General features: G+C 64.8%; 105 protein-coding genes and 4 tRNA genes (1 of these 109 running past the window's edge). 64 read left to right on the top strand and 45 right to left on the bottom strand.

Annotation, left to right across the window (positions count from 1 at the left end; translation table 11 throughout):
- Nucleotides 1-101: 101 nt before the first annotated feature.
- Nucleotides 102-1,700 (bottom strand): amidohydrolase, encoded by a 1,599-nt coding sequence (locus CTR55_RS26510; protein WP_296291427.1) that lies wholly within the window; start codon nucleotides 1,698-1,700, stop codon nucleotides 102-104.
- A gap of 144 nt (nucleotides 1,701-1,844) precedes the next feature.
- On the opposite strand from CTR55_RS26510, the gene CTR55_RS26515 reads away from it, so the two are divergent.
- Complete coding sequence (locus CTR55_RS26515; RefSeq protein ID WP_296291429.1) at nucleotides 1,845-2,792, top strand: LysR substrate-binding domain-containing protein; 948 nt, start codon at nucleotides 1,845-1,847, stop codon at nucleotides 2,790-2,792.
- Between the two features lie 3 nt (nucleotides 2,793-2,795).
- Here the strand turns inward: CTR55_RS26515 and CTR55_RS26520 are convergent, their stop codons facing one another.
- The 8 genes from CTR55_RS26520 to CTR55_RS26555 form a co-directional block, all read right to left on the bottom strand.
- Nucleotides 2,796-3,857 (bottom strand): ornithine cyclodeaminase, encoded by a 1,062-nt coding sequence (locus CTR55_RS26520; protein ID WP_296291431.1) that lies wholly within the window; start codon nucleotides 3,855-3,857, stop codon nucleotides 2,796-2,798.
- Between the two features lie 309 nt (nucleotides 3,858-4,166).
- Nucleotides 4,167-4,655, bottom strand: coding sequence for an Lrp/AsnC family transcriptional regulator (locus CTR55_RS26525; protein ID WP_296291433.1), 489 nt, complete (start codon nucleotides 4,653-4,655; stop codon nucleotides 4,167-4,169).
- A 129-nt stretch (nucleotides 4,656-4,784) separates the two neighbouring features.
- The gene (locus CTR55_RS26530) at nucleotides 4,785-6,128 is read right to left on the bottom strand and encodes an APC family permease (RefSeq protein WP_296291435.1); all 1,344 of its coding nucleotides are present in this window, start codon (nucleotides 6,126-6,128) and stop codon (nucleotides 4,785-4,787) included.
- Nucleotides 6,129-6,241: 113 nt separating this feature from the next.
- The gene (locus tag CTR55_RS26535) at nucleotides 6,242-6,985 is read right to left on the bottom strand and encodes an N-formylglutamate amidohydrolase (protein ID WP_296291437.1); all 744 of its coding nucleotides are present in this window, start codon (nucleotides 6,983-6,985) and stop codon (nucleotides 6,242-6,244) included.
- Nucleotides 6,969-8,309, bottom strand: a complete 1,341-nt coding sequence (locus CTR55_RS26540; protein ID WP_296291439.1) for a glutamine synthetase family protein — start codon at nucleotides 8,307-8,309, stop codon at nucleotides 6,969-6,971. The genes CTR55_RS26535 and CTR55_RS26540 overlap by 17 nt, the downstream gene beginning before the upstream one ends.
- 15 nt (nucleotides 8,310-8,324) lie before the next feature.
- Nucleotides 8,325-8,966 (bottom strand): isochorismatase family cysteine hydrolase, encoded by a 642-nt coding sequence (locus CTR55_RS26545; protein WP_296291441.1) that lies wholly within the window; start codon nucleotides 8,964-8,966, stop codon nucleotides 8,325-8,327.
- A gap of 2 nt (nucleotides 8,967-8,968) precedes the next feature.
- Nucleotides 8,969-9,826 carry a MurR/RpiR family transcriptional regulator gene (locus tag CTR55_RS26550; RefSeq protein ID WP_296291443.1) on the bottom strand — a complete coding sequence of 286 codons (858 nt, stop codon included), beginning with the start codon at nucleotides 9,824-9,826 and terminating at the stop codon, nucleotides 8,969-8,971.
- Nucleotides 9,827-10,044: 218 nt separating this feature from the next.
- Complete coding sequence (locus tag CTR55_RS26555) at nucleotides 10,045-11,598, bottom strand: MFS transporter (RefSeq protein WP_296291445.1); 1,554 nt, start codon at nucleotides 11,596-11,598, stop codon at nucleotides 10,045-10,047.
- Between the two features lie 141 nt (nucleotides 11,599-11,739).
- On the opposite strand from CTR55_RS26555, the gene CTR55_RS26560 reads away from it, so the two are divergent.
- Both CTR55_RS26560 and CTR55_RS26565 read left to right on the top strand, forming a co-directional pair.
- A complete protein-coding gene (locus CTR55_RS26560) occupies nucleotides 11,740-12,615 on the top strand; it encodes a LysR family transcriptional regulator (RefSeq protein ID WP_296291446.1) in 876 nt (291 codons plus the stop codon).
- A 57-nt stretch (nucleotides 12,616-12,672) separates the two neighbouring features.
- Complete coding sequence (locus CTR55_RS26565) at nucleotides 12,673-13,458, top strand: helix-turn-helix transcriptional regulator (RefSeq protein WP_296291449.1); 786 nt, start codon at nucleotides 12,673-12,675, stop codon at nucleotides 13,456-13,458.
- Between the two features lie 281 nt (nucleotides 13,459-13,739).
- Here CTR55_RS26565 and CTR55_RS26570 read toward each other — a convergent pair whose 3' ends face one another.
- The gene (locus tag CTR55_RS26570; protein ID WP_296291451.1) at nucleotides 13,740-16,016 is read right to left on the bottom strand and encodes a nitric-oxide reductase large subunit; all 2,277 of its coding nucleotides are present in this window, start codon (nucleotides 16,014-16,016) and stop codon (nucleotides 13,740-13,742) included.
- A gap of 165 nt (nucleotides 16,017-16,181) precedes the next feature.
- On the opposite strand from CTR55_RS26570, the gene norR reads away from it, so the two are divergent.
- Nucleotides 16,182-17,750 carry a nitric oxide reductase transcriptional regulator NorR gene (norR, locus tag CTR55_RS26575; RefSeq protein ID WP_296291452.1) on the top strand — a complete coding sequence of 523 codons (1,569 nt, stop codon included), beginning with the start codon at nucleotides 16,182-16,184 and terminating at the stop codon, nucleotides 17,748-17,750.
- Between the two features lies 1 nt (nucleotide 17,751).
- Here the strand turns inward: norR and hemN are convergent, their stop codons facing one another.
- Nucleotides 17,752-19,149, bottom strand: coding sequence for an oxygen-independent coproporphyrinogen III oxidase (gene hemN / locus CTR55_RS26580; protein ID WP_296291454.1), 1,398 nt, complete (start codon nucleotides 19,147-19,149; stop codon nucleotides 17,752-17,754).
- Between the two features lie 265 nt (nucleotides 19,150-19,414).
- Between hemN and CTR55_RS26585 the strand changes: the two genes are divergently transcribed.
- From CTR55_RS26585 to CTR55_RS26625, 9 genes are all read left to right on the top strand, one after another.
- A complete protein-coding gene (locus CTR55_RS26585; protein WP_296291456.1) occupies nucleotides 19,415-20,092 on the top strand; it encodes an SOS response-associated peptidase family protein in 678 nt (225 codons plus the stop codon).
- 235 nt (nucleotides 20,093-20,327) lie between these two features.
- Nucleotides 20,328-22,976: a NarK family nitrate/nitrite MFS transporter gene (locus CTR55_RS26590; RefSeq protein ID WP_296291459.1), complete on the top strand. Its 2,649-nt coding sequence runs from the start codon at nucleotides 20,328-20,330 to the stop codon at nucleotides 22,974-22,976.
- Between the two features lie 55 nt (nucleotides 22,977-23,031).
- Nucleotides 23,032-26,796, top strand: coding sequence for a nitrate reductase subunit alpha (locus CTR55_RS26595; protein ID WP_296291461.1), 3,765 nt, complete (start codon nucleotides 23,032-23,034; stop codon nucleotides 26,794-26,796).
- Entirely contained in the window at nucleotides 26,793-28,349 is a 1,557-nt protein-coding gene (gene narH, locus CTR55_RS26600) for a nitrate reductase subunit beta (RefSeq protein WP_296291463.1), read from the top strand. Before CTR55_RS26595 ends, narH begins: the two co-directional genes overlap by 4 nt.
- Nucleotides 28,342-29,112, top strand: coding sequence for a nitrate reductase molybdenum cofactor assembly chaperone (narJ, locus tag CTR55_RS26605; RefSeq protein ID WP_296291465.1), 771 nt, complete (start codon nucleotides 28,342-28,344; stop codon nucleotides 29,110-29,112). Before narH ends, narJ begins: the two co-directional genes overlap by 8 nt.
- Before the next feature lie 32 nt (nucleotides 29,113-29,144).
- Nucleotides 29,145-29,828, top strand: coding sequence for a respiratory nitrate reductase subunit gamma (narI, locus tag CTR55_RS26610; protein ID WP_296291467.1), 684 nt, complete (start codon nucleotides 29,145-29,147; stop codon nucleotides 29,826-29,828).
- Nucleotides 29,829-29,840: 12 nt separating this feature from the next.
- Nucleotides 29,841-30,668 carry a peptidylprolyl isomerase gene (locus CTR55_RS26615; RefSeq protein WP_296291469.1) on the top strand — a complete coding sequence of 276 codons (828 nt, stop codon included), beginning with the start codon at nucleotides 29,841-29,843 and terminating at the stop codon, nucleotides 30,666-30,668.
- 359 nt (nucleotides 30,669-31,027) lie between these two features.
- Complete coding sequence (locus CTR55_RS26620; protein ID WP_296291643.1) at nucleotides 31,028-31,606, top strand: hypothetical protein; 579 nt, start codon at nucleotides 31,028-31,030, stop codon at nucleotides 31,604-31,606.
- A 4-nt stretch (nucleotides 31,607-31,610) separates the two neighbouring features.
- On the top strand, nucleotides 31,611-32,228 hold the full coding sequence (locus CTR55_RS26625) for an HTH domain-containing protein (RefSeq protein ID WP_296291471.1): 618 nt from the start codon (nucleotides 31,611-31,613) through the stop codon (nucleotides 32,226-32,228).
- 2 nt (nucleotides 32,229-32,230) lie between these two features.
- Here the strand turns inward: CTR55_RS26625 and CTR55_RS26630 are convergent, their stop codons facing one another.
- The 3 genes from CTR55_RS26630 to CTR55_RS26640 form a co-directional block, all read right to left on the bottom strand.
- Complete coding sequence (locus tag CTR55_RS26630) at nucleotides 32,231-32,494, bottom strand: hypothetical protein (RefSeq protein WP_296291473.1); 264 nt, start codon at nucleotides 32,492-32,494, stop codon at nucleotides 32,231-32,233.
- A 476-nt stretch (nucleotides 32,495-32,970) separates the two neighbouring features.
- Nucleotides 32,971-34,086: an agmatine deiminase gene (gene aguA / locus CTR55_RS26635; RefSeq protein ID WP_296291475.1), complete on the bottom strand. Its 1,116-nt coding sequence runs from the start codon at nucleotides 34,084-34,086 to the stop codon at nucleotides 32,971-32,973.
- Between the two features lie 214 nt (nucleotides 34,087-34,300).
- Nucleotides 34,301-34,666: a GFA family protein gene (locus CTR55_RS26640; protein WP_296291477.1), complete on the bottom strand. Its 366-nt coding sequence runs from the start codon at nucleotides 34,664-34,666 to the stop codon at nucleotides 34,301-34,303.
- A 153-nt stretch (nucleotides 34,667-34,819) separates the two neighbouring features.
- Between CTR55_RS26640 and CTR55_RS26645 the strand changes: the two genes are divergently transcribed.
- From CTR55_RS26645 to CTR55_RS26690, 10 genes are all read left to right on the top strand, one after another.
- A complete protein-coding gene (locus CTR55_RS26645; RefSeq protein WP_296291478.1) occupies nucleotides 34,820-36,019 on the top strand; it encodes an MFS transporter in 1,200 nt (399 codons plus the stop codon).
- Nucleotides 36,020-36,037: 18 nt separating this feature from the next.
- The gene (dkgB, locus tag CTR55_RS26650) at nucleotides 36,038-36,841 is read left to right on the top strand and encodes a 2,5-didehydrogluconate reductase DkgB (RefSeq protein WP_296291480.1); all 804 of its coding nucleotides are present in this window, start codon (nucleotides 36,038-36,040) and stop codon (nucleotides 36,839-36,841) included.
- A gap of 67 nt (nucleotides 36,842-36,908) precedes the next feature.
- The gene (locus CTR55_RS26655; RefSeq protein WP_296291482.1) at nucleotides 36,909-37,925 is read left to right on the top strand and encodes a zinc-binding dehydrogenase; all 1,017 of its coding nucleotides are present in this window, start codon (nucleotides 36,909-36,911) and stop codon (nucleotides 37,923-37,925) included.
- Nucleotides 37,926-38,090: 165 nt separating this feature from the next.
- Complete coding sequence (locus tag CTR55_RS26660; RefSeq protein WP_296291484.1) at nucleotides 38,091-38,873, top strand: SDR family oxidoreductase; 783 nt, start codon at nucleotides 38,091-38,093, stop codon at nucleotides 38,871-38,873.
- A gap of 159 nt (nucleotides 38,874-39,032) precedes the next feature.
- Complete coding sequence (locus tag CTR55_RS26665; RefSeq protein WP_296291486.1) at nucleotides 39,033-39,938, top strand: LysR family transcriptional regulator; 906 nt, start codon at nucleotides 39,033-39,035, stop codon at nucleotides 39,936-39,938.
- Nucleotides 39,939-40,039: 101 nt separating this feature from the next.
- The gene (locus CTR55_RS26670; protein WP_296291488.1) at nucleotides 40,040-42,205 is read left to right on the top strand and encodes an FUSC family protein; all 2,166 of its coding nucleotides are present in this window, start codon (nucleotides 40,040-40,042) and stop codon (nucleotides 42,203-42,205) included.
- The gene (locus tag CTR55_RS26675) at nucleotides 42,195-42,401 is read left to right on the top strand and encodes a DUF1656 domain-containing protein (protein ID WP_296291490.1); all 207 of its coding nucleotides are present in this window, start codon (nucleotides 42,195-42,197) and stop codon (nucleotides 42,399-42,401) included. The genes CTR55_RS26670 and CTR55_RS26675 overlap by 11 nt, the downstream gene beginning before the upstream one ends.
- Entirely contained in the window at nucleotides 42,402-43,376 is a 975-nt protein-coding gene (locus CTR55_RS26680) for an HlyD family secretion protein (RefSeq protein WP_296291492.1), read from the top strand.
- 121 nt (nucleotides 43,377-43,497) lie between these two features.
- Nucleotides 43,498-44,115 (top strand): histidine phosphatase family protein, encoded by a 618-nt coding sequence (locus CTR55_RS26685; protein ID WP_296291494.1) that lies wholly within the window; start codon nucleotides 43,498-43,500, stop codon nucleotides 44,113-44,115.
- A 61-nt stretch (nucleotides 44,116-44,176) separates the two neighbouring features.
- Nucleotides 44,177-45,637, top strand: a complete 1,461-nt coding sequence (locus CTR55_RS26690) for a mechanosensitive ion channel family protein (RefSeq protein WP_296291496.1) — start codon at nucleotides 44,177-44,179, stop codon at nucleotides 45,635-45,637.
- A gap of 13 nt (nucleotides 45,638-45,650) precedes the next feature.
- Here the strand turns inward: CTR55_RS26690 and CTR55_RS26695 are convergent, their stop codons facing one another.
- From CTR55_RS26695 to CTR55_RS26710, 4 genes are all read right to left on the bottom strand, one after another.
- The gene (locus CTR55_RS26695; protein ID WP_296291498.1) at nucleotides 45,651-46,004 is read right to left on the bottom strand and encodes an SH3 domain-containing protein; all 354 of its coding nucleotides are present in this window, start codon (nucleotides 46,002-46,004) and stop codon (nucleotides 45,651-45,653) included.
- Between the two features lie 39 nt (nucleotides 46,005-46,043).
- Nucleotides 46,044-46,751: a 2OG-Fe(II) oxygenase gene (locus tag CTR55_RS26700; protein WP_296291500.1), complete on the bottom strand. Its 708-nt coding sequence runs from the start codon at nucleotides 46,749-46,751 to the stop codon at nucleotides 46,044-46,046.
- Nucleotides 46,752-47,153: 402 nt separating this feature from the next.
- On the bottom strand, nucleotides 47,154-47,801 hold the full coding sequence (locus CTR55_RS26705; protein ID WP_296291502.1) for a response regulator transcription factor: 648 nt from the start codon (nucleotides 47,799-47,801) through the stop codon (nucleotides 47,154-47,156).
- Nucleotides 47,798-50,053, bottom strand: coding sequence for a PAS domain S-box protein (locus CTR55_RS26710; protein ID WP_296291504.1), 2,256 nt, complete (start codon nucleotides 50,051-50,053; stop codon nucleotides 47,798-47,800). The genes CTR55_RS26705 and CTR55_RS26710 overlap by 4 nt, the downstream gene beginning before the upstream one ends.
- Before the next feature lie 204 nt (nucleotides 50,054-50,257).
- On the opposite strand from CTR55_RS26710, the gene CTR55_RS26715 reads away from it, so the two are divergent.
- The 3 genes from CTR55_RS26715 (at nucleotide 50,258) to CTR55_RS26725 (ending at nucleotide 54,476) form a co-directional block, all read left to right on the top strand.
- Complete coding sequence (locus tag CTR55_RS26715) at nucleotides 50,258-51,880, top strand: acyl-CoA synthetase (RefSeq protein WP_296291506.1); 1,623 nt, start codon at nucleotides 50,258-50,260, stop codon at nucleotides 51,878-51,880.
- A gap of 57 nt (nucleotides 51,881-51,937) precedes the next feature.
- A complete protein-coding gene (locus tag CTR55_RS26720; RefSeq protein ID WP_296291508.1) occupies nucleotides 51,938-53,713 on the top strand; it encodes an acyl-CoA dehydrogenase C-terminal domain-containing protein in 1,776 nt (591 codons plus the stop codon).
- A 136-nt stretch (nucleotides 53,714-53,849) separates the two neighbouring features.
- Nucleotides 53,850-54,476, top strand: a complete 627-nt coding sequence (locus CTR55_RS26725) for a class I SAM-dependent methyltransferase (protein ID WP_296291510.1) — start codon at nucleotides 53,850-53,852, stop codon at nucleotides 54,474-54,476.
- A 152-nt stretch (nucleotides 54,477-54,628) separates the two neighbouring features.
- On the opposite strand, the gene CTR55_RS26730 is transcribed toward CTR55_RS26725, so the two are convergent.
- Both CTR55_RS26730 and CTR55_RS26735 read right to left on the bottom strand, forming a co-directional pair.
- Entirely contained in the window at nucleotides 54,629-55,657 is a 1,029-nt protein-coding gene (locus CTR55_RS26730) for an ABC transporter substrate-binding protein (protein WP_296291512.1), read from the bottom strand.
- Between the two features lie 82 nt (nucleotides 55,658-55,739).
- Nucleotides 55,740-56,513, bottom strand: coding sequence for a class II aldolase/adducin family protein (locus tag CTR55_RS26735; protein WP_296291514.1), 774 nt, complete (start codon nucleotides 56,511-56,513; stop codon nucleotides 55,740-55,742).
- Nucleotides 56,514-56,704: 191 nt separating this feature from the next.
- Here CTR55_RS26735 and CTR55_RS26740 point away from each other — a divergent pair, with 191 nt between their 5' ends.
- The 4 genes from CTR55_RS26740 (at nucleotide 56,705) to CTR55_RS26755 (ending at nucleotide 60,305) form a co-directional block, all read left to right on the top strand.
- On the top strand, nucleotides 56,705-58,093 hold the full coding sequence (locus tag CTR55_RS26740; protein ID WP_296291516.1) for a PLP-dependent aminotransferase family protein: 1,389 nt from the start codon (nucleotides 56,705-56,707) through the stop codon (nucleotides 58,091-58,093).
- A 200-nt stretch (nucleotides 58,094-58,293) separates the two neighbouring features.
- Entirely contained in the window at nucleotides 58,294-59,094 is an 801-nt protein-coding gene (locus CTR55_RS26745; protein ID WP_296291518.1) for an RNA polymerase sigma factor, read from the top strand.
- Complete coding sequence (locus CTR55_RS26750) at nucleotides 59,091-59,516, top strand: PaaI family thioesterase (protein ID WP_296291520.1); 426 nt, start codon at nucleotides 59,091-59,093, stop codon at nucleotides 59,514-59,516. The genes CTR55_RS26745 and CTR55_RS26750 overlap by 4 nt, the downstream gene beginning before the upstream one ends.
- Before the next feature lie 87 nt (nucleotides 59,517-59,603).
- Nucleotides 59,604-60,305, top strand: coding sequence for a YebC/PmpR family DNA-binding transcriptional regulator (locus tag CTR55_RS26755; RefSeq protein ID WP_296291522.1), 702 nt, complete (start codon nucleotides 59,604-59,606; stop codon nucleotides 60,303-60,305).
- A 292-nt stretch (nucleotides 60,306-60,597) separates the two neighbouring features.
- Here CTR55_RS26755 and CTR55_RS26760 read toward each other — a convergent pair whose 3' ends face one another.
- Complete coding sequence (locus CTR55_RS26760; RefSeq protein WP_296291524.1) at nucleotides 60,598-61,494, bottom strand: LysR family transcriptional regulator; 897 nt, start codon at nucleotides 61,492-61,494, stop codon at nucleotides 60,598-60,600.
- 168 nt (nucleotides 61,495-61,662) lie between these two features.
- On the opposite strand from CTR55_RS26760, the gene CTR55_RS26765 reads away from it, so the two are divergent.
- From CTR55_RS26765 to CTR55_RS26780, 4 genes are all read left to right on the top strand, one after another.
- On the top strand, nucleotides 61,663-63,171 hold the full coding sequence (locus CTR55_RS26765; RefSeq protein ID WP_296291527.1) for a CoA-acylating methylmalonate-semialdehyde dehydrogenase: 1,509 nt from the start codon (nucleotides 61,663-61,665) through the stop codon (nucleotides 63,169-63,171).
- A gap of 160 nt (nucleotides 63,172-63,331) precedes the next feature.
- Nucleotides 63,332-64,207: a 3-hydroxyisobutyrate dehydrogenase gene (mmsB, locus tag CTR55_RS26770; RefSeq protein WP_296291529.1), complete on the top strand. Its 876-nt coding sequence runs from the start codon at nucleotides 63,332-63,334 to the stop codon at nucleotides 64,205-64,207.
- Between the two features lie 157 nt (nucleotides 64,208-64,364).
- A complete protein-coding gene (locus CTR55_RS26775) occupies nucleotides 64,365-65,282 on the top strand; it encodes a bestrophin family protein (protein ID WP_296291531.1) in 918 nt (305 codons plus the stop codon).
- A gap of 21 nt (nucleotides 65,283-65,303) precedes the next feature.
- Nucleotides 65,304-65,870: a flavin reductase family protein gene (locus CTR55_RS26780; RefSeq protein ID WP_296291533.1), complete on the top strand. Its 567-nt coding sequence runs from the start codon at nucleotides 65,304-65,306 to the stop codon at nucleotides 65,868-65,870.
- Here CTR55_RS26780 and CTR55_RS26785 read toward each other — a convergent pair.
- Together CTR55_RS26785 and CTR55_RS26790 are read right to left on the bottom strand one after the other, a co-directional pair.
- Nucleotides 65,857-67,242 (bottom strand): CoA transferase, encoded by a 1,386-nt coding sequence (locus CTR55_RS26785; RefSeq protein ID WP_296291535.1) that lies wholly within the window; start codon nucleotides 67,240-67,242, stop codon nucleotides 65,857-65,859. The genes CTR55_RS26780 and CTR55_RS26785 overlap by 14 nt on opposite strands.
- A 208-nt stretch (nucleotides 67,243-67,450) precedes the next feature.
- The gene (locus CTR55_RS26790) at nucleotides 67,451-67,831 is read right to left on the bottom strand and encodes a hypothetical protein (protein ID WP_296291537.1); all 381 of its coding nucleotides are present in this window, start codon (nucleotides 67,829-67,831) and stop codon (nucleotides 67,451-67,453) included.
- Nucleotides 67,832-68,053: 222 nt separating this feature from the next.
- On the opposite strand from CTR55_RS26790, the gene CTR55_RS26795 reads away from it, so the two are divergent.
- Nucleotides 68,054-68,368 carry a transcriptional regulator gene (locus CTR55_RS26795; RefSeq protein WP_296291539.1) on the top strand — a complete coding sequence of 105 codons (315 nt, stop codon included), beginning with the start codon at nucleotides 68,054-68,056 and terminating at the stop codon, nucleotides 68,366-68,368.
- A 111-nt stretch (nucleotides 68,369-68,479) separates the two neighbouring features.
- Nucleotides 68,480-68,665 (top strand): hypothetical protein, encoded by a 186-nt coding sequence (locus CTR55_RS26800; RefSeq protein WP_296291540.1) that lies wholly within the window; start codon nucleotides 68,480-68,482, stop codon nucleotides 68,663-68,665.
- A 6-nt stretch (nucleotides 68,666-68,671) separates the two neighbouring features.
- Here the strand turns inward: CTR55_RS26800 and CTR55_RS26805 are convergent, their stop codons facing one another.
- Nucleotides 68,672-69,031 (bottom strand): hypothetical protein, encoded by a 360-nt coding sequence (locus CTR55_RS26805; RefSeq protein ID WP_296291541.1) that lies wholly within the window; start codon nucleotides 69,029-69,031, stop codon nucleotides 68,672-68,674.
- A gap of 444 nt (nucleotides 69,032-69,475) precedes the next feature.
- On the opposite strand from CTR55_RS26805, the gene CTR55_RS26810 reads away from it, so the two are divergent.
- Both CTR55_RS26810 and CTR55_RS26815 read left to right on the top strand, forming a co-directional pair.
- Nucleotides 69,476-70,189 (top strand): endonuclease I family protein, encoded by a 714-nt coding sequence (locus CTR55_RS26810; protein WP_296291544.1) that lies wholly within the window; start codon nucleotides 69,476-69,478, stop codon nucleotides 70,187-70,189.
- Nucleotides 70,190-70,278: 89 nt separating this feature from the next.
- A complete protein-coding gene (locus CTR55_RS26815) occupies nucleotides 70,279-70,785 on the top strand; it encodes a DUF1993 family protein (RefSeq protein WP_296291545.1) in 507 nt (168 codons plus the stop codon).
- A 31-nt stretch (nucleotides 70,786-70,816) separates the two neighbouring features.
- Here the strand turns inward: CTR55_RS26815 and CTR55_RS26820 are convergent, their stop codons facing one another.
- Nucleotides 70,817-71,290, bottom strand: a complete 474-nt coding sequence (locus CTR55_RS26820; RefSeq protein WP_296291548.1) for an Lrp/AsnC family transcriptional regulator — start codon at nucleotides 71,288-71,290, stop codon at nucleotides 70,817-70,819.
- 132 nt (nucleotides 71,291-71,422) lie between these two features.
- Between CTR55_RS26820 and CTR55_RS26825 the strand changes: the two genes are divergently transcribed.
- Both CTR55_RS26825 and CTR55_RS26830 read left to right on the top strand, forming a co-directional pair.
- Nucleotides 71,423-71,758: a hypothetical protein gene (locus tag CTR55_RS26825; protein ID WP_296291550.1), complete on the top strand. Its 336-nt coding sequence runs from the start codon at nucleotides 71,423-71,425 to the stop codon at nucleotides 71,756-71,758.
- 98 nt (nucleotides 71,759-71,856) lie between these two features.
- Entirely contained in the window at nucleotides 71,857-72,855 is a 999-nt protein-coding gene (locus tag CTR55_RS26830) for a bile acid:sodium symporter family protein (RefSeq protein WP_296291552.1), read from the top strand.
- Nucleotides 72,856-72,921: 66 nt separating this feature from the next.
- Here CTR55_RS26830 and gorA read toward each other — a convergent pair whose 3' ends face one another.
- Nucleotides 72,922-74,280 carry a glutathione-disulfide reductase gene (gene gorA, locus CTR55_RS26835; protein ID WP_296291645.1) on the bottom strand — a complete coding sequence of 453 codons (1,359 nt, stop codon included), beginning with the start codon at nucleotides 74,278-74,280 and terminating at the stop codon, nucleotides 72,922-72,924.
- 88 nt (nucleotides 74,281-74,368) lie between these two features.
- Between gorA and CTR55_RS26840 the strand changes: the two genes are divergently transcribed.
- Complete coding sequence (locus CTR55_RS26840) at nucleotides 74,369-74,800, top strand: VOC family protein (RefSeq protein ID WP_296291554.1); 432 nt, start codon at nucleotides 74,369-74,371, stop codon at nucleotides 74,798-74,800.
- Between the two features lie 59 nt (nucleotides 74,801-74,859).
- On the opposite strand, the gene galU is transcribed toward CTR55_RS26840, so the two are convergent.
- Both galU and CTR55_RS26850 read right to left on the bottom strand, forming a co-directional pair.
- A complete protein-coding gene (gene galU / locus CTR55_RS26845) occupies nucleotides 74,860-75,699 on the bottom strand; it encodes a UTP--glucose-1-phosphate uridylyltransferase GalU (protein ID WP_015477429.1) in 840 nt (279 codons plus the stop codon).
- 205 nt (nucleotides 75,700-75,904) lie between these two features.
- On the bottom strand, nucleotides 75,905-76,264 hold the full coding sequence (locus tag CTR55_RS26850) for a S24 family peptidase (RefSeq protein ID WP_296291556.1): 360 nt from the start codon (nucleotides 76,262-76,264) through the stop codon (nucleotides 75,905-75,907).
- Nucleotides 76,265-76,767: 503 nt separating this feature from the next.
- Here CTR55_RS26850 and CTR55_RS26855 point away from each other — a divergent pair.
- Nucleotides 76,768-77,133, top strand: a complete 366-nt coding sequence (locus tag CTR55_RS26855; RefSeq protein ID WP_296291558.1) for a DUF3509 domain-containing protein — start codon at nucleotides 76,768-76,770, stop codon at nucleotides 77,131-77,133.
- 100 nt (nucleotides 77,134-77,233) lie between these two features.
- On the opposite strand, the gene CTR55_RS26860 is transcribed toward CTR55_RS26855, so the two are convergent.
- From CTR55_RS26860 to CTR55_RS26895, 8 genes are all read right to left on the bottom strand, one after another.
- Nucleotides 77,234-77,319, bottom strand: a tRNA-Leu gene (locus CTR55_RS26860).
- 159 nt (nucleotides 77,320-77,478) lie between these two features.
- Nucleotides 77,479-77,552: transfer RNA gene (locus tag CTR55_RS26865), tRNA-Cys, on the bottom strand.
- A 34-nt stretch (nucleotides 77,553-77,586) separates the two neighbouring features.
- A tRNA-Gly gene (locus tag CTR55_RS26870) sits at nucleotides 77,587-77,662 on the bottom strand.
- A gap of 68 nt (nucleotides 77,663-77,730) precedes the next feature.
- Complete coding sequence (pgsA, locus tag CTR55_RS26875) at nucleotides 77,731-78,291, bottom strand: CDP-diacylglycerol--glycerol-3-phosphate 3-phosphatidyltransferase (RefSeq protein ID WP_296291560.1); 561 nt, start codon at nucleotides 78,289-78,291, stop codon at nucleotides 77,731-77,733.
- Between the two features lie 33 nt (nucleotides 78,292-78,324).
- Nucleotides 78,325-80,151: an excinuclease ABC subunit UvrC gene (gene uvrC, locus CTR55_RS26880; RefSeq protein ID WP_296291562.1), complete on the bottom strand. Its 1,827-nt coding sequence runs from the start codon at nucleotides 80,149-80,151 to the stop codon at nucleotides 78,325-78,327.
- 2 nt (nucleotides 80,152-80,153) lie between these two features.
- The gene (uvrY, locus tag CTR55_RS26885; RefSeq protein WP_296291564.1) at nucleotides 80,154-80,798 is read right to left on the bottom strand and encodes a UvrY/SirA/GacA family response regulator transcription factor; all 645 of its coding nucleotides are present in this window, start codon (nucleotides 80,796-80,798) and stop codon (nucleotides 80,154-80,156) included.
- A gap of 519 nt (nucleotides 80,799-81,317) precedes the next feature.
- A complete protein-coding gene (locus CTR55_RS26890) occupies nucleotides 81,318-81,551 on the bottom strand; it encodes a hypothetical protein (protein ID WP_363712021.1) in 234 nt (77 codons plus the stop codon).
- A 243-nt stretch (nucleotides 81,552-81,794) separates the two neighbouring features.
- A tRNA-Ser gene (locus tag CTR55_RS26895) sits at nucleotides 81,795-81,882 on the bottom strand.
- 134 nt (nucleotides 81,883-82,016) lie between these two features.
- On the opposite strand from CTR55_RS26895, the gene CTR55_RS26900 reads away from it, so the two are divergent.
- From CTR55_RS26900 to CTR55_RS26930, 7 genes are all read left to right on the top strand, one after another.
- A complete protein-coding gene (locus CTR55_RS26900; RefSeq protein ID WP_296291568.1) occupies nucleotides 82,017-82,682 on the top strand; it encodes a Bax inhibitor-1/YccA family protein in 666 nt (221 codons plus the stop codon).
- A 114-nt stretch (nucleotides 82,683-82,796) separates the two neighbouring features.
- A complete protein-coding gene (gene tusD / locus CTR55_RS26905; protein WP_296291570.1) occupies nucleotides 82,797-83,189 on the top strand; it encodes a sulfurtransferase complex subunit TusD in 393 nt (130 codons plus the stop codon).
- Nucleotides 83,189-83,548 (top strand): sulfurtransferase complex subunit TusC, encoded by a 360-nt coding sequence (gene tusC / locus CTR55_RS26910; RefSeq protein WP_296291572.1) that lies wholly within the window; start codon nucleotides 83,189-83,191, stop codon nucleotides 83,546-83,548. The genes tusD and tusC overlap by 1 nt, the downstream gene beginning before the upstream one ends.
- Nucleotides 83,545-83,850 (top strand): sulfurtransferase complex subunit TusB, encoded by a 306-nt coding sequence (gene tusB, locus CTR55_RS26915; RefSeq protein WP_296291646.1) that lies wholly within the window; start codon nucleotides 83,545-83,547, stop codon nucleotides 83,848-83,850. Before tusC ends, tusB begins: the two co-directional genes overlap by 4 nt.
- Entirely contained in the window at nucleotides 83,847-84,182 is a 336-nt protein-coding gene (locus CTR55_RS26920) for a TusE/DsrC/DsvC family sulfur relay protein (RefSeq protein ID WP_296291574.1), read from the top strand. The genes tusB and CTR55_RS26920 overlap by 4 nt, the downstream gene beginning before the upstream one ends.
- Nucleotides 84,179-85,177 (top strand): glycosyl transferase family protein, encoded by a 999-nt coding sequence (locus tag CTR55_RS26925; protein ID WP_296291577.1) that lies wholly within the window; start codon nucleotides 84,179-84,181, stop codon nucleotides 85,175-85,177. Before CTR55_RS26920 ends, CTR55_RS26925 begins: the two co-directional genes overlap by 4 nt.
- Nucleotides 85,178-85,264: 87 nt before the next feature.
- Entirely contained in the window at nucleotides 85,265-86,266 is a 1,002-nt protein-coding gene (locus CTR55_RS26930) for a glutathione S-transferase family protein (RefSeq protein ID WP_296291579.1), read from the top strand.
- 93 nt (nucleotides 86,267-86,359) lie between these two features.
- On the opposite strand, the gene CTR55_RS26935 is transcribed toward CTR55_RS26930, so the two are convergent.
- The 6 genes from CTR55_RS26935 to ftsK are packed head-to-tail and all read right to left on the bottom strand — an operon-like array spanning nucleotide 86,360 to nucleotide 93,842.
- The gene (locus CTR55_RS26935; protein WP_296291649.1) at nucleotides 86,360-86,698 is read right to left on the bottom strand and encodes a lysozyme inhibitor LprI family protein; all 339 of its coding nucleotides are present in this window, start codon (nucleotides 86,696-86,698) and stop codon (nucleotides 86,360-86,362) included.
- Between the two features lie 5 nt (nucleotides 86,699-86,703).
- A complete protein-coding gene (gene cysG / locus CTR55_RS26940) occupies nucleotides 86,704-88,089 on the bottom strand; it encodes a siroheme synthase CysG (protein WP_296291581.1) in 1,386 nt (461 codons plus the stop codon).
- A 1-nt stretch (nucleotide 88,090) separates the two neighbouring features.
- On the bottom strand, nucleotides 88,091-89,371 hold the full coding sequence (gene serS / locus CTR55_RS26945; protein ID WP_296291583.1) for a serine--tRNA ligase: 1,281 nt from the start codon (nucleotides 89,369-89,371) through the stop codon (nucleotides 88,091-88,093).
- A gap of 46 nt (nucleotides 89,372-89,417) precedes the next feature.
- Complete coding sequence (locus CTR55_RS26950; RefSeq protein WP_296291586.1) at nucleotides 89,418-90,743, bottom strand: replication-associated recombination protein A; 1,326 nt, start codon at nucleotides 90,741-90,743, stop codon at nucleotides 89,418-89,420.
- Between the two features lie 44 nt (nucleotides 90,744-90,787).
- On the bottom strand, nucleotides 90,788-91,411 hold the full coding sequence (lolA, locus tag CTR55_RS26955; RefSeq protein WP_296291587.1) for an outer membrane lipoprotein chaperone LolA: 624 nt from the start codon (nucleotides 91,409-91,411) through the stop codon (nucleotides 90,788-90,790).
- 19 nt (nucleotides 91,412-91,430) lie between these two features.
- Entirely contained in the window at nucleotides 91,431-93,842 is a 2,412-nt protein-coding gene (gene ftsK, locus CTR55_RS26960; RefSeq protein WP_296291588.1) for a DNA translocase FtsK, read from the bottom strand.
- A gap of 221 nt (nucleotides 93,843-94,063) precedes the next feature.
- Between ftsK and trxB the strand changes: the two genes are divergently transcribed.
- From trxB to infA, 4 genes are all read left to right on the top strand, one after another.
- On the top strand, nucleotides 94,064-95,014 hold the full coding sequence (gene trxB, locus CTR55_RS26965) for a thioredoxin-disulfide reductase (protein WP_296291591.1): 951 nt from the start codon (nucleotides 94,064-94,066) through the stop codon (nucleotides 95,012-95,014).
- A gap of 37 nt (nucleotides 95,015-95,051) precedes the next feature.
- Nucleotides 95,052-95,756 (top strand): leucyl/phenylalanyl-tRNA--protein transferase, encoded by a 705-nt coding sequence (gene aat / locus CTR55_RS26970; RefSeq protein WP_296291593.1) that lies wholly within the window; start codon nucleotides 95,052-95,054, stop codon nucleotides 95,754-95,756.
- 31 nt (nucleotides 95,757-95,787) lie between these two features.
- Nucleotides 95,788-96,495, top strand: a complete 708-nt coding sequence (locus CTR55_RS26975) for an arginyltransferase (protein ID WP_296291595.1) — start codon at nucleotides 95,788-95,790, stop codon at nucleotides 96,493-96,495.
- A 104-nt stretch (nucleotides 96,496-96,599) separates the two neighbouring features.
- On the top strand, nucleotides 96,600-96,818 hold the full coding sequence (gene infA / locus CTR55_RS26980; protein ID WP_002553999.1) for a translation initiation factor IF-1: 219 nt from the start codon (nucleotides 96,600-96,602) through the stop codon (nucleotides 96,816-96,818).
- A gap of 86 nt (nucleotides 96,819-96,904) precedes the next feature.
- On the opposite strand, the gene clpA is transcribed toward infA, so the two are convergent.
- On the bottom strand, nucleotides 96,905-99,178 hold the full coding sequence (gene clpA / locus CTR55_RS26985; RefSeq protein ID WP_296291596.1) for an ATP-dependent Clp protease ATP-binding subunit ClpA: 2,274 nt from the start codon (nucleotides 99,176-99,178) through the stop codon (nucleotides 96,905-96,907).
- Nucleotides 99,179-99,206: 28 nt separating this feature from the next.
- On the bottom strand, nucleotides 99,207-99,569 hold the full coding sequence (clpS, locus tag CTR55_RS26990; RefSeq protein ID WP_026078807.1) for an ATP-dependent Clp protease adapter ClpS: 363 nt from the start codon (nucleotides 99,567-99,569) through the stop codon (nucleotides 99,207-99,209).
- A gap of 228 nt (nucleotides 99,570-99,797) precedes the next feature.
- On the opposite strand from clpS, the gene cspD reads away from it, so the two are divergent.
- Nucleotides 99,798-100,073 carry a cold shock domain-containing protein CspD gene (gene cspD, locus CTR55_RS26995; RefSeq protein WP_296291600.1) on the top strand — a complete coding sequence of 92 codons (276 nt, stop codon included), beginning with the start codon at nucleotides 99,798-99,800 and terminating at the stop codon, nucleotides 100,071-100,073.
- Between the two features lie 71 nt (nucleotides 100,074-100,144).
- Here cspD and icd read toward each other — a convergent pair whose 3' ends face one another.
- The gene (gene icd, locus CTR55_RS27000; RefSeq protein ID WP_296291603.1) at nucleotides 100,145-101,398 is read right to left on the bottom strand and encodes an NADP-dependent isocitrate dehydrogenase; all 1,254 of its coding nucleotides are present in this window, start codon (nucleotides 101,396-101,398) and stop codon (nucleotides 100,145-100,147) included.
- Nucleotides 101,399-101,755: 357 nt separating this feature from the next.
- Between icd and CTR55_RS27005 the strand changes: the two genes are divergently transcribed.
- The 10 genes from CTR55_RS27005 to CTR55_RS27050 form a co-directional block, all read left to right on the top strand.
- A complete protein-coding gene (locus CTR55_RS27005) occupies nucleotides 101,756-103,978 on the top strand; it encodes an NADP-dependent isocitrate dehydrogenase (protein ID WP_296291605.1) in 2,223 nt (740 codons plus the stop codon).
- A 112-nt stretch (nucleotides 103,979-104,090) separates the two neighbouring features.
- Nucleotides 104,091-104,534 carry an NUDIX hydrolase gene (locus tag CTR55_RS27010; RefSeq protein WP_296291607.1) on the top strand — a complete coding sequence of 148 codons (444 nt, stop codon included), beginning with the start codon at nucleotides 104,091-104,093 and terminating at the stop codon, nucleotides 104,532-104,534.
- 83 nt (nucleotides 104,535-104,617) lie between these two features.
- Nucleotides 104,618-105,757 carry a tRNA 2-thiouridine(34) synthase MnmA gene (mnmA, locus tag CTR55_RS27015; protein ID WP_296291609.1) on the top strand — a complete coding sequence of 380 codons (1,140 nt, stop codon included), beginning with the start codon at nucleotides 104,618-104,620 and terminating at the stop codon, nucleotides 105,755-105,757.
- Nucleotides 105,754-106,374 (top strand): high frequency lysogenization protein HflD, encoded by a 621-nt coding sequence (hflD, locus tag CTR55_RS27020; RefSeq protein ID WP_296291611.1) that lies wholly within the window; start codon nucleotides 105,754-105,756, stop codon nucleotides 106,372-106,374. Before mnmA ends, hflD begins: the two co-directional genes overlap by 4 nt.
- Nucleotides 106,375-106,469: 95 nt before the next feature.
- On the top strand, nucleotides 106,470-107,840 hold the full coding sequence (gene purB / locus CTR55_RS27025) for an adenylosuccinate lyase (protein ID WP_296291612.1): 1,371 nt from the start codon (nucleotides 106,470-106,472) through the stop codon (nucleotides 107,838-107,840).
- Nucleotides 107,841-107,900: 60 nt separating this feature from the next.
- A complete protein-coding gene (locus CTR55_RS27030; RefSeq protein ID WP_296291614.1) occupies nucleotides 107,901-109,076 on the top strand; it encodes a cupin domain-containing protein in 1,176 nt (391 codons plus the stop codon).
- Nucleotides 109,069-109,497: a GNAT family N-acetyltransferase gene (locus CTR55_RS27035; RefSeq protein WP_017517103.1), complete on the top strand. Its 429-nt coding sequence runs from the start codon at nucleotides 109,069-109,071 to the stop codon at nucleotides 109,495-109,497. The genes CTR55_RS27030 and CTR55_RS27035 overlap by 8 nt, the downstream gene beginning before the upstream one ends.
- Before the next feature lie 20 nt (nucleotides 109,498-109,517).
- A complete protein-coding gene (locus CTR55_RS27040) occupies nucleotides 109,518-110,144 on the top strand; it encodes a histone acetyltransferase HPA2 (RefSeq protein ID WP_296291616.1) in 627 nt (208 codons plus the stop codon).
- Nucleotides 110,145-110,164: 20 nt separating this feature from the next.
- Nucleotides 110,165-110,956 (top strand): secretin N-terminal domain-containing protein, encoded by a 792-nt coding sequence (locus CTR55_RS27045; RefSeq protein ID WP_296291652.1) that lies wholly within the window; start codon nucleotides 110,165-110,167, stop codon nucleotides 110,954-110,956.
- Between the two features lie 511 nt (nucleotides 110,957-111,467).
- Nucleotides 111,468-112,928: the 5' portion of an isocitrate lyase gene (locus CTR55_RS27050; RefSeq protein ID WP_296291619.1), read on the top strand. Its footprint extends 135 nt past the window's final position; the window shows 1,461 of its 1,596 coding nt (coding positions 1-1,461); its start codon is at nucleotides 111,468-111,470; its stop codon lies beyond the right edge, outside the window.

Here is a 112,928-nt window from a genome sequence, read left to right on the forward strand (position 1 = left end):
GTTACCTATGTCTCCCGACACCTGTTACCCATGTGTCCCGGCAGAACACTTGCGATACCCATCCTACGTGCGCATTTCCCGGCGGGCTTGGGAGCTCGGGATCATTCGTCTTCCCGCGCCGGAATCCACCACTCCTCGCCGCGCACCGTGCGGATGTACTCCGGCCAGCGGAAGCGGTGCGGGACCTTGAAGTCCTTCGGCAGCAGCGGCGCCTGCCACTGTTCGCCGCCGATGCCGCCTCCGGTGCGCTGGTTGAACTCACGGGTCGCTTCGGCCAGCAGGTCGGCGTCGGTGAACAGTTCGATCAGCGTGCTGCCGATGGTCTTGGCGGCCACGTCGATCATCGGGTCGATGGCCTCGCGGATGCCGCCCAGGGCGTTGGACACCCAGTCCGGGTAGGTGAAGCCGGCGGGCGCGCTGAGCATCGGCCGGGCCACGTAGAGGCGCACGGTCGGACAGTGCCAGGTGTATTCGGGGTAGTCGTCGGAGGTCAGGTACTTCTGCCAGGCCGGCATCTGCAGGCGCATCTGCCGCTCGCATTCCTGCGGTTCGATCAGCGCCTGGGTGGCCGGCAGGAAGGGTTCGTCCATGGGTTCCAGGCCGAGGTTCGCCTGGATTTCCCGCGCCACGGCGATGGCCTGCTCACCCCAGCTGGGTGCGCCGATGGCGGCGAGGTTGTCGTAGCAGGCCTGGGCCAGCGCGTGGTTGGCCAACCCGCCACGGGACTTGCAGACCCAGGTCTTCTTCCACTGGCAGCCGGTGGCCATGGCCGCGGCGGCGGCGTTGTTGTCCATCACCGTGGAGATGGTCTCGGCCTGCTCGATGGAGTCGCAGCGCAGCAGGTACTGGATCTGCGAGATGTGCGGCGGCAGGTTATCGGCGGTGGCTTGCCCGGCGGTGAGGATGGCTTCGTTGAAGCTCCACAGCCCGGTGAACGGCAGCGTCGAGCGGCGCAGGCTCTCGTTCAGCGTGTAGAAATGCACCAGCGCGTCGTTGGCGCCAGGGGCGCGGGCGGCCAGGTGGTTCTGCGGGATCGGGCTGTAGCGGTCGGCGGCGATCCAGTTCTGCGGGTCTTCGCAGGTGAAGGTGTAGATGTACGAGTAGGCGATGCCGCAGTGGGTGTCCCAGGTGGTGGTGTTGTTCAGCGGCAGCATGTACGTGGGATGGAAGCTGACGGCCGCGTCGAGGTCGTCGTAGTAACCCTTGGCGGCGTGCACGGGCTTGGAGGCGCGTAGCTTTTCCGCCGGTTCGCCGAAGAATTTGAGGGTGCCCTTGATGCCGAATTCCAGCATCGCCGCCTTGGCCGCCAGCACACCACCCAGGGCGCTGATGCCCAGCGCGGAGTGCGGGTCGGTGTGGCCCGGCGCGTACTTCGACAGGCCGTCGCGCGGCATCGGTCGGGTCGCCGCCGCCTGGCAGTTACCGGGTACCGCGTCGTATTCGGCGTAGGTAGCAAGGATCGGCCCTTCGCCATTGCTGCCATCGCCATTGCTGAAAGTAGCGACGAAGGCGGTGGGCATGCCGCCGCTGCCCTCTTCCACCGTGAAGCCTTCCTGGCGCAACAACTCCACGTACCAGGCGCAGGACTTGTACTCGCGGAACGCCGGCTCGGCGAAATGCCAGATCACCTGATGCCAGTCGGACAACTGATGGCGGTGCTCGTCGATCCACTGCTGGACGTAGGCCTTGAATGTCGACATGGCGGCTTCCTCATCGTTGCCTGTTGTTGTTGTCGTGTGGCCTAGTATTGGTGAAGCGGAATTTGCAACAAGCGCAGGATTTCGCCACCCCATGTCCTGTTAGTTTCACCAATATCCTTTCACCGATGGAGCAATGAGCGCCCCATGCACTTTCCCTCGATGACCGCCCTGCGGGCGCTGGACGCCGTGGCCCGGCTGGGCAGCGTGTCCGCCGCCGCGACCGAGCTGAACCTCACCCGCAGCGCGGTCAGCCATCGCCTCGCCACGCTGGAGGAGCGCCTGGGCTTCGCCCTGACCGAGCGCACCGGGCGCGGCATTCGCCTGACCTATCGGGGGGAGAGGTATGCCCGCGACGTGCGGCGCATCCTCGCGGAGGTGCAGCTGGCCGGCAGCAGCTTCGACGAGCAGCAGGTCCGCGGCCCGCTGTGCGTGAGCTGCAACCCCGGCTTCGCCACCTACTGGCTGTGCCAGCACCTGGGCGACTTCCTCGCGCAGTACCCGCAGGTGCAGTTGCACGTGGTGACGCCGCGCGTGCCGCAGGACACCAGCGCCAGCGACGCCGACCTGTTCATCGCCTACGGCAGCGGCGACTGGCCGAACCAGACGGTGGAGCAGTTGGTGGCGCTGCACTTCTTCCCGGTCTGCAGCCCGCGCCTGATTCACTCGCGCGGCGGCCTGCAGCAGCCGGCGGACCTGGCCCACTACACGCTGCTGCACATGAATGATTTCGCCGACTGGCGCCTGTGGCTCGGCGCGGTGGGTGCGAGCGCGATCGATCACCGCTCCGGCGTGCTGTTCGCCGATGCGCCCTGCACCATCGCCGCCTGCATCGCCGCCCAGGGCGTGGCCATCGGCGACAACCTGCTCAGCGGCGACGCCCTCGCCCGTGGCCTGCTGGTACGCCCGTTCGACATCACCATCCAGTCCAGCCGTGGCTACTTCCTGGTGACCGACCCGGTGAAGGCCGAGCGCGCGGTGGTGAAGGCCTTCAGCCAATGGCTGAAGGCCCGTGTCGCCTCCACCACCCAGAGTGCCAGCGACCTCAGCCGCCCGCCCCTGGCGATTTCACCGGAGGCGGAACTGGCGCGCTGAGCGTCAGGCGATGCGGCGCAGCCCTTTGCGCGCCTTGGCGGAGCGGGTGTAGCGGAACAGGTCCTTGGGATCGTTGTCCTCGTCCTCGCTCCACGGCACCAGGTCGATGCGCTCGCCGAGCTCCAGGCGGCTGGCCTGTTCGTTCACGTAGCGCAGTGCGGAGTAGTCTTCGAGGGCGAAGCCGACCGAGTCGAAGATGGTCACCTGCTCGGCGCTGTCGCGCCCGCCAAGCTGCCCGGCCAGCACGCGCCAGAGGTCGGTCACCGGGAAGTCCGCCGGCATCTGCTGGATCTCGCCTTCGACGCGCGATTGCGGCTCGTACTCGACGAACACCTTGCCGGCGCGCAGGACGTCGGCGTGCAGTTCGGTCTTGCCCGGGCAGTCGCCGCCCACGCCGTTGATGTGCATGCCCGGCTCGATCATCTCCGGGGTGAGGATGGTCGCGTAGGCCTTGTCGGCGGTCACCGTGGTGACGATGTCGGCGCCGCGTACCGCTTCGGCGGTGGAGCCGGCGCGGATGATCTTCAGGTTGGGCACGTCCGAGAGGTTGCGGATCAGCTTTTCCGTGGCCTGCGGGTCGATGTCGTAGACGGCGATTTCCTCGATGCCCAGGTGGTGATGGAAGGCCAGGGCCTGGAACTCGCTTTGCGCGCCATTGCCGATCAGCGCCATGCGTCGCGAATCCGGGCGGGCCAGCGCGCGGGCGGCCATCAGCGAAGTGGCGCAGGTGCGCAGTGCGGTGGCTACGGTCAGCTCGGACAGCAGCACAGGGTAGCCCGTCTCGACGTCCGCCAGCACGCCGAAGGCCATGACGGTGAACAGGCCGCGCTGGGTGTTCTGCGGGTGGCCGTTGACGTACTTGAAGGCATAGCGGGCGGTGTCGGACACCGGCATCAGTTCGATGACGCCGATCTCGGAGTGGTTGGCGACGCGGGCGGATTTGTCGAAGGACTCCCAGCGCACGAAGTCCTGGGCGATGGTGTCGGCGAGTTCGCCGATGAAGCGGGCGACACCGATCTGCTGGACCAGTTGGGACATCGTGGGGACGTCAACGAAGCGAGTCATGGTGGGGTCTCCGATTGTTGTGATTGGACTTTTCTGTCGGTGTCTGCGAACTGCACCGCCCCGCTCCAGCATGCCTCGAACAGCGGGCACAACTACGTCGCAGAGGCCCTGGATCAGGTCTGCACTTCAGGAGAGGGGCCACACGATTCTCCCACCTGCCCCGGAGAAAACCCGGCTGTAATGGAGGGCCTGGCCGGCCGATCCGGCTGTATTGGAGGGTCGCGACAGCCGATTCGGCTGTGCTTGCGGCAGCCGCTGGCGGGGGGATATCACGGCTGGAAAACGCAGGAGAACAGCGAGTCCACCGCGCTAGCTGGCGGACTCCTTGATGGTCGTCAGCTCGGGGTGGGCGACCAGCTTGTCGATGTGCAGGCTCTCATCGTTCAGCCAGGTTTCGGTCAGCGCGCGGTAGTGCTCCATGTCCCGGCAGCGCATGCGCACGCTGTAGTCGAAGGTGCCGCTGATCAGCTGGCAGTGCAGCACTTCCGGGCAGGCAATCATGCGCGCCTCGAAGGCCTTCTGCGCGGTGCGGCCACTCTGGTTGGACAATGCGACCAGCACCAGCAGCGACAGGCCCGAGGCAATCTTCTGCTCGTCGATGACGGCGCCGTAGCCCCGGATGATGCCGTGCCGCTCCAGCTTGCGGACGCGCTCCTGGCAGGGGCGCGGGGTGAGATGGACCAGCGCGGACAGCTTGCCGTAGGTGATGCGGCCCTGGTGACGGAGGATGCGGATGATCTCCTCGTCGATGCGGTCCAGGGTGAAGGCTGTGCTGCTGTCCTGATCTTTCCTGCTCATGCTGCTTCGCTGGCTTTTGTGACAACTCGTGGGTCGTGGCGGCGTCCCTGCGCCGCCCGATCTTTATGGGGCACGTCCCGCCGTCTGTCAAAGCGCGCCGTGCCGTCTGCGACAGCACGGCGCACCTGCTCAGATTTCCCGCGCCAGCTCGCTGCCGTTGCCGCGCCGGCTGAGCACCGCGAGGTACACCAGGCCGATGGCGATCCAGCCCGCGCCGAGGGTCTGCGCCTCGGTGCTCATGCTGATCAGCACGTAGGCGATGATCACCAGGCCAACCAGCGGGAACACCAGGTGGCGCAGCACCTGGCCGCTCTTCTGGCGAATGAAGTAGTGGTTGATCACCGTCAGATGCAGCAGGCAGAAGCCGGTCAGCGCGCCGAAGTTGACCAGCGAGGTGAGCACATCCGGCGAGTCGAGGAAGTAGATGCCGATGCCCAGCGACAGCACGCCCACCAGGTACAGGCTGATGTGCGGGGTCTGGTATTTCGGGTGCACCTTGGCCAGCACGCGCGGCAGCTTGCCGTCACGGGCCATGGAGTACAGCAGGCGCGAGACGGCGGCCTGCGAGGTGATCGAGACGGTTACGCCCCAGGCCAGCGCGGTGGACACCGCCGTCAGCGTGGAGAGCCAGCTGCCGCCCGCCGCTTCGGCGATCTCGTAGAAGGCGGTGTCGGCCGACTTGAAGGTCATGCCGGCGGCCAGGTCCGTGGCCAGCCAGGTCTGCACGATGAAGATGGCGCCCATGACGAACAGCGCGATCAGCGAGGCGCGGCCGATCTGCTTGGCCGGGTCGCCCTTGACCTCTTCGGCGAGGGTGGAGATGGCATCGAAGCCGAGGAACGACAGCACCGCGATGGACACCGCCTTCATCACCAGGCCGAGGTTGAAATGCTCCGGTTGCAGCAGCGGTTCGAGCGTCAGCCGGCCGTTGCCGAGGCCGCCTTCCAGTGCGTGGTAACCCACCGCCAGGAAGATCGCCAGCACCACCAGTTCGGCGATCAGGAACAGTAGGTTGAAACGCGCCGCCAGGGTGATGCCGCGCAGGTTGATGAGCGTGGCGGACACCAGGAAGATCAGCATGAAGACCAGCTTGGGGATCGCCGGGAACAGGTGGTTCAGCGCCAGCGCGCTGAACACGTAGAGCAGCGGCGGGATCAGCAGGTAGTCCAGCAGCAGGACCCAGCCGGCGATGAAGCCGACGTTGGGGTGGATGCCGCGCTGGGCATAGGAGTACACGGAACCGGCGATGGGAAACGCGCGGGACATGGCGCCATAACTCAGCGCTGTGAAAAGCATCGCCACCATGCCCACCAGGTAGGCCATAGGCACCATGCCGTGGGCGTCGGCGTGAACCCAGCCGTACACGCCGAAGGGGGCGATCGGGATCATGAAGATCATCCCGTAGATCACCAGGTCGCCGAGCGTCAGGCTCCGGCGAAGTTGTTGCTTGTATCCGAACTGTTCGATAGCCACGGGGCACTTCCTCTGGGAACGGCAGCTTTTAGGGTTCGGCGCTCGAGCGCTGAATTGTTGTTGTTTTCAGAACCTGCCCGGCCGGTCGAACACACCGGACCTGGCTTGGGTCCTCAGAGCCAGGGAGCCAGGCGCGCGGCCCAGGCTTCCACCCCTTGCGGGGTCCGCAGTCCGTCATTGCGGATTTCGATCAGCACAGCGTCCACGCCGCGCTCGTCGCCATGCACCGGGACAGTCATGTCCTCCAGCGGGTCGATCACATAGGGTTGGTTGGCGCCGATTTCTTCACCGCTCTCCCTGAGGCCCGCCACCATGCGCTGGGCATAGGCTTCAGCCTTCGCGTAGAGCACCCCGGCGACCCACGGACGAGGCTCGCCGCGATAGCTGGGGGTGAAGCTGTGCACGCCGACCAGCCGGGTGGGCCGGCCGGCGGCCAGGCGTTCGTCGAGCAGCGCGGTCAGTTGCCGGTGGAAGGGCTCGAACAGGCTCGCCACCCTCTCCTGCCGGGCCGCCACGCTGAGGTTGCGGTTGCCGGGGATCGGGTAGATCTCGCTGTGCTCGGGGATCGCATCCGGCGCCGACAGCGGACGATTCAGGTCGATCAGCAGGCGCGAGTAGTTGGCCACCAGCAGCGTGGCGTCCAGGCGCGCCGACAGTTCGCGGGCCAGGTCCAGCGCGCCGATGTCCCAGGCGATGTGCTCGGCGGCCGCCGCATCGTCCAGCCCCAGCTGCGCCAGCTCCTCGGGAATGTAGCGACTGGCGTGCTCGCAGACCAGCAGCACCGGGCTCTTGCCCTGCGGGTTGACGATCTCGAACGGCGGGCGCCGGTAGAGGCCGGATTCAGTAGAACTTTGCATAGGATTCACAGAGTTGTTCTTCGCTGAGTTCACGGGTCAGGGCCTGCTCCTGGCGCTTCATGGCGGCGTAGGTCTGCAGCAGTTCCGGCGGCAACTGGGCGCACAGTTCGGTATCGGCCAGCAGCAGGCGCTGGGCCTCCTCCAGCGAACCGGGCAGCGACTTGATCCCCAGCTCTTCGCGCTGGGCGTCGCTCAAGCTGTGCGGGTCGACGTCAGTGACCGCCGACAGCGGCAGCTCCTGCTGCATGCCCAGACGCCCGGCGATCAGCACGGCAGCCATGGCCAGGTGCGGGCTGGCGGTGGCGTCCATCGGGCGGAATTCCAGGTTGAACTGGCGCGCCTTGGGCTTGCCGCCGATCTCCACCACCGGGCAGATGCGCAGTGCGGCTTCGCGGTTGCGCAGGCCGAGGCAGGCGTAGGCGGCGCTCCAGTGGTGCGGCTTCAATCGCAGGTAGGACACCGCGGTCGGCGCGGTCAGCGCGCACAGCGCCGGCAGGTGGCGCAGCACACCGGCGGCCCAGTGCTCGGCGAGCTTCGACAGGTTGCTCGGCGCGGCCTCGTCGTAGAACACCGGCGTACCGTCCAGCCGTTGCAGGCTCAGGTGCAGGTGCACGCCGTTGGTCACGGCGCCGGGCGCCAGCAGCGGCGTGAAAGTGCTGCGCCAGCCGAACTGGCGGGCGATCTCACGGGTGACTTCGCGGACGTTCACCGCGCGGTCGGCAGCGGCAACGCCCTGGGTCGGCCGGCAGGTGACTTCGTACTGGTTGCGGCCGTACTCGGGCAGGAACATTTCCGGCTCGGCGCCGATCTGTTCCAGCGCGCTCATCAGCCAGCCGCCGAAGTTGCCGGTCTGCCGCTGGGCCTGCAGGGAGAAGGCGGCGGCGTGCTCGTCCGGCAGGCCGAGCAGGTTGAATTCGTGTTCGAAGGCGGCGGTGACTTGCAGATCGAGCTCCCGATAGCGGGCGATCTCTTCACGCAGCAACGTGCGCGGGCACACCGGCCAGGGCGCGCCAGCGGTGGTCACCAGGTCGCCGTGCAGGTAATCCAGCGGCGCGGCCTGGGCGTCCGGGCCACTTTCCAGACGCACCCGGCTGCTCGGGTCGGGCAGCAGGCGCAGGTCGCCGTGGCTGCCCCACGGGTTGTCGTCGGCGATGATGTCCTGCGGCGTCAGCGCGCTGTTGGCGGGCACCCAGCCGCAGCCGGTGGCCAATTGCTCGGCGACTTCCGATTCAGGTAGCGAACGGCCACGGGTGATGCCGCAGAGGTCGGTGGTGACGAAGCTGGTCAGGCGCATCGGGGCGGGATTGTTATTGTTCTGACTCATGACGTTCTCCGGGCCTCAGGCCAGCGCGGCGATGCGGGCCAGCACGCTGTCGGTGTCGGCGATCCAGCAGTAGCCCTTGATCGCTTCCAGGCAGGCCTGGTGGCGTTCGGCGGTGTGGGTGGCGCAGGCGTCTTCGACCAGGGTGACGAGGTAGCCACGGTCGGCGGCGTCGCGCACGGCCATGTCCACGCACTGGTCGGTGACCACGCCGCAGATGATCAGGTGGCGGGTGTCGAGGTTGCGCAGCACGTAGTCGATGGCGGTGGAGTTGAAGACGCCCGAGGAGGTCTTCGGCAGCACGATCTCGTTCTCCCGCGGCGCCAGGGCATCGATCACCTGGGCGTCCGGGCTGCCCTTGGGCAGGTGCATGTCGGAGAGTTTGTGGTCCAGCGAGCGGTCACGGCCATCGGCGGTGAGGCTCTCGATGATGGTGTGCAGCACCTCCCCGCCGACCTCGCGCATCGCCGCCAGCAGGCGCTGCTGGTTGGGTATCACGCTCGCCTCGACGCGGTCGTAGAAGTAGCGGTGCGTCGTCGGATCGACGTGGGCATCGCGGCCGGGGATGACCCAGGCGTTCTGCATGTCGACGAACAGGATGGCGGTCTGGCCGGGGCTGAACGGCAGGTCACGGGGCGATTGGTGGGGCAAGCTGAACACGGTCATTCCTCGAGGATGTGGCTGCCGAAGGCAGCTCTCAGGTGGTCGATGCCTTCCAGGCGTTCGTCGAGCTGGCCGTCCATGCGCACGACCAGGCTGGCGATCAGCGCTTCGACCTGGGCCATGGTCGGCACCAGGGTGTCGAAGGGCGATGGGGACTCCACCGGGGCGCTGATGATCAGGTCGGCGAACTCGCGCAGTGGCGAGTCATAGATATCGGTGAACAGCACCACGCGGGCGCCACGGGCCTTGGCCGCGCGGGTCACGCCCAGTGCCTGGGCCTGGTAGCGGCGGTAGTCGAACACCACCACCAGCGTCTGGCGGTCGATGTCGCCCAACTGGTCGGGCAGCGCGGCGCCGTCGTCCAGCAGCAGGCAGCCGCTGCGCAGCATGCGCAGGTGCGCCACCAGGTAACCGGCGAGGAAGCGGCTGAAGCGGCCGCCGTGGCAGAGCACACGCAGCTTGGGGTCAAGCAGCCAGTCGCCGAGCAGACGTACGTCGTCGGCCTGGGTCAGCGCCAGGGTGCGCTGGATGCCTTCGCTGGCGTCGCTCAGGTAGTTGGACCAGACGTCATCGCGGCTCATGCCTTCGCGGCGCCCGGCGAGCAGGGTGCGCGGCGAGCGCAGGCGGTCGTCCACCTCGGCCATCAGCGCGTTCTGGAAGTCGCTGTAGCCGCTGAAACCGAGCTTCTTCACCAGGCGCAGGATGCTGGGATCGCTGACCCCGGCCTGGCGCGCGAGGCGCGACATCGGCCCGAGGCCGGCGCGCGGGTAGTCGTCGAGCAAGGCGCGCAGGACTTTTCGCTCGGCCTTGGTGAGCTCGACTTCCGGGGTGTTCAGGCGATCTTTGAGTGTGAGCATGGGGGCGCCTCTTGTTATGGCGCCATTTGTATAATGCGCTTCAGAAAGTTTCAATACGTATTTTTTGTAGTGTTCACTACAAATTGCAGACGCACTCTTCCGGCCCCGGCGTAGCGGCTCGCGCGCTGATTCCGAGACATGCGTTTGTGGAGATTGGAACCGGCGAGCGAGCGGCGGCCCTCCCGTCGCGGCCCATCCGACCGATCAGCGAGGCCGGTTCAGGCCGGGACCGGCTCCGGTTCGTGCACCGGCATCGGCCTGCCGAGCAGCGTGCCCACCAGCACCGCGAACACCAACGCCGCAACGCCCGCCACCAGCAGCACACCCTCGAATCCACCGATGAAGGCCTGGCGCACAGCGGGTGCCAGCGCATCGCGAAGCGCCGGATCGACCAGCGACAGCGCCGCTGTGAAGTCGCCAGCCGCCGCGCGGGTCGCCATCTCGGCGGCGTTGTCCAACTGCGCAGGGGCAAGCTTGGCCAGCGCGTCACGCAGCAACTGGGCGCTGCGTGCAGCCAGGACGCCGCCGAGAATGCCGATGGCCAGCACGATGGCGGCGAAGCGCGTGGTGGTGCTCAGCCCCGAGGCCATGCCGGTGCGCTCGCGGGGCACACAGGCCATGATGTTCTTCTGCGTGTCGCCGTTGAGCAGCCCGGCGCCGGCACCCAGCACCAGGCTGGCGAGGGCGAAGGCCAGGTAGCCGCCCTGCCCGGCCGCCAGCGCGCAAAGCAGGTTGCCGGCGCCCACCAGCACCAGCCCGAAGGCGAAAATCCGCGCCGGGCTGAAGCGCGAACTCAGGCGCATGCCCCAACGCGGCGCAAGCAACATCGCCAGGGCGAACGGCAGCATTCCCGCGCCCGCCGCCACCGCCGACATCTGCAAGCCATTCTGCAGGTACAGCGGCAGCAGGGTCATCATCACCTGAGCACAGGCGGCGTAGGCGAACATGCCGAGCAAGGCGCCGATAAAGCGGCCGCTGCGCATCAGCCGAAGGTCGATCATCGGTCGCGCCTGGCTGCGCTCCACCAACACGAACAGGCCCAGCAGGCCGGCGCTGACCAGCAGCCGCGCGAGAGTCGGCGGGCTGTCCCAGCCGACACGGTTGCCGTCAATCAGCGCCCAGATCAGGTAACCCAGGCCGCCAGCGAATGTCAGGCTGCCCAATGGGTCGAGGCGCGCGGCGGCGCTGTCGCGGGATTCCTCGATGCTGCGCAGCGCCATCGCCGCCAGCAGCACCACCAGCGGCAAGTTCAGGTAGAAGATCCAGCGCCAGCCCAGGGTGGCGGAAATCACCCCGCCCAGCAGCGGCGCGAAGGTGATCGTGGCGCCCATGCACGCACCCCAGAAGGCCCAGGCACGCAGGCGCTCCTCGGGCTCATGGAAGCGATGGCCGATGGCGGCCAGTGCCGAAGTCAGCAACAGCGCGGCGCCGATACCCTTGGCGGCGCGGGCGATATCCAGGAACAGCAGGCTCGGCGCCGCGCCGCAGGCCAGCGAGGCCGCGCCGAACAGCACCAGCCCGAGCAACAGCATGCGCCGCCGGCCGAAACGGTCGGCCAGGCTGCCGGCGGGCAGCAGGCAGGCGGCGAAGGCCAGCAGGTAGGCGCTGACCACCCACTCGATATCGGCGAAGGAGCCGGACAGGTCGCGGGCGATGCTCGGCAGCGAAACGGCGACGATGTTGGTGTCGAGGATGATCAGCGAGCACACCGCCGAGGCGGTCAGCAGGGTGAAGCGAGCGGAGGGTCGTGGGCGAATCACAGGGTCGGACATGGCAAGGCTTCCCGCGCTGGCCGGCGCGCCAGGTTTTGCCCTCGCCGCGCCAGCCTTGTAGTGTGGCCTCCACGGTAACGCCCGCGTGCGCCGGGCTTGTTAGCCACGGCGGCCTTCGTCATTAGCCTGCGACTAACGAACATGGAAATCCGTCATTTTCGCTACTTCCTCAGCGTCGCCCACCACGGCCACTTCACCCGCGCGGCCGAACAACTGGGCATCGCCCCGCCGACCCTGAGCCGGCAGATCCAGGACATGGAAAAGGAACTGGGCGTGCTGCTGTTCCAGCGCAGCCAGCGCGAGGTGCGCCTGACCGCCGCCGGCGAAGCCCTGCTGGCGGAAGCCGAACTTGCGGTACGCCAGTTCGACGCCGCGCAACTCGGCGCGCAGCGCGCCGGCCGGGGCGAAACCGGGCATCTTCGCCTGGGCTACGTGGCCTCGGCCGCGTACTCCGGCGTGCTGCAGCAGCATGTCGAGCACTTCACCCACGCCCTGCCGGCGGTGGACCTGAACATCAGCGAAGCGCCCATGGCGCAACTGCCGACGCTGGTGCGCGACGGTGCGCTCGATCTCGCCTACGTGCGCTCGCCGATGAGCCTGCCGGAGGAGCTGGAAGCCATCGCGCTGCAGGAGGAAGGCTTCGTCATCGCCCTGCCCGCCTCCTCGCGCCTCAACGAGCTGCCGGAGATTCGCGCCGCCAGGCTGGGCGCGGAAACCTTCATCTTGCCGGAGCAAATCTCCGGCACGCTGGAAGTCGCCCGCGCCGGCGGCTTTTCCCCGCGCCTGGGCCAGCAGTCGGGCAGCCTGGTCGCGGTGATCGCGCTGGTGTCCCTCGGCCGCGGCATCGCCATCGTCCCGGAGTCCGTGGTGCGCCGGGTGCAGTTGCCGCAGGTGAACTACCGCCCGCTCGCCGACTGCGCCCCGCGTTCCTGGCTGTCGCTGCTGCACCGGCGCTTCGAGAAATCACCGGTGGTGCGGCGCTACATCGAACAGGTCAGGGCTCAGTCCGCCGGCTGATTGGCCATTTCTCGCCGACTGACGAATAATCATCGCGACTCAGCCAGATTCGCCGCCATGCTCAACATTCCCCTCGCCAGCGTCGACGACGTCGACCGCGCCGTGCTCGCCATCGGCACTGACTACCCGCTCGGCACGCTGCTCAAGCCCCACGCCCACCGCCGCGCGCAGTTTCTCTACGGCATGAGCGGGCTGATGGAGGTGGAAACCGAGGACGGCGCCTGGGTGATCCCGCCGTACAGCGGCGTGTGGATTCCCGCCGGCAAGCAGCACCGGGTACTGATGCGCGGCGTCAGCACGCGCAGCCTGTACATCGACCCGCAGGTGCCGGTGCGCGACACCCTGCTGTGCCAGGCGCTGACCGTCTCGCCGCTGCTGCATCACCTGCTGCTTGCCAGCGTCGAGGTGCCGGCGCTGCACGACGAGAGCGGCCGCGACGGCGACCTGCTCCGCCTGTTGCTCCACGAACTGCGTCAAGCGCCGAGCCTGCCGCTGTTCGCCCCGCTGCCGGCGCACCCGCGCCTGCTGGAGCTGTGCCGAGACTTCCTGCGGGCGCCAGCCATCGACGTCACGGCGGACCTCTGGGCCGCCGAGCTGCATTGCAGCACGCGCACCTTCAGCCGGCTGTTCCGCCAGCAGACCGGCCTCTCCTTCGGCGCCTGGCGCCAGCAGGCCTGCCTGCTCGCCGCCGTCACCCGGCTCGCCGCGGGCAACCCGGTCACCCGCGTGGCGCTGGAGCTGGGCTACGACAGCCCGAGCGCCTTCTCCAGCATGTTCCGCCGCAGCCTGGGCGTAGCCCCCAGCAGCTACCAGGCGGCGGAGAGCGCAGCCGCACCTCGTTAACCTCGACGTTGGCTGGTCGCGGGCTTCAGCCGCCGGCCATATCCAGCGCCGCCGCCTGCTCATCGACCAACTGGCGGAACAGCTCCAGCGAACGTTAGCGCGAGTCGCTGCGCCAGATCAGCCAGGTGTTCAGCCGGGCAGATTCGTCGCTCATGGGCCAGGCGCTGACCGAGGCGCTGCTGGGCATCTTGCGCCTCGGTCAGCGCCTGGCCGTCCTTGCACAAAAAAGGCGGCCCACCTGAAAGGGTGGGCCGCCTACCAACACAGCACTCTGCGGTTCGTCAGTCCTGTTGTGCGACACCTCCCTGCACCGATTCGGTGGCGCTCGAAGAGACGGGCGAGAGGACGCCAATAATCACCTGCCAGGCCATCGACAGGGCGCCGATGATGAACACCACGTCACCGAAGGTGCGCACCCAGCGCAGGGTCTGCAGCAGCGGCTGCTGCATGAAGGCTTCGCTGCGGGCGTACCAGAGGCCGACGTCGACGCTGGCGTGGAACTGGATGATGCCGATGGGCAGCAGGCTGGTGGAGAGCATCAGCACCAGGCCGCCGTTGAGGCACCAGAAGGCGGTTTTCATCAGCCGTTCGCTGAACTGCAGGTCCGGGCGGATGTAGCGCAGCACCAGCAGGGTGAAGCCCAGGGCGAGGAAGCCGTAGACCCCGAACAATGCGGCGTGGGCGTGGGTCGGCGTGGTGTTCAGGCCCTGGATGTAGTACAGCGCGATGGGCGGGTTGATCATGAAGCCGAAGACCCCGGCGCCGAGCATGTTCCAGAAGGCCACGGCGATGAAGCAGTACAGCGGCCACTTGACCCGCTGCATCCAGCCGGCGCGGTTCTTCAGGCGCCAGTTTTCCCAGGCCTCGTAACCCAGCACCACCAGCGGCACCACTTCCAGGGCGCTGAAGGTGGCGCCCACCGCCATCACCGGGGTGGTGGTGCCGGAGAAGTACAGGTGGTGGAAGGTGCCCGGCACACCGCCGAGCATGAACAGCGAGGCCGAGGCCAGGCTGGCGGTGGTGGCGGCGCGGACACTGACCAGGCCCATGCTGGAGAAGATGAAGGCCAGCGCGGTGGCGGCGAAGACCTCGAAGAAGCCTTCCACCCACAGGTGCACTACCCACCAGCGCCAGTACTCCATCACCGACAGGTTGGTGCGCTCGCCATAGGACAGGCCGGCGCCGTAGAACAGGCCGATGGCGATCACCGAGGCGGACAGCAGCGCCAGCAGGTTCTTGTCACCGGGCTTGCGGAACGCCGGGAGGATGCCGCGCAGCATCAGCGCGAGCCAGAAGGCGATGCCGAGGAATTTGCCGATCTGCCACAGGCGGCCAAGGTCGACGTACTCGTAGCCCTGGTGCCCCAGCCAGAAGTTCCACTGCGGCGGCAGGATCTGCGCGATGGCGAGGAAGTTGCCGACGAAGGAGCCCAGCACCACCACGACCAGCGCCCAGAACAGGATGTCGACGCCCAGCTTCTGGTATTTCGGGTCCTTGCCGCCGTTGATGATCGGCGCGAGGAACAGGCCGGCGGCGAGGAAGCCGGTGGCGATCCAGAACAGCGCGCTCTGGATGTGCCAGGTACGCAGCAGCGAATAGGGGAACCACTGCGACATCGGTATGCCGTAGAAGTCCTGGCCCTCCACCGTGTAGTGCGCGGTCCCGCCGCCCAGCATGACCTGGAAGCTGAACAGCCCCACCACCAGCAACAGATACTTGCCCAGGGCCTTCTGCGAAGGCGTCAGGCCGACCAGGCTGATCGGGTCGTGCAGCGGCGGATGCGGCTCCTCCTCTTCCTTGCGCAGGAAGGCCCAGGCCCAGACCAGGAAGCCGACCCCGGCGATCAGCAGGACCACGCTGACGATGGACCACATGACGTTCTCGGCGGTCGGCTGGTTGCCGATCAGCGGCTCATGGGGCCAGTTGTTGGTGTAGGTGGCGACGGAATTCGGGCGTTCGGTGGCGGCGGCCCAGGCGGTCCAGAAGAAGAAGTGGGTCATCTCTTCACGCCGCTCCAGGCTCGGCAGCGTGTTCTCTTTCATGGCGAAGTGCTTGCGGCTGGGCTGCATCGCCGGATCGTTGCCGAACAGCTCGATGTAGTAGGCAGCGGTCTGACGGACCGCTTCGACGCGCCGCTCGCTCAGGGTCAGTACGCCGTTGTCGCTACGGTTCTGGCGGTACTCGCGTTGCAGGCGATTGCGCAGGACGGCCTGCTGGTCGCTGTCGATTTCAGCGAAGGGTTTGCCGTACTGCTCGCGGGCGCCGATGTCGAGCCAGGCGGTCAGCTCGCGGTGCAGCCAATCGGCGGTCCAGTCCGGCGCCTGGTAGGCGCCGTGGCCCCAGATCGAGCCGAGCTGCATGCCGCCGACACTCTGCCAGGCAGTCTGCCCGTCGAGGATATCGGTGCCGGTGAACAGGTGCTCGCCGGAGACGCTGCGCACCTCGTCGGGAATCGGTGGCGCCTGGCGGTACACCTCGCGGCCGAAGTAGCCGAGGATGCCGAAGGTCACCGCCAGCACGGCCAGCAATGTCCACCAGAGTTTGCGGTATTCACCCATGGCACACCTCCACGGTGTCTTCCCAGGCTGAATGTCCTAAAGTGCTTTCGGGCGAATCGTCGTACATGATGCGACTCCAGTGTCAGGCTTTCCCTTCAGATGGCAAGTCGCGTGCCAGCCTAAAACACCTTTAAAATCAAGATCCTGTAAAATTAAAGAGTCTAAATGACCACTAGCGAAAAGGGTTCAAAAGACCTCGTAAAGGTAAGAAGTACCTCTTTTCTCAACCGACTCCTGGCGGACCTGCCGAGCGACTTGCCGGCCGCCGTGCGCCTGCAGCGGCTGGTCGCCGCCCTGCGCGACGAATTCAACTGCAGCGCGGTGGTGCTGTTGCGTCTGGACGGTGATCGCCTGCAGCCTCAGGCCGCCGTCGGACTGGACCTGGAAGTGCTCGGACGCAGCTTCCAGATCGACCGCCATCCACGCCTGGAGCGCATCCTCGACGCGCGCGAGCCGGTGCAGTTCGCCGCCGACAGCGAGCTGCCCGATCCTTATGACGGCCTGTTGCAGGACAGCCCGGACAAGCCGCTGCCGGTGCATGACTGCATGGGTGTGAGCCTGCTGGTGCAGGGCCGCCTGTGGGGCGCGGTGACGCTCGACGCGCTGCTCCCTGGCAGCTTCGACACTTCCGTGGCGCGGCGCCTGCAGGAGTGCGCGCCGCTGATCGAAACGGCGCTGCGCATCGGCCAGCTGGAGAACGAAGTACGTGGCCTGCGCCTGGCGCGCAGCGGCCTGCTGGAGCCGGCGGTGGAATCGCAGAGCAGCATCCTCGGCGAGAGCCCGGTGCTGCGCGGCCTGCTCAACGAATTGAAGATCGTCGCCGACGCCGAACTGCCGGTACTACTGCAGGGCGAGACCGGGGTCGGCAAGGAACTGTTCGCCCATTGGCTGCACGCCAACTCACCGCGCGCACGTAAGCCGATGGTCCACATCAACTGCGCGGCGCTGCCGGAAACCCTGGCCGAGAGCGAATTGTTCGGCCATGTGCGCGGGGCGTTTTCCGGCGCCACCCAGGACCGCCAGGGCCGCTTCGAGACGGCCAGTGGCGGCACGCTGTTCCTCGACGAGATCGGCGAGCTGCCGCTGGCGATCCAGGCCAAGCTGCTGCGCGCCTTGCAGAGCGGGGAAATCCAGCGCCTGGGCGCGGACCGGCCCAAGCATGTGGATGTGCGAATCATCGCGGCAACCAACCGCAACCTGATCGAGGAAGTGCGCGAGGGGCGCTTCCGTGCCGACCTCTACCACCGGCTCTCGGTCTACCCGGTGCACATCCCGCCGCTGCGCGAACGCGGCCACGACGTGCTGATGCTCGCCGGGCATTTCCTCGAACTGAACCGCGCGCGCCTGGGCCTGCGTTGCCTGCGCCTGAGCGCGGAAGCCGAGCGTAGCGTGCTGGCCTACGGCTGGCCGGGCAACGTGCGTGAGCTGGAACACGTGATCAGCCGCGCCGCGCTGAAGGTGCTCAGCCAGGCGGATTCACGGCATGCGTTGCTGAGTATCGAAGCGGCTGGCCTGGGCCTGGAAGTGACGACTCACCCGGCGCCGGCGAGCGTGCCGGCTACGGTGACCGGCGAGACGCCCTACTCCCTGCAGACGGCCGTGGACAGCTACCAGCGCCAGTTGCTGCAGGACGCCCTGCGGCGCCACAACGGCAAGTGGGCCAGCGCCGCCCGCGCGCTGGAGATGGACCCCAGCAACCTGCGCAAGCTGGCGCGGCGCCTCAACCTGCTGTGACTCAGATGGTGCGCGAGAAGCGCTCCTGCTGCTCGCCGCCCAGGTAGGCGTCGAAGGCCATCGCCACGCTGCGCATCATCAGCTGGCCCTGCGGTAGCAGCACCAGCGCATCGTCGTGCAACTCGATCAGACCGTCGCCAACCTGCTCCTGCAATTGCCGCAGCGACTCGCCGAAGTACTCGCGGAAGCGGATGCCATGGCGTGCCTCCAGCGGCGCGTAGTCCACGCGGCCGTGGCACATGAGCGCGCCGATCACTTCGCGGCGCAGGCGATCGTCGTCGGTCAGGCGGTAGCCCTTGTGTACCGGCAACAGCCCTTCGTTGATCCGCGCGTAGTACTGCGACAGCTCCTTGACGTTCTGCCCGTAGGTATCGCCGACCTTGCTGATGGACGACACGCCCAGGGCGATCAGGTCGCAGTCGGCGTGGGTCGAGTAGCCCTGAAAGTTGCGCTGCAGGGTGCCGTTGGCGCGGGCCACGGTCAGTTCGTCGTCGGGCAGCGAGAAGTGGTCCATGCCGATGTAGACGTAGCCCGCCTCGGTCAGCCGCTGGATGGTCAGCTCCAGCAGTTCCAGCTTGCGCTCGGGTGGCGGCATGTCCTCGCGGCGAATCAGCCGCTGCGCGCGCACCCGCTCGGGCAGGTGGGCGTAGCTGTAGGCGGCGATGCGGTCGGGGCGCAGGGCGATGATCTTGGCGAGGGTGGTATCGAAGCTCGCCACCGTCTGTAGCGGCAGGCCGTAGATCAGGTCCACCGACACCGACTTGAACTTCGCCTCGCGGGCCGCCGCAACCAGGTCGAAGACCTGTTGTTCGCTCTGCACGCGGTTGACCGCTTCCTGCACCTTCTCGTCGAAGTCCTGCACGCCGAAGCTCAGGCGGTTGAAGCCCTGGGCGCGCAGTTCGCCGATGCGTTCGGGGCTGATGGTGCGCGGGTCGACTTCGATGGAGAACTCGTGAGCATCGCTCTCGTCGAGGTGGAAATGCTCGCGCAGGCTGTCCATCAGTTCGGTCAGCTGCTCGCTGGTCAGGTAGGTCGGCGTGCCACCGCCCAGGTGCAGCTGGGTGAGTCTGCGCGAGTCATCGAACAGCGCGGCCTGCATGGCGATCTCGCGCTTGAGGTAGTCCAGGTACTCCACGGCGCGGTGGGTCTTCTGGGTGATGATCTTGTTGCAGGCGCAGTAGTAGCAGAGGCTCTTGCAGAACGGGATGTGGATGTACACCGAGAGCGGCTTGGCCGCGCTCTCGTTGCCGCGATGGTTGCTGCGCTCGGCGGCGGCTCGATAGTCATCGGCGGCGAACGCGCCATGGAACTGCGGTGCAGTGGGATAGGAGGTGTAGCGCGGGCCGGGACGGTCGTACTTTTCCACCAGCGCGCGGTTGAAACTCATCGATTCGGGCATGACACGGGCTCCTGAGGCGCTGGCAGTCTACCGCTGCGAGTCGCGGGCGCAAGATACACAGATTACGGCGCTCACCTCCTGAGCGGGATCAAGAACTTCCCTCCTGCGACCGGCGGCAACAGCCAATCAGCACCCGGAACCCGAGCCGATGTGCTTTGCTTCCCCGTCGAGGACGCCTTCATCGAAGAGGGTAGCCCAGGGATTTTCACCCCCAAAGAAACAGCCGTCGGCCGGATGCCGATCCCGGCCTGCCGAGGAGATCCGTATGTGCGAGAAGTTGGCCCAGTTCGACGCAGTGCCGGAGCTGATCGCGGCGCTGCACTGGCAAGGCGCAGTCGACCAACGTTCACCGCTGCAAGCGCGCGCGCTCGTTACCGCGCAGGAGCAAATCACCCTGCTGCACCGCGAACGCGACAACCTGGTGTTCGACGAAGTGCGTTGGGGCTGGCGGCCGCGCTGGGCGAAGGTCGACCGGCTGCAGGCGAACGCGCGGGTCGACAAGGTCACCCACAGCTCCTACTGGCGGCCCATCTGGCAACACCGTGCAGTTTGCCCGGTGAGTGGCTGGTTTGAGTTCCGCGATGACGCTGCGGGTAGTCGGCAGGCGTTCTACATTCGCCGGCGCGACGGGCAACCCAGCCTGATCGCTGCTGCCGGGCAGTTCCCCCGCGACGGTCGTGAGGCCCAGGCCGAAGACGGTTTCGTCCTGCTGGTCGCCGAGCGACGCGGCAGCCTCATCGACGAACAGGCGTTGCGCCCTGTCGTGCTGGCTCCGCCAGTAGCGCTGGAATGGCTGGACAACGGTACGGACAAGCAGCGTGCAGAAGCGATCGCCCAAGGTGGCGGCGAGGCCGACGAGACCTTCGAGTGGTTCGCCCTGGACGGCACTCCCGAGGGCCTGAGCATCGACGGGCTGCGCGCCATTGCCGGGCACACGCTGTAACACCTTGTTCACTCGCAGGGCCGATCCTTGACGCTGCGCGATTGGCGCTCTGCCTGAATGCCGACTAGCCTCATTTCCTGCATTTGGCTGTACCCATAACGAGATCCAAGCAGTACCAACCGTGATTCGGCCTTCGGGCAATTTTCCTTGCAGTGGCACCGGGTTAGACCGGTTCAGGAACAGCCCCGGCTGATACAACACGTCGCTTTGAGCACCCTAAAGGAACAGTGCTTCCATGGCCTCGACCGTACCAGCCCGCGATCAGTACCGTGCACTTGGCCTTTCCACCCTGGCCTTTACCCTCTGCTTCGCCGTGTGGACGGTGTTTTCCATCCTCGGCCTGCAGATCAAGAACGAGTTCGGCCTCACCGATACCCAGCTCGGCCTGCTGATGGCGACGCCGGTGTTGACCGGTTCGATTTCGCGCATCTTCCTCGGCCTGTGGACTGACCGCTACGGCGGCCGTTGGGTGTTCGGCCTGCTGATGCTGGTGTCGGCGGTCTGCGTCTACCTGCTGACCTTCGCCGACAGCTTCGCGATGTTGCTGGTGGCTGCGCTGGGCGTGGGCCTGGCCGGCGGCGGCTTCATCGTCGGTGCCGCCTACACCGCCACCTGGTTCGAACCGGGGCGCCAGGGCATCGCGCTGGGCATCTTCGGCGCCGGCAACGTCGGCGCCGGCCTGACCAACCTCGCCGCGCCGCTGCTGATGCTCGCCCTGGGCTGGCGCGGCGCCGCGCTGGTGTATGCGCTGGTGCTGGGCGTCATGGGCATCCTGTTCATTCTGCTGGCCAAGACCGACCCGCAGGCCGCCACCCGCCAGGCCAAGGCCATCCCGCTTTCCGAGCAACTGGCGCCGCTGGCCGAGCTGCGCGTGTGGCGCTTCTCGCTCTATTACTTCTTCGTCTTCGGCGCCTTCGTCGCCCTCGCCTTGTGGCTGCCGCACTACCTGATGGAGGTGTACGGCCTGGGGCTGGCCGCCGCCGGTTTCGTCGCCGCGCTGTACACCGTGCCTGCCTCGCTGTTCCGCATCCTCGGCGGCTGGCTGTCCGACCGCTACGGCGCGCGCCGGGTGATGTACTGGACGCTGGGCCTGTCGGTGATCTGCACCTTCCTGCTCAGCTACCCGCCCACCCGCTACGTGGTCACTGGCGTGCGCGGCGAGGTGGAGTTCGCCATGCACCTGGGGCTGATCGGCTTCGCCGCGATCATCATCGTGCTGGGCTTCTTCATGTCGCTGGGCAAGGCGGCGGTGTTCAAGCACATCCCCACCTACTACCCGCAACACGTCGGCGTGGTCGGCGGCCTGGTGGGCATGATCGGTGGCCTGGGCGGCTTCCTGCTGCCGCTGACCTTCGGCATGCTCAACGACGTGGTCGGCATCTGGCAGAGCTGCTTCATGCTGCTGTTCCTGATCGCCGCTGGCGCCCTGGCCTGGATGCACTACGCGATCCGCATGGCCGAGCGCGTGGAATGGGCTGAGAGCAACCCATCCCGCGACCTGCCGGAGTTTTCCACGCCGAGCAGCTTCGTGCTGCGCGAATGGCACCCCGAAGACCCGACCTTCTGGGAGCAGACCGGCAAGCGTATCGCCACGCGCAACCTGTGGATCTCGATCCCCAACCTGCTGCTGGCCTTCGCCATCTGGATGGTCTGGTCGGTGGTGGTGGCCAAGCTGCCGCTCGCGGGCTTCAACTACAGCGCGAACCAGCTGTTCTGGTTGGCCGCCCTCCCCGGCCTCTCGGGCGCCACCCTGCGCATCTTCTACAGCTTCATGGTGCCGATCTTCGGCGGGCGGCGCTGGACCGCGCTGTCCACCGCCTCCCTGCTGTTGCCGGCGCTGTGGATCGGCTTCGCCGTGCAGAACCCGAACACGCCGTACCTGGTGATGCTGATCCTCGCCCTGCTCTGCGGCCTGGGCGGCGGCAACTTCTCGTCGAGCATGGCGAACATCTCGTTCTTCTTCCCCAAACAGGCCAAGGGCGCGGCCATGGGCCTGAACGCCGGGCTGGGCAACCTGGGCGTGAGCGTCATGCAGTTCGCCGTCCCGCTGTGCATCACCATGGCCGTGTTCGGCAGCATGGGCGGCGAGCCGCAGATGACTGCCGCCGGCACGCCGCTGTGGTTGCAGAACGCCGGCTTCATCTGGGTGCCCTTCATCGTCATCGCCACCATTGCTGCCTGGTTCGGCATGAACGACATCGCCAGCGCCAAGTCGTCGTTCGCCGACCAGATGGCGATCTTCAAGCGCAAGCACACCTGGCTGATGAGCGTGCTCTACACCGGCACCTTCGGCAGTTTCATCGGCTTCTCCGCCGGCTTCCCGCTGCTGGCCGGGCACCTGTTCCCCGGCGTCGATGTACTCAAGTTTGCCTTCCTCGGCCCGCTGATCGGGGCGCTGGCGCGCGCCTTCACCGGCGGCCTGGCGGACCGCTTCGGTGGCGGGCGGATCAGCCTCTGGGTGTTCGTCGCCATGGCGGCCTGCGTCGGCGGCGTGCTGTTCTTCATCGCCGGCAAGGACCAGCCGGGCGCCTTCTGGGGCTTCCTGGCGATGTTCCTGCTGCTGTTCTTCTTCTCCGGGGTGGGCAATGCCAGCACCACGCAGATGATCCCGGCGATCTTCCGCACCATGACGCCGCGCCTGTTCCCCAGCCTGCCCGCGGAGCAGCAGGCGCTGCAGAGCGAGAAGGAATCCGCCGCCGCGGTGGGCTTCATCTCGGCGGTGGCGGCCTATGGCGGCTTCTTCATTCCGAAATCGTTCGGCAGTTCGTTCGACCTTACCGGAGGCCCGGAATGGGCGCTCTACGGGTTCATCGTGTTCTACGTGCTGTGTATCGCGCTGACCTGGTTCTTCTACACCCGCAGCAATGCCGAAGTGCGTTGCTAAAGAGTTGCGCTGCTAAAGAATTGCGCTGCGGCGCATCCAGCTTAGGAGGAGAAACATGAGCTTCTTCATCGACCGTCTGCGTTACCTGGTCAAGCGTCCACCGGAGTTCGCCGGAGGCCATGGCGAGACCCGCGATGAGAGCCGCGACTGGGAAGACGGCTATCGCCAGCGCTGGCAGTTCGACAAGATCGCCCGCTCGACCCACGGGGTGAACTGCACCGGCTCGTGCAGCTGGAAGATCTACGTGAAGAACGGCCTAGTCACCTGGGAAACCCAGCAGACCGACTACCCGCGCACCCGCCCCGACCTGCCCAACCACGAGCCCCGTGGCTGCCCGCGCGGCGCCAGCTATTCCTGGTACCTGTACAGCGCCAACCGGCTGAAGTACCCCATGGTGCGCAAGGCGCTGGTGCAGCTCTGGCGCGAGGCGCTGGCGACCCACAAGGACCCGGTGCTGGCCTGGGCGAGCATCGTCGAAGACCCGCAGAAGTCCAAGCAGTACAAGTCCATCCGCGGCCGTGGCGGCTTCGTGCGCGCCGACTGGGACGAGATGCAGACCCTGGTCGCCGCCGCCAACGTCTACACCGTGAAGACCTACGGCCCGGACCGCGTCGCCGGCTTCTCGCCGATTCCGGCGATGTCGATGGTTTCCTATGCCTCGGGCACCCGTTACCTGTCGCTGATCGGCGGCGTGTGCCTGTCCTTCTACGACTGGTACTGCGACCTGCCGCCCGCCTCGCCCCAGGTGTGGGGCGAACAGACCGACGTGCCCGAGTCCGCCGACTGGTACAACTCCGGCTACATCATTGCCTGGGGTTCCAACGTCCCGCAGACCCGCACCCCCGACGCGCACTTCTTCACCGAGGTGCGCTACAAGGGCACCAAGACCATCGCCATCACCCCGGACTACGCGGAAATCTCCAAGCTCTGCGACGAGTGGATGAGCGCCAAGCAGGGCACCGACTCCGCGCTGGCCATCGCCATGGGCCATGTGATCTTCAAGGAATTCCACCTTGAAAAGCCCAGCGCCTACTTCACCGATTACATCCGCCGCTACACCGACATGCCGATCCTGGTGGAGCTGGAGCAGCGCGACGACGGCAGCCTGGTGCCGGGCAAGCAACTGCGCGCCAGCGACATCGACGGCAACTTCGCGCAGGCCAACAACCCCGAGTGGAAGACCATCGCCCTCGACGAAACCAGCGACCGCCTGGTGGTGCCGCGCGGCTCCATTGGCTTCCGCTGGGGCGAGAGCGGGCACTGGAACCTGGAGCAGGTGGACGCCGACGGCAAGGAAATCAGCCTGCGCCTGTCGTTGCTCGGCCATCACGACGAAGTGGCGCGGGTGGCCTTCCCCTACTTCGGCGGCATCGAGCGCAAGTACTTCCCCAACGTGCCGGTACGTGACGTGATCTACCACCACGTCCCCGCCAAGCGCCTGAAACTGGCCGATGGCCGTGAAGTGCTGGCGGTCACCGTGTTCGACCTGACCGCCGCCAACTACGGTATCGACCGGGGCCTGAAAGCCACCGCCGGCGGCGCTGGCGAGGACGACGGCGCCACCGACTACGGCCAGATGAAGCCCTACACGCCAGCCTGGCAGGAGGCAATCACCGGGGTCCCGGCGGCGCAGATGATCCGCATCGCCCGCGAGTTCGCGCACAACGCCGACAAGACCCACGGGCGTTCCATGATCATCGTCGGTGCCGGGATGAACCACTGGTACCACATGGACATGAACTACCGCGGGCTGATCAACATGCTCATCCTCTGCGGTTGCATCGGCAAGAGCGGTGGCGGCTGGTCGCACTACGTCGGCCAGGAAAAACTGCGCCCGCAGACCGGCTGGACGCCGCTGGCCTTCGCTCTCGACTGGCACCGCCCGCCACGCCACATGAACGGCACCTCGTTCTTCTACAACCACTCCAGCCAGTGGCGCTACGAGAAGCTGGAAGTGAAGGAACTGCTCTCCCCGCTGGCACGCCCGCAAGACTTCAGCGGCAGCCTGGTGGACTTCAACGTGCGCGCCGAACGCATGGGCTGGCTGCCCTCCGCGCCGCAGCTGAGCATTAACCCGCTGCGCCTGGCCGCCGCTGCCCAGGCCGCCGGCAAGAGCACGGTGGACTACACCGTCGAGCAACTGAAAAGCGGCCAACTGCGCTTCGCCAGCGAAGACCCGGACAACCCGCAGAACCACCCGCGCAACCTGTTCGTCTGGCGCTCCAACCTGCTCGGCTCCTCCGGCAAGGGCCACGAGTACATGCTCAAGTACCTGCTGGGCACCAAGCACGGCGTGCTCGGCAAGGACCTGGGCGAGGCAGGCAAGCAAAGGTCCGAAGAAGTGGTGTGGAAGGACGACCCCATCGAAGGCAAGCTCGACCTGCTGACGACCCTGGACTTCCGCATGTCCACCACCTGTCTGTATTCGGACGTGGTGCTACCCACCGCCACCTGGTACGAGAAGGACGACCTCAACACGTCCGACATGCACCCCTTCATCCACCCGCTCACCGCCGCCACCGACCCGGCCTGGGAGGCGCGCAGCGACTGGCAGATCTACGACGGCATCGCCCAGGCCTTCTCGCGCCTGTGCGTCGGCCACCTGGGCGAAGAGACCGATCTGGTCACCCTGCCCCTGCAACACGACAGCCCCGGCGAACTGGCCCAACCCGATGTGCGCGACTGGAAGAAAGGCGAGTGCGAGCCGATCCCCGGCAAGACCATGCCCTCGCTCATCGAGGTCAAGCGCAACTACCCGGAAACCTACGAGCGCTTCAGCTCCGTCGGCCCGCTGCTGGACACCATCGGCAACGGCGGCAAGGGCATTGCCTGGAAGACCGAGACCGAGGTCGACCTGCTCGGCAAGCTCAACTACCGCAAGCTGGACGGTTCCGCCGCCGGCCGGCCGAAGATCGCCTCGGCCATCGACGCCGCCGAGATGATCCTCGCCCTGGCGCCGGAGACCAACGGTCAGGTCGCAGTGAAAGCCTGGGCGGCCCTGTCGAAGATCACCGGGCGCGACCACACGCACCTGGCCAAGCCCAAGGAAGAAGAGAAAATCCGCTTCCGCGATCTGGTCGCGCAGCCACGCAAGATCATCTCCAGCCCCACCTGGTCGGGCCTGGAAGACGAGCACGTGAGCTACAACGCCTGCTACACCAACGTCCATGAGCTGATCCCCTGGCGCACCGTCACCGGCCGCCAGCAGTTCTACCAGGACCACCCGTGGATGCGCGCCTTCGGCGAAAGCCTGATGGTCTATCGCCCGCCTATCGACACCAAGGCCGCCACCAGCGTTGCCGCGCCGAAAAGCAACGGCAACCCGGAGATCGCCTTGAACTGGATCACCCCGCACCAGAAGTGGGGCATCCACTCCACCTACAGCGACAACCTGCTGATGCAGACCCTGTCGCGCGGCGGGCCGATCGTCTGGATGTCCGAGGACGATGCGCGCTCCATCGGCGTCGAGGACAACGACTGGATCGAGCTGTACAACGCCAACGGCGCCATCGCCGCCCGCGCGGTGGTGAGCCAGCGGGTGCGCCCGGGCATGGCGATGATGTACCACGCCCAGGAACGCATCCTGAACATCCCAGGCTCCGAGATGACCGGCACCCGTGGCGGCATCCACAACTCGGTCACGCGGGTCTGCCCCAAGCCGACCCACATGATCGGCGGCTACGCACAGCTCTCCTACGGCTTCAACTACTACGGCACCGTGGGTTCCAACCGCGACGAGTTCGTCATCGTGCGCAAGATGCATCGCATCGACTGGCTCGACGGCGAAGGCAACGACTATCAGCAGGAGGCCGTTAAATGAAGATTCGTTCCCAGGTCGGCATGGTCTTGAACCTCGACAAGTGCATCGGCTGCCACACCTGCTCGGTCACCTGCAAGAACGTCTGGACCAGCCGTGAAGGCATCGAGTACGCCTGGTACAACAACGTCGAGACCAAGCCTGGCATCGGCTACCCGAAAGAGTGGGAGAACCAGAAGAAGTGGAACGGCGGCTGGGTGCGCAATGCCGACGGTTCCATCAACCCGCGCATCGGCGGCAAGTGGCGGGTGCTGGCGAACATTTTCGCCAACCCGGACCTGCCGGAAATCGACGACTACTACGAGCCCTTCACCTTCGACTACCAGCACCTGCACACCGCCAAGCAGAGCGAGCACCAGCCGGTTGCCCGCCCGCGTTCGCTGATCTCCGGGCAGCGGATGAACAAGATCGAATGGGGGCCGAACTGGGAGGAAATCCTCGGCACCGAGTTCGCCAAGCGACGCAAGGACATCAACTTCGACCAGGTCCAGGCGGATATCTACGGGCAGTTCGAAAACACCTTCATGATGTACCTGCCGCGTCTCTGCGAGCACTGCCTGAACCCGGCGTGCGTGGCCTCCTGCCCCAGCGGCGCGATCTACAAGCGCGAGGAAGACGGCATCGTCCTGATCGACCAGGACAAGTGCCGGGGCTGGCGCATGTGCATCTCCGGCTGCCCGTACAAGAAGATCTACTACAACTGGAAAAGCGGTAAGTCGGAGAAGTGCATCTTCTGCTACCCGCGCATCGAGAGCGGCCAGCCCACCGTCTGCTCCGAGACCTGCGTGGGGCGCATCCGCTACCTCGGCGTATTGCTGTATGACGCCGACCGCATCGAGGAAGTCGCCGCCTCCAAGGACGACCGTGACCTCTACCACCGCCAGTGCGAAATCTTCCTCGATCCGCATGATCCGGAAGTGATCGCCCAGGCGCGCAAGGACGGCGTGCCGGACAACGTGATCGCCGCCGCCCAGGCTTCGCCAGTGTACAAGCTGGCCATGGACTGGAAGCTGGCGCTGCCGCTGCACCCGGAATACCGCACCCTGCCGATGGTCTGGTACGTGCCGCCGCTCTCCCCCATCCAGTCCGCCGCCGAGGCGGGGCACGTGGAGTTCGACGGCGTGCTGCCCAAGGTCGAATCGCTGCGCATCCCGGTGCGCTACCTGGCCAACATGCTCACCGCCGGCGAAGAAGCACCGGTGGTGCTGGCCCTCAAGCGCCTGATGGCGATGCGCGTGTACATGCGCGGCAAGCACGTCGACAAGGAGCTGAACACCGAGGTGCTGGAGCAGGTCGGCCTGACCCAGAATCAGGTCGAGGAGATGTACCGCTACCTCGCCATCGCCAACTACGAGGACCGCTTCGTCATCCCCACCGGCCACCGCGAGCACATCCCCGAATCCTATGCCGAACGCAGCGGCTGTGGCTTCACCTTCGGCGACGGCTGCAACGGCGGCAACAGCGAGGTCAGCCTGTTCGGCGGACGCAAGAACACCACCACGCTGGTCAAGCCAGTGCAGACCTTCGACCCGGTGGAGGACAGCCGTCATGGGTAACTACGAAGCCATCGACCCACCCTGCGAAGGCTCCGTCGTCGGCCTGCTCAGCCTGCGCGTGCTGGCGCGCCTGCTGGACTACCCGACTGCCGAGTTGCAAGCGGCCTGCGCTGAAGCGGTGGAGATCCTCGACGCCGAGGATCGCCTGCCGCCGAAGCTGCGCGGAGAACTGGCGCAGTGGTGCGCGGAGCTGGCTGCCGGTGAACTGCTCGATCTGGAGGAGGCCTACGTCGAACTTTTCGACCGCGGCCGCGCTACGTCACTGCTGCTGTTCGAGCATGTGCACGGCGAGTCCCGCGACCGCGGCCAGGCCATGGTCAACCTGCTGGCCGAATACGAGGCCGCCGGCTTCCAGCTCGATGCCCGCGAACTGCCGGACCACCTGCCGCTGTTCCTGGAGTACCTGTCCACCCGCAGCCACGAAGAAATCGGCCAGTGGCTGGGCGACATCCAGCACATCCTCGCCCTGCTCGCCGCGCGCCTGGAAGAACGCGACACCCGCTACGCGCTGGTACCCCATGCCCTGCTCGCGCTGATCGGCGCCAGCGAGGCCATCGACGAGCAGCGACCCGTCGCCGCCAGCGAAACGCCGGATAACACGCCCCAGGCGCTGGACGCAGTGTGGGAAGAGGAAGCCGTGCGCTTCCACGCCGAAACCGACAAGGACTGCAGCCTGCAGTCCGCCGAAGGGCGACGCCTGGCCGAGCGCAAGTACGAGGCGCTGCCCCAGGTCGTGCAGATCATGCCGCCAGAGCACCCCTGAGCCAGCCAAAGAATGAACGGAGGCCCACCATCATGTTCGAGGAATACCTGCTCAACTTCATCTACGGCATCTACCCCTACCTCGCCGGCACCGTGTTCCTGCTCGGTAGCCTGATGCGCTACGACCACGGCCAGTACACCTGGAAAACCGGTTCAAGCCAGATGCTCTCCAGCAAGAACATGCGCCTGGCGAGCAACCTGTTCCACATCGGCATCCTGGCGATCTTTGGCGGCCATCTGATCGGCCTGCTGACCCCGCACTGGGTCTATGCACCGTTCCTTTCGGCCGGGCACAAGCAACTGATGGCGATCATCTTCGGCGGCATCGCCGGGGTGCTCTGCGTGATCGGCGGCGCCATGCTGCTCTGGCGGCGGCTGACCAACCCGCGTGTGCGTGCCTCCTCCAGCTTCATGGACAACCTGATCATCGCCCTGCTCCTGCTGCAGGCGTGCCTGGGGCTGACCACCATCTTCGCCTCGCTGGACCACCTGGACGGCGGCATGATGCTGGCGCTGGCCAACTGGGCGCAGGCCATTGTGTTCTTCCGTGGTGACGCCGCCGGCTTCGTCATGGAAGCGCCGCTGATCTTCAAGCTGCACATCTTCCTCGGCCTGACCATCATCCTGCTGTTCCCCTTCACCCGCCTGGTGCATGTGTGGAGCATCCCGCTCGGTTACTTCGGCCGTAACTACCAGATCGTCCGCCGCCGCGGCTAAGGAATAACGTAGATGGACATGATTGCAGTCGAGAACCTGCCCGATGCGCCGACGGCGGTGATCCGCGTCGGCGACACCGAGTTGACCGAGGCCGACATCGCCAAGGAGACGCCCTTCCACCCCGCCTCCTCGCTGGCCGACGCGCAGCTCAATGCCGTGCGCGCACTGGTGGTGCGCGAGCTGTTGGCGCAGCGCGCCGCCATGCTCGGCCTGACGGCGAGCATGGTCGATGAGGACCAGGCCGTCGCGACCCTGCTGGAGCGCGAACTGAACGTGCCCGAGCCGGACGAGCCCACCTGCCGCCGCTACTTCGACACCCACCGCGAGCGCTTCTCCGAGCCGACTCGCCTGCGCGTACGGCACATCCTGCTACCCGCCGCACCGGAAGACGCCAAGGCCCGCGACGCGCACTACCGCCTGGGCGAGAAGCTGCTGAAGGAGCTCGGCGAGCACCCGGAACGCTTCACCGAACTGGCCCAGCGACATTCCGCCTGCCCGTCCAAGGACGAAGGCGGCGAGCTGGGCTGGCTGACCTCAGGGCAGACCGTTGCCGAACTGGACCAGGCCCTGCAGCGCCTGCCCGTGGGCCTGCACGACCGGCCACTGGCCTCGCGCTACGGCTGGCACCTGGTGAGCATCGACGAGCGCCATGAACGCAAGCCGCTGCCCTACGCCCAGGTCGCCAACCACGTGCACCATAGCCTGCGCGAGGAATCCACCCGCCACGCCCTGCGCCAGTACCTGCTGGCGCTGGAGAAGGAGATCGGGGTCCGGGGTTTCAGCCTGGATGAAGACCCCATCGAAGGCTCCAGTAACCGGCGCAGCGATATCGGGCTCTGAATGGACGCTCGAGACTGAAAACCTGGCCGAGCAAATGCCTGCGCAGCGATGCTGCCAGGCTGCCTCGGCCGAAACCCGACGAAGGCTTCCCGTCTTGATCCCACCAGCGTGTTGACGCGCTGCTGAAGCCACAGTCGATACCCTCGAAACCCGCTGGAAGCTCGGGTGAGACACCAGACAGCACCAGCCTCCACGGCCTTTGGTCGGATAAATCAATTACGGCATCTTTATATGCCTTAATTGATTTTGAAGTCCCCACCGAGGCTGCCGCCATGAAAACCGTTTCTTCGCTTTTCGTTGTGTTCGCCACGCTCTGCGCGCTCGCCACAGGCGCAACTGCTGCCAGCTACTCCACCCCAATGGCCCACGAAGGCAGTGCCGCATCGTCCTCTGCGGCGCTGAACAACCGTCTTGCCCTGCGCGACCTGTGGCAGGAGCACATCTTCTGGATTCGCGACTACGTGCAAGCCAACCAGACTGGCGACAAGGCCCAGGCCAAGGTCGCCGCCGACCAGGTGGTGGCCAACGCCACGACCATCGCCAATGCCATCGCGCCGCTCTACGGCCAGCCGGCCGCCGACCAGTTGCTCAAGCTGCTGGCCGGGCACTGGGGCGCGGTGAAACACTACAGCGATGCCACCGTCGCGAAGGACAATGGCGGGCGCAAGGCCGCTGTCAGCGAGCTGACCAGCAATGCCGGAGCCATCGCCAAATTCCTCGCCTCGGCCAACCCGAACCTGCCCGAGAAGGACCTGGTCACCCTGCTCAGCACCCACGGAGCCCAGCACATCGCGCAGATCGACCAGTTAGCCGCGCATGATTACACCGGCGAGGCGAAGACCTGGCAGGGCATGCGCCAGCACATCCAGATGCTCGCCGACGTGCTGAGCGCCGCACTGGTCAAGCAGTTCCCGGACAAATTCCACGCCGCGGGGTAGAGGCATGCTTCAGGGAATGGGTCGTACCCAGCAGGACCTGCTCGCCGCCCTGCTCTACCAGGCGGGCGGCATGAGCATCGATGAACTGGCCGAACAACTGGCCGTGACGCGCACCGCCGTGCGCCAGCACCTGGCTGCACTGGAGCGCGACGCCCTGATCCTGCGCGGCCCGACCCGGCCCACCGGTCGTCGTCCCGAGCAGCTGTACCTGCTGAGCCCGCGCGGCCGCGAGCTGTTCCCCCGGCATTACCAGTTGCTCGGCGACCTGCTGATCGGCGAAATCGCCCAGTTGATTGGCGCGGAGGCGTTGCAAGAGATGATGCGCAAGCTGGGCACACGCCTGGCCGGTGAGCTGGAGGCCGAGCCAGTGAGCGAGGAGCGCATCGCCGAGCACCTGAGCGACAACGGCTATGAAGCGCAGGTGTTCTTCAGAAGCTCCGGCGAGGCCGAGATCGTCGCGCACAACTGCGTGTTCCATCACCTCGCCGAGCAACATCCGGAAGTCTGCGAACTGGACCTGGCGTTGATCGGCACCCTGGGTGGACACCCCGTCGAGCACCTGGAGTGCATGCACCGGGGCGGCGAGACCTGCCGCTTCCAGTTGCGCCGCGAGCCAGCCTGAGGTCAGGAGCGGTCGCGGCGCACGGTGGAAAGGAAGCTGGTGGGGATCGACATCAGCAGGATGTAGGCCGACACCGCAAGCATCAGCCCGCCACTGCCCAGCAGCAGGTAACGGCGCTCCTTCACCACGGTCATGTCCAGCCCACCGGAAAAGAGAATCCAGCCCAGCCCCGCCAGGGCCACGGTAAACAGGATGGCGATCAGGTAGCTGGCAGCGACGATCAGCATCCACAGCGGACTCCAGCGTCGGCGCGGTTGTTTTTCCATGGATGGGTGCCTCCCAGCCCCACATCGAGCACTCAAAACCCGCGCAGTCTGATAGCCAGTGGCCGCTTCCGCAATGCGACAAAAGCGGAAGACAGCCTCGCCAAGCGTTTCGAGGCGCGGCGGCCTCGGCCCCACCTGCTCGACTAGCCGCCGGCCAGCCTGGCCGCACTGATCGAGCTAGGCGACGCCGAAGACGCTTCACTCAAGAAAAACGCCGCAGTTCCTGCTGGAGCTGCGGCGTTTTCTTGGGGCGATGAATTGGCTTCCTCCGAGAAACTCATGCCAATGCATCCCCTCACCCCAGCCCTCTCCCTCAGGGAGAGGGGGCAGTCCGTGCCGACTAACGCTGAGGTTTCATCCTGCGCTGAACAGCCCTCTCTCCCGCTTGAGGAGCGGGGCGCGCAGCCAGGGTTAGGGTGAGGGGCTCTTGCCGTTCATAACGCACAAGCGAGCAACATGACGCACACGCGAGACTCTCAACCGCGCCGTGCCGGCACCGCGTACTGGGGCATGGTGATGCAGCCGATGTTGCCGCCGCCCAGGAGGATTTCCCGCGAATTGTCGATGCCGATCACCCGCTTGCCCGGGAACAGGTCGGCCAGTACACCCTGGGCGATGCGGTCGTTGGGGTCGTTGAAGAACGGCATGACGATGGCCGAATTGCCGGTATAGAAGTTGATATAGGAGGCGCAAATCTTCGTGCCCGCCTGGCGCTCGAAGCTGCCGTCCGCCTGGTCCAGCCCTTCGGCCTCGGCAGCCGTCCACTCCAGTACCTGCGGCTGCGGCAGCTTGTGCACCTCCAGCGCATTGCCATGGGCGTCGCGGGCGCTGCGCAGCACGTCGTAGGCCTCCTGATAGATTTCCCACTGCGGGTCGCTGCGCTCGTCCGTCCACTGCATCACCACCACACCCGGCCGCACGAAGCAGGCCAGGTCATCGACGTGGCCGTCGGTTTCGTCGAACTTGCAGCCGCGCGGTAGCCAGATCACGTGCTCGGCGCCCAGGTAGTCGCAAAGCCGGCGGGTGACCTCTTCCTTGCCCAGGTGGGCGTTGCGGTTGCGGTTGAGCAGGCACTGCTCGGTGGTCAGCAGGGTGCCCTGGCCGTCACTGCGTATGCTGCCCATCTCGGCGATGATCGACGCGCGATAACGATCGAAGCCTTCTATTTCAAGGATCTTCTGCGCAATCTGGTCGTCCTTGTCCCAGGGGTAGTAGAGGCCGCCGTCGAGGCCACCATAGGCGTTGAACTGGAAGTCCACGCCGCGCATTTCCCCCGTGGTGTCATTGACCAGGAAGGCTGGGCCGCTGTCGCGGAACCAGGTGTCATTGCAGGTCATCTCCACCACGCGCACGTTCTCGGGAAGCATGCGGCGGGCGTTGGCGTACTGCGCGGCAGAGGCGCAGACGGTCACCGGCTCGCTGCTGGCAATGGCAGTCACGACCTCGACCCAGACTTTCTGCGCCGGCTTGCCGCCGTTGCGCCACACGTCCGTGCGCTCCGGCCAACCCAGCCAGCAGCGGGCCTTGGGTTCGAATTCGCCGGGCAGGCGGAAGCCGTCGGCCTTGGGCATTGTCAGGTGGGTGCGGGACATCGGGGGCTCTCCGGATTCAGGGCGGGTTCAGGGCGGTAATGGCCCAAGGTTGCCGACCCGGAGCGGCGGATACCATTGATGAATTTCGCGGAATAGCTGAATTGAATTCAACGATAAACTCATGAATCGATGAACCTGCAGAATCGAAGCGGACCTTGTCCGTGATGGCCTCAGCACCGCTCGGATCGCGGGACGGGCTAGTCGTCTGCAGTTCCTACCGTTCCTGCCCCGTCACGGTGGTCATGCTCCTGCCGTCCACCCGCCGCACCGGCAGCGACTCCGGCTCGAACCCCTCGATGCAGCAGGCATTCACGCTGAGCAGCGCCGGGTTGCTGCGGCGCTGGTGGTAGACATAGATGCCGCACGTCCCGCAGAAATAATGCAGCGCCACCCCGCTGTTCCAGCGATACAGGCGCAAGGCCTGATCACCCCGCGTTAATCGGAAGTTGTCCTTCGGCACGGTTGCCATCAGGGCGTTGCGCTTGCCGCACAGCGAGCAGTCGCAGCGCACCAGTTCATCGAGCTCCGCGTCGAAGGCGAAAGCCACCGCGCCGCAATGGCAGGTGCCGGTGTAATGCATGGCCGAATCCTCGTCATGGATGCCTCCAGCTTAGACCCCTGGCAATTCGTGACTCCAACTCAACTATCCTTTGCGGATGACCGCGTTTTTCTCAAGGGCCGACTTTCGGACAATACCTCCCATCGCATCCTATTCGTCCGGAGCCCCACCCCCATGCCCCTCGCACTCCTGGCGCTGACACTCAGCGCCTTCGCCATCGGCACGACGGAGTTCGTGATCGTCGGCCTGATACCCACCATCGCCACCGACCTGGGCGTCACCCTGCCCTCCGCCGGCCTGCTGGTCAGCCTCTACGCCCTGAGCGTTGCCATCGGTGCGCCGCTGCTCACCGCCATGACCGGGCGTATCCCGCGCAAGGCGCTGCTGGTCGGCCTGATGGCGCTGTTCACCGTCGGCAACCTGGTGGCCTGGCAGGCGCCCAGCTACGAATCGCTGATCATCGCGCGCATCCTCACCGGCCTGGCCCACGGCGTGTTCTTCTCGGTCGGTTCGATCATCGCCACCAACCTGGTGAGCAAGGACAAGGCCGCCAGCGCCATCGCCACCATGTTCAGCGGCATGACCGTCGCCTTCGTCACCGGCATCCCGCTGGGCACCTTCATCGGCCAGCACCTGGGCTGGCGCGTCACCTTCCTGGTGGTCGCCGCCTTCGGCGTGGTCGCCCTGCTCGGCAGCCTGCTGTTCGTGCCGAAGAACATCCAGCACAGCGCGCCGGCGCCGTTGCTGCGCCAGGCCCGCGTGCTGCTGCAGCCGCGCCTGCTGCTGGTCTATGCGATGACGGCCGTGGGTTACGGTGGTTCGCTGATCGCCTTCACCTTCCTTGCACCGATCCTCCAGGACCTCGCCGGTTTCAGCCCGAACATGGTCGGCGTCGTGCTCCTGGCCTACGGTGTCTCGGTGGCCATCGGCAACATCTGGGGCGGTCGCCTGGCGGACAAGCGCGGCCCGGTGAGCGCGCTGAAGATCATTTTCGGCCTGCTGGCTGCGGTACTGCTGGTGCTCACCTTCACCGCCGGCAACCCATGGCTGGTGGTGCTGACGGTGCTGGCCTGGGGCGCGGTCGCCTTCGGCAACGTGCCCGGCCTGCAGGTGTATGTCGTGCAGCAGGCCGAGCGCGTGGCGCCGGATGCCGTGGACGTGGCCGCCGGCTTCAACATCGCCGCCTTCAACCTCGGCGTGGCCGGCGGCTCCTGGGCTGGCGGCCTGGTGGTGAGCCACCTGGGCCTGGGCCATACGCCCTGGATCGCCGCCGTCGTCACCCTCGCCGCCTTCGGCCTGACCGCCCTCAGCGGCCGTCTGGACCGCAGCCATTCCATGGAACCCGCCGCCCCTGGCGCGGTTCCCACTCACTGACCACCAAGGAGATTTTCCATGAGCGTTCCCGCCTTCGGCCTCGGCACCTTCCGCCTCAAGGGCCAGACCGTCATCGACTCCATCCGCACCGCGCTGGAGCTCGGCTACCGCGCCATCGACACCGCGCAGATCTACGGCAACGAAGCCGACGTCGGCGAGGCCATTGCCGGCGCAAAAGTGAAGCGTGACGAGCTGTACCTGACCACCAAGATCTGGACCGAGAACTACGCCGCCGACAAGCTGATCCCCAGCCTCAAGGACAGCCTGCACAAGCTGCGCACCGACCGCGTCGAGCTGACCCTGATCCACTGGCCGTCGCCCAAGGACGAAGTGCCGGTCGCCGAGTTCATGGGCGCCCTGGCCGAAGCCAAGGCCCAGGGCCTGACCGGCGAGATCGGCGTTTCCAACTTCACCGTCGCGCTGATGCAGGAAGCCATCGCCGCCGTGGGCGCCGGCCAGATCGCCACCAACCAGGTGGAGCTGCACCCCTACCTGCAGAACCGCAAGGTCGTGGATTTCGCCAAAAGCCAGGGCATCCACATCACCTCCTACATGACCCTGGGCTACGGCAAGGTGCTCAGTGACGAGGTGATCATCGGCATCGCCCAGCGCCACGGCGTCACCCCGGCGCAGGTCACCCTGGCCTGGGCCATGCAGCTGGGCTACTCGGTGATCCCGTCGTCCACCAAGCGCGAGAACCTCGAAGGCAACCTGCGCGCCGTCGACCTGCGCCTGACCGACGCCGACATGGCCGCCATCGCCGCGCTGGAACGCAACGAGCGCATCACCAGCCCGGAAAGCCTGGCCCCGGCCTGGGATTGATCCGTCGCTGATAGATTGCCGCCCCTCGGGGCGGCTTTTCCGTTTCGCCCGTTTCGAAGGAGTCTTCATGAATGCACACCCAGCCAACGACTACGCCGCCTGGACCTGGACGCCCGGCGCCAGCCTCGACGGCCTGAGCCTCACCCGCCTGCCGGTGCCTGCGCCGGGCCCGGACGAGGTGCTGGTGGCCAACACCGCCATCGCGCTGAACCCGGTGGACTGGAAGATGATCGACTGGGGCCGCGACGACTGGCAGCAAGGCCAGGTGCCCGGCGTGGATGGCGTCGGTATCGTCATCGCAGTGGGCAGCGAAGTGAACCTGCGTGCCGGCGCCCGCGTCGCCTACCACCAGGCGCTGACACGCGGCGGCAGCTTCGCCGAATACACCCTGCTGCGCGCCCGCGCCGTCTACCCGGTGCCCGATTCGCTGGACGATGCCACCGCCGCCAGCCTGCCCTGCCCCGGCCTCACCGCCTGGCAGGCGCTGGACAAGCTGCCGGCCTGCAACAACCGCGACGTGCTGGTGACCGGTGCCGGCGGTGCGGTCGGCTACCTGCTGGCGCAACTCGCCCTGCAACGCGGCCTGCGCGTGTGGGTAACGGCCTCGGCGAAACACCGCGAGCACCTGCTGCGACTGGGCGTCGCCGGCGTCTTCGATTACCACGACGACCAGTGGTCCCGGCAACTGAATGAAACCCTCGGCCCGCGCCGCCTGCATGGGATCTTCGACACCGTCAGCGGCCAGCACGCCGCCAGCCTCGCCCCGCTGCTGGGCTACAACGGCCATCTGGTGTGCATCCAGGACCGCCAGGAAAGCGCCCCGCTGCCGGCCTTCAGCACCGCCATTTCCCTTCACGAAGTGGCCCTCAACAGCATCCACGCCCACGGCGAGTCCGTGGACTGGCAGGAGCTGCACACCGCCGCCGCGCAACTGATGCAGGGCGTCGCCAACGGCCAACTGCAGGCGCCCGCGAAGCAGTTCTTCGACTTCGCCGAGCTGCCGGACGCACTGCGCCGCTTGAAGTCCGGCGCAGGCAGCGGTAAATGGATCACTCGCCTGCCAGCGCCGATGGTCATCGCCTGACTGGCAACTTTGCACGGCAGGTCGCCTATTCGTAGGAGCGGACTCCGTCCGCGATGGGCTGACCACGCTCCAGGCTTGACCGGAGCGACGGTGAATCGATCGCGGACGGAGTCCGCTCCTACGCAGGCCTGACGCTTCGGCGAATTACACGAACAGGAGAACATCATGGATCTGGGCATCAAGGGCCGTTGGGCCGTGGTCTGCGCCGCCAGCAAGGGCCTGGGCAAGGGGTGCGCCCTGGCGCTGGCCCGCGAGGGCGTGAACCTGGCGATCAACGCCCGCGACGTCGACACCCTCGCCGCCACCGCCGCCGAATTGCGCCAGCTGGGCGTGGAAGTGCGCGAAGTGGCCGGCGACATCAGTCAGCCGGACGTGCGCGCGGAGCTGCTGGCCGCCTGCCCGCAGGTGGACATCCTGGTCAATAACGCCGGCGGCCCGCCGCCCGGTGATTTCCGCGACTGGGAGCGTGACGACTGGCTGCGCGCCCTGGAGCTGAACATGCTCACGCCCATTGAGCTGATCAAGGCCACCCTCGACGGCATGGCCGAGCGCGGTTTCGGGCGCATCGTCAACATCACCTCCGGCTCGGTGAAGGCGCCCATCGCCACCCTCGGCCTGTCCAACGGCGCGCGCAGCGGCCTGACTGGCTTCGTCGCCGGTGTCGCCCGCCAGCCGCGCGTGGCCGGCAACAACGTCACCATCAACGGCCTGCTACCCGGCGCCTTCGACACCGACCGCCTGCGCAGCGGTTTCCACCGCGCGGCCGAGCTCAGCGGCCGCGACGAAGGCGAACTGGTGGAGGCCGGCAAACAGGAAGTCCCCGCTGGGCGCTTCGGTAGCGCCGAGGAATTCGGTGCGTTCTGCGCCTTCCTGTGCAGCGCCCAGGCCGGCTACCTGACCGGGCAGAACCTGCTACTCGATGGCGGCGCTTATCCGGGCACTTACTGAAATACCTGGCACCGGATGCTCTTCGCAGGAGCGGGCTTGCTCGCGAACCCGCCCATGCTGCGATGCGGTTCGCGAGCAAGAACCAGGCGTCCCCCTCGCTCCTACAATCACCGCCCCAAGCTCTACAATCACCTCCGCCGCTCCCGCACAGGCCTGCCGATGAAAGCCCACTCCGACGAACTCAAGACCTTCGCCACGGTGATCGACTGCGGCTCCATCACCGCCGCCGCCGAACAACTGGGGCTGACGCCCTCGGCCGTGAGCCGGGCGCTGTCGAAGCTGGAGGAAAAGCTCGGCACCACCCTGCTCAACCGCACCACGCGGCGCATGAAGCTGACCGAGGAAGGCGAATTCTTCCTCGAAAATGCCCGTCACATCCTCGAACAGATGGACGCCCTGGAAGAGCGCCTCGCCCTGCGCCAGCAATCCCCCGCCGGGCGCCTGCGGATCAACGCCGCCTCGCCCTTCATGCTGCACGCCGTGGTGCCGCATATCGGCGCCTTCCGCGAGCGCTACCCGGACATCGAGCTGCAGCTCAATACCAACGACCTCAACATCGACCTGCTGGAACAGAGCACCGACATCGCCATTCGTATCGGCCACCTCGCCGACTCCAGCCTGCACGCCCGCCCACTGGGCAGCAGCCGGCTGAACCTGCTGGCGGCGCCCGATTATCTGGCGCGCCACGGTACGCCGACCAACCTGGAGGAACTGCTCGGTCACTCGCTGCTCGGCTTCACCCAGCCCGAGGCACTGAACGTCTGGCCGATCCGCCATGCCGGTGGCGATACCCTCACCGTCAACCCGTCGCTCTCCGCCTCCAGCGGCGAGACCCTGCGCCAGTTGGCCATCGGCGCCCAGGGCATCGTCTGCCTCGCCAGCTTCATGACCTGCGACGACATCCACGCCGGGCGACTGGTCCGCGTCCTGCCGGAGATGACCAGCGAACGCCGCCAGCCGATCCACGCGGTGTACTACCGCAACTCGCAGCTGGCGTTGCGCATCCAGTGCTTCCTCGACTTCATCCAGGAGCGCCTGGCGCAGTCCCTGCACGCCACGGGCTGAGCCAAGAAAATTCCCACAGCCGGAAAACCTCGACCACACTGGATAAGGTCCGCGACGCTCCGCCGCCAGCGGCGTCATCCCGCGAGATCGAGGGGCCTGGCATGTCACCCATGCAGCTGTATCTGCGCGCCATCATCCACCCTGGCCGCGACACCCTGCTGTTCGCCCTGCGCACGGTGCTCGCGGGGCTGCTGACGCTGTACCTGGCATTCCTGCTGGACCTCGACCAGCCCAAGTGGGCGACCATGACGGTGGTGATCATCAGCACCCCGCTGGCCGGCATGACCCTGCAGAAAAGCTTCGCCCAGGTGATCGGCACCACCATCGGCGCCATGGTCGCCGTGGCGATCATGGCGCTGTTCCCCCAGGCGCCGCTGCCGTTCATCGTCACCCTGGCGCTATGGCTGGCACTCTGCACCGCGGCGGGCACCCTGCTGCGCTTCACCTATTCCCATGCCTTCGTGCTCAGCGGCTTCACCGCGGTGATCGTCGCCCTGCTCGCCCAGCCGGACCCGGAATCCGCCTATACCCTGGCCATTACCCGGGTCACCGAAACACTGCTGGGCGTGGCCTGCGTCACGCTCGTCAGTCTGTTTTTCGCCCGCCCGGAGAGCGTGGCGCGCGGCTACTTCGCCAAGGTCGACCAACTGATCCGCCTGATCGCCGTGCACGCGGCGGCGGTGATCCGTGGCGAGGAACAGGAAGAGGATTTCCGTCAACGGCAACAACTCCTGCTGGGCGAGATCGCCGCACTGGAAATGCTCCGCCGGCACCTCTATTTCGACGCCCCTCGCCTGCGCGGTGCCGATGAGCTGGTGCAGCAACTCGCCAACCAACTGGTGCTGATGACCTCACGGCTGGCCATCCTGCGGCGCCAGCGCAAGCTGATCGAAACGCGCCTGAGTGGGCCGCTGCCCGAATCCGTGCGGCGCCTGCGCGACGATGAACTGGCCTGCCTCGCCGAGCTGGCCGAGTTCGGCCGCAACCTGCCCGGCACCACCCGCAAGCGCATCACTCAGCTGCGCCAGCGCTTCGACGCGGCCGCGCGGCAAGCGGAGGAGCTGGCCGACGGCCTGCCCACCTCCCTGCGTTCCCTGGCCTGGGCGCTGCGTTTCGAACAGGCGCGGCTGATGCAGCAGCTGGACGAGATGATCGAGCTGAGCGAGGCGATCCAGGAAGGCCGCCCCGCCAGCAGCACCTACCTGCACAGCCAGATTCACGCGCTGCACCTGGACTTTCACCTCGCCGCGATGAACGCCACCCGCGCCTTCGTCGCGCTGTGCTGCGCCGGCTGGATCTGGGTGGAAACCGCCTGGGATGGCGCCCGTGCCGGCATGGTGCTGATCGGCATCCTCTGCTCGCTGCTCGCCACCTTCCCGCGCCCGATGATCGCCAGCCAGGCTTACCTGCGCGGGCTGGCGCTGGCCCTGGGGGTCTCGGCGCTGCTGCAATTTCTCGTGCTACCCAGCGTTGGCGATTTCGAAATGCTTGCGCTGTTCCTCACCCCGTTGCTCTACGTGATCGCGGTCGGCCTGAGCAACCCGCAGACCGCCGGGATCGGCATCGGCCTGGGGCTATCGACCTTCCTGCTGGTGGGCCCGCAAAACCAGGGTGCATGGATCAACACGTCGGCCCAATGGCTCGAATTCGCCGGTGCCTACGTCGGTGCCGGGGTATTGGCACTGCTGGTGTACGCCTGGGTATTCCCCTTCGACGCTGACGCCCGGCTGCGCCGGCAGTCGCGCCGCACCCGTGCCGAGGTACGTTCGGTGCTGCTGTCCAAGCCCAGCGAAGCGCGCCGGTTCGTGTTCGAGAGTCGCATGGTGGATCGCCTGGCGATCATGCTCGGGTTGCTGCCGGCGGCGCGCGACAGCCAGTCCGTCGAGCGCTTCCAGTGCAGCCTGGCGAGCATGACCCTGGGTGTGGTGCTGCACCAGTTGCGCCGCGAGAGCCTGAATGCCCAAGGCCTGCCTGAAGCCTTGCGCGAGCGGCTGTCGCTGCTCCTCGATGAGCTGGCCGCGTGCCTCGACCAACCGCCCGCCGCCCCCTTGCAAAGGGTGCTGCCGGCGATGCGCGACCTGGGCAACGAGCTGGACGAACTGCAAAGCCATGGCAGCTACCCCAGCGGCGATGCCATGCGCCCGGTGTTCGTCAGCGGCGTGGCGTTGCTGGTGGCCGCCGATCTGCTGGAGCGCTTCCGCGACCTGTTTGGCGAGGCCATCCACTTCAACGATGGCCAGGAGGGACCGGCACTGCATGCCCGTTGATATCGAACTGGCGGGTATCTACCTGCCGCCACTGGCCCAGGCCCTGCTGCTGGCGCTGCCGATCTTCCTGCTGCTGGACTGGGCCCTGCGTCGTCTGGGCGTACTGCGCCGGGTGTGGCATGAAGCGTTGTTCGAAGGCGCGCTGTACGCCTGCCTCTGCGCCACCCTGATCCTGCTCATGGGAGCCCTGCACTGAATGAAAGGCCCGCGCCAAGCCCTGCCGACACTGATCACCCTGGCCGTGGTCGCGCTTGCCCTGGTCCTGGGCTACTACGCCTGGACCTACTACACCCGCGCGCCCTGGACGCGTGACGCACGGGTACGCGCCGATGTGGTGACACTCGCGGCAGATGTCGCCGGGCGCATCGTCGAACTGCGTGTGCAGGACAATCAGCACGTCAACAAGGGGGATCTGTTGCTGGAGATCGACCCCGCACGCTACGAGCTGGCAATGGAGCGCGCCAACCGCGCGGTGGAGGTAGCCCGTGCCGCGCTCGGCCAATCCCGCGCCGCCATCATCGCCAGCCAGGCCTTGCTACGCCAGCGACAGAGCGAGGAAGTGCGGCGCCGGGAACTGAAGGCGCGCTCGGCCATTTCCAAGGAAGAATGGGAGCAGGCCAACACCGATGCATCCGTGGCCCAGGCACAGCTGTTGCGCGAGGAGGCCAACCTGGGCTTGGCGCAGGCCAATGTCAGCCTGGCCGAAGCCGCGCAGCACCAGGCGCAACTGGACCTGGAGCGCACCCGCGTGTTCGCCCCGGTGAACGGCTACGTGACCAACCTGCTGACCCGCGCGGGCGATTACGCCACCACCGCCCGGCCTTTGTTGGCGCTGGTGGACAGCGATTCGTTCTACATCAGCGGCTACTTCGAGGAAACCAAACTGCCGCGCATCCACGAAGGCGACAGCGTCCGGGTACAGTTGATGAGTGGCGAACGCTTCGACGGCCGCGTGGCCAGCATCGCCTTCGCCATTTCCGACCGCGAGAACACCCCGGGCAGCCGACTGCTGGCGAACATCAACCCAAGCTATACCTGGGTCAAACTCGCCCAGCGCATCCCCGTGCGCATCGCCATCGACCCTCAGTATCAGGGCCGCGACCGCCTGCGCGCCGGCACCACGGCCACCGTCAGCGTGGTCGAGAGCGCCGATCTCGAAGTTGTTCGATAGGCCGGTTACGGAACTTTCATCGCCGCCGGGTCACCAACCCATCGCGTGATGGTCACCTGCCCGGTGCACCATGCCCCCAGCTTCCCGCATCCCGCGCGGACGCCCCGCCCGAGGATCGCCCTTGCTTCGCCTTCGCCTTCTGGCCGCTACCCTGCTGACCTGCACCACCCTCGCCCTGGTGGCCTGGCGCGCACTGCCATCGCCACAGGAAGACGTCCCGAGCAGCCGCCTGTTCGCCCAGAACTGGGCCCGCGGCGGAGTCGTCCTGCTGGTCCGCCACATGGAGCGTTGCGACCGTTCCAGCGCAGAATGCCTGGGCGCCGCCGATGGCATTACCGCGCGCGCCGCCGCCCTGGCGCAAAGCATGGGCGAGAGCATCGCCCACTTAGGCCTCTCCGCCACCGATATCTATGCAAGCCCCGCCAACCGCACCGCGCAGACCGCCGACCTGATGTTCGACCAACCGGTAGCGCGCCAGGACTGGCTGCTCACCTGCAAGGACGAAGACCTGGCCGCACAGATCCGCCTGCACAAGGCGGCGCACCGCAATCTGGTGCTGGTCACCCACAGCGAATGCTTCGACCGCCTGCGCGAGAATCTCAAGGTGCGCGAGACCGATACCCCCGAATACGGCAGCGCCCTGGTGCTGTTCGACGAGAACCAGCCGCAGCTGCGCATTGCCGGGGAAGTCGAGACCGATGAGTGGCTGAAACTGCTGCAACACCCCAACCCGAGCTGAGGCCGCTGCCAGAAAGCGCTTTCTGTGCCATCTTCTTGCGATCGCTCCAAGGAGAGGCTCGATGCCCACGCTGCTCACCGCCCACCCGCTGTTCGCCGCTCCCGTCCTGCTGCTGATCGACCTGCTGCTCTGGCGGCTGGTCGGTGCAGCCCATCCGCATTGGCGACTGGCGACGCGCATCCTGTGCTTCCTGCTGTTCAGCCTGCTGCTGTTCAACGCCGGGATGAACCCACTGCGCGCCGCGCCCTGGGCGGATGACCTGCCCAGCCACATGGTCGCCACCGCGGTGCAGATAGTCTGGTGGCTATTCGCCGCACGCTGCCTGACGGTGGCGCTGGGCTTCCTCCTGGTGCAGCGCATCGGCCATGGCGGGCGGCTGTTGCAGGACGTGCTCGGCGCGCTGATCTTCCTGGTCGCCATCATCGCCGCCGCCGGCTACGTGCTGGAGCTGCCGGTGAAGGGCCTGCTGGCCACCTCCGGGGTGGTCGCCATCGTCCTCGGCCTGGCGCTGCAGAGCACCCTGAGCGACGTGTTCTCCGGCATCGTGCTGAACACCACCAAGCCCTACCAGCTGGACGACTGGATCTCCATCGACGGCATCGAGGGCAAGGTCACCGAGATCGACTGGCGCTCCACCTACCTGCAGACCTCCCAGGGCACGCTGGCCGTGGTGCCCAACTCCCTCGCCGCCAAGGCCAAGGTGCTCAACCTGAGCCGCCCGGCCAACCTCTACGGCGTCAGCGTGAGCCTGACGGTCAGCCCTCACATCCGCCCGCGCAAGGTGATCGACGCGCTGGAGCACGCGCTCGGTGGCTGCCGCGCCCTGCTGGCCAACCCGGCCCCGGCGGTGAGCGTGCGCAAGTCCGCCCCCGAGGGGGTGGAGTACGAAATGAGCGGCTTCGTCGCCGCCATGGGCGAGAAGCGCGAGGTGCGCAACCAACTGTTCGACCTCGCCTACCGCCACCTGCAGGCCGCCGGCATCAACCTGCTGGCCGAGGCCGATGCGCCGATGCGCGAAAGCGCCTCACGGGCGCGGGCGCTGCTGGTGCGCTCCGGGCTGTTCGACGCCCTGCGTGACGAGGAGCGCGACGAGCTGGCGACGCGCATGCAGCGCCGGCCGTTCAAGCGCGGCGAAGTGCTGCTGGCACCGGGGGATGTCAGCGACCGCCTGCTGATCATCGATTCCGGCGTGGTCAGCGTTACCCTGCCGCAAGACAACCAGACTCTCGAAGCCGGCCGCATGGGGCCGGGCGAGGTGTTCGGCGAGGCCGGTGTGCTCAGCGGTTCCGCCTGGCAGGCGCAGTTCACCGCCATCAGCGACGGCGCCGCCTACTACATCGACAAGCAAACCCTGGCGCCCTGCATGGAAGCGCGCCAGGAGATCGCCGAGGCCATGGGCCGCCTGCTGGATTTCCGCCAGAAGGCCAGCGCTGCGTTATTGGTGGAGCAGCCCACGGTGGTGCAGCAGCGCGGGCTGATGGCCTGGCTCAAGCAACACGCCGGGCGCCGCTCCAAAGCCTGACCCTGTTGCAGGGTCAGGCGCTGACTTCCTGCAGGCAGTCCAGCGGCACCCAGCCCGCCTCACCGCCCGTGCGGCTGCACCAGAGCCAGCCGCCCAGCTCGCGGCCGCCTTCGAGCCGCTCGCCGACCTCCACGTCGAGTTCGCGGGCGGTGTAGTCCTCCATCGCCACCCCCGCTCCCGGCGCAGTCATGTTGAACACCTGCGCTGGTACCCAGCCTTCACGCTGGCCGGGGGTCGAGCAGAAGTACCAGTCTTCCCAGCCCTCGGCGCCTTCGTAGCGCTCACCGACGAACAACGGCGCGCCCCTGCTGAAGGTGATAGGCGCGGGGTATTCGCTACGGTGGCGTTGGATCACTTCGTAGTGCATGTCGACCTCCCGTCTCCCTGGACCGATCCATGCTACTCCTCACAACGCATCGTGGAAGATCACCCCGAGGGTGAAGCGCTCGCCGGTATGCAGACGGCTGACGCCATGGCGCAGGTTGACCCGGTGATAGCCGCGCACGCCCGCTACCGGGCGCTGCGCCACGGCAAACACCACGGCGTCGCCCTGCTGCAATGGCACCACGCTCGCCCGCGATTGCATACGCGGGCGCTGCTCGGTGAGGACGAACTCGCCGCCCTCGAACTCCGCGCCCGGTCGCGACAGCAGGATCGCCACCTGCAACGGGAAGGCCAACTCCCCGTAGAGGTCCTGGTGCAAACAGTTGTAATCGCCGGCGCGGTAACGCAGCAGCAGCGGCGTCGGTCGCTGCTGGCCGGCAGCATGGCATTGGGCGAGGAAGTCGGCATGTTCTGGCGGGTAATGGATGCCAGTGCCCAGGCGTTCGTGCCAGGTGTTGGCGATGGCACGAAGCGGTGGATAGAGAGCTTCGCGTAGCGCCTGCAGCAGCGCCGGCAAGGGATAGGCGAAGTAGCGGTACTCTCCGAGGCCGAAATTGTGCCGGGCCATGATCACCCGGCTGCGGAATGGCGCGTCCTGATCGTAGAGCGCGCGGAGCTTTTCGCACTGCGCCCTGTCCAGCAAGCCGGGGATCAGGGCGTGGCCGTCGGCGTCGAGCTGTCTGGCAAGTGCGGGCCAATCCAAGGCGAACAGGTTTCGGGAGATAGACATCCTGGCGATCCGTAATGGCAACGCCTCAGTCTAGAGTCGCCCCTTCCGTCACCGCGCCCCGAGGCCAACTTTCAAACTCCCCTGCAAGAGCGCGCCAGGGCCGGCCCTCTCCCCGCGAGAGGGAAATCACGGGTACGGGGGGTTCAGAAGAAGGCAGTTGCTCCTACAGTGATACTCCAGCGCTCGGGCCTGCCCTCACCCTAACCCTGGCTGCGCGCCCCGCTCCTGAGGGAGAGGGGACCGTTCGGTGCAGGATGAAACTACAGCGTCAGCCGGCACAATCTGCTCCCTCTCCCTCTGAGCGGGGCGCGCAGCCAGGGCTGGGGTGAGGGGGAAAAGCTGGCACGAAGTGAACCGGCACAAAGACAGTTGCTCCTACGGGGAGGCGATGCCGGGAGCCCGTTATTCCGGGCGCAACTGCAGCGGATCGACCAGGCCGGCCGCGATCGCCATGCCCACCAGATCGGACAACGTCCCGGCCTGCATGCGCTTCATCACCCGTGCACGGTACAAGTCCACGGTCTTCACGCTGATTTCCAGTTGCTCGGCCACTTCGCGGCTGGTGTAGCCACGCACCAAGGGCAGCAATACATCACGCTCGCGGGGCGTCAGCGCGGCCAGCCGTTCCTCCAGTTCACCCAGCCCCGAGCGTGAAGCCTGCTGATGCTCGCGAGAGCTGAGCGCCTGCTGCACGCTGTCCAGCAGCAGTTGTTCGTTGTAAGGCTTCTCGATGAAGTCCACCGCACCGGCCTTGAACGCACGGATGACGATGGGCACGTCGGCGTGGCCGCTGACGAAGATCACCGGCAGTTCGAGGCCACGCCGGCGCATCTCTTCCTGCACCGCGAGGCCGCCGAGACCGGGCATGCGCACGTCGAGCAACACACAGGCGTGAGCATCGTTCGGGCAGGCGTCGAGGAACTCGCGGCCGCTGGTGAATGGCCGCGCCTTCAGGCCGACCGACTCCAGCAGCCAGACCGTCGAGTCGAGCATTCGCTGGTCGTCGTCCACCACATACACCACTGCCGCATCCATCGCTGTCTCCGTCATTGTTCGGTTTTCCCCGCCGGCAGCCGGCATTCCAGGCGCAGGCCGCCGGTGGGCGCCGTAATAGCCTCCAGCGTGCCGCCGAAGCCTTCGACGATGCCACGGCTCATGGACAGCCCCAGCCCCAGGCCTTCCGGCTTGCTGGTGAAGAACGGCGTGAACATCTGTTCCAGCGCCGTGTGGCTGGCCCCCGGCCCTTCGTCTTCCACCCAGACGCAGAGCTGCCCGTCACTGTCGCGGCGGCTGCCGATGCGCACATTCGAGGGCTCGCCGGCATGGCGCTCGCGGTTGGCCTCGATGGCGTTGCGCAACAGGTTGAGGAACACCTGCTCCAGCAACACACGGTCGGCGTAGACGGGCGCCAGATTCTCCGTGAACGCCTCGCTGACCGCCACCTCCGCGCTGGCCGCTTCCCAGGCGCACAGGCCCAGCGAAGCGCGCGCCACCTGGTTGAGGTCCAGCGCCTGCATGCGCCGCTGGCCCTTGCGCAGGAAGGCCCGCAGGCGGCGGATCACTTCGGAGGCGTGGGCGGTGTGCTCGACGATCTGCGCCAGCCCCTGGGCCACGCGCTGCGCGGCGTCCGGCTGGCTGTCGAGATTCTTCAGGTAGCGCTGGCTGGCGCTGGCGTAGTTCATCACGGCGGCCAGCGGCTGGTTCATCTCGTGGGCGATACCCGAGGCCAGCTCGCCCAGGGTTACCAGGCGCGCGGTATGCGCCAGTTCGTCCTGATGGCGGCGTTGCTGGTTCTCGCGCAGTTCACGCTCGGTCATGTCACGGGCCACCAGCGAGTAGTAGCGCTCGCCACCCGCCGCGCGGTGCGCCAGCAGGACCAGCGACAATGGCGCGGCACTGCGCCCGGCCCCAGCGCGCAAGCGCCCTTCGACGCTCCACACGCCGCCGCTTCGGGCGATATCCCAACCTTCGCTTTCGAGCTTCGTCAGCAATCCTTCATCGAGCACTTCGGCAACTGACGATGGCAATGCGTCACCCTCCAGCCCGAGAGCGCGCCGCGCCGAAGGGTTGAGGTAGGTGACGCGGCCGCCCGGATCGATGAACAGCACCAGGTCGGTATTGGCCTCGACCACTTCGGCCAGACGCCGCAAACCCTCCTCGGCCTGCACCCGCGCGGTGATGTCGCGGGACACGCTGACCACTTCCATCACATGGCCCGTATAGGTCTCGCGGATGGCGCGGCTGGCGGTCTCGAACCACAGGTAGTGGCCGTCGCGGTGGCGCAGGCGGTAGGTCAGGGTCACGTAACCGTCCTGCACCAGCGCGTCGCGGGTGCGCTCGGCCACCCGCTGGCGATCCTGTTCGTGCAGTAGCGGCAGCAGTTCCTTGCCGCGCAGCTCTTCCGGCCAGTAGCCGAGCAGCGTCCAGGAGGCCGGCGAGACGTCGAGCAGGCGGCCGTCGAGGGTGCGGCGGGAAATCAGGTCGGTGGTGTTCTCGATGATCTGCCGGTACAGCCGACTGGCCTTGGCTGCCTCGCGTTGTTCTCGCAGCGGTGCGGTGACCTCGCGGCCGTGGACCAGCGCCTGCCGCTCGGCGGGCATCGGCACGAAGCTCCAGAGGAACTGCCGGCTTTGATGCTCGCCGGTCACCTCGTGCACCGCCCGCCCCTGCTCCAGGCAGGTGCGCAGCAACTGCGCGTGGTTGCTGGGCAGCAGGTCGTGCGCCTCGCTGCCGGGAAATTCCGCGAGCAGTTGGCGCAAGGCCTGGTTGCAGTCCACTGGCACGCCCGCCTCGGCCAGCACCAGCGCCGGCTGCGGATCGGCGCTGAGCAGCGGCGCCGTGCGGCGGGCCTGTCGGGCCAGGGCAAGCACTTCCGCGAGCAGTTCACCGATCCAACCCAGCCAGCCCTCGGCTTCCACCCCGGCGTATTCCACCAGCAACAGTCCCTGGCCCTCGGCCCGCAACGGCAGGACCAGCGCCAGCCCTTGGCTCCAGCCAGCGCGACGCAGGCGGCCACTGAGCCAGCACGACACATCCAGCAGGTCTTTGAGCGGCAGCCGGGCACCCTCGCCCAGGCGCCCGAGCAGCGCCAGGTCGTTGGCCTGCAACGGATCGCCACTGCCCGGCGGCAGGCGCGCGGCACCGGCGAGCGCTTCGAAGCTCTGGCTACGCGGTTGCCATTCGACGTAGAGCGCGCGCTCCACGCCGTCGCGCTCCAGGCAAAGCCGCTGCAAGGCGTCGGCCTGCACGGCGGCAGGTGCCTGTTCGCGCACCAGGCGGACCAGGGTATTCAGCTCGGACATGGGAGAGGCTCGAAGGCACGTCAAACAGATATAGTACTTATACCATACACCTTAGGTTTAACTTCCATATCCAATTCGAGATTGCTATAAAACGCGGCAATGACCGGGCGACAGCCTGCCGCACCGGTCACGACCCGCCTGCTGCCAAGCGCTCCACGGGTCACAACAGAACAATGAGCTAACAATCAGCCACAGGGTGTCCACATGTCGATCTTCGAACAGGGCCTGCCGCGCGCGGCCGTCAACCACATCGCGCTGTCGCCGCTGAGCTTCATCGAACGCACCGCCCACGTTTACCCCGAACGTACCGCGATCATCCACGGCAGCCTGCGCCGCACCTGGAAGGAAACCTACCAGCGCTGCCGCCGCCTGGCCTCCGCCCTCGCCGCCCGTGGCATCGGCCGCGGCGATACGGTGGCAGTGATGCTGCCCAACACCCCGCAGATGATCGAGGCGCACTTCGGCGTGCCGATGATCGGCGCCGTGCTCAATACCCTCAACGTGCGTCTGGACGCCGAGGCCATCGCCTTCATGCTGCAGCACGGCGAAGCCAAGGTGCTGATCACCGACCGCGAGTTCCATGACGTGATCCACGCCGCCCTGGGCATGCTCGACCACCCGCCGCTGGTGGTGGATGTGGACGACCCCGAATACGGCGAAGGCCAGGCCGTCAGCCCGCTGGACTACGAGGCACTGCTCGCCGAGGGCGACCCGGCGTTCGCCTGGCAGTGGCCGCAGGACGAATGGGACGCCATCTCCCTCAACTACACCTCGGGCACCACCGGCAATCCCAAGGGCGTGGTCTACCACCACCGTGGCGCCTACCTGAACTCGCTGGGCAACCAGATGACCTGGTCCATGGGCCAGCATCCGGTCTACCTCTGGACCCTGCCGATGTTCCACTGCAACGGCTGGTGCTACCCCTGGACCGTCACCGCGCTGGCCGGCACCCACGTATGCCTGCGTCGGGTCGATCCGCAGAAGATCCTCACGCTGATCCGCGAGCACCAGGTTACCCATATGTGCGGCGCCCCCATCGTGCTCAATGCACTGATCAACATGCCCGAATCGGCCAAGGCGGCCATCGACCACCCGGTGCACGCCATGGTCGCCGGCGCGGCGCCGCCGGCCAAGGTGATTGGCGCGGTGGAGGAAATGGGCATCAAGGTCACCCACGTCTACGGCCTGACCGAGGTCTACGGCCCGGTGACCGTCTGTGCCTGGCACGAGGAGTGGGACGCGCTGTCGCTGGACGAACGTGCCCGCATCAAATCCCGCCAGGGCGTGCGCTACCCGACCCTGGAGGGCGTGATGGTCGCCGACCCGAAGACCCTGGAGCCAGTGCCGCGCGATGGCCTGACCATCGGCGAGATCTTCATGCGCGGCAACACCGTGATGAAGGGCTACCTGAAGAACCCTACCGCCACCGAGGAATCCTTCGCCGGCGGCTGGTTCCACACCGGCGACCTGGCGGTCTGGCACCCGGACGGCTACGTGGAAATCCGTGACCGCCTGAAGGACATCATCATCTCCGGTGGCGAGAACATCTCCACCATCGAGGTCGAGGGCGTGCTCTACCGCCACCCGGCCGTGATGGAGGCAGCCGTGGTGGCTCGCGCCGACGAACGCTGGGGCGAGACGCCCTGCGCCTTCATTACCCTCAAGGGCGAGCACGCGGCGGTCGAGCCGCAGGACATCATGAACTTCTGCCGCGAGCACCTGGCCGGCTTCAAGGTCCCGCGCACCGTGGTGTTCACCGACCTGCCCAAGACCTCCACCGGGAAGATCCAGAAGTTCGTCCTGCGCGACTGGGCCAACGCCCTCTGACCCCACCCTTCGCCTGCCATCGTGCGCGCCCCGCAGCGGGGCGCGCCGGAGTCCGCCATGCCTGAATACAACGCTCCCCTGCGCGACATGCGCTTCCTGCTCGACGAAGTGTTCGACGCCCCTGCCCTCTGGGCGCGCTTGCCGGCGCTGGCCGAACGCATCGACGCCGACACCGCCGACGCCATCCTCGAAGAAGCGGCGAAGATCACCGGCGGCCTGCTTGCCCCGCTCAACCGCAGCGGCGACGAGGAAGGCGTGCAGTTCAGCGACGGCGACGTGCGCACCCCCGCCGGCTTCCGCGAGGCCTACGCGACCTATGCCGAAGGCGGCTGGGTCGGCCTGGCGGGCAACCCCGAATACGGCGGCATGGGCATGCCGAAGATGCTCTCGGTGCAGTTCGAGGAAATGATGTACGGCGCCAACGCCAGCTTCAGCCTTTACTCCACCCTTTCGGCCGGCGCCTGTCTGGCGCTGGACGCCCACGCCGATGAAGCGCTCAAGACGACCTATCTGCCGAAGATGTACGCCGGCGAATGGGCCGGTTCCATGTGCCTGACCGAGCCCCATGCCGGCACCGACCTGGGGCTGATCCGCACCCGCGCCGAACCGCAGGCCGACGGCAGCTACCGCGTCACCGGCACCAAGATATTCATTACCGGCGGCGAGCAGGACCTCACGGAGAACATCATCCACCTGGTGCTGGCCAAGCTGCCCGACGCCCCGGCCGGCTCGCGGGGCATCTCGCTGTTCCTGGTGCCCAAGTTCCCGGTGCTGGCCGATGGCTCGCTCGGCGCGCGCAATGCTGTGTCCTGCGGCTCGGTCGAGCACAAGATGGGCATCAAGGCCTCGGCCACCTGTGTGATGAACTTCGACGGCGCCACCGGCTGGCTGGTGGGCGAGCTGAACAAGGGCCTGGCGGCGATGTTCACCATGATGAACTACGAGCGCCTGTCCATCGGCATCCAGGGCATCGGCTGCGCCGAGATGTCCTACCAGAGCGCCGTGACTTATGCCCGCGAACGCCTGCAGAGCCGCGCCGCCAGCGGCCCGGTGGCGAAGGAAAAAGCCGCCGACCCGATCATCGTGCACCCCGACGTGCGCCGCATGCTGCTGACCATGAAGGCGCTGACCGAAGGCGGCCGCGCCTTCTCCACCTACGTTGGTCAACAACTGGACCTCGCCAAGTACGCCGAAGACGCCGCCGAGCGCAATACCGCTCAATCACTGGTGGCCCTGCTGACGCCGGTCGCCAAGGCCTTCTTCACCGACACCGGGCTGGAAAGCTGCATCCATGGCCAGCAGGTGTTCGGCGGCCACGGCTTCATCCGCGAATGGGGCCAGGAGCAGCTGGTGCGCGATGTGCGCATCGCGCAGATCTACGAAGGCACCAACGGTATCCAGGCGCTCGATCTGCTGGGCCGCAAGGTGATCGCCGACGGCGGCCAGGCACTCGCGCTGTTCGCGGATGAAATCCGTGCCTTCGCCGACGCTGCCACCGACGCGGCAATGAACGCCTTCACCGCACCGCTGCTGGATGCGCTGGACCTGCTCGAATCCGTCACTCGCCAGGTACGCGAGCGTGCTGCCGGCCAGCCGCAGGAGATCGGCGCCGCCTCGGTGGAGTACCTGCACCTGTTCGGCTACACCGCCTACGCCTACCTCTGGGCGCGCATGGCGCAGGCCAGCCTCGGCCAGAATGACGACTTCCATGGCGGCAAGCTGGCCACCGCGCGTTACTACTTCGCCCGCCTGCTGCCGCGCACCGAGTCCCTGGCCGGTTCGATCCGCGCCGGCAGCGACAGCCTGTTCGAGCTGCGCGCCGAGCAATTCTGACGAGCTGCCCACCCGACTTTCAGTTGAGCGTGATTGCGCGGCCAGCCCTGACGGGTTGCGCCGCGCTTTTTTTCGCCTCGGCGAATAGGGATGGCACACGTAGAATGAAGGCCTCCCCTTGCCAGCGGCCTGCGTCATGAGCACCGAAGACCCGATCCTGCGGGACATCTCCCGCGTCACCCTGCAGCACTACCAGGACAGCGCCCAGTCCTTCCGCGACGGCACCTGGGGCCACGACGTCGCCCAGAATATTGCCGCGCTGCTGCGGCATATCCAGGGTGAGGCGCCCTTCGTCCTGCTCGATTTCGGTTGTGGTCCGGGGCGCGATCTGTGCGCGCTGAAAAGTAGGGGGCATGAGCCGGTGGGCCTGGACGGCTGCGCGAACTTCGTGGCCATGGCCCGCGAGGCCAGCGGCTGCGAGGTCTGGCAGCAGGACTTCCTGGCGCTCGACCTGCCGGCTGAGCGCTTCGACGGCATCTATGCCAACGCCAGCCTGTTCCACGTCCCGCGCAGCGAACTACCGCGCGTATTGCGCCAGTTGCATGCGGCGCTCAAGCCGGGCGGCGTGCTGTTCAGCTCCAATCCGCGCGGGGATAACCAGGAAGGCTGGAATGGCGGGCGCTACGGCTCCTACCACGACCTGGAAAACTGGACTCGCTTGCTGGAGGACGCGGGGTTCCGCGAGTTGGAGCACTATTACCGCCCCGCCGGCCTGCCGCGGGAGCAGCAGCCCTGGCTGGCGAGCGTGTGGCGCAAGGTCTGACTGACCACGGCAGAGTGCGGTTCGCGAGCAAGCTCGCTCCTACAAGGAGTGCGCCCTGTAGGAACGAGGGAGACGCCATCGTTATTGCTCGCGAACCTGTCTGACGCTGGCCCTGCCGGCGGATCGCAGGCAGGCCGCGCCAGCGATTCGACTCAGCCCTTCGCCGCCCAGGCGTTGAAGCGCTGTTCCAGGTCCTCGCCGTGGTCCACCCAGAATTCGAAGTTCACCGGTACGGCCTGTTCGAGGTTTTCCGGAGCGGTGTTCAGGCGCTCCAGCAGCTTGGGATCCAGCAGCTTGGTGGTGCCCAGGTTCACCGAGCCGTAGCCCAGCTTCACGGTGTGGATCTTCTGCTGCTCGGGCTGGAGCGAGAAGGCGATGAAGTCCTCGGCGGCCTTCTTGTTCGGGCTGCCCTTGGGGATCGCCCAGGAGTCGATGGCGAGCAGGCTGCCGTTCCACACCACTTTCATCGGCGCACCCTCTTCCTGAGCGGCGAAGGCGCGACCGTTGTAGGCGGTACTCATGGCCACGTCACCGCTGGCGATGAACTGCATGGGCTGCGCACCGGATTCCCACCACTGGATCGACGGCTTGATCTGGTCGAGTTTCCTGAAGGCGCGATCAACGCCCTCCTTGGTCGCCAGCACCTTGTACAGGTCTTCCTTCTTCACACCGTCGGCCAGCAGGGCGATTTCCAGGGTGTACTTGGCGCCCTTGCGCAGCGAGCGCTTGCCGGGGAATTTCTGCGTATCCCAGAAGTCCGTCCAGCCGGTCGGGCCGTTGGGGAAGCGCTTGCCGTCGTAGACCATGGCCATCGACCAGACCAGCAGGCCGGCGCCGCAGTCGGAGATGGTGCCGGGTACGTAGTCCTCGGCCTTGCCGAGGATGGCCGGGTCGAGCGGCTCGAACAGGCCGTCTTCGCAGCCGCGCAGCAGCTCCGGGCCTTCCACCTGGACGACGTCCCAATTGACGCTGCCGGTATCGACCATGGCCTTGATCTTGCCCATTTCGCCGTTGTACTCGCCGGCGATCACCTTCATTCCTTCCTTCTTCTCGAAGGGTTTGTAGAAGGCTTCGGTCTGCACATCCTTGCTGGTGCCTCCGAAGGAGATCACGGTCAGGTCAGCGGCCATGGCGCCGGACGCCACGCCCATGAGCAGGGCTCCCAGAATCGGGTTTTTCATTTCCACCTCTTGGCTTTGTTGTTGGCAGATGCATAAAGCACGCAGGCGCCCGGTCTCTGCGGACCGGGGCACGATAACAGGGTCAGCTCCGGTAGACGGCCGCACCGTCCTCGATCAGACGCAGCGCCGATTCCCAGGCCAGCAGGTGCAGGCCGTCGACCAGCGCTTCCTCTTCCTGCACCGCCACGCGCTCGCACACGGCGTGCGGCGGGTAACGCAGCTGGCGGCCGCCGGTCAGGGCCTGGACCTGTGCCTGGCAGGCGCGTTCGAGGAAGTAGATCTGGTTGAAGGCTTCGGCGATGCAGCGCCCGGTGGCCAGCAGGCCATGGTTGCGCAGGATCATCACCATGTGGCTGCCCAGGTCGTTGACCAGGCGCGAGCGCTCGGCCGGGTCCAGGGCGATGCCTTCGTAGTCGTGGTAGCCCAGGCGGTCGTAGAACTTCAGCGCGTGCTGGCTGATCGGCAGCAGGCCGTCTTCCTGGGCGGACACCGCGATACCGGCGGCGGTGTGGGTGTGGATCACGCAGGCCACGTCTTCACGGGCGGCGTGAACCGCGGAATGGATGTTGAAGCCGGCGCGGTTGACGCTTTTCGGGCCGAAGCGCGGGTCGATGACGTCGCCGGCGTGGTCGACCTTCACCAGGTCGGAGGCGCGCATTTCGTGGAACAGCACGCCATAGCGGTTGATCAGGTAGTGGCCTGGCTCGCCGGGCACCCGTGCGGAGATGTGGGTGTCGATGTGGTCGGTCCAGCGGAAGTGCGCGATCAGTCGGTACAGCGCGGCGAGGTCGCAGCGCGCCTGCCACTCTTCGGCGGAAATGCTCGACGGATCGATATTGTAAGCTGTGTCACGCATGGCGGGCTGTCCCTTTGTTCTTATGCAGTGTTCAGGCGGTGCGGCGGATTGCCGCTTCACGTGACCGAGTGTGCTGGGCGCACCCGGCCCGCACCATGCACAGGGACAACGCAGAATTTGCAGTGCTGTTATGGTCCACCGACCTGTACAGATTGCCCCGCCGCTCACCCACACCAGAATCGGACCTTCGGATGCTGTTGCTCGACCCCACCTCGGACATTCCCCTGGTCAGCCAGATCGTCGACGGCATCGCCCAGGCCATCGACGAGCAGCGCCTGCGCGCTGGCGCCAAGCTGCCCTCGATCCGCAAGTTCGCCCAGGCCAATGGCGTCAGCCACTTCACCGTGGTCGAGGCCTATGACCGGCTGGTGGCGCGCGGCTGCCTCAACGCCGTGCCCAACGCCGGTTTCTACGTGCGCGGCCCGCTGGTCGACGACAGTGCCAGCAGCGAAGTGCCGCCGGAATTCGACTTCGATGCGCACCTGTTGCTGCACAAGGTCTTCCAGCCACTGGGCATGGAGCTGCGCCCCGGCGTCGGCCTGCTGCCCGAGCACTGGCTCGACGGCGAAGGCCTGCAGCGCGGCCTGCGCAGCCTGGCGCGGGAAGAGCCGACACAGTTCGGCAACTACGGCCACAGCAAGGGCAACCCCAAGCTGCGCGGCAAACTGGCTGATCGCCTGGGCGATGCCGGCGTCGCCGCCAGCCCCGAGCAGATTCTGCTGACTGCCGGCGCCAGCCAGGCGCTGGACCTGACGGTGCGCTACCTGGTGCAGCGCGGCGATCCGGTACTGGTCGACGAACCGGGCTATCACAACCTGTTCCTCAATTTGCGCCTGCAGGGTGCGCAGTTGCTGGGCGTGCCGCGCAGCGCCGACGGGCTGGACCTCGACCGTCTGGAGCAACTGGCCCGCGAGCACCGCCCCAAGGTCTATTTCACTCAGGCACGCCTGCAGAGCCCCACCGGCGGCAGCCTGTCGCTCGCCGCCGCGCACCGCCTGCTGCAACTGGCGGAGAAGTACGATTTCCTCATCGTCGAGAACGACATCTATGCCGACCTCGACCCCGCCGGCCAGTTGATCCTGGCCAACCTCGACCAGTTGGCGCGGGTGATCTATATCGGCAGCCTGTCCAAGGTCATCGCCCCGGCGCTGCGCACCGGCTTCATCGCCGCGCACCCGGAGCTGATCGAAGAGCTGGTGCCGCTGAAGATGGTCAGCGGCCTGACCAGCTCGGAACTCACCGAAACCCTGGCGCTGGACATCCTCCTGCAAGGCCGCCACCGCAAACACGTGCGCCAGCTGCGCGACCAGCTCGGCGAAGCCCACGACAGCGTGGCGCGGCGCCTGGAGGGCGCCGGCCTGGAAATCTTCCACGAACCGCGCGCCGGCCTGTTCCTCTGGGCCCGGCATCGCGCGGTGGACGATGCCACCCTGCTCGCCAGCCGCGCCAAGGAAGCGAAGATCCTGCTGTTCCCCGGCCAGCTGTTCATGCCCGACGGCCGCAGCGTGCCGTGGATGCGCTTCAACGTCGCGCACTCGCTGGACGAGCGGCTGTACACTTTTCTCTCGGCGCAGGGCTGACGCCCTCCTGTAGGAGCGAGCTTGCTCGCGAACGGATTTGCCGGCAGCCAAGGCGCCTGGACGGTTCGCGAGCAAGCTCGCTCCTACCAAGGCTCCCAGGCACATTTTTCGGCTCTGGCGGCCTGGCGGTCACAAAACTCGCGGCCGCCGAGTCCAAGGAAGAACAGCCGGCACTTCGTCCGGCACGTCAGGAGGACACCGTGAAATTTCCCGCCATCGACCCGCAGCAATTGCAACGCGCCCAGCAGGGCGAGCCGGCCGCCCTCGACGCCTTGCTGCTGGCCCTGCAGGCACCGGTCTACAACCTCGCCCTGCGCATGCTGGGCCGCCGCGAAGACGCCCAGGACGCCAGCCAGGAAATCCTCCTGCGCATCACCACGCACCTCGCCAGCTTCCGTGGCGATAGCCTGTTCTCCACCTGGGCCTTCCGCATCGCCAGCAACGCGTTGCTGACGGCGCGCACCAAGGTTCGCGAGACGCCGACCGTGTCGCTGGAAGCCCTGGCCGACAAACTCGACCTTGGCCTGCGCCTGGCCGAGGCCAACGCGCGCCCGCTGGAGCCGGCGGACAAGCTGGCTGCCGAGCGCATTGCACTGGCCTGCACCCAGGGCATGCTGATGTGCCTGGAGCGCGAGCAACGCCTGGCCTACGTACTCGACATCGCCTTCGGGCTGGACTCGGAGACGGCGGCGGCAGTGCTGGAAATCGAACCGGCAACCTACCGCAAGCGCCTGTCGCGGGCACGCCAGCGACTGGACGAGTTCATGCACCAGCATTGCGGGCTGGTCAACGCGCAGGCCGCCTGTTCCTGCGAGCGCCAAGCACTGGCCTTGCCACCCGGCGCCAGCGATACGCGCAAGGCGGAAAGCGAGCTGCTCGCCCTCACCCGCCTGGCGGACGCGGCGGCGGTGTTCCGCGCGCATCCGGATTACCAGGTACCGCAACGGGTCATCGAAACCGTGCGCGCCGTGCTGCAGCAGCACACCGGAGGCTGGCAATGAATGCGATCGCCGATCTGGGCTACCCCGAAGGCTTCCAGCCGCTGCAACGGCGCAACCCGCTGCTCGACCTGCTTGGCCCGTTCCTGGTGCGCGGCGAAGGCGAGTCGCTGGAGCTCGGCCTGCTGCTGGATGAGCGCCACACCAACAGCCGCGGCGGCGTGCACGGCGGCATCCTCGCCACCTTGGCGGACATCGGCATGGGCTACGCCATGGCCTTCGCCAGCCAACCACCGCAACCGCTGGTGACCGCCAGCCTGACCCTGGACTACGTTTCCAGTGCCCAGATCGGCGACTGGCTGAGCATCCGCCTGCTGCACTGCCGGCGCGGCCGGCAGATGGCCTTCGCCAACGCCTTGCTGTCGGTGGGTGACAAAGTGGTGGCCCAGGCCAGCGCGGTGTTCGCGGTGCCGGTGGAGCGCTGAGCTGCCGGATATCTTCGCAAATATCGCCAGAGCCCGCGCGAGGCCTTAAACTTGCCGCCCATCAGCAACCGCCAGCAAGAGATCACTATGGGCGCCCAGTGGAAAGCCAAACATAAAGAAGTCGCCGCCAACGCCAAGGGCCGCGTGTTCGGCAAACTGTCGAAGGAAATCATGATCGCCGCGCGCAATGGCGCCGACCCGGACATGAACCCGAAACTGCGCCTGGTCGTCGAGCAGGCGAAGAAGGCCTCGATGCCCCGCGATACCCTGGAGCGCGCCATCAAGAAGGGCGCTGGCCTGCTGGACGGCGCCGCGACCTTCGAGCGTATGGTCTACGAAGGCTTCGCCCCGCACCGCGTGCCGGTGATCGTCGAGTGCCTGACCGACAACGTGAACCGCACCATCGCGGAAATCCGCGTGCTGTTCCGCAAGGGCCAATTGGGCGCTTCCGGCTCGGTAGCCTGGGATTTCGATTACCTGGGCCTGGTGGAAGCCACCCCGGCCAGCGCTGACGCCGACCCGGAACTGGCTGCCATCGAAGCCGGCGCCCAGGATTTCGAGCCGGGTGAGGAAGACGGCGACACGCTGTTCCTTACCGACTCCACCGACCTCGACTCCGTCTGCCGCGCCCTGCCCGAGCACGGTTTCACCGTCGCCTCGGCCAAGCTCGGCTACAAGGCGAAGAACCCGGTGAGCCTGTCCGACGCGGAACTGGAAGAAGTCGAAGCTTTCCTCGATGCCCTGGACGGCAACGACGACGTGCAGAACCTCTACGTCGGCCTGGCCTGATAGCCCGTTCGCGAGCAAGTTCGCTCCACAAAGAGCGAGCCATGCCACTCCCTGTAGGAGCGAGCTTGCTCGCGAACCCGCTTTACGCCCGCCATTACCGGTGACCTTGGTTCGCGAGCAAGCTCGCTCCTACAAGAGCACCCGGCGCCGATCTGGCAGCCACACACGATCACTTGGCAGCCCGCAGGGCACATAACGCCCCAGGGCGTTATCCGCCGTCTCGGCGCGCAGGCATGACATTTCCCCTCTGCCAGCCCCCTTTCGGCGGATAAATCGTTCCGATTGATGCGCCCTACGCTCCCCGTCCCATCAGCGCCTCCTGGCTGCCCTCCGCTTTCTCGCGCAGGAAATCCCAGGTGGTGCGCATCCGCGCGATGTCCTTGAGCTCCGTGGGCATCAGCATCCAGAAAGTCCGCACGAACTCGATCTCGCCCGCCAGTACCGGCTGCAGCGACGGGTCCTCGGCTGCCGCGAACGCCGGCAAAATCGCCAACCCCGCACCCTCCGCCACCGCGCGCTGCTGGGCGAGGATGCTGGTGCAGCGCAGCGCCATGTGCAGCGGCCGGCCGATCTCGTCGAGGTATTGCAGCTCCTTGCTGTACAGCAAGTCGTCGACGTAGCCCACCAGCGCATGTTCGCGCAGGTCGTCGCGATTGCGGATCGGCCCGCGCTCGGCGAGGTAGTCCTTCGAGGCGTAGAGGCGCAGCACGTAATCGGTCAGCCGGGTAATGATGTAGGGCCCGCGACCGGGGCGCTCCAGGGTGATGACGATGTCCGCTTCATGGCGCGACAGCTGCAGCGCGCGCGGCACCGCCAGCAGGTCGACGCCCAGGTGCGGGTGACGCTGGTTCAGCTCCACCAACTGTGACGTCAGCAGCGTCGAGCCGTAACCCTCGGTGGCGCCGATGCGCACCTTGCCGGAAAGATTGTCCTCGGCGCCAGCCAGGCGTTTCTCGATCACCTTGCAGGCGCTTTCCATCGCCTCGGCTTGCGGTAGCAATCCGTGCCCGGCCTCGGTCAGCCGATAGCCGGCGGGCTCGCGCACCAGCAGTTGCGCGCCGATGCTCTTCTCCAGTGCCTGCAGGCGGCGGGCGACCGTGGTGTGATCCACGCCCAGGCGCCGAGCCGCCACCGTGAGCTTTCCCGCACGGGAGAGCTCGAGGAAGAAACGCAGGTTGTCCCAATCCATGATCACCTCGGCGTGTGCCGCCCTGTGCGCCCATCGCGCGCTCTTTGTTTGCGCTCTGTATCTGCAAAAATGCAGACCATACTTGCACATCACCGCATTGAACTCATCAAAAATGCACTGCTAGGATCGTTCCAGACAACAAGAAAGCCTCAGGCTGGGAGAATCCCGATGACCGCAACTGCCGTCCCGACCGTCAAACTCTTCCTCGACGGCAAGCCCGTCGAGTCCACCACCACCGAATGGCGCGAGGTGATCAACCCCGCCACCCAGGAAGTCCTCGCCCGTGTGCCCTTCGCCACACCCGAGGAAGTCGACCGCGCGGTGGCCAGCGCCAAGGCCGCGTTCAAGACCTGGAAGAAGACGCCCATCGGCGCCCGCGCGCGGATCTTCCTCAAGTACCAGCAACTGATCCGCGAGAACATGAAGGAACTGGCGGCCATCCTCACCGCCGAGCAGGGCAAGACCCTGCCCGACGCCGAAGGCGACGTGTTCCGCGGCCTGGAAGTGGTCGAGCACGCAGCGGGTATCGGCAACCTGCAGCTGGGCGAGCTGGCCAACAACGTGGCCAGCGGCGTGGATACCTTCTCCATCCTGCAACCCATCGGCGTCTGTGCCGGCATCACGCCCTTCAACTTCCCGGCGATGATCCCGCTGTGGATGTTCCCGATGGCCATTGCCACCGGCAATACCTTCGTTCTCAAGCCTTCCGAGCAGGACCCGATGGTGACTATGCGCCTGGTCGAACTGGCCCATGAAGCCGGCGTGCCGCCAGGCGTGCTCAACGTCATCCATGGCGGCCCGGACGTGGTGAACGCGATCTGCGACCACCCGGATATCAAGGCCGTTTCCTTCGTCGGCTCCACCCGCGTCGGCACCCACGTCTACAACCGCGCCTCGCTGGCCGGCAAGCGCGTGCAGTGCATGATGGGCGCGAAAAACCACGCCATCGTGCTGCCCGACGCCAACAAGGAGCAGACCCTCAACGCCATCGCCGGCGCCGCCTTCGGCGCAGCCGGGCAACGCTGCATGGCGTTGTCGGTGGCGATTCTGGTGGGCGAAGCCAACGAGTGGATCCCGGACCTGGTGGCCAAGGCGCAGACCCTCAAGGTCAGCGGCGGCACCGAGGCCAACACCGATGTCGGCCCGCTGGTTTCCTGCGCAGCGCTGGACCGCGTCAGCGGCCTGATCGAGCGCGGCACCCAGGAAGGCGCCAAGCTGGAACTGGACGGCCGTAATCCGCAGGTCGCCGGCTACGCCAAGGGTAACTTCGTCGGCCCGACCGTGTTCTCCGGCGTCACCCCGCAAATGACCATCTACCGCGAGGAAATCTTCGGCCCGGTGCTCTGCGTGGTGTCGGCGAAGACCTTCGACGAGGCCATCGAGCTGATCAACGCCAACCCCAACGGCAACGGCACCGCGCTGTTCACCCGTTCGGGAGCCGCCGCACGGCACTTCAAGGAAGAGATCGACGTCGGCCAGGTAGGCATCAACGTGCCGATTCCGGTGCCGGTGCCGCTGTTCTCCTTCACCGGTTCGCGCGGTTCCAAGCTGGGCGACCTGGGCCCGTACGGCAAGCAGGTGGTGCAGTTCTACACCCAGACCAAGACCGTCACTGAACGCTGGTTCGACGAGAACGAGGTCGGCGGTGCGGTGAACACCACCATCAACCTCAAGTAGCCATCACCTACCAGGAACAAGGCAAGCCTGCCCGCCCGCTCGCCCCGAGCCAATCCGGACTTCCGCAGGGATGCTGGTCCGGGCTGGCACCACGCGGGCGGGCACCTCCATTCGCGCCTGATCGACCGGGCGCCCCGAACAAGAAGAAGAGGATCACCCCATGCGCATCGGTTTCATCGGACTCGGCAACATGGGCGGCCCCATGGCCGCCAACCTGCTCAAGGCCGGCTTCGACCTGAGCGTCTTCGATCTCTCCGCCAAGGCCGTGGAAGCGGCCGTTGCCCTCGGCGCCCGCGCCTTGCCATCCCCCGCCGAAGTGGCGCGCGACGATGTCGAGGTGATCATCACCATGCTGCCCGCCGCCGCCCACGTGAAGCAGGTCTTCCTCGGCGACGACGGCCTGCTGGCCAACGTGCAGCCCGGCGTGCTGCTGATCGATTCGTCCACCATCGACCCGCTGAACGCCCGCGAGGTCAGCGCCGCCGCCCACGCCCACGGCAACCCGATGCTCGACGCACCGGTTTCCGGCGGCACCGCCGGTGCCGCCGCAGGCACCCTGACCTTCATGGTCGGCGGCGAGCAGGCCGACTTCGAGCGCGCCCGCCCGGTACTCGCGGCCATGGGCAAGAACATCGTGCACTGCGGCGGCACCGGCAACGGCCAGGTGGCCAAGGTGGCGAACAACCTGCTGCTGGGCATTTCCATGATCGGCGTGGCGGAAGCCATGTCGCTGGGCGTGAAACTGGGGATGGACGCCGACGTGCTGGCCGGGATCATCAACACCTCCAGCGGCCGCTGCTGGAGCTCGGAGGTGAACAATCCGCTCACCGGTGCCCCGGCGGCGCGCGGCTATAGCGGTGGCTTCGGCACCGACCTGATGCTCAAGGACCTCGGGCTGGCCAGCGAAGCCGCGCGCCAGGTGCGCCAGCCGGTGCTGCTCGGCTCACTGGCCCAGCAGCTGTTCCAGACCTTCAGCAACCAGGGTAACGGCCAGCTGGACTTCTCGGCCATCGTCAAGCTCTACCAGCAGGACTGAGAATTCGCTCTTCGTAGGAGCGAGCTTGCTCGCGAACCTCCTCGCAGCAGGGCTGTTCGCGAGCAAGCTCGCTCCTACAAGGGCTGCCCGTTCCAGCACACAGCAACCCACCTAACTCCGCTATCATGCGCGCTCCGCCTCACCCGGTAGCCGCTCGATGATCCTCCGCCCGCAAACCCCGACACTCTGGGTCCTGCTGTTCTCCCTCAAGGGATCGATCATCCCGGCGATCTGGCGCAAGGTGCTCTACACGGTCCTGCTCAGTTCCCTGGTAGTCGCCACCCACGGCACGCTCTACCACTACAAGGTGGTCATCACCTCCACGCCCTTCACCCTCTGGGGCCTGACGCTGGCGATCTTCCTCGGCTTCCGCAACAACGTGGCCTACCAGCGTTTCTGGGAAGCCCGCACGCTCTGGGGTGAGCTGCTGATCGTGACCCGCAACCTGGCACGGCAGACCCGCTCGCTGCTGCCAGACCTGGACGCCGAAGGCCGCCGCCAGCTGTGCAATCAATTGATCGCCTTCACCTACGCCCTGCGCGATCAGTTACGCGGCAACCCGCAAAGCGAAGACGTACGCCGCCTGATGGGCGAGGAAGCCATTGCCCTCGCCGGCAGCAACACCCCGACCAACGTCCTGCTCGGCAACCTGGGCCAGCGCTTCGCCGAGCATGGCCGCAAGAGTGGCGCCAGCGACATCACCCTGGCGGCCATAGACCAGCAGATGACCAGGCTGTCGTACGTACTGGGCGGCTGCGAGCGCATCCGCAATACGCCGATCCCCTACCCCTACATTCTGATGCTGCACCGCATCGTGCACGTCTACTGCTTCCTGCTGCCCTTCTGCCTGGTGGACAGCATTGGCTGGTTCACCCCGCTGGCAGTGTGCGTGCTGGCCTACACCTTCTTTGGCCTGGACGCCCTGGGCGACCAGATTGCCGATCCGTTCGACACCCAACCCAACGACCTGCCGCTGGACGCCATGAGCCGCAGCCTGGAAATCGCCGTGCTGGAAATCCTCGGCGAGACCGACCTGCCCGAACCACCGAAGCCGGTGGATGGCCTGCTGCTCTGATCCGGCCCTGAGGACCACTGCATGAACCACCTGAAAGACGTGCCGCTGAACAAGGCCTACCTGCTGCTCAACCACGGCCCCAGCACTCTCGTTACCAGCGAGCACGACGGTGTCGCCAACGTCATGGCGGCTGCCTGGGTCATGCCGCTGGATTTCGATCCGCCCAAGCTGATGCTGGTGCTCGACCGCAATACCTGGTCGCGCCATCTGGTGGAAGGCTCCGGCACCTTCGTCATCCAGCTACCAACGCGCCAGCAGGCCGAGCTGACCCTGGCAGTGGGTACGAGCAATGGCGGCGAGGGCAACAAATTCGACAGCCTGGATATCCGCACCTCGCGGGCGAAGCAGGTCGACGCGCCGGTGGTGGATGGCTGCGTGGCCTATCTGGAATGCAAGGTGCTCAGCGAGCCACACAACCAGGAGAAGTACGACCTGTTCATCGCCGAAGTGGTCGCCGCCTACGCCGATGAGCGCGCTTTCTCCAACGGCCGCTGGCATTTCCCCAGCGATGATCTGCGCACCATTCACTACCAGGCCGGCGGTGCCTTCTTCGCCACCGGCGAGGCGTTCCAGGTCAGTCGGGGCTGACTGACTGCCAGGCTGCCGGCGCCGAGCCCAGCTCGGAGGCCGGCAACTCCCAGTAAAGCGGCGAGCCAGCGACCTGCAGTGGCGGACGCAGGCGTCGTGCAGGGCCCCAGGGCGTCATCTCGAGGCCGGGCGCCAGATCGGCAGTCGTCTCCGCCGCCAGCTCGATCGCACCGACCGACGATACGCCCGCGTCCAGCAAGCACTGCGCCGTGCGCGCCAGCGACAGCCGCCAGCGACTACCCCGCCCGCTACGCCGGCGTTCTGCCAGGCCGCGTAGAGCGGCGGCAGCCATCAGGTAGCCGGTGGCGTGATCGAGCGCCTGCACCGGCAAGGGTACGGGTTTGTCCTCGCCCCGCCAGATGCGCCCCGCTTCGGCGATGCCGGTGCTCATTTGCACCAGACTGTCGAAACCGCGCCTTTCGCTCCAGGGGCCCGACCAGCCATAGGCATTCAGGCTGACGTCCACCAGCCCCGGCGCAATGGTCCGGCGCACGTCGGCACCGAACCCCAGGCGATCCAGGGCATCGGCCCGATAGCCGTGTACCAGCACGTCAGCGCTGGCGAGCAGCACCTGGAAGCGCTCGCGGTCCGCCGGCAGCCGCAGATCGAGTCGCGCGCACTGCTTGCCCAGAGTCACTTCCGGGACGACGCCGGGTTCATCCCAGTCCGGCGGATCGATGCGCAGGACCTCCGCGCCGAAACCGGCGAGGAATCGGGTGGCGATCGGCCCGGCCAGCACACGGGTCAGGTCCAGTACACGCAAACCAGCCAACGGGCGCTCACGGTCGATCTCGATATCCAGGGATGGCGCAGACGTCAGCTGGATCTCGCGCAACACCAGCGGCTCCCGCGCCACGGCGACGCCCTGCGGATGCTGCTGCCAGACCTCCCAGGATCGCATCTGTGCCGCGCAACCTCGCTCCTTCACGATCGCCAATTCCAACTCGCCCGCGTTCCAGCTCGCCACGGCGGCAGCAACCCGATCTCGATCATTGTCGGTCCCGAGCACCCGGAGGGCGGCGGCGCGGTGATGCGGGGCGTTGGTGTGCAGGCGAATCCAGCCGTCACGGCAGCGGTAGTTACCGGCAATGGCATCCCACAGGTCAGGAGGTGTCCAGCCCTGGGCGCGTAGTGAGGTGGAGAACCAGAAAGATGCCAGACGACGGTCCACGACCATCTGCGTGGCGGAGCCAGCTTCGGGCTCCAGCCACTCACCCAGCGCCATTCCGGCACTGGCGATGCTGGCGGCGGCCAGCTCGGTGGCGAAGAACGCCGAAGGCAGCGAGCCTTCGCTGCGAAAGGCCAGGTGGCTCACGCGCTCGGCCTGGCCGCCGATTGCGGTCCAAAGTCGCTCCGCAAGTACTCGCTGCATCTGTATCTCCCCTTCTCCGTGGAGTTTCACCTTAGTCACGCAGCGTCAGGCGGGCGAGCCGACCTTGATCGGCAGGCAATAAAAAGCCCGCAATCAAGCGGGCTTTTCGATGGGGAGCTAATCCCTTAGCTGGTTTTCATACTCTGCCGCGAAGTGTGAAAAAAATGTGAAGTACACGGCAGTTGACACAATTTGTAGGAGATTTCGATCAGCTCGAGTAATCGAGGGCGGTCCATACGCGGCTCAGGCCATCGCTGATGCCGCAGGACGACAAGTCTGCTGCCTCACCCCGAGACGACAGGCGCACGATGGAGTCGCCCTCGCCTTCGGTCAGCCATTGCAGACGGCCGCAGTTGGGCGTGTCGATCACATAGCTGGCGGCGATTGCCGAACGCTCCTTCGGCAGGCGGATGGCGTCGCGTACGGTGCCGCGCTCCTCGATGCGCTTACCGTCCGCCACCAGCACGGCCCAGGCCTCCTTGCCCTCGATGATGAGGTAGGCGCCGTTGGCGCGCGGGACATCTGCCTGGGGTTGCGCACAGCCCACCAGCATCACAACGCCTGCGCAAAGCATGAGTTTCTGCAGCATCGCCATCGCTCCTGTTCTTCGAAGAGTGCCCGTCAAGCCAGTGGCGACGGGCACTTCAGGGTTTCTGTCAGACCGCGAGAGAGATACTAGGAGAAAATACTGTTCATGCATACAGTATTTTGCGAAAATTTTATAAACCTCGACGAAAGGCCGCAGTCCATTGGCTACGTCGATCACCTCGAATCACAGGGCATGGGCCAGAACCCCATTGAGGAGCAAGCGATGGTGAGCATCCATCAGCTGAAATACACGGTGAACCACATGGCCATCGAAGAAGTCAGCGAGGCGGTGACGGAACTGCTGCTGGAGGGGCTGGTCACAGAGGGCAAGACGCCCTTCAGCCGTACCCACTTCAATGTGTGCTTCGCGGAAATCGAGGCCCTGATGCAGCGCGCCGGCTATCACCGCCCGCTGGATGTGGTGGGCTACCAGGGCCAGGCCTACGCCATGTTCGATCCCAGTCGCTGGGATGCCGTGGAAGTCCTGCGCTGGCTGAAGGAATACGTCGAGGAGTCCAAGGCGGTCAGCACCGTCTGAAGCGCGGGCGATTTCGCAGGTCGCGGTTGCGGGTGCAGCGACTTGCGAAGGCCCATCAGGCGCACTAATGTCCCATGCACTTTCCCCGCTTGCCGAATCAAGGACGATTCCATGAGCGACTCTTCCGCAGACGACAACTGGCTCTGGGCCTACCGCAAACTCCGTAGCTGGGATGTGGGCCGGGTCAGCTCCGCATTTCTCGCCACACTCTTTCATTGGCGCGGCGATACCGGGCTGTTCTATAGCCACGGTGGCCTGCGCAAATCCCGCCTGACCCGTGACGACCTGATCGACTGATCCGACCTACTGCTGCTGGTAATAACCATTGCCGCGTGGATAGACCGCACCGTTGGGGTACTTGATGCTTTGGCGAATGCCACCGCTGCCCTGGTCGATGATCACCGTGCCCGAGCGCGTCTCGCCATAGCCACGTGGCACCTGAACGCCACCATAACCGTCATTGCGCTGCCAGCGGGAAGAGCTCTCCACGCTGCCGCTCGTGCCTGGGCTGATGTAAATGCGCTGGGTCACTGGAGGTGACTGCTGCCACTGGGGCTGACTCTGGTAGCGCGGCGGCACTTCCTGCCCGGAGAGCTTCTGCGCGAACACCGGCGTCGCCAGGGCGCAACAAGCAATGGCCGCCAAGCTTCTGAGACCGATCATGACGACCTCCCAATGATGGAAAGGCTCCAGCTTACCAAGCCTCGCCTGATTCGTGCAGCGAGGCAGAAATTCGCTTAAATATAATTATATTTCATGTAGTTATACGATTTTTATAATGTGAAACCTTGAAAATTGACCTGACAATGACCTCTCACGCAGATGGCCCCTCCATAGACAGGATCCACCCCCGCTGGATCAGCGTGACAGCGCTGATCATGAAAGCTTTTTTAGAATATTTTATCGTTATAGAACATACAGATAGATAGAATACTTAATCTCTTTTAACACCAACTGTAAATCCATTGCCAAGCGTTCCCAACTGACCATGGCGCACAGGACTGGAGACCGCTTCCGCCGGGCATTCCAACGCTTGCCATTCCATTGCCACGATTGGCATTTCTTTCTCAATCAGTAAGATGCAGCGACTTTCGTAAGGAACACCTCATGTTCGGACGCTGCCTGACCCTGCTGCTGATCCTCGCCATTCCCACCGCCGCCTCCGCCGCCGCCCCGCGCACCTTCGAGGAAGCCAAGAAGGTCGGGCGCAAGCTGTACGCCCGCCAATCGGTGGAGTTCTATTGCGGCTGCCGCTACAACGGCACCAAGGTCGACCTGAAGAGCTGCGGCTACACCCCGCGCAAGAATGCCAACCGGGCCTCGCGCATCGAGTGGGAACACATCGTCCCCGCCTGGGTGATCGGCCATCAGCGCCAGTGCTGGCAGAACGGCGGACGCAAGAACTGCTCGCGCAATGACCGCGTCTACCAGAAGGCCGAGGCCGACCTGCATAACCTGGTGCCGAGCATCGGCGAGGTGAACGGCGACCGCGCCAACTACAGTTTCGGCTGGCTGCAGCAAAAACCATCGCAGTACGGCGCCTGCCCGATGGTGGTGGATTTCAAGGCGCGCAAGGCCATGCCTCGCCCACAGGTTCGCGGCATGATCGCCCGCACCTATTTCTACATGAGCGACCGCTACGGCCTGAAACTGTCGAACCAGGACCGCCAGCTGTTCACCGCCTGGAGCAAGCAGTATCCGGTGGAGGCCTGGGAGCGCCAACGCAACCAGATGGTTGGCTGCGAGATGGGCTGGGGCAACCCCTACGTCGGCCCGATCGAAACCGACCGCTGCCCGGCACCGAAGGTAGCCAGACGCTGAAGCCTGGCGACAGCCACAAACGCCAGCAGTAGACTCCGACAGCCGTCCACCGTGACGAGCCCTCACATCATCTGTCTGGAGTACGCCGCATGTCCCTCTCGATCTACCAGGCCTCCGTTCCCGTCTTCATCCGCATGCTCGGCAACCTCTCGGTGATCCTCACCAAGGCTGCCGCCCATGCCGAAGCCAAGTCCATCGACCCTTCCGTCCTGATCAACGCTCGTCTCGCCCCGGACATGTTTGCGCTGGCACGCCAGGTGCAAATCGCCTCCGACTCTGCCAAAGGCGCCGGCGCGCGCCTGGCCGGCGTCGAAGTGCCGAGCTACGCCGATGACGAAACCACCTTCGACGAGCTGCAGGCGCGCATCTCCAGGACCGTCGACTTCCTCAAGACCTTGAAGCCGGAACAGTTCGCGGGCGCCGAAGACCGCACCATCGAACTGAAGCTGCGCACCCGCGAAATCAGCTTCAAGGGCTCGGACTTCCTGCTGGGCTTCGTCAACCCGAACTTCTATTTCCACATCACCACCGCCTACGACATCCTCCGCCACAACGGCGTGGAAGTCGGCAAGATGGACTATCTGGGCGGCGTCTGATCGCCCCGGGCGCCGGCCTCCCCGGCGCCCTTCAGCCACGCGGCAACGGCAGCGTGGTGGTGGACTTGATCTCCGAGAGCGCCACGATGGAGTTGATCTCCTGCACGCCCGGCACCTGGGACAGCCGCTCGAAAAAGAAGCGCTCATAAGCCTCCACATCCTCGGTAACGATGCGCAGCATGAAGTCCACGGCTCCCATCAGGACATGGCATTCCAGTACCTCCGGGAACTCGTCCATGGCCTGCGCGAAATCCGTCAGGTGGTTGCGCCCGTGGGCGTTGAGTTTCACCTGGGCGAATATCTGTGTGTTCAAGCCGATCTTCTTGCGATCCAGCAGGGTCACTTGCTTGCGGATCACCCCTTCTTCCTTCAATCGCTGAATCCGTCGCCAGCACGGCGACTGGGAAAGGCCGATACGTTCGGCGATCTCCGCCGTGGAAAGAGTGGCCTCTTCCTGCAACAGGGCGAGGATCTTGCGGTCATGGGCATCCAGTGAAACAGGCATAGATTATTCACCTAGTAAACATCTAGAGAATCATTAATGCACAAACACCCACCTCATTGCTAAAAACAGGCAAATAAATTCCCGCCATGGGCAGCAGAATATTCCTCACCTCTCCTGCATCGGCCCGCCGTCATGACGCTTCCCGCCCTCAATCTCGTCGAACTCCCCGTGGATCAACAGGATCGCCCGGTTCCCACCGAAGTGGCCGCCGATGTGCGCTACCTGATCCGCGCCGAGATCGATGCCGACATCCTCTGCCGATTGCTCAACCAGTTCGCGCTTCAGGGCCATGTACCGGCCGAGGTCGAATCCTCGCGCCGGGAGGACTGGCTGGACATCGCCCTACGGGTGAATACCCTGCCGCGCCACCGCGCCGAAGTGATCGCCCAGCGTATGCGCGGCATGGTCAGCGTCTGTTCGGTCGATTTGCACGCACAGGGCGCGGAAACTGTCCTTTCAGCGACATAAGCTGACTTTCTGGCGTTAGCCGGCACATCCTCCCGGGCTTAGAGTGCGAACCTGACCCTAGCGGTCTTTCACACACAACAACGATGAGAGATGTGCCCATGGCTCGCCCACGCCTGCTCCCCGACAACTTCACCCTGGCACTGATCGCCACCGTGACCGTTGCCAGCCTGCTGCCCTGCGAAGGCACCGCCGCCGTGATCTTCGGCTGGGTCACCAACCTGGGCATTGCGCTGCTGTTCTTCCTGCACGGTGCGAAGTTGTCGCGCCAAGCCATCGTCGCCGGTGCCACCCACTGGCGCCTGCACCTGCTGGTGTTCGCCTGCACCTTCATCCTCTTCCCGATCCTCGGCATGGCGCTCAAGCCGGTGCTGTCGCCACTGGTCACCCCAGACCTGTACCTGGGCATGCTCTACCTCTGCGCGCTGCCAGCCACCGTTCAATCGTCGATCGCCTTCACCTCGCTGGCGCGCGGCAACGTGTCCGCGGCGATCTGCAGCGCCTCAGCTTCCAGCCTGATGGGCGTGTTCCTTACCCCGCTGCTGGTGCAACTGCTGATCGGCACCCATGGTGACACCGGCATATCGACCCTCGATGCTATCGGCAAGATCACCCTGCAACTGCTCGTGCCCTTCGTCGCCGGGCAACTGCTGCGTCCGTGGATCGGCGCCTGGGTTGAGCGCAACAAGCCGGTGCTGAAGTACGTCGATCAAGGCTCGATCCTGCTGGTGGTCTATACCGCCTTCAGCGCCGCGGTGATCCAGGGTCTCTGGCACCAGATCCCGCTGCCGGCGCTGGCCGGCCTGGTAGTTGCCTGCTGCGTGCTGTTGGCCCTGGCGCTGATCGCCACCAACCTGCTGGGACGCTACCTGGGCTTCTCCCTGGAAGACCGCATCACCATCGTCTTCTGCGGCTCGAAGAAGAGCCTGGCCACCGGCGTACCCATGGCTTCGGTGTTATTCGCCAGCAGTACTGTCGGCGTGATCCTGCTGCCGTTGATGCTCTTCCACCAGATCCAGCTGATGGTCTGCGCCGTGCTCGCCCAGCGCTACGCCCAGCGCCAGGACGACGGACATGCTCCGCTGGAGCGTGCCAACTAACGACGCGCTCGCCCACAAAAAAGCCGGTGCAAATGCACCGGCTTCTTGTTTCCGCTGTCCTAGCTGTCAGGCACCGACCGGCGTGCGCAGCGTCACGAACTCTTCGGCCGCCGTCGGGTGAATACCTATGGTTTCATCAAACACCCGCTTGGTCGCCCCGGCCTTCAGCGCAACAGCGATGCCCTGCAGGATTTCCCCCGCTTCCGGGCCAACCATGTGGCAACCCAGTACCCTGTCGCTATCCGCATCGACAACCAGCTTCATCAGGGTCCTTTCCTGGCATTCGGTAAGAGTCAGCTTCATCGGCCGGAAACGGCTCTCGAAGACCTTCACCTTGTGCCCGGCACTACGCGCTTCATCCTCGGTGAAACCGACTGTCCCGATATTGGGCAGACTGAAGACCGCGGTCGGAATCAGCTTGTAGTCCACCGGTCGGTATTCCTGTGGGCGGAACAGCTTGCGCGCCAGCGCCATGCCTTCGGCCAGCGCCACAGGCGTCAGCTGCACCTTGCCGATTACATCACCAATGGCATGAATCGACGGCTCGCTGCTGCCGTAAGCCTCGTCCACCTTGATGTAGCCACGCTCATCCAGTTCGACCGAGACGTTCTCCAGACCCAGGTTATCCAACTGCGGACGGCGACCGGTGGCGTAGAACACACAGTCGGCCTCCAGCACGCGACCATCCTTCAACGTGGCGGCTAAGGTGCCGTCAGCCTGTTTGTCGATGCGCGCAATGTCGCTGTTGAACTGCAGGTCCAATCCCTTCTTGGTCAATTCGTCGCGCAGGTGCTCGCGCACGCTGCGGTCGAAGCCGCGAAGGAACAGGTCCTTGCGGTACAGCAGCGAAGTCTGTGCGCCCAGGCCATGGAAGATACCGGCAAACTCCACCGCAATGTAGCCACCACCGACCACCAGCACTCGACGCGGCAGCGACTTGAGGAAGAAGGCTTCATTGGAGGTGGTAATGTGCTCTTTGCCAGGAATCTCCGGCACCTGCGGCCAGCCTCCGGTGGCGATGAGGATGTGCTTGGCGCTGAAGCGCTGCCCGTCGACTTCGACAGTATTCGCGTCCTGCAGCTTGGCATGACCTTCCAACAAGGTGACGCCGCTATTCACCAGCAGATTGCGGTAGATGCCATTGAGCCGGTGGATTTCTCGGTTCTTGTTGGCAATCAGGGCCGACCAATCGAAGCTCGCCTCGCCCAGGGTCCAGCCGAAACCGGCGGCTTGCTCAAAGTCCTCGTGGAAGTGCGCCCCGTAGACCAGAAGCTTCTTCGGTACGCAACCGACATTGACGCAGGTACCGCCAAGGTAACGACTCTCTGCCACGGCCACCTTGGCACCAAAACCTGCGGCGAAGCGCGCGGCACGCACACCGCCGGAACCCGCACCGATGACGAACAGGTCAAAATCGAAAGACATCATGCTTCTCCGCTTGGATATGTCGGGCAGCATACCTCATGCCGCCTGACCTATCCTGCCAAGTGCCGGCCCCGAAGGAGGTATTGCCATGCGCCCGACCCTGACCCACCTGGCCCTGCACGTTCCCGACCTGGACGCTTGCGTCAGCTTCTATGAGCGATTCTGCGGCATGCGGGTCATCCACCAGCGCGAAGGCAAGGGCTCGCGCATCGTCTGGATGGCTGAGCCGGGCAAGGAGCACCACTTCATTTTCGTCATCATGCCCGGCGGGCAGGAGCGACACCAGGCCAGCGATGACTACAGCCACTTCGGTTTCGCCGTGGACACTCACGATGAGGTCGACCGCATCGCCAAGGATGCCGACGCTGCCGGCTGTCTGATCTGGGCGCCACGGGAAGAGCCCTACCCGGTGGGTTACTACTGCGGCCTTCGCGATCCGGCGGGCAATTACGTCGAGTTCAGCTACGGCCAGCCGCTCGGGCCAGGCTCGGAGGCGATGCCGATTCCGCGTTCGATGTAGGCCTGAAAACGAAAAAGCCACCCGAAGGTGGCTTTCTCAAAGAGCGGAAAGGTCCGGGATTACCAGGCCTTGCCAGTCTTGTAGAGATGCTCGTAGCAGAAGTTGGTCGCCTCGATGTAACCCTCGGCGCTACCACAGTCGAAACGCTTGCCCTTGAACTTGTAGGCCAGTACGCAACCGTCCTGGGCTTGCTTCATCAGGGCGTCGGTGATCTGGATTTCACCACCCTTGCCCGGCTCGGTCTGCTCGATCAGGTCGAAGATGTCCGGCGTCAGGATGTAGCGACCGATGATCGCCAGGTTCGACGGAGCCTCTTCCGGCTTCGGCTTCTCGACCATGTTGTTCACGCGGTAGATGTCGTCGCGGATCATCTCGCCAGCGATCACGCCGTACTTGTTGGTCTCTTCCGGCGGCACTTCCTGGATCGCCACGATGGAGCAGCGGAACTGGTTGTACAGCTTGACCATCTGCTTGAGGACGCTGTCGCCTTCGAGGTTCAGGCACAGGTCGTCCGCCAGCACGACGGCGAAGGGCTCGTCACCGATCAACGGGCGACCGGTCAGGATGGCGTGACCCAGGCCTTTCATCTCGATCTGACGGGTGTAGGAGAAGGTGCATTCGTCGATCAGGCGACGAATACCGACCAGGTACTTTTCCTTGTCGGTGTTGCGAATCTGGTGCTCCAGCTCGTAGCTGATGTCGAAGTGGTCTTCGAGGGAGCGCTTGCCGCGGCCAGTGACGATACCGATTTCACCGAGACCAGCCTCCAGCGCCTCTTCAACGGCATACTGGATCAGTGGCTTGTTCACCACCGGCAGCATTTCCTTGGGCATGGCCTTGGTGGCCGGGAGGAAGCGGGTACCGTAACCGGCGGCCGGGAACAGACATTTCTTGATCATGGGAGTCCTTCGAGAGGGACAGGGGTGCGAGTTGCGCGCAGTCTAATCAGGCTGCGCCCGCCTTACAATGCCCCGGATTGCAAGCTGCACGACTCTTGTGAAGACTTGCGAAACCGACGACACGCGCATCTGACCATCAAGGCCCGGATTTAGTTCTCGAGCTTACTGGCAAATGGTCAGTATCCTGCCTGGTCCCGCACCACCTCTACTCCCTCGTCCCGCGCAGGGCATCGCTCCCGGACAGTCGCTGGCGCACTACTCCCCAGATAGAAAGCTCATCGCCCTCCTCGACCTTCAGCGTCGGATAGCCAACGCTCGCCGCCTGCAGCGCAAAGGAACCATCGATGATGGCAAGACGACGGATCAATGCCTCGCCATTGAGCGCCGCCACCACAATCTCCCCCGGTGCGGCCAACTCGGAACGATCGACCAGCAACAGATCACAGTCATGAATGCCCGCCTCCGTCATCCCTTCGCCACATGCGCGGACTATGTAGGTATGGAGTGACGCGGCGGCACCGCCTGGCTCTACTGCATCACGGACTTCCAGAATGGCTTGTTGCACGGCGCACCTCCGAATACTGTATATACATACAGATAACAGATACCCACCGGGCGGGCAAGACATTCGATTAAACGGAACGCCTCAGGAGAGATGCCACTCAACCGAAAGGACGGCACACCGATGACGGTGGACTACCCTAAGAGAGGGGTGAGGATATCGATATGAATCCAGGCACGTTCGTCACGCTCATGATCCTTGGTTGGGTGCTCCTGGCACTGGTCACACTTTGGGCCATTCTCCGGGTACCCATGCGCCGAGCTCGGCTGCAGAAACCCAAGAGCGCGTCCAAAACTACTTCTCCGCGACACCACCCTGTCCCGCATTGAATGAGCAACCGTGCAAAATGCCATGCGATTTGCATCGCGCCTTGCAATCCGCCTGACCAGCGAAACGGGGGGAATATATAACAGGATGATTTTAAAGGATTTTTTATTTCAGACAGATTGGTATGCACCCTGCTATGAAAGGGAAGGAACTGCTCACTCATTGCCGAGGACGACACCATGCCTATCGACCGTCTGCCAGCCGCCCAATACCTCAGCCAGGTCTTCTCCGAATTCAAAGTGAGCTTCACGGCTCGACCGGACGGCAATCTGATCATGACGCTGAGCCAGAATGAGGGCGAACATATCGCCTGTCGCGTGGTGCGCCTGGAAGAGCAGCGCAATGAAGACTTGCTGACAGGACTGGTAAACCGCATTCGCCGCGACCTGGCAACCGAACACGGCCCGCTGCAGGAGCGCGATGCAGATCACTTCAAGGACGAAGTACCATTGCAGAACTTCTACGAGACCGCCGCCCCATTGCGCCAACGGCGCATCGTCAAGGCCGGTGTGAAATTACGCTCAATGGCCAATGTCAGAGCTTGAACACCAGAGTTGAAAAAACCGGCTTAAGCCGGTTTTTTCAAGTTTTGCGCTCACCTCGAATCAGACATGCAATTCGCAATGACTCGGGGAGGTAGAAAGTTGGTGCCCGGAGCCGGAATCGAACCGGCACGCCCAAAGGGCGAGAGATTTTAAGTCTCCTGCGTCTACCGATTTCGCCATCCGGGCGGTAGCGCTTTGCAGCGTCGACTGGACTCCTGCGAGCCCTGAAAGGGCTGGACTATATACAGCCCTTAATCCCCTGCGCAAGATGTTGAAACTTGCATCCGCACACAGAGCACTTAAAGAAAAAGCCCTGTAAATCGTCGATTTACAGGGCTTTTCTATTGGAGGCTGAGGTCGGAATCGAACCGGCGTTCACGGATTTGCAATCCGGTGCATAACCACTCTGCTACTCAGCCATGACACGGATGATTCAAGCGAATCATCAAAATCTGGAGCGGGAAACGAGACTCGAACTCGCGACCCCGACCTTGGCAAGGTCGTGCTCTACCAACTGAGCTATTCCCGCATTGTCGTGTTGACGGGCGACATTCTAACGTTTCAGAAATGCCTGTCAACTCCTTGATTCAAAAAAAGTTATTTCTCTTTCGGGGTCGTGTTCAGATGCGGCCAGGCCGCTAGCAGATAGTGCAGCATCGACCACAGGGTGAGGATGGCGGCAACAATAAGTAGCCCGTAGCCAACCACCACCCAGAAGGTCATCAGCGGAGGGTTGGCCAGGAGAATGACCAGCGCCAGCATCTGCGCAGCGGTCTTCCATTTACCCAGGCTCGAAACAGCCACATGCGCCCTCGCCCCGATCTCGGCCATCCACTCACGCAGTGCGGACACCACGATCTCGCGACCAATGATGATGGCAGCCGGCAAGGTCAGCCAGAGATTGGCGTGCTCTTCCACCAGCAGCACCAGCGCGGTGGCGACCATCAGCTTGTCCGCTACCGGATCGAGGAAGGCACCGAAAGGCGTGCTCTGCCCCAGCCGACGCGCAAGATAGCCGTCCAGCCAGTCGGTGGCAGCGGCCAGAGCGAATACAGCGCTCGCAGCCAGATGGCTGGCTGGAAACGGGAGGTAGAACAGAAGGATGAAGATCGGAATGAGCAGAACGCGAAGCAGTGTAAGCAGGTTCGGGATATTCATCGGGTCGGTAGGTCTGCGAGTTGAGATGGCATTCTACTCGCTGTGCAGTGCAGCATAAATCTGCTCTGCCAGCTTTTTGCTGATGCCGGGGGCCTTGGCGATTTCATCGATACTGGCTCTGCCCAATTCCTGCAACCCGCCGAAATGCTTGAGCAGATCGCGCCGGCGCTTGGGCCCGACACCAGCAACATCTTCAAGGGTTGAAGTGCGGCGCGCCTTGCCCCGCCGCGCACGGTGGCCGGTGATGGCAAAGCGGTGCGCCTCGTCACGAATCTGCTGAATCAGATGCAGGGCCGGCGAGTCTGCGGGCAAGGTGAATTCGTGTTCGGCGTCATTAAGGTAGAGCGTTTCCAGGCCGGGTTTGCGGGTGACGCCCTTGGCGACACCGAGCAGCGTCAGCCCGACAACCGCCAACTCCTGGAGCACTTCCTGCGCCATCGCCAACTGACCTTTACCGCCATCCACGAGCAGGATATCGGGCATCTTGCCCTCGCCTTCCTTCAAGCGACTGAATCGACGGGTCAGCGCCTGATGCATGGCGGCGTAGTCGTCGCCGCCAGTAATACCTTCGATATTGAAGCGGCGATAATCCGACTTCAGCGCACCTTCCGGGCCAAAAACCACGCAGGAGGCTACTGTCGCCTCGCCGCTGGAGTGGCTGATATCGAAACACTCGAGACGCTGCGGCGGCTCGGGCAAGTCGAGGGCCTCGCCCAGCGCATCGAAGCGTGCCGCCATATGCTGGCGGTTCGCAAGACGGGCGGCCAGCGCCTGCTCGGCATTAGTCACGGCCAGTTGCTGCCAGCGCGCACGGGTGCCTCGAACCCGCGGAGTGATCTCCAGCAGGCGACCGCGGGACTCTTCGATAGCCGCTGCCAGGACAGGGAAGTCTTCATGCATGGCGTTGACGATCAACTCATTCGGCAGATCGCGCTCGTGATGGCTGAGGTAATACTGCCCCAGGAAGGCCAACAGCACGCCCCCCACATCCTCCTCGATCGCCACTTGCGGGAAGAAGTTCTTGCTGCCTAGCACCCGCCCGCCACGCACACTGATCAGGTGCACACATGCACCGCCCGGCGTAACGATAGCTGCGATCACATCGACATTGCCGCTGCCGAACTCCATGCTCTGCTGGTCCTGCACGCGGCGCAGGATCTGGACCTGGTCGCGCAACGCCGCCGCCTTTTCGAAATCCAGGCGCATAGCTGCTTGCTCCATGCTGGCGGAGAGCTCCTCGGCCAGCACATTACTGCGCCCCTCGAGGAACATGATCGAGTGGCGCACGTCTTCTGCGTACTCCTCCTCACTCACCAGCCCGACACAAGGGGCCTTGCAGCGCTTGATCTGATACTGCAGGCACGGACGCGTGCGGTTACGGTAGTAGCTGTCCTCACATTGGCGCACGAAGAAGGCCTTCTGCAGGAGCGCCAGGCTTTCGCGAATCGCGCCGGCGCTCGGATACGGGCCGAAATATCGCCCTTTCGCCTTCTTTGCACCACGGTGAATGGTCAGGCGCGGATACTCATCCTCGCTCGAAAGAAAAACATAGGGGTACGATTTATCGTCGCGCAGCAGGATGTTGTACGGCGGGCGCCACTCCTTGATGAGCGTCTGCTCGAGCAGCAGCGCCTCAGTCTCGTTGGCGGTAATGGTGGTCTCGACCTGGGCTATCTTCGCCACCAGGGCGGCGGTCTTCGGCGCCAGGCCGGACTTGCGGAAATAACTGGAGAGGCGCTTCTTGAGGTCCTTTGCCTTGCCCACATACAGCAGCTTGGCCTCAGCGTCGAACATCCGATAAACACCCGGCCGCCCACTGCAGGTGGCCAGGAAAGCCGCCGAATCGAACTGCGCGACCATGATCAGTTACTGGCGTCGACCATGCCGTGCCGGACAGCCAGCAGCGCCAGTTCGACGTCACTGGTGATCGAGAGCTTCTCGAAAATACGGTAGCGGTAGGTGTTCACGGTCTTGGGCGAGAGGCACAGCTTGTCCGAGATGCTCTGCACCTTATGGCAATTGGCAATCATCAGGGCGATCTGAATTTCGCGCTCGGACAGGGTGTCAAACGGCGAAGCGTTCTTTTCCGGCTCGAAGGATTTCAGTGCGAGATTCTGAGCGATTTGTGGACTGATATAGCGCTGGCCGGCAAACACCTGGCGAATCGCCTGGACCATCTCGTCCAGAGCCGCGCCCTTGGTGAGATAACCGGCCGCTCCGGCCTGCATCAGGCGAGTCGGGAACGGATCCTCCTCGCAAACGGTCACCACCACGACGCGAACGTCGGGCTGGCTGCGTAGCAGCTTGCGGGTCGCTTCGAGGCCGCCGATACCGGGCATCTTCACATCCATCAGCACGACGTCGGGCTTGAGCTCACGCGCCAGTTGCAACCCCCTCTCGCCGGAGTCGGCCTGCCCAACGACCTGCAGGCCGTCGATATCAGCCAGCATGCGGGTAATTCCGGTGCGCACCAGATCGTGATCATCGACCACCAGCACCTTAATCACGCAGCACTCCTTGAGCAGAATGGAATGGTGAGACCCGAAAAGGGACGTCGAACAACGGGCGAACCTTAACAGAAAGCGGCTCTACGACCTAGCTTGGAAGCGGCTCGCCAAAATGCAAGCGCCAGAGAAACGAAGCATACAAGGGACAAATGCTGACAGATGCCTACCAGCTCGTCTAGGACGGTTGTGCCGGCACTCTCCACGCCTGGATGGCACAGTTGCAGCTAGAGGAAAGCGCAATCAAACGCCTTCAGTCTCAGTAAGCGCCGCGGGAAGCGTATCCACCGGCTGATTCACTGCCGTCTTTAGCGCAGTCGCCGGTCTACTCACCGATTCAGAGCGAGTCTCTGCTAACTAATACGCTGTAGAAGCGATCAGATCTTTAGTCAGCATCGTCCTGCAGATGTACTCCATCGGCGCGGCGTTTTTTTGCGAAGAACCAACCGCGCAATGCCGGCAACTAACGGCCCCACTAACAGTCAATGCCGCTGCTGCTGTCGAGCTCCCTGTCAACCAACCTCAGGCCTCAACGGCATCCAGCAGGGCCCAGGGCTTGTAACCTTCCGCCCGCGCGGCTTTTTCCGCCTCCAGGATCGCTTCAGTGCGGCTCAGCGAGCGCGAGCGATGCTCGAAGCGAAACGCAGGCCCACCCTCTCCTCGCACGCTGAGCACGATCAGGTAGCCCCGCATGGGGTTACTGGCTTCCCGTGTGGTTTTCGCCTTCTTCGGAGCAACGCCCAGCGCTTCGCGCATCTGCCGCTCGAGATCTTCGACTTGGTTCATTCAGAGTTTTCCGGAGAGTGGGGCTTGAAGTTTAACGGAGCAGATCAATGTCCTACAGAATCATCTACAGGGATGACTGGCTTTTCTGACGTTGTTCAACTTGCGCAATGCATTCGCAAAGACCGCGAGGAGTAAACGGAGGACGCACACTGAAAGGACACACTGCGAGAAACGCGAAAGCCCCGCAGAGCGGGGCTTTCAACGTTGTAATGGTGGCGGAAGCGTAGAGATTCGAACTCTAGGACAGTTGCCCGTCGACGGTTTTCAAGACCGTTGCCTTAAACCACTCGGCCACGCTTCCACATGAGCGGGCGGCAATATTACCGGATCGCAACACACTGTCAAACTCTGATGATTCAGCGCGCTTTTCCCTCTGTTATGATGAGCAACACTACGGTCATGGATCCGTATCCCGCTTAACAGGAGTGTCTCGACATGCAAGAACGGCAATATCTCGACTCCACAGCCGTGGAGCAGAAAGAAGTCAGCGGCGTCCTGCGCAACACCTACGGCCTGCTGGCCCTGACTCTGGCCTTCAGCGGCCTGGTGGCCTACGCCTCGCAGCAGCTGCGCCTGCCCTACCCCAGTTTCTTCGTGGTGCTGCTGGGCTTCTACGGCCTGTTCTTCCTCACCGTGAAGCTGCGCAACAGCGCCTGGGGCCTGGTCAGCACCTTCGCCCTCACCGGCTTCATGGGCTACACCCTCGGCCCGATCCTGAACATGTACCTGGGCATGGCCAATGGCGCGGGCATAATCTCGTCAGCCTTCTTCATGACTGCCCTGGTGTTCTTCGGCCTGTCCGCGTATGTGCTGACCACCCGCAAGGACATGAGCTTCCTGTCCGGCTTCATCACCGCTGGCTTCTTCGTGCTGCTGGGCGCCGTGCTGGTCTCGATGTTCTTCCAGATCAGCGGCCTGCAACTGGCCATCAGCGCCGGCTTCGTACTGTTCTCCTCGGCGATGATCCTGTTCCAGACCAGCGCGATCATCCACGGTGGCGAGCGCAACTACATCATGGCCACCATCAGCCTGTACGTGTCGATCTACAACCTGTTCATCAGCCTGCTGCAGATCTTCGGCATCATGGGCAGCGACGACTGATCCTCGCGCCACTCAGGAAAAGCCCGTCTCGACGGGCTTTTTTCATTTTCGGCGCGGCAAAGATCCGCATAGCGCCGTATCATCCAGCGAAAACTTGCCGCCAAGGCCTGCTCCATGAAGTTCGTCATCGCCCTCTTCTCTCCGCCGCATTCGCCGGCAGCCCGACGCGCCCTGCGCTTTGCCGAGGCCGCACTGGCCGGCGGCCACGAAATCACCCGCCTGTTCTTCTATCAGGACGGTGTGCACAGCGCCTCGGCGAACACCGTCGCCAGCCAGGATGAGTTGGACGTCGCCGCCGCGTGGACGCGCTTTGTCGCCGATCACCAACTGGACGGAGTGGTCTGCATTGCCGCTGCACTGCGCCGGGGCGTACTCAATCCAGAAGAAGCCAACCGCTATTCCCGTCCCGCCGCGAACCTGCAGGCGCCCTGGGATCTTTCCGGCCTCGGCCAGCTGCATGAAGCAGCACAACTGGCGGACCGTCTGGTCTGCTTTGGAGGCAACTGATGGCCAAGTCCCTCCTGATCATCAGCCGTCAGGCACCCTGGGCAGGCCCCGCCGCCCGCGAGGCGCTGGATATCGCCCTGGCTGGCGGCGCCTTTGACCTGCCGATATCGATGCTCTTCCTCGATGACGGCGTGTTCCAGCTTGCGCCCGACCAGCGCCCCACCACGGTCGAACAGAAGGACCTGCAGGCCAACCTGCAAGCCCTGCCACTGTTCGGCGTGGAAGCGCTCTATGCCAGCAGCCGCAGCCTCGCCGAGCGTGGACTGAACGGCGCCAGCCTGACGCTGCCCACCCAGGCGCTGGACGATGTCGCGCTGCGCAATCTGCTGCAAACCCACGACCAGGTGATCACGATCTGATGGCAACTCTCCACCTGCTCTCGCACTCCCCCTTCAATGACGGCCGGCTCGCCAGCTGTCTGCACCTGCTCGGCCCGGACGACGGCCTGCTGCTGACCGGCGAAGCCGTCTACGCCCTGCGCGACGGCACCGCGCCCTGCCAGGCGCTTGAGCTGATGCCCGCAGCCAATCCGCTCTTCGCTCTGCTCGAAGACCTGCAGGCCCGCGGCATGGATGATGTGCCCGCCCGCGTCGTCGCCGTGGATTACCCCGGTTTCGTCGAGCTCTGCACCCGCTTCAACAAGGTGAACGCCTGGCTATGAGCACCCTACTGGTCAACGGCCACTCCCTGCCCCTGGACAAAGACGGCTACCTCATCGACCTCGACGACTGGAGCGATGCCACCGCCGAGGCCCTGGCACACAACGAGGGCATCCACCTGACTCCCGAGCACTGGGAAATTCTCCTGCTGCTGCGCGAGTTCTACGGCGAGTTCCAGCTCTCGCCGGCCAACCGTCCGCTGATCAAGTACGTCGCCCAGAAGCTGGGCGCGGAAAAGGGCAGCAGCCTGCACCTCAACCTCCTGTTCAAGGGCACACCGGCCAAGCTTGCCGCCAAGCTCGCCGGGCTGCCGAAGCCGACCAATTGCCTATGACTGCCTCCCCGCTCATCCTGCAGACACCCGCCGAACACCCCTTCGCCCAGTTCGTCCGCATCCTGGGTAAAGGCAAGCGCGGCGCACGCGGCCTGACCCGCGAGGAAGCCCGCGACGCCCTCGGCATGATCCTCGACGACAAGGTCGAGGAAGCCCAGCTGGGCGCCTTCCTGATGCTGCTCCGGCACAAGGAGGAAAGCGCCGAGGAACTGGCCGGTTTCACCGAAGCCGTGCGCTCCCGCCTGCAGGCACCGAAGATCGCCGTGGACCTCGATTGGCCCAGCTACGCCGGCAAGAAGCGTCACCTACCCTGGTACCTGCTGGCCGCCAAGTGCCTTGGTGGCAGCGGCACGCGCCTCCTCCTGCACGGCGGCGGCGCGCACACCGCTGGCCGGGTCTACAGCGAACAGCTTCTGGAGCAACTCGGCCTGCCGCTGTGCCGCGACTGGAATGCGGTCGGTGAAGCGCTGGATGCCAAGGGCATTGCCTTTGCTCCGCTGGTGGACTGGATGCCGCGCCTGCAGCACATGATCGACCTACGCAATACCCTGGGCCTGCGCTCCCCGATGCACTCGGCCGTGCGCCTGCTCAACCCGCTGGGCGCCACTTGCGTGCTGCAGAGCATCTTCCACCCCGGCTACCAGGAAGTGCATCGCGAGGGCAGCCGCCTACTCGGCGACTACGCCTTCGTCATCAAGGGCGAAGGCGGCGAGATCGAGATGAACCCGGACGCCACCTCCCACCTCTACGGTTGCCGTGACGGCGAAGCCTGGGACGAAGAGTGGCCGGCGCTGTCGCCGCTGCGCCACGTCAAGCCGGAAACGCTGGACCCGGCACATCTGGTCACCTTCTGGCGCGGCGAAGCCGAAGATGCCTACGGCGAACTGGCAGTCCGCGCGACCATGGCGCTCGCCCTGCGAGCAATGGGAATGCAACGCGACGCAGCTTTCGTGGAAGCCGATAAGCGCTGGGCCGCACGGGATAAATCAATTTAATCGATACTTTGAATCCTGTTTTTGCGCTAAACAATCGAGCTGCAACCGATAGACTGGCCCCATCTCCCCGTTTTCTGGAGCAATGAGATGGGACAGTTGATCGATGGCCGCTGGCATGACCAGTGGTATGACACCAGCAAGGACGGTCGCTTCCAGCGCGAGAACGCGCAGCGCCGCAACTGGATCACCGCCGACGGCCAACCCGGCCCCAGCGGCGAAGGCGGCTTCCGCGCTGAAGCCGGCCGCTATCACCTCTACGTTTCCCTGGCCTGCCCCTGGGCCCACCGCACGCTGATCTACCGCCAGCTCAAGGGGCTGGACTCGCTGATCGACGTCTCAGTGGTCAGTTGGCTGATGCTGGAAGACGGCTGGACCTTCGACAAGGCGCTTGGCTCTACCGGTGACAAGCTGGACAGCCTGGACTTCCTGCACCAGCGCTACACGAGGGACGACGCGCACTACACCGGTCGCGTGACCGTGCCGCTGCTCTGGGACAAGCACGAGCGACGCACCGTCAGCAATGAATCAGCGGAGATCATCCGCATGCTCAACAGCGCCTTCGACGGGATCACCGGCAACACGCTGGACCTCTACCCGGAACCGCTGCGCGCGCAGATCAACGAGCTGAACGAGCGTATCTACCCTGCCGTGAACAACGGCGTCTATCGCGCCGGTTTCGCCACGACACAGGACGCCTACGAAGAAGCCTTCACGACCCTGTTCAACGAACTGGACTGGCTGGAAGAGCGCCTGAGCAAGCAACGCTACCTGGCCGGTGAATACCTGACCGAAGCCGATGTGCGCCTGTTCACCACGTTGATTCGCTTCGACGCGGTCTACAATGGCCACTTCAAGTGCAACCTGCGGCGCCTGGCGGACTACCCGAACCTGTCCGGCTGGTTGCGCGAGCTGTATCAGCTTGAAGGCGTTGCCGGAACCGTGGATTTCCAGCACATCAAGAACCACTACTACGCCAGCCACCGCACCATCAACCCGACCGGCGTCGTGCCGCTGGGGCCGCAGCAGGATTTCACCGGGCCGCACGGGCGGGAGCATCTACCGGGCAAGGGGATTGCGCACAAAGGCTGAAACCATCCTCGTAGGAGCGAGCTTGCTCGCGAACCGGCAATCCACGCGGAAGCCGTTCGCGAGCAAGCTCGCTCCTACGCGGTCGATAGCTTTTCAGATGGGCTTGTCGATGCCGTCGTAGACCTTCTGCAGCGCGTCCAGGCGTTCCTGGTAGCGCTGCTTGAGGCAGGCCTTATTGGCGCCGCAGGCGCGGCGCTGCTCCAGCCAGGCGAGCTGGGAGTCGCCCAGGTTGCCACGCATGCCCATGGCGAACAGGCCGCGCAGCAGGCGGTAGGTCGTTGCCACCTGCACATCCATCTCGGAAAGCTGGCGATCCGCGCAGATGGCTTTCTCGTCTGCCTGCTTGGCCTTCTTGCAGTCGAAGCTGGCCGCCGACGCCGGCAAGGCGAAGCAACTCAGGGCACATGCGGCACCCAGGATCGCAACGCGCAGGGCTCTCACTGCTGCCCCTCGAACCACGCCAATTTTTCGCGCAACTGCACTACTTCCCCGACAATCACCAGGGTCGGCGCATGCACTTCGTGCTCGGCCACCAACTCCGGCAGGTTCGCCAGAGTGCCGGTGAACACCCGCTGACGCACGGTGGTGCCCTGCTGGATGAGCGCCGCCGGCGTATCGGCGGAACGGCCGTGACGCACCAGTTGCTCGCAGATGACCGGCAAGCCGACCAGGCCCATGTAGAACACCAGCGTCTGCCCGGGCGCGACCAGATCGTTCCAGGGCAGGTCGGTGCTGCCGTCTTTCAGATGACCAGTCACAAAACGCACGGACTGCGCGTAATCGCGATGGGTCAGCGGAATGCCGGCGTAGGCCGCGCAGCCACTGGCTGCCGTAATACCCGGCACCACCTGGAACGGAATGCCATTGGCTGCCAGTTCGTCGATCTCTTCGCCACCCCGACCGAAGATGAACGGATCTCCGCCCTTCAGGCGCAGCACCCGCTTGCCTTGCAGGGCCAGCTCGACCAGCTTGCGATTGATCTCGTCCTGCGGCACGGCGTGATCTGCGCGACGCTTGCCGACATACAGGCGGTCCGCGTCGCGGCGGCACAGTTCGAGGATGGCCGGCGCGACGAGACGGTCGTAGAGCACCACGTCGGCCTGCTGCATCAGGCGCAGGGCGCGGAAGGTCAGCAGATCAGGATCACCCGGACCCGCGCCGACCAGATAGACCTCACCGCGAGACTCGGCCTGCGGCGATTCAAGCTTGTCCGCCAACAGGCGCTCAGCCTCGTTCGGCAAGCCGGCGAGCACTCGCTCGGCGATTGGCCCCTGGAACACGTCCTCCCAGAACTTGCGCCGCTGCTGCAGGTCCGGCAGGCGCTGCTTCACGCGCTCGCGGAAGCGGCTGGCGAGACCGGCCAACTGGCCATAGGTCGCGGGAATCCAGGTTTCCAGCTTGGCACGCAGTAGCCGGGCCAGCACCGGCGCATCGCCACCGCTGGACACAGCCACCACCAGCGGTGAACGGTCGACGATAGCTGGGAAGATCACACTGCACAGCGCCGGCGCATCGACCACATTGACCGGCACGCCACGCTCGTTGGCATCGCGGGAAACCTGCGCATTGAGCGGTTCATCGTCCGTGGCCGCGATGACCAGCACGCAATCCTGAAGGTCGCCCGGGGCGTAGGGGCGCAGGAGCAATTCGCCCGCGCCCTCCTCGATCAGCTCACGCAGCTCCGAATGCACTTCCGGAGCCACGACTCGCAGCACTGCGCCGGCGTCGTTTAGCAGGCGCGCCTTGCGCAGTGCGACATCACCGCCGCCGACCAGTAGCGCGCGACGTCCGCGCAGGATGTGGAACAGCGGCAGGAAGTCCATCTCAGCCGATTACCTCGATGCCGGCCATGTACGGCTTGAGCACGTCCGGTACGCGGATCGAGCCGTCGGCCTGCTGGTAGTTCTCCAGCACGGCGACCAGAGTGCGGCCCACGGCCAGGCCCGAGCCGTTGAGGGTATGCACCAGCTCCGGCTTGCCGGTTTCCGGGTTGCGGTAGCGCGCCTGCATGCGGCGGGCCTGGAAGTCGCCACAGTTGGAGCAGGAGGAAATCTCGCGGTACTTGTCCTGGCTCGGCACCCAGACTTCAAGGTCGTAGGTCTTGGCGGCGCCGAAACCCATGTCGCCGGTGCACAGCGCCAGGGCGCGGTACGGCAGCTCCAGGGCCTGAAGAACCTTCTCGGCGTTTCCGACCAGGCTTTCCAGGGCTTCCCAGGATTTCGACGGCTCGACGATCTGCACCATCTCGACCTTGTCGAACTGGTGCTGGCGGATCATGCCGCGAGTATCACGACCCGAGGCGCCGGCCTCACTGCGGAAGCAAGGGGTGTGGGCGACGAACTTCAGCGGCAACTCCTTTGCGTCGAGGATCTGCCCAGCCACGATGTTGGTCAGCGAGACTTCGGCGGTGGGGATCAGATACAGATCGGCTTCGTCTTCGCGCTGGATCTTGAACAGGTCTTCCTCGAACTTCGGCAGCTGGCCGGTGCCTTGCAGCGCCGGTGCCTGCACCAGGTACGGGGTGTAGGCCTCCTCGTAGCCGTGCTCACGGGTGTGCAAGTCGAGCATGAACTGCGCCAGGGCACGGTGCAGGCGGGCGATCGGGCCGCGCATCAGAGCGAAACGCGCGCCAGACAGGCGCGCAGCAGTCTCGAAGTCCAGCCAGCCGTGCTGTTCGCCCAGGGCGACGTGGTCCTTGATCTCGAAATCGAAGGTGCGCGGAGTGCCCCAGCGACGGACTTCGACGTTTTCCTCTTCATCAGCGCCCACCGGCACGGATTCGTGCGGCAGGTTCGGGATATTCAGCAGCAGGTTGTCCAGCTCGGCCTGGATGGCGTCCAGCTCGCGCTTGCCGGATTCCAGCTCCTCGGCCATGCGGTTGACCTCGGCCTTCAGCGGCGCGACGTCTTCGCCATTTTTCATGGCCTGGCCGATGGCCTTGGAGCGCGCATTACGCTCGGCCTGCAGGGCCTCGGTGCGAGTCTGCACGGACTTGCGCTGGCTCTCCAGCGCTTCGATGCGCGCCACGTCCAGAGTGAAGCCACGGGTGGCCAGGCGTTCGGCCACTTCCTGCGGCTGGGTACGAACCAGTTTGGAATCGAGCATGGTGTCTTCTCGTGTCTAGTGTCAGGCGGCGCTCGCGGGCGCCACTTCAGGATTTTCTGCGACGGCGGGAACTGGCCTTGTCGAGGCTGGCCAGGTGGCGCAGCTTTTCGCCGATCTTCAGTTCGAGCCCGCGCGGCACGGGTTGGTAATACTGGCGCGGTTCCATGGACTCGGGGAAGTAGTCTTCTCCGGCCGCATAGGCATCCGGCTCATCATGGGCATAGCGATACTCGTCGCCGTAACCCAGGTTCTTCATCAGCTTGGTCGGTGCGTTGCGCAAGTGCAGCGGCACCTCCAGCGAACCGCTCTCCGCTACATCACGGCGCGCCGTGTTGTACGCGTTGTAGACGGCATTACTCTTCGGCGCGCAGGCCAGATACACAATAGCCTGCGCAATCGCCAACTCACCCTCAGGGCTACCAAGGCGCTCCTGAACGTCCCAGGCGTGCAGGCACAAGGTCAGTGCGCGCGGATCGGCGTTGCCGATGTCTTCGCTGGCCATGCGCACCACGCGACGGGCGATGTAAAGCGGATCGCAGCCACCATCGAGCATGCGCGAATACCAGTACAGCGCGCCATCGGGACTGGATCCACGCACCGACTTGTGCAGCGCGCTGATCTGGTCGTAGAAAGCCTCGCCGCCCTTGTCAAAGCGCCGACGCGTGTCACCCAGCAGGTTCTGCAACAGCTCGGCGCTGATCTCGCCATTATCTTCGGCAAGGTCCGAGGCGTTCTCCAGCAGGTTGAGCAGGCGCCGGCCATCGCCGTCGGCAGCCGCCATCAGGATGGCGAAGCTGTCGTCAGGCAGACTCAGGTTGCGCTTGCCCAGACCCTTTTCTTCCGTCAGCGCGCGCTCGACCAGGCGGCGCAGAGCCGGCTCGTCCAGGCTCTTCAACACGTAGACGCGAGCACGGGAGAGCAATGCGTTGTTCAGCTCGAAGGACGGGTTCTCGGTGGTCGCGCCAATGAAAATCAGCGTGCCGTCTTCCACGTAGGGCAGGAAGGCATCCTGCTGACTCTTGTTGAAGCGGTGCACTTCGTCGACGAAGAGGATGGTGCGACGGCCGTACTGCGCGGCGTGCTGCTTGGCCACTTCCACCGACTGGCGGATTTCCTTTACGCCCGAGAGCACCGCGGAGATGGTCTCGAAATGTGCGTCGGTGACCTGGGCCAGCAATTTCGCCAGGGTGGTCTTGCCGACGCCGGGCGGCCCCCAGAAGATCATCGAGTGCAGCGCGCCCTGCTCCAGGGCCTCACGCAGCGGCTTGCCACGGGCGAGCAGGTGCTCCTGACCGACGTACTCGTCCAGGCTGGTCGCGCGCAGGCGCGCGGCCAGGGGCTGGGAAACGGGGGCGGAGCGGAACAGATCCAAAGTCTTACCTATTCATTTCTCAAAGCGCGGGCGCCGGTCGCCACTCACTCCTGGATGACGTCGACGCCCTTGGGCACCTCGAAGACGAACTGCTTGGCGTCCATCGCCTCGTTCATCTTCACGTCGAAGAACAGGATGTTGGTACGCTGGCCAACGCTGTCGACCAGTTGCATGTCGTTCACCACGCCGCTGCGGAAGGATATCCGCAGGCTGTCGAACAGGGTGTCCTTGGCCTTGGGCTTGAGCACAAAGTCGACCACGTTGCCGCCGTCTTTGGCGGTAATGTCGAAGCTCTGACCGATCTTCGACACATCGCCGGAAAGCAGCAGCGCCGGGGTCTGGGTCAGGCGCTGGTCGAGCTTCTGGATGGTCACCTGCTCCAGGTCCGGATCGAACAGCCAGATCTTCTCGCCATTGGAGATGAGCAGTTGCTCGTTCGGCGCATCGGTATGCCAGCGGAACAGACCCGGACGCTTGAGCGCCAGTTGACCGGCGGTTTCCTGCAGACGAGTACCGCTGCCGTCCAGGGTTAGCTGGGAGAAGCGCGCGGTCAGGGTCTGGGCTTTGGTGAGCATCCCGCTCAGGCGCTGGGCGGCAGCTTCGTCGGCGTGGGCCTGGGCGCCAGCCAAAGCCAGCGCAGCAACGAACAACAGGCGGATCAGACGCATCGAAATCCTCGGAGTCGAATCAATCACGGATCGGGGCCGGCGCGATGACTTCGCGCGAGCCATTGGTATTCATCGCGGTAACCACGCCGGCCATTTCCATCGCCTCGATCATCCGCGCAGCGCGGTTGTAGCCGATCTTCAGCTTGCGCTGCACGGCGGAAATGGACGCCCGGCGGCTTTCGGTCACGAAGCGTACGGCCTCGTCGTAGAGCGGGTCGTCCTCGCTGCCTTCGCTGCCTTCGCCACCGCCGCCATCGAAGGAGCCACCACCACCGCCTTCATCGGCGCCAGCGAGAATGTCCTCGATGTAGTTCGGGGCGCCACGCAGCTTCCAGGCCTCGACGACGCGGTGCACCTCGTCGTCGGAGACGAAGGCGCCATGGACGCGGATCGGCAGGCCGGTACCCGGCGGCAGGTAGAGCATGTCACCGTGGCCGAGCAGCTGCTCGGCGCCGCCCTGGTCGAGGATGGTGCGCGAGTCGATCTTGCTGGATACCTGGAAGGCGATACGGGTCGGAATGTTCGCCTTGATCAGGCCGGTGATCACGTCCACCGACGGACGCTGGGTCGCCAGGATCAGGTGGATGCCTGCCGCACGCGCCTTCTGGGCGATACGGGCAATCAGCTCTTCCACCTTCTTGCCGACGATCATCATCATGTCGGCGAATTCGTCGACCACCACCACGATGGTCGGGAGGGTCTGCAGCGGCGGCGCCTCGTCTTCCATGCTCTCGCGGCGATACAACGGATCGGTCAGCGGTGCGCCGGCCTCCTCCGCGTCCTTCACCTTGCGGTTGAAGCCGGCAAGGTTCCGCACGCCCATGGCCGCCATCAGCTTATAGCGCCGCTCCATCTCGGCGACGCTCCAGCGCAGCGCGTTGGCGGCCTCTTTCATGTCGGTGACCACCGGACAGAGCAGGTGCGGGATGCCTTCGTAGATCGACAGCTCCAACATCTTCGGGTCGATCATGATCAGCCGCGCCTCTTCGGGCGTGGACTTGAACAGAATCGACAGCAGCATGGCGTTCACGCCCACCGACTTACCGGAACCGGTGGTACCCGCCACCAGCAGATGCGGCATCTTCGCCAGGTCGGTGATGATCGGCCGGCCGCCGATGTCGTGGCCCAGGGCCAGCGGCACAGTGGACTTGTGATCGTCGTATTCCGGCGTCATCAGCACTTCGGAGAAGCGCACCATCTGCCGGTCTTCGTTGGGAATCTCGATGCCCACGGTGGTCTTGCCGGGGATGACTTCCACCACCCGCACGCTGATCACCGCCAGCGAGCGCGCCAGGTCCTTCGCGAGGTTGGAAATGCGACTGACCTTTACACCGGCTGCCGGCTGGATTTCGAAACGAGTGATCACCGGCCCCGGATGCACGGACTCGACGATGACTTCGACACCAAACTCCTTGAGTTTGATCTCCAGCAGGCGCGACATGGCCTCCAGGGATTCCGGCGAGTAGCTTTGCTTCTTCTCGGCGGCCGGGTCGAGGATCGACAGCGGCGGCAGCGTGCCTTCCACAGCGGTATCGACGAACAGCGGCGCCTGCTTCTCTTTCAGCACGCGTTTGCTCGGCTCGGCCGGCTTGGTGGGCGCCGGCGGGACGTCGATCTTCGGTGCCACGCGCTTCTCGCGCTCCTGCACGCTCTTGACCAACGCTTCCTCACGCTCGATCAGGCGTTCCTTGACCTTGGCCTGCTCACGGCGATCAGCGACGATCGGCGCGGCGACTTCGGCCACGCGCTCATCCACCTCGCGCAATTGAGCGACGAGTTGCTTGTGCTCGCTGCGAGCACTCCACCAGCGGTTGGTAGCGCTGTGAATCAGCTCGAAGAGGTCGAGGGTGATCTTGCCGGTGACGTCCATCACCTTGAACCAGGAAAGGTCGGCAAACACCGTCATGCCGAACAGGAACAGCGCCAGGAACAGTAAAGTACTGCCCTGCACGTTCAAGGCGTTGACGCCCAACTGCCCCAAGCTCTCGCCGAGCGCGCCGCCAGCGCTGGCCGGCATATGGCCGCCACCGACATGGAAATGGATGAAGGCCAGCGCCGAGCCGGAGAGCACCAGGAACACCAGGCCGATCAGACGCCAGGAGAACAGCCAGCCGCTCCACTCCCAGGGCATGTGGCGCTTGCGGAACACCTGGTAGGTCTTCACTGCCAGCAGCAGCGGAAACAGATAAGCGAAGTAGCCCAGCACCATGAACAGGATATCGGCGCTCAGCGCGCCCAGGCGGCCGGCCGCGTTCTGCACCTGTTCGACGTGACTGGAGTGGCTCCAGCCCGGATCGGAGGAATCGTAGGTGAGCAGCGCCATCCACAGGTAAAGGCAGAGCGCGCCCAGCGCGATCAGGGCCCCTTCCTTCAGACGGTAGTGCAGTTGCTGGCGCCAGGCGGCGGCATGGCTTGCTGTGGTGTCCTTCAAAACGCTTCTATTCCTGCGCTATACGCGCGTCCGAGAGTCGTTGGGCCGCGAAAGAGGCCTATTGTACGGCTTTGGCCAGCCGATGCCAGCGAACCCGGGCGTGTCCGATTGCGCTTTTGCCGGCTTTCCGGGGTTCGGTGTAGCATAGCCCAACACCGCTTTTCGGCTGCTCAATTGGAGCATGCATTCTCTTACGTGACAAAGGCTTATGGAGTCTTTTTATGAGTGAAGTCAAGCATTCGCGCCTGATCATCCTGGGCTCCGGCCCCGCCGGCTACACCGCAGCCGTGTATGCCGCGCGCGCCAACCTCAAGCCTGTTGTCATCACCGGCATCCAGCCCGGCGGTCAGCTGACCACCACCACCGAGGTCGACAACTGGCCCGGCGACGTCGAGGGCCTGACCGGCCCTGCCTTGATGCAGCGCATGGAGCAGCACGCCAAGCGTTTCGATACCGAGATCGTCTACGACCACATCCACACCGCCGAGTTGCAGCAGAAGCCATTCACCCTCAAGGGCGACAGCGGCACCTACACCTGCGACGCGCTGATCATCGCCACCGGCGCCTCGGCCCAGTACCTGGGCATGTCCTCGGAAGAGGCCTTCATGGGCAAGGGCGTTTCCGCCTGCGCCACCTGCGACGGCTTCTTCTACCGCAACCAGGTCGTCTGCGTGGTCGGCGGCGGCAACACCGCCGTGGAAGAGGCGCTGTACCTCTCCAACATCGCCAAGGAAGTCCACCTGATCCACCGCCGCGACAAACTGCGCTCGGAGAAGATCCTGCAGGACAAGCTGTTCGAGAAAGCCAGGAACGGCAATGTGCGCCTGCACTGGAACACCACGCTGGACGAAGTCCTGGGTGACAACATGGGCGTCATCGGCGTACGCCTGAAGGACGCCGAAAGCGGCGAAACCCGCCAACTGGACCTGTCCGGCGTGTTCATCGCCATCGGCCACAAGCCCAACACCGACCTGTTCAAGGGCCAGCTGGAGATGCATGACGGCTACCTGAAGATCAAGGGTGGCGCTGAAGGCAACGCGACCCTGACCAGCATCGACGGCGTGTTCGCCGCCGGCGACGTGGCCGACCACGTCTATCGCCAGGCCATCACCTCGGCTGGCGCCGGCTGCATGGCCGCGCTGGACGCCGAAAAGTTCCTCGACGACAACTGATCGGACAAAGGGGAGGCTCGCCCTCCCCTCCTCTCTCATGCTCAAGTGGCTTTCCCGCAGCAACTTCGACTTTCCACCCCTGGACAAGGCCCTGCACGAGCCCAACGGCTTGCTTGCGGCCGGCGGCGACCTCAATCCGCAGCGCCTGATCCAGGCTTACCGCCACGGCTGCTTCCCCTGGTACCAGGACGGCCAGCCAATCCTCTGGTGGTCACCTGATCCACGGACCGTGCTGTTCCCCGAAGAACTGCACGTTTCCCGCAGCCTCGCCAAATTCATCCGCCAGCAGCAGTACCAGGTCACCATCGACCAGGCCTTCGAACAAGTCATCCAGGGTTGCGCAAGCCCACGGGATTATGCGGACGGCACCTGGATCACCACGCCGATGCAGGACGCCTATTGCCAGCTACACCGCCTGGGCGTTGCCCATTCGGCGGAAGCCTGGCAAGGCAATGAACTGGTCGGCGGGCTTTACGGACTGGCCATCGGTCGCCTGTTTTTTGGCGAATCCATGTTCAGCCGCGTCGACAACGCCTCCAAGGTCGCCTTTGCCTGCCTGGTGCAGCGCCTGCGAGACGCCGGTTTCGTGCTGATCGACTGCCAGATGCCAACCCAGCATCTGCACAGCTTCGGTGCTCGCGCCATTTCTCGCCGCGAATTCACCAGCTACCTGCGCCGTCATCTCGACGAAACACCGTCGCGAGACTGGACTTCGCAGGCGGACCCGCTCAGCCTGTCTTAAACTTGCCTGAGGGACCTCGCAGGGGTTGAAGATGACCGAGCTCGCCCGCCTGAAGTTTTACGCCACACAACCGCATCCATGCAGCTATCTGCCCGAGGAACAGGCCACCACCCTGTTTCTCGACCCCAGCCAGCCCATGGATGCACAGCTGTATGCCTCGCTGTCAGAGGTGGGCTTCCGGCGCAGCGGCGAACACCTCTACCGGCCGCACTGCCAGCACTGCACGGCATGCATCCCGGCACGCATCCCGGCCGCCGGCTTCCAACCCAGTCGCCAACAGAAGCGCATCATCAAGCGCAACGCCGACCTGGAAGTCATCCGCAAGCGCCCAGCCTTCACCGAGGAGTACTACGCGCTGTACATGCGCTACATCGAGCAGCGCCACGCCGATGGCGACATGTACCCGCCCAGTCGCGACCAGTTCGCCACCTTCCTGGTGCGTGACCTGCCGTTCAGTTGCTTCTTCGAGTTCCGCCTGCAGGGTCGGCTGCTGGCCGTCGCCGTGACCGACGTGCTGCCCAACGGCCTTTCCGCCGTCTATACCTTCTACGACCCGGACGAGGAACGCCGCAGTCTGGGGCGCTTCGCCATCCTCTGGCAGATCGGCGAGACCGAGCGTCTGAACCTCCACGCCGTCTACTTGGGCTACTGGATCAAGAATTGCCGGAAGATGAACTACAAGACCCAATACCGCCCGATCGAGCTTTTCGTGAACCAGCGCTGGGTGGCCTTGAACTGAGCCGAAAACACCCATTGGCGTTGTGGGGCGATTTCAGGCACAATGTGTGCCTTTTTTAATGCCCTGAAACTTCAGGCAACCATAGATACCGAGGGTTCTACTGCATGTCGAAAGAAGACAGCTTCGAAATGGAAGGCACTGTCGTCGACACCCTGCCCAACACCATGTTCCGCGTGGAGTTGGAGAACGGGCACGTCGTTACCGCGCACATCTCCGGGAAGATGCGCAAGAACTACATCCGCATCCTGACCGGCGACAAAGTTCGCGTTGAACTGACGCCCTACGACCTGTCCAAGGGTCGCATCACCTACCGCGCTCGCTGACAGACGGTAAGTGCCGGCAAAAACCGGCACACAGAAAGACGCCCGGCATTGCCGGGCGTTTTCGTTTGGGCCTTATGTATTAAACGTCAGGCCGGCTCTGCAGCGATCACCTCGAATTCGAAGGCCAGCTCGCCGTCCTTCAAATCCACATGGGCCATACCACCATGCTCGGCCAGCTCGCCGAACAGGATCTCCTCGGCCAGCGGCCGCTTGATCTTGTCCTGAATGAGCCGCGCCATCGGACGAGCACCCATCTGCGGGTCGTAACCCTTGTCCGCCAGCCAGGCGCGCGCGGAGTCGCTGACCTCGATCTGCACGTGCTTGTCCTCCAGCTGCGCCTGAAGCTCCGTGAGGAACTTGTCGACGATACTCTTGATAGTCTCGTGACTGAGGCGACCAAACTGGATGATGGTATCCAGGCGGTTACGGAACTCCGGAGTGAAGCTCTTCTTGATCACTTCCATCGCATCGTTGGAGTGGTCCTGTTGCGTGAAGCCGATGGAGGCCCGCGCCGCGGTTTCCGCGCCAGCATTGGTGGTCATGATCAGGATGACGTTGCGGAAATCCGCCTTGCGCCCGTTGTTGTCGGTCAGGGTACCGTGGTCCATCACCTGCAACAGCAGGTTGAAGACTTCCGGATGCGCCTTCTCGATCTCATCCAGCAGCAACACGCAGTGCGGTGTCTTGGTGATAGCCTCGGTGAGCAGACCACCCTGGTCGAAGCCGACGTAGCCCGGAGGTGCACCGATCAGACGGGACACGGTGTGCCGCTCCATGTACTCGGACATATCGAAGCGCACCAGCTCCACACCTAGCGCCTTGGCCAACTGGCGAGCCACCTCGGTCTTGCCTACCCCGGTCGGACCGGAGAACAGGAAGGAACCGACCGGCTTGTCCGGCGACTTGAGGCCGGCGCGTGACAGCTTGATGGCAGTGGACAGCGACTCGATGGCTGCCGCCTGTCCGAACACGGTCAGCTTCAGGTCGCGCTCAAGGTTGCGCAACAGCTCTTTATCGGAGCTGGAGACGTGCTTGGGCGGAATCCGCGCGATCTTCGCGACGATGTCCTCGACCTGAGGCACTTCGATGCGCTTCACGCGCTTCTCTTCCGGCTGCAGGCGCTGATAGGCGCCTGCCTCGTCAATTACGTCGATGGCCTTGTCCGGCATGTGCCGGTCATTGATGTAACGGGCGGCCAACTCGGCGGCGGCGCGCAGCGCCTCATCGCTGTACTCGATGTGGTGATGCTGCTCGAAGCGCGGCTTCAGGCCCTTCAGGATACCGAAAGTATCCTCGACGGACGGTTCGGTGACATCGACCTTCTGGAAGCGACGAGCCAGTGCGCGATCCTTCTCGAAGATGCCACGGAACTCCTGGAAGGTGGTGGAGCCGATGCAGCGAATCTCACCGGAAGACAGCAGCGGTTTGAGCAGGTTGGACGCGTCCATCACCCCGCCCGACGCCGCACCGGCACCGATGATGGTGTGGATTTCATCGATGAACAGCACCGCATGGGGGCGCTTGCGCAGCTCGTTGAGCAGCGCCTTGAAGCGCTTCTCAAAGTCACCGCGATACTTGGTGCCCGCCAGCAGCGCACCCAGATCCAGGGAGTAGACGACACTGTCGGACAGCAGGTCCGGCACCTGACCATCAACGATGCGCTTGGCCAGGCCTTCGGCGATTGCGGTCTTGCCGACGCCGGCCTCGCCCACCAGTAGCGGGTTGTTCTTGCGGCGACGAGCCAGGATCTGCGCGACGCGCTCGACCTCCAGCTCGCGACCAACCAACGGATCGATACGCCCCTGGCGCGCCAGGTCATTCAGGTTGCTGGCATAGGCATCCAGAGGATGGCTGGAGGTAGACGACTCGCCGCCCTCCTCGTCCTGCATCTCTTGCTCGCTTTCCTGATGCTCGGCGTGGCCCGGCACCTTGGAGATGCCATGGGCGATGTAATTGACCACGTCGATACGCGCGACGCTCTGCTGCTTGAGCAGGAACACCGCCTGACTTTCCTGCTCACTGAAGATGGCAACCAGCACATTGGCGCCGGTGACTTCGCGCTTGCCGGAACTCTGCACGTGGAATACCGCACGCTGCAGGACGCGCTGGAAGCCCAGGGTTGGCTGGGTTTCGCGGTCCTCGTCGTGCTGAGGGATCAGCGGCGTAGTGGAATCGATGAACTCCTGCAGGTCTCGCCGCAGCTTGTCCAGATTCGCACCGCACGCCTTCAGGACCGTCGCGGCCGCTTCATTATCAAGAAGCGCCAACAGCAAGTGCTCAACGGTCATGAACTCGTGCCGCTTCGCCCGCGCCTCCTTGAAGGCGAGATTGAGGGTGACTTCGAGCTCTCGATTCAACATGACTTCACCTCGCTCCCAAACATCCGCATCAACCTTCTATCTCAATTTCGCACAACAGTGGATGTTGGCTCTCCCTCGCATATTGATTGACCTGCATGGCTTTGGTTTCCGCGACATCGCGGGTAAAGGTCCCGCAGTGCGCCTTGCCCTGGGTATGCACCGTCAACATGACCTTGGTTGCCTGCTCGCGGTTCATGTTGAAGTACAGCTCAAGCACCTCAACCACGAAATCCATCGGGGTGTAATCATCGTTGAACATGATGACCCGATACATCGATGGCGCCTTCAGGGCAGGCTTGGCTTCTTCAACCGCCAGCCCCGCACCGTCGTCTTCCAATGGATCCGGGCGGTCCTGATTGAATGTTAGTCGAATCTGGCTACTTGCATGCATGCTGGAATAAAAGCTTTGCGAGTGGGTGAATGAGTGGGCCGGTCGGAGTTTGAATCGTCTCTCAGGCCCAGACGACGCCGCCTTGACTAACGGCAAAAGGGTGTTACAACCAAAGGATACCCCCCGGAGGGTATCAGGAGTTCCGGACGCCAGTCTTCAAAAAAGGGCATAGCGGAATAGTAGTGGATGATACTCCAGCGATGGAGTCCTTTGCAGAGGGATATCAGCATGCTTAGCGGTAAGGTCAAGTGGTTCAACAACGCCAAGGGCTACGGTTTCATCCTGGCTGATGGCCGAGATGAGGACCTGTTTGCTCACTACTCGGCAATCCAGATGGATGGCTACAAGACACTCAAGGCCGGCCAACCCGTCAGTTTCGAGATCCTGCAAGGTCCGAAGGGGTTGCACGCGGTGAATATCCAGCCCGTCAACGCCAATGCATCCACCCCATCCGCACAGACTGCCCCAAGCAGCGAGGCGCAGAACATCACGGCGGAAGCCTGATTCGTCAAGGATCAGACGAAACGAAAAAGGCCGGCAGCTAGCCGGCCTTTTTTCATGGGCGAAGTACTCGCTTACATCTTGGCGATGATCGCGTCGCCGAACTCGGAGCACGACAGCAGCCTGGCACCGTCCATCAGCCGCTCGAAGTCATAGGTCACAGTCTTCGCGGCGATGGCGCCGTTCACACCATCGATGATCAGGTCTGCCGCTTCCGGCCAACCCATATGGCGCAGCATCATCTCGGCAGAAAGAATCACCGAGCCTGGGTTGACCTTGTCCAGGCCGGCATACTTGGGCGCAGTGCCGTGGGTCGCCTCGAACATGGCCACCGAATCGGACAGGTTGGCGCCCGGCGCAATGCCGATGCCGCCCACCTCCGCCGCCAGGGCGTCGGACAGGTAGTCACCGTTCAGGTTGAGGGTGGCAATGACATCGTACTCGGCAGGACGCAGCAGGATCTGCTGCAGCATGGCGTCGGCGATCACGTCCTTTACCACGATATTCTTGCCAGTGGCCGGGTTCTTGAACTGCATCCACGGGCCACCGTCGAGCAGTTGGGCACCGAACTCGTCGCGGGCGATCTCATAGCCCCAGTCCTTGAAGGCACCTTCGGTGAATTTCATGATATTGCCTTTATGGACGATGGTGACCGAGCTGCGGTCATTGTCCACGGCGTACTGCAAAGCCTTGCGCACCAGGCGCTTGGTGCCTTCCTCGGAAACCGGCTTGATGCCGATACCGCAATTGTCGGTGAAGCGGATCTTCTTGACGCCCATTTCCTCGGTGAGGAACTTGATGACCTTCTGGGCTTCGGGAGTGCCGGCCTTCCACTCGACGCCGGCATAAATGTCTTCGGAGTTCTCGCGGAAGATCACCATGTCCACGTCGCCGGGCTTCTTCACCGGGCTGGGGACACCTTCGAACCAGCGCACCGGTCGCAGGCAGACATAGAGATCGAGCTGCTGGCGCATGGCCACATTCAACGAGCGAATGCCACCGCCCACCGGAGTGGTCAACGGTCCCTTGATGGACACGACGTAATCGCGAACGGCGTCCAGGGTTTCCTGGGGCAGCCAAGTGTCCTGATCATAGACCTGGGTGGCCTTCTCGCCAGCGTAGACTTCCATCCACGCGATCTTCCGGTCGCCTTTGTAGGCCTTCTCGACGGCAGCGTCGACGACCTTGATCATGACCGGGCTGATATCGACGCCAATACCATCACCCTCGATGAAGGGAATGATCGGGTTCTTCGGTACATTCAAGGACATATCGGCGTTGACGGTGATTTTGTCACCGGCCGGCACCTGGATCTTTTGGTATCCCATGCTGAACTCCGCTTTTTGGTTGAAACCCTCTTGCAGGCCATGAGGGTAGCTCACAAGTCGGTCATCGAACTACATCATTCCTTAGTCTAAAAAAGGGACACGGCTCACCCTGCCTTTAGGGTGGTATACTGGCCGGCATGACTTAATGGTCATCGAGGTCCGAGCAGTCTGGGACCAGACTCTCTCCTCGCAACGGCGCACGTCCCCACCAGGATCCCGCCGTACAACGCTCTACTGGCGCCCCAATATCCCCGCGGCAAATCTCGAAGGTCGGTCAACCACTTCGTTGAACGCAAGCGTGTACCAACGCGATTCGAGACTCTGTGCGCGCCCAGCAAAGAAGAGAGTTAGAACGAGATGTCCATCCGCTCGAAGATCACCTACACCTTCACCGACGAAGCACCCGCCCTCGCGACCTATTCGCTTCTTCCTATCGTAAAAGCCTTTGCCGCCTCCGCCGGCATCGACGTCGAGACCCGCGACATCTCTCTTTCGGGCCGTATCCTGGCCTCCTTCGCTGACAAGCTCGGCGACAAGGCCATCGCAGACGATCTGGCCTACCTGGCACAGCTCGCCACCGACGCCAAAGCCAACATCATCAAGCTGCCGAACATCTCCGCCTCGGTACCGCAGCTCAAGGGCGCCATCGCCGAACTGCAGAAGCTGGGCTACGCCATTCCGGACTTCCCGGAAGACCCGCAGACCGACGAAGAGAAAGACACCCGCGCGCGCTACGCCAAGGTTCTGGGCAGCGCCGTGAACCCGGTCCTGCGTGAAGGCAACTCCGACCGCCGCGCCCCGGCCGCCGTGAAAGCTTACGCCCGCAAGCACCCGCACAGCATGGGCAAGTGGAGCATGGCTTCGCGCTCCCACGCCGACTACATGCGTGGCGGCGACTTCTTCTCCAGCGAGCAGTCGGTCACCATCCCGAAGGCTGGTGAAGTCCGCATCGAGTTCGTCGGCAAGGACGGCAAGGTCGAGACCAAGAAGACCCTGAAGATGCAGGACGGCGAAGTCCTCGACAGCATGTTCATGAGCTGCAGCAAACTGCGCGCCTTCTTCGAGAAGACCCTGCAGGACTGCAAGGAAACCGGCGTCATGTGGTCCCTGCACGTCAAGGCCACCATGATGAAGATCTCCCACCCGATCGTCTTCGGTCACGCCGTCACCGTCTACTACAAGGACGTGTTCGAGAAGTATGGCCAGCTGTTCGAAGAGCTGGGCGTGAACCCGAACAACGGCATCTCCAGCGTCTACGACAAGATCAAGTCGCTGCCGGCCTCGCAGCAGGAAGAAATCCTCCACGACATCCACGAGGTGTACAGCCACCGTCCGGAAATGGCGATGGTTGACTCGGTCAAGGGCATCACCAACCTGCACATCCCCAGCGACGTGATCGTCGACGCCTCCATGCCAGCGATGATCCGCAACTCGGGTCAGATGTGGGGCAAGGACGGCAAGCAGAAAGACACTAAAGCGGTCATGCCGGAAAGCACCTACGCCCGCATCTACCAGGAAATGATCAACTTCTGCAAAACCAACGGCGCGTTCGACCCGACCACCATGGGCAGCGTACCGAACGTCGGCCTGATGGCGCAGAAGGCCGAGGAATACGGCTCCCACGACAAGACCTTCGAGATGGAAGCTGACGGCGTGATGCGCGTTGTCGACGCTGACGGCAAGGTCCTGATGCAGCACGAAGTACAAGCCGGCGACATCTGGCGCGCCTGCCAGACCAAGGACGCCCCGATCCGCGACTGGGTCAAGCTGGCTGTTACCCGTGCCCGCGCCTCCAACACCCCGGCCATTTTCTGGCTGGACCCGGAGCGCGCCCACGACAACGAGCTGCGCAAGAAGGTCGAGCTGTACCTGAAGGACCACGACCTGACCGGCCTGGACATCAGCGTCAAGGAATACAACGAAGCCATCCGTACCAGCATGGAACGCCAGCTGCGCGGCCTGGACACCATCTCGGTGACCGGCAACGTCCTGCGCGACTACCTGACTGACCTCTTCCCGATCATGGAACTGGGCACCTCGGCCAAGATGCTCTCCATCGTTCCGCTGATGGCGGGCGGCGGCATGTACGAAACCGGCGCCGGCGGCTCGGCTCCGAAACACGTACAGCAGCTGGTGGAAGAGAACTACCTGCGCTGGGATTCGCTGGGCGAGTTCCTGGCACTGGCCGTCTCCTTCGAGGAAGAAGGTATCAAGACCGCCAATGCCAAGGCCAAGGTGCTGGGCAAGACCCTGGACATCGCCACCGGCAAGCTGCTCGACAACAACAAGTCGCCGTCGCGCAAGATCGGTGAGATCGACAACCGCGGCAGCCACTTCTACCTCGCCATGTACTGGGCCCAGGCCCTGGCCGAGCAGAACGACGACGCCGAGCTGAAGGCTCACTTCGCCGCCCTGGCCAAGACCCTGACCGAGAACGAAGCAGCCATCGTCGCCGAACTGAACGGCGTACAGGGCAAGCCGGCGGAAATCGGTGGCTACTACCGTTCCGACGCGGAGCTGACCAGCAAGGTCATGCGCCCGAGCGCGACCTTCAACGCCGCGATCGACGCACTGGCGTAAGCCACCTCGCGTGACGCCAGAACCCCCGGGCCTTCCCGGGGGTTCTGCTTTCTGCGCCCGGCAACGTTAAACTTGCGCCCTTGAGCACTTATCCGAAAGGGAATCCGCACCCATGCGCTGGCTAGCACACGTCACCGTCGCCACCATCGTCGAAGACCAGGGCCGCTTCCTGCTGGTGGAAGAAATGTCCGCTGACAAAAAACAGGTCATCAACCAGCCCGCCGGCCACCTGGAGGCCAACGAAACCCTGATCGAGGCCGCCGTACGCGAAACCCTCGAGGAAACCGGCTGGGACGTGGAGCTGACTGCCGTCACCGGCATCTACCTGTACACGGCACCCAGCAACGGCATCACCTACCAGCGCGTCTGCTTCGCCGCCCGCCCCCTGCGCCATCACCCCAAGCGCGAGCTGGACGACGGTATCCTCGGCGCCCGCTGGATGACCCGCGAAGAACTGGCCGCGCAGCCCGAACGCTGGCGCAGCCACCTGGTGCTGCGCTGCATCGATGATTACCTGAAAGGTGACCGCTTCCCGCTGGCCCTGATCCGAGACTGAGCCAAGCCTAAGCCGGCAGCCGAGCCTCTGCCGCTCGGCTCTGGTAGAATCGCCCTCTTTACCTGCGTTCGTGACCCGCCGCCATGTCTGATTCATCCTCTTCTTCGCCGAAGACTCCCCAGAACACCCGCGTCATCGTCGGCATGTCCGGCGGCGTGGACTCTTCCGTCTCCGCCCTCCTCCTCAAGGAGCAGGGCTACCAGGTGGAAGGTCTGTTCATGAAGAACTGGGAAGAAGACGACGGCACCGAATACTGCACCGCCATGACCGACCTCGCCGACGCCCAGGCCGTCTGCGACCGCATCGACATCAAGCTGCACACCGCCAACTTCGCCGCGGAATACTGGGACAACGTCTTCGAGCACTTCCTCGAGGAATACAAGGCCGGCCGCACGCCGAACCCGGACATTCTCTGCAACCGCGAGATCAAGTTCAAAGCCTTCCTCGACTACGCCGTCGCCCTGGGCGCCGACCTGATCGCCACCGGGCACTACGTGCGCCGCCGTGATATCGACGGCCGCAGCGAACTGCTCAAGGGCTTGGACCCGAACAAGGACCAGAGCTACTTCCTCCACGCAGTGGGCGGCGAGCAGATCGGCAAGACCCTGTTCCCGGTTGGCGAACTGGAGAAGCCCGAGGTTCGCGCCATCGCCGAGAAATACGGCCTGGCCACCGCGAAGAAGAAAGACTCCACCGGCATCTGCTTCATCGGCGAGCGTCGCTTCAGCGACTTCCTCAAGCAGTACCTGCCCGCTCAGCCCGGCAACATCGAGACTACCGACGGCACGGTCATCGGCCAGCATGTCGGCCTGATGTACCACACCATCGGCCAGCGCCAGGGGCTGGGCATCGGCGGTCTGAAGAATGCCGACGACAGCCCCTGGTACGTCCTGGAGAAGGACCTGGCGCGCAACGTCCTGATTGTTGGCCAGGGCAACGACCACCCGTGGCTGTTCTCCCGCGCCCTGCATGCCTCGCACATCTATTGGGTCAACCCCATCGACCTGGACCAGCCCAAGGCCCTGCGCGCCAAGGTGCGCTACCGCCAGGCGGACCAGGACTGCGTGCTGGAGCGTACCGAAAACGGCTACCGCGCCGTCTTCGACGAGCCACAGCGCGCCGTCACCCCCGGCCAGTCCGTCGTCTTCTATGACGGCGAAATCTGCCTCGGCGGTGGCGTCATCGAATCCGCAGAACCCGCGTTCGCTAAGGACCATCCATGAGCGATCTGCACGACCAGATCATCGCCCTCTCCGGCGTCTTTGAGGCCGCTGCCCTGGTAGACCGTCTTGCCCGCACCGGGCAGATCCCCGAGGCGCCGCTGGGCTGCATGCTCGGCAGCCTGCTGGTACGCGACCCGAAGACCACCCTCGACGTCTACGGCGGCGATACTGCCAACCTGCGTGAGGGCTTCCGCGCCCTGGTCAGCGCCCTGGAGCGCGACCCCAACAGTCTGCAGCGCGAGCCCCTGCGCTATGCCCTGTCGCTGATCGGCCTGGAACGCCAGCTGAACAAGCGTCCCGACATGCTCGATATCATGGGCACCCGCCTGGACCAGGTCCAACAGCAGGTGCAGCACTTCGGCCTGGTCCACGAGAACGTCATCGCCTCCTGCGCCGGCCTCTACCAGGACACCCTGAGCACCTTCCGTCAGCGCATCCAGGTGCATGGCGACATGCGCCACCTGCAGATCAACGCCAACGCCGCGCGCATTCGCGCCCTGCTGCTGGCTGGCATCCGCTCCGCACGCCTGTGGCGACAGCTCGGCGGCAACCGCTGGCAGATGCTGTTCAGCCGGAAGAAAATGCTCAACGAGCTGCGCCCCCTGTTACGCGGCTGAAGCAAGCTCCTGCGGTCGTCGCAAGGGCGACCGGTTCGCGCCATTCATGTATGATGTGCGCCCTTTTCGTTGACCGACAGCTACGAGAACGCCCCATGCAGCTTTCCTCCCTTACCGCGGTATCCCCCGTTGACGGCCGTTACGGCAGCAAAACCAGCGCCCTGCGTCCGATTTTCAGCGAATACGGCCTGATCCGTTTCCGCGTCCTGGTGGAGGTTCGCTGGCTCCAGCGTCTCGCCGCCCACGCCGGCGTCCCTGAAGTCGCGCCCTTCTCCGCCGAAGCCAACGCCCTGCTGAACCAGCTGGCGGACGACTTCCAGCTGGAGCACGCGCAGCGCATCAAGGACATCGAGCGCACCACCAACCACGACGTGAAAGCCGTGGAATACCTGCTCAAGGAACAAGCCGCCAAGCTGCCGGAACTGGCCAAGGTCAGCGAGTTCATCCACTTCGCCTGCACTTCCGAGGACATCAACAACCTGTCCCACGCCCTGATGCTGCGCGAAGGCCGTGACACCGTGCTGCTGCCGCTGATGCACCAGATCGCCGACTCCATCCGCGAGCTCGCGGTGAAGTTCGCCGACGTGCCGATGCTCTCGCGCACCCACGGCCAGCCGGCCTCCCCGACCACCCTGGGCAAGGAGCTGGCCAACGTCGTCTACCGCCTGGAGCGCCAGATCAAGCAAGTTGCCTCGGTCGAACTGCTCGGCAAGATCAACGGTGCCGTGGGCAACTACAACGCCCATCTCTCGGCCTATCCGCAAGTGGATTGGGAAACCAACGCCCGCGAGTTCATCGAAGGTGACCTGGGCCTGAACTGGAACCCCTACACCACCCAGATCGAGCCGCACGACTACATCGCCGAACTGTTCGACGCCGTGGCCCGCTTCAACACTATCCTCATCGACTTCGACCGCGACGTCTGGGGCTACATCTCCCTGGGCTACTTCAAGCAGAAGACCGTCGCCGGCGAGATCGGCTCCTCGACCATGCCGCACAAGGTCAACCCGATCGACTTCGAGAACTCCGAAGGCAACCTGGGCATTGCCAACGCACTGCTCCAGCACCTGGCCAGCAAGCTGCCGATCTCCCGCTGGCAGCGCGACCTGACCGACTCCACCGTGCTGCGCAACCTGGGCGTCGGCTTTGCCCACAGCGTCATCGCCTACGAAGCCAGCCTCAAGGGCATCGGCAAGCTGGAGCTGAACGCCGCACGCATCGCCGCCGACCTGGATGCCTGCTGGGAAGTCCTCGCCGAGCCGGTGCAGACCGTCATGCGCCGCTATGGCATCGAGAATCCCTACGAGAAGCTCAAGGAGCTGACCCGCGGCAAAGGCATCAGCGCCGAAGCCCTGCAGGTATTCATCGAAGGCCTCAACATGCCGGCAGAAGCCAAGGCCGAGCTGAAGAAACTGACCCCCGCGAACTACATCGGTAACGCCGCCGCCCAGGCCAAGCGCATCTGAGATTCGCTCTGACTTTGCACGCCCGGCTGTGCCGGGCGTTTTTGTTTCAAGGACTTAACCATGAATCCTGCTATTCCTCTTCAGCTTTTGGGCGGCATCAGCGCCGAAGAATTCCTCCGCGATTACTGGCAGAAAAAGCCCCTGCTGGTACGCCAGGCCATCCCCGACTTCAAGAGCCCGCTGGACCCTGACGAACTGGCCGGTCTTGCCCTGGAAGAGATGATCGAATCGCGCATCGTCCTCGAACACGGCGACAGCCCCTGGGAGCTGCGCCGCGGTCCGTTCCAGGAAGATACTTTCAGCCAGATGCCCGAGCGCGACTGGACCCTGCTGGTGCAGGCCGTCGACCAGTTCATCCCGGAGGTCGCCGAACTGCTGGAACACTTCAAGTTCCTGCCCAGCTGGCGTATTGACGACGTGATGATCAGCTACGCGGCCCCAGGCGGCGGCGTCGGCCCACACTTCGACAACTACGACGTGTTCCTCCTGCAGGGCCACGGCCACCGCCACTGGAAAGTCGGCCAGACCTGCGACGCCAGCAGCCCAATGCTGCCCCATGCCGACCTGCGCATCCTCGCCGAATTCGAAGAAAGTGCCGACTGGGTGCTGGAACCCGGTGACATGCTCTACCTGCCGCCACGCGTGGCCCACTACGGCATCGCCGAAGACGACTGCATGACCTACTCGGTCGGCTTCCGTGCGCCCAGCGCCGCTGAAGTGCTGACCCACTTCACCGACTTCCTGGCCCAGTTCCTTTCCGACGAGGAGCGCTACAGCGATGCCGGCATGGCGGCGATGAAAGGCGACTTCGACCAGCACCAGATCCAGCGCGACGCTCTCGACCGCCTGAAGAACCTGCTACAGGAACACATGAGCGACGAGCGCCTGCTGCTCACCTGGTTCGGCCAGTTCATGACCGAACCGCGCTACCCGGAACTGGTAGCCGGCGAAGAGATCGAGGAAGGCGACCTGACCGCCGCCATCGAAGACGGTGAGGTGCTGATCCGCAACCCCAGCGCCCGCATGGCCTGGAGCGAAGTGGACGTCGGCCTGCTGCTGTTCGCCAGCGGCCAGACCGTGGTCCTGCCGGAAAAACTGCGCGACCTGCTCAAGCTGGTGTGCTCGGCGGAGTCGCTGCACGAAGGGAATCTCGGCCAATGGCTGGCCGACGACGATGGGCGTAAGCTCATCGGAGAACTGATCAAACAGGGCAGTCTGGAGTTTGCCGATGAGTAGCAAGATCAGGGTTCGCGTCGCGGACTGGCAGAAGGATAATGCCGATCTGAGGCGCATTCGCGAGGCGGTATTCATCGCCGAGCAATCGGTCCCGCCGGAACTCGAATGGGACGCCGAGGATGTCGAAGCCGTGCACTTCCTGGCCTTCGAAGGCGACTACGCCATTGGTACCGCCCGCCTCCTGCCGGACGGACACATCGGCCGGGTGTCGGTCCTCAAGGACTGGCGCGGCCTGAAAGTTGGCGATCTGCTGATGCGTGCAGCCATCGAACAGGCGGAAAGCCAGGGCCTGCAGCGCCAGTTGCTGACAGCGCAGGTCTACGCCATTCCCTTCTACGAACGGCTAGGCTTCCAGGTGGCCAGCGGCGAATTCCTCGACGCCGGCCTCCCCCACGTGGACATGGTGCGCGAGAGCGCCTGATCACCTGCTGAAGGAGCGACATGGAAAACGTCCCGGATCAAGACGACCTCCCGGCAGAACTGCCGGATATCGAGTTTCAGTCACCGGGGCGTTTTGCCGTCCACAACCCGTCCAGCGAAGCGCTTCCGCCCGCCGTACTGGAGCCCGCGCCCTTCCACCTCGGCGATGGCGACCAACTGCACCGCTTCAACAAGCCCGAGGACGCACGCGCCCACGCTCTGGCGCTGATCCAGCAGGCGCGGCGCACGCTTTACCTCTACACCCCCGATCTGGAGCCGTGGCTGTATCACCACAGCAGCATCCAGGAAGCCTGCACTCAACTGCTGCTGGGTAACCCGCGAAACCGCCTGATGATCCTGGTGCGCGACAGCACCCGCGCCGTGAAGGAAGGCCATCGCCTGCTCAACCTCAGCCGGCGCCTGTCCAGCTACTGCCAGATCCGCCGGATCAACCCCGACTACCCGAGCGAGGAGCACGCCTTCCTCCTCGCCGACGATTGCGGCCTGCTGTTGCGGCCGGAACCGGGCGAATACGCCGGCTACGCGCACTACAACAACGCCGGCCGCGTCCGCCAGCTGATCGCGCAATTCGAACAGAGCTGGAACACCAGCGTCCTCGACCCGAACCTGCGGAGTTTCCTGATTTGAGCCGCCCCTTTGTCTCCTTGGTGCTTGCCTGCGCAATCAGCTTCAGCGCCGTCGCTGCACCGCGCACCGAGATCATCCCACTCAACTACCGCACCGCCGAAGACGTGCTGCCGGTGGCGCAGCAAGTACTGGGCAACGAAGGCCGGGTCACCGCCTACGGCAACCAACTGGTGGTGAACGCCGAACTGGCGAAGATCCGCGAGTTACAGCAGGTGCTCGAACAACTGGACACCCGCCCGCACCAGTTGCTGATCAGCCTCGACACGGTCGACGGCAGCCAGGACAGCCAGAGTGGCTATTCGGTGAACGGCTCAATCAGCGCCGGCAACGTGGAGATCCAGTCCGGCCGCGGAGAAGTGAACGGCCGCGACCAGGTGCGCATCATCAACCGCTCCACCAGCAGCCGCGGCGGCGGCACCCAACAGGTACGCGCTACCGAAGGCTCACCCGCCTTCATCCAGGTCGGCCAGAGCCAGCCGGTGACCAACGCCGGCATCGGCCCCTACGGCCAGGTCTACAGCCAGACCGAGTACCGCGACGCCAACCAGGGCATGTACGTGACCGCCAGCCTCTCCGGCAACCTCGTACACATCACCCTCAGCACCCGTAACGACCGCTTCAACAACAACTACCAAGGCTCGATGAACACCAGCGCCACCGAAACCCGCGTCAGCGGGCAACTCGGCCAGTGGATCGAGATTGGCGGCGTCAGCGAGAGCAACCAGAGCACGCAGAACGGCTACACCCGCCAGTACAGTACCCAGGGCCGCAGCGACAGCAGCCTGCGAGTGAAGGTCGAAGTGCTCGACTAAGCCTTCCGCAGGTGACTTGACAGTCCTCCTTAGACCTTCGTGTAGTAGCCCAAAAAAAACACTACAAAACGTTTGACGAACGCTCGTTTGAAAGGGCATGATGGCCTCGCTCCCGCTAACCAGAGGGTCTCAAAGCCCTCCGGACCGAGCCTGTGGCCCACCCGCCGCGCCGGTCCGTGTTGTTAAGCCCACAAGGCGGATCGACGAGGTTGCGACTGGCAAGAGGTTGTCCTGAGGGACGGGGAAGCAAGCCTTAGCAACAGTACGAAGTGACGGATTCAGCCGTCCACCATCGCCCAACGGCTGCCACGAGCCGGCAAGCGATTCTGGATGTCACCGCTGCAGTCACCCGTCTGTACGCCCGCTCTACCCCACTCCTCCAGCGTCATTCCTTCTTTCGGTCGCGCCTTCGCCATCCCGCGGCGAGCAACCCGCAGTCAATTCCGTGTAGATACGGGTTTTGAGTGGGTAAGTCGGTGCTCAACCACACACATACTTTGAAGGATTGACCATGTCCGCTTATCAAAACGACATCAAAGCCGTTGCCGCTCTGAAAGAGAAAACCGGCAACAGCTGGAGCGCTATCAACCCCGAGTCGGTTGCCCGCATGCGCGCTCAGAACCGCTTCAAGACTGGTCTGGACATCGCCAAGTACACTGCGGCCATCATGCGCAAGGACATGGCCGAGTATGACGCCGACACCTCCGTCTACACCCAGTCCCTGGGTTGCTGGCACGGCTTCATCGGCCAGCAGAAGCTGATCTCGATCAAGAAGCACCTGAAGACCACCAACAAGCGCTACCTCTACCTGTCCGGCTGGATGGTTGCCGCGCTGCGCTCCGACTTCGGCCCGCTGCCCGACCAGTCCATGCACGAAAAGACTGCCGTTTCCGGCCTGATCGAAGAGCTGTACACCTTCCTGCGCCAGGCTGACGCCCGCGAACTGGACCTGCTCTTCACCGCCCTGGACAGCGCTCGCGCCGCTGGCGACAAAGTCAAGCAGGACGAAATCCAGGCTCAGATCGACGGCTACGAAACCCACGTAGTACCGATCATCGCCGACATCGACGCAGGCTTCGGCAACCCGGAAGCGACCTACCTGCTGGCCAAGAAAATGATCGAAGCCGGTGCCTGCTGCATCCAGATCGAAAACCAGGTTTCCGACGAGAAGCAGTGCGGCCACCAGGACGGCAAAGTGACCGTTCCGCACGAAGACTTCCTCGCCAAGATCAACGCCGTTCGCTACGCGTTCCTCGAGCTGGGTGTTGACGACGGCGTGATCGTTGCCCGTACCGACTCCCTGGGCGCCGGCCTGACCAAGCAGATCGCCGTGACCAAAGAGCCGGGCGACCTGGGTGACCAGTACAACGCCTTCCTGGACTGCGAAGAAGTTTCCGCTGCCGAACTGCAGAACGGCGACGTCGTGATCAACCGCGGCGGCAAGCTGCTGCGTCCCAAGCGCCTGGCTTCCAACCTGTTCCAGTTCCGCAAGGGCACCGGCGAAGACCGTTGCGTCCTGGACTGCATCACCTCGCTGCAGAACGGCGCCGACCTGCTGTGGATCGAAACCGAGAAGCCGCACGTTGGCCAGATCAAAGGCATGGTTGACCGCATCCGTCAGGTGATCCCGAACGCCAAGCTGGTTTACAACAACAGCCCGTCGTTCAACTGGACCCTGAACTTCCGTCAGCAGGTGTTCGATGCATTCGCCGCCGAAGGCAAGGACGTTTCCGCCTACGACCGCGCCAAGCTGATGAGCGTCGAGTACGACGAGACCGAACTGGCCCAGATCGCTGACGAGAAGATCCGTACCTTCCAGCGTGACGGTTCCGCCCACGCCGGCATCTTCCACCACCTGATCACCCTGCCGACCTATCACACTGCCGCGCTGTCCACCGACAACCTGGCCAAGGGCTACTTCGCCGACCAGGGCATGCTGGCCTACGTGAAAGGCGTTCAGCGTCAGGAACTG

The organism is Pseudomonas sp. (genome assembly GCF_002796985.1).
Classification (GTDB): Bacteria; Pseudomonadota; Gammaproteobacteria; order Pseudomonadales; family Pseudomonadaceae; genus Pseudomonas.

Coding starts and splice junctions, on each gene's coding strand:
- CTR55_RS26750 (WP_296291520.1), top strand. CDS start 59,091: ATGAATGCGATCGCCGATCTGGGCTACCCCGAAGGCTTCCAGCCGCTG.
- CTR55_RS26695 (WP_296291498.1), bottom strand. CDS start 46,004: ATGCACTACGAAGTGATCCAACGCCACCGTAGCGAATACCCCGCGCCT.
- CTR55_RS26595 (WP_296291461.1), top strand. CDS start 23,032: ATGAGCTTCTTCATCGACCGTCTGCGTTACCTGGTCAAGCGTCCACCG.
- pgsA (WP_296291560.1), bottom strand. CDS start 78,291: ATGAATATCCCGAACCTGCTTACACTGCTTCGCGTTCTGCTCATTCCG.
- CTR55_RS26920 (WP_296291574.1), top strand. CDS start 83,847: ATGAGCACCCTACTGGTCAACGGCCACTCCCTGCCCCTGGACAAAGAC.
- CTR55_RS26660 (WP_296291484.1), top strand. CDS start 38,091: ATGGATCTGGGCATCAAGGGCCGTTGGGCCGTGGTCTGCGCCGCCAGC.
- CTR55_RS26570 (WP_296291451.1), bottom strand. CDS start 16,016: ATGGGTGAATACCGCAAACTCTGGTGGACATTGCTGGCCGTGCTGGCG.
- CTR55_RS26890 (WP_363712021.1), bottom strand. CDS start 81,551: ATGCGCGAAGCGCTGGGCGTTGCTCCGAAGAAGGCGAAAACCACACGG.
- CTR55_RS26710 (WP_296291504.1), bottom strand. CDS start 50,053: ATGTCCGAGCTGAATACCCTGGTCCGCCTGGTGCGCGAACAGGCACCT.
- CTR55_RS26520 (WP_296291431.1), bottom strand. CDS start 3,857: ATGACTCGCTTCGTTGACGTCCCCACGATGTCCCAACTGGTCCAGCAG.
- CTR55_RS26790 (WP_296291537.1), bottom strand. CDS start 67,831: ATGCTGCAGAAACTCATGCTTTGCGCAGGCGTTGTGATGCTGGTGGGC.
- CTR55_RS26615 (WP_296291469.1), top strand. CDS start 29,841: ATGGACATGATTGCAGTCGAGAACCTGCCCGATGCGCCGACGGCGGTG.
- tusC (WP_296291572.1), top strand. CDS start 83,189: ATGGCCAAGTCCCTCCTGATCATCAGCCGTCAGGCACCCTGGGCAGGC.
- gorA (WP_296291645.1), bottom strand. CDS start 74,280: ATGTCTTTCGATTTTGACCTGTTCGTCATCGGTGCGGGTTCCGGCGGT.
- narI (WP_296291467.1), top strand. CDS start 29,145: ATGTTCGAGGAATACCTGCTCAACTTCATCTACGGCATCTACCCCTAC.
- CTR55_RS26670 (WP_296291488.1), top strand. CDS start 40,040: ATGTCACCCATGCAGCTGTATCTGCGCGCCATCATCCACCCTGGCCGC.
- CTR55_RS26815 (WP_296291545.1), top strand. CDS start 70,279: ATGTCCCTCTCGATCTACCAGGCCTCCGTTCCCGTCTTCATCCGCATG.
- CTR55_RS26930 (WP_296291579.1), top strand. CDS start 85,265: ATGGGACAGTTGATCGATGGCCGCTGGCATGACCAGTGGTATGACACC.
- aat (WP_296291593.1), top strand. CDS start 95,052: ATGCTCAAGTGGCTTTCCCGCAGCAACTTCGACTTTCCACCCCTGGAC.
- CTR55_RS26590 (WP_296291459.1), top strand. CDS start 20,328: ATGGCCTCGACCGTACCAGCCCGCGATCAGTACCGTGCACTTGGCCTT.
- CTR55_RS26555 (WP_296291445.1), bottom strand. CDS start 11,598: ATGTCCGACCCTGTGATTCGCCCACGACCCTCCGCTCGCTTCACCCTG.
- CTR55_RS26825 (WP_296291550.1), top strand. CDS start 71,423: ATGACGCTTCCCGCCCTCAATCTCGTCGAACTCCCCGTGGATCAACAG.
- CTR55_RS26975 (WP_296291595.1), top strand. CDS start 95,788: ATGACCGAGCTCGCCCGCCTGAAGTTTTACGCCACACAACCGCATCCA.
- CTR55_RS26725 (WP_296291510.1), top strand. CDS start 53,850: ATGAGCACCGAAGACCCGATCCTGCGGGACATCTCCCGCGTCACCCTG.
- CTR55_RS27040 (WP_296291616.1), top strand. CDS start 109,518: ATGGAAAACGTCCCGGATCAAGACGACCTCCCGGCAGAACTGCCGGAT.
- CTR55_RS27005 (WP_296291605.1), top strand. CDS start 101,756: ATGTCCATCCGCTCGAAGATCACCTACACCTTCACCGACGAAGCACCC.
- dkgB (WP_296291480.1), top strand. CDS start 36,038: ATGAGCGTTCCCGCCTTCGGCCTCGGCACCTTCCGCCTCAAGGGCCAG.
- uvrC (WP_296291562.1), bottom strand. CDS start 80,151: ATGGTCGCGCAGTTCGATTCGGCGGCTTTCCTGGCCACCTGCAGTGGG.
- cspD (WP_296291600.1), top strand. CDS start 99,798: ATGCTTAGCGGTAAGGTCAAGTGGTTCAACAACGCCAAGGGCTACGGT.
- infA (WP_002553999.1), top strand. CDS start 96,600: ATGTCGAAAGAAGACAGCTTCGAAATGGAAGGCACTGTCGTCGACACC.
- CTR55_RS26620 (WP_296291643.1), top strand. CDS start 31,028: ATGGCCCACGAAGGCAGTGCCGCATCGTCCTCTGCGGCGCTGAACAAC.
- CTR55_RS26680 (WP_296291492.1), top strand. CDS start 42,402: ATGAAAGGCCCGCGCCAAGCCCTGCCGACACTGATCACCCTGGCCGTG.
- hemN (WP_296291454.1), bottom strand. CDS start 19,149: ATGCCCGAATCGATGAGTTTCAACCGCGCGCTGGTGGAAAAGTACGAC.
- CTR55_RS26690 (WP_296291496.1), top strand. CDS start 44,177: ATGCCCACGCTGCTCACCGCCCACCCGCTGTTCGCCGCTCCCGTCCTG.
- mnmA (WP_296291609.1), top strand. CDS start 104,618: ATGTCTGATTCATCCTCTTCTTCGCCGAAGACTCCCCAGAACACCCGC.
- CTR55_RS26515 (WP_296291429.1), top strand. CDS start 1,845: ATGCACTTTCCCTCGATGACCGCCCTGCGGGCGCTGGACGCCGTGGCC.
- CTR55_RS26780 (WP_296291533.1), top strand. CDS start 65,304: ATGAACCACCTGAAAGACGTGCCGCTGAACAAGGCCTACCTGCTGCTC.
- CTR55_RS27010 (WP_296291607.1), top strand. CDS start 104,091: ATGCGCTGGCTAGCACACGTCACCGTCGCCACCATCGTCGAAGACCAG.
- narH (WP_296291463.1), top strand. CDS start 26,793: ATGAAGATTCGTTCCCAGGTCGGCATGGTCTTGAACCTCGACAAGTGC.
- CTR55_RS26525 (WP_296291433.1), bottom strand. CDS start 4,655: ATGAGCAGGAAAGATCAGGACAGCAGCACAGCCTTCACCCTGGACCGC.
- CTR55_RS26540 (WP_296291439.1), bottom strand. CDS start 8,309: ATGAGTCAGAACAATAACAATCCCGCCCCGATGCGCCTGACCAGCTTC.
- CTR55_RS26645 (WP_296291478.1), top strand. CDS start 34,820: ATGCCCCTCGCACTCCTGGCGCTGACACTCAGCGCCTTCGCCATCGGC.
- CTR55_RS26800 (WP_296291540.1), top strand. CDS start 68,480: ATGAGCGACTCTTCCGCAGACGACAACTGGCTCTGGGCCTACCGCAAA.
- CTR55_RS26775 (WP_296291531.1), top strand. CDS start 64,365: ATGATCCTCCGCCCGCAAACCCCGACACTCTGGGTCCTGCTGTTCTCC.
- CTR55_RS26655 (WP_296291482.1), top strand. CDS start 36,909: ATGAATGCACACCCAGCCAACGACTACGCCGCCTGGACCTGGACGCCC.
- CTR55_RS27030 (WP_296291614.1), top strand. CDS start 107,901: ATGAATCCTGCTATTCCTCTTCAGCTTTTGGGCGGCATCAGCGCCGAA.
- CTR55_RS26705 (WP_296291502.1), bottom strand. CDS start 47,801: ATGACGGAGACAGCGATGGATGCGGCAGTGGTGTATGTGGTGGACGAC.
- CTR55_RS26535 (WP_296291437.1), bottom strand. CDS start 6,985: ATGCAAAGTTCTACTGAATCCGGCCTCTACCGGCGCCCGCCGTTCGAG.
- galU (WP_015477429.1), bottom strand. CDS start 75,699: ATGATCAAGAAATGTCTGTTCCCGGCCGCCGGTTACGGTACCCGCTTC.
- CTR55_RS26550 (WP_296291443.1), bottom strand. CDS start 9,826: ATGCTCACACTCAAAGATCGCCTGAACACCCCGGAAGTCGAGCTCACC.
- CTR55_RS26625 (WP_296291471.1), top strand. CDS start 31,611: ATGCTTCAGGGAATGGGTCGTACCCAGCAGGACCTGCTCGCCGCCCTG.
- CTR55_RS26760 (WP_296291524.1), bottom strand. CDS start 61,494: ATGGATTGGGACAACCTGCGTTTCTTCCTCGAGCTCTCCCGTGCGGGA.
- icd (WP_296291603.1), bottom strand. CDS start 101,398: ATGGGATACCAAAAGATCCAGGTGCCGGCCGGTGACAAAATCACCGTC.
- CTR55_RS26675 (WP_296291490.1), top strand. CDS start 42,195: ATGCCCGTTGATATCGAACTGGCGGGTATCTACCTGCCGCCACTGGCC.
- CTR55_RS26805 (WP_296291541.1), bottom strand. CDS start 69,031: ATGATCGGTCTCAGAAGCTTGGCGGCCATTGCTTGTTGCGCCCTGGCG.
- CTR55_RS26820 (WP_296291548.1), bottom strand. CDS start 71,290: ATGCCTGTTTCACTGGATGCCCATGACCGCAAGATCCTCGCCCTGTTG.
- CTR55_RS26755 (WP_296291522.1), top strand. CDS start 59,604: ATGGGCGCCCAGTGGAAAGCCAAACATAAAGAAGTCGCCGCCAACGCC.
- CTR55_RS26735 (WP_296291514.1), bottom strand. CDS start 56,513: ATGCGTGACACAGCTTACAATATCGATCCGTCGAGCATTTCCGCCGAA.
- CTR55_RS26510 (WP_296291427.1), bottom strand. CDS start 1,700: ATGTCGACATTCAAGGCCTACGTCCAGCAGTGGATCGACGAGCACCGC.
- CTR55_RS26665 (WP_296291486.1), top strand. CDS start 39,033: ATGAAAGCCCACTCCGACGAACTCAAGACCTTCGCCACGGTGATCGAC.
- CTR55_RS26840 (WP_296291554.1), top strand. CDS start 74,369: ATGCGCCCGACCCTGACCCACCTGGCCCTGCACGTTCCCGACCTGGAC.
- norR (WP_296291452.1), top strand. CDS start 16,182: ATGACCACTAGCGAAAAGGGTTCAAAAGACCTCGTAAAGGTAAGAAGT.
- CTR55_RS26765 (WP_296291527.1), top strand. CDS start 61,663: ATGACCGCAACTGCCGTCCCGACCGTCAAACTCTTCCTCGACGGCAAG.
- CTR55_RS26565 (WP_296291449.1), top strand. CDS start 12,673: ATGCTCAACATTCCCCTCGCCAGCGTCGACGACGTCGACCGCGCCGTG.
- CTR55_RS26730 (WP_296291512.1), bottom strand. CDS start 55,657: ATGAAAAACCCGATTCTGGGAGCCCTGCTCATGGGCGTGGCGTCCGGC.
- clpS (WP_026078807.1), bottom strand. CDS start 99,569: ATGCATGCAAGTAGCCAGATTCGACTAACATTCAATCAGGACCGCCCG.
- CTR55_RS26900 (WP_296291568.1), top strand. CDS start 82,017: ATGCAAGAACGGCAATATCTCGACTCCACAGCCGTGGAGCAGAAAGAA.
- aguA (WP_296291475.1), bottom strand. CDS start 34,086: ATGTCCCGCACCCACCTGACAATGCCCAAGGCCGACGGCTTCCGCCTG.
- CTR55_RS26700 (WP_296291500.1), bottom strand. CDS start 46,751: ATGTCTATCTCCCGAAACCTGTTCGCCTTGGATTGGCCCGCACTTGCC.
- CTR55_RS26740 (WP_296291516.1), top strand. CDS start 56,705: ATGCTGTTGCTCGACCCCACCTCGGACATTCCCCTGGTCAGCCAGATC.
- narJ (WP_296291465.1), top strand. CDS start 28,342: ATGGGTAACTACGAAGCCATCGACCCACCCTGCGAAGGCTCCGTCGTC.
- CTR55_RS26925 (WP_296291577.1), top strand. CDS start 84,179: ATGACTGCCTCCCCGCTCATCCTGCAGACACCCGCCGAACACCCCTTC.
- CTR55_RS26830 (WP_296291552.1), top strand. CDS start 71,857: ATGGCTCGCCCACGCCTGCTCCCCGACAACTTCACCCTGGCACTGATC.
- CTR55_RS26560 (WP_296291446.1), top strand. CDS start 11,740: ATGGAAATCCGTCATTTTCGCTACTTCCTCAGCGTCGCCCACCACGGC.
- CTR55_RS27035 (WP_017517103.1), top strand. CDS start 109,069: ATGAGTAGCAAGATCAGGGTTCGCGTCGCGGACTGGCAGAAGGATAAT.
- CTR55_RS26810 (WP_296291544.1), top strand. CDS start 69,476: ATGTTCGGACGCTGCCTGACCCTGCTGCTGATCCTCGCCATTCCCACC.
- lolA (WP_296291587.1), bottom strand. CDS start 91,411: ATGCGTCTGATCCGCCTGTTGTTCGTTGCTGCGCTGGCTTTGGCTGGC.
- purB (WP_296291612.1), top strand. CDS start 106,470: ATGCAGCTTTCCTCCCTTACCGCGGTATCCCCCGTTGACGGCCGTTAC.
- CTR55_RS26795 (WP_296291539.1), top strand. CDS start 68,054: ATGGTGAGCATCCATCAGCTGAAATACACGGTGAACCACATGGCCATC.
- clpA (WP_296291596.1), bottom strand. CDS start 99,178: ATGTTGAATCGAGAGCTCGAAGTCACCCTCAATCTCGCCTTCAAGGAG.
- tusD (WP_296291570.1), top strand. CDS start 82,797: ATGAAGTTCGTCATCGCCCTCTTCTCTCCGCCGCATTCGCCGGCAGCC.
- CTR55_RS26785 (WP_296291535.1), bottom strand. CDS start 67,242: ATGCAGCGAGTACTTGCGGAGCGACTTTGGACCGCAATCGGCGGCCAG.
- trxB (WP_296291591.1), top strand. CDS start 94,064: ATGAGTGAAGTCAAGCATTCGCGCCTGATCATCCTGGGCTCCGGCCCC.
- CTR55_RS26855 (WP_296291558.1), top strand. CDS start 76,768: ATGCCTATCGACCGTCTGCCAGCCGCCCAATACCTCAGCCAGGTCTTC.
- serS (WP_296291583.1), bottom strand. CDS start 89,371: ATGCTCGATTCCAAACTGGTTCGTACCCAGCCGCAGGAAGTGGCCGAA.
- CTR55_RS26720 (WP_296291508.1), top strand. CDS start 51,938: ATGCCTGAATACAACGCTCCCCTGCGCGACATGCGCTTCCTGCTCGAC.
- CTR55_RS26715 (WP_296291506.1), top strand. CDS start 50,258: ATGTCGATCTTCGAACAGGGCCTGCCGCGCGCGGCCGTCAACCACATC.
- cysG (WP_296291581.1), bottom strand. CDS start 88,089: ATGGACTTCCTGCCGCTGTTCCACATCCTGCGCGGACGTCGCGCGCTA.
- CTR55_RS26640 (WP_296291477.1), bottom strand. CDS start 34,666: ATGCATTACACCGGCACCTGCCATTGCGGCGCGGTGGCTTTCGCCTTC.
- hflD (WP_296291611.1), top strand. CDS start 105,754: ATGAGCGATCTGCACGACCAGATCATCGCCCTCTCCGGCGTCTTTGAG.
- CTR55_RS26630 (WP_296291473.1), bottom strand. CDS start 32,494: ATGGAAAAACAACCGCGCCGACGCTGGAGTCCGCTGTGGATGCTGATC.
- mmsB (WP_296291529.1), top strand. CDS start 63,332: ATGCGCATCGGTTTCATCGGACTCGGCAACATGGGCGGCCCCATGGCC.
- CTR55_RS26585 (WP_296291456.1), top strand. CDS start 19,415: ATGTGCGAGAAGTTGGCCCAGTTCGACGCAGTGCCGGAGCTGATCGCG.